The sequence below is a fragment of the Rhizobium sp. AN68 genome (assembly GCF_030758035.1).
GTDB lineage: Bacteria > Pseudomonadota > Alphaproteobacteria > Rhizobiales > Rhizobiaceae > Agrobacterium > Agrobacterium tumefaciens.
The window spans coordinates 346,029-461,371 of record NZ_JARWMI010000001.1 but is presented as its reverse complement, the minus strand read 5'-3'; the positions used below and the strand labels follow the sequence as shown (position 1 = coordinate 461,371).

The window sequence follows — 115,343 nt, the reverse complement described above, 5'->3', positions numbered from 1 at the left end:
CAACACGCCAATCGCAGTGCCAAGGGTCACACCGATAAGGGACCACATAAGATTGTAGGGTGTCAGTGCTACGGAAAAACCGTGCATCAGCGCAGCAATGGTGTCCATGTCGATTCGCCTTGAAAACTGATTGGCCCGAACAGGCGGGTTTGGCGACTACAGGTCGTCGCCCTCTGAAGCGATCAGCTCGTTGGCGTGATCAGGTCCTCGATCACTGACCCGGTCGGTAGATCGAGATCCAATGCATAGTCGAAGACAAGGTAGGTTACGGTTGTGAGAGCGAACCCGAAGAGAATGTTCCGAATGTGCGCGCGGCTTCCGAAGGACATGGCGCAAACCGTAAACATCAACGTCCCGGAAACGATCCAGCCAAGTCGCTCAAGAGTTAGACATTGGGCCGCAAAAGCCGCAGCAACAACGGCGCAGGGTTTCCAATCTAACTGTATTACCTCATCCTCTATTAGCCGACGAATGTAGGCTTCGTAGAGAAGACGCAGCCCGACCAGCATCAATCCCGCCGCTATAAGGGCGGGAAAGAGGGCCGGACCGACGACCGACTGTGCAGCAATGGGAGGCGTCATCCACGTTTGGACGCTTATAAACAAACCCAACGCGAGCGTAAAAGCGCCGATGACAGCTTCGCCCACGCGTAAACGACCAGAAATCAGCATGGTGCTGCCTCCCCTTTACCAGCTATTCAGAGGAGACCGACTTCCTTTAGAGCGGTCTCGACGCGCTTCTGTTCTTCGCCAAGAAACTCGCCGAAATCCTTTGCTGGAAGATAAGCATCTGTCCAGCCGCGCTTAGCCAGAGCATCCTTCCATTCAGGGGTCTTGGAGAGTTCGGCGACGGCAGCTTCCAAGGCCTTGCGGTCGTCGTCCTTCATCTTGGGATGTGCCATCAGGCCACGCCAGTTTGTTACCGCAAGATCAATACCCGATTCCTTCAGCGTCGGAACGTTAACGCCTGCGATGCGCTCTTCACCTGTGACGGCGAGGGCGCGAAGCGCCCCAGCATCCACCTGGGCGCGGAATTCCTCGTATCCACTGATACCGACCGTGGCGTGCCCGCCTAGAGTGGACGCAAGAACTTCACCCCCGCCCGCATGGACGACGAAGTTCATTTTCTTGGGATCAGCACCAACGGCCTTGACGATCAGGCCTGCCGCAACGTGATCATGCCGCCGATGGAGCCGCCGGCCCATGCAACCTTGCTGGGATCCGCCTTGAGGCGCTCAACTAGATCTGCCATGGTCTTGATTTCGGAATTGGTCGGCACAACAATCGCGTCAACGTCTCCCATCAAACGCGCGACGGGAACAGCCTGATCGAGAGTGACAGCGGACTTGGTTGTAAGGACGCCCCCCACAAGTGCGAAGCCAACAACCAGCGCGCTGGGGTGTCTGGGCCGTGTAGTGACGAATTGCGAAAGTCCGACGGTTCCGCCGCCGCCTGCAACGTTCTGAACCTCAACCGGCCCAGAAAGCTTCTTCTCCTGAAGAACCTGCTGAATTGTCCGAGCCAGCTGGTCATAACCGCTACCGGGACTGCTTGGGGCGAGAATGTGCAGAGATTTCAGCTCTTGCGCCCGGGCGCCAGCGCGAGCGAGCTTATCGCGGTCGCCGCCATAAAATTAAAACTACGTCTGGAAAATTCGTTCACGTAAACTCCTCCGCTACGTCTGTCGTTATCGTTCGAAAATCCGCCTCCCTCCTCAGGAATGCGCACCTTCGCTAACCGCTATCCGGTCGGCGCAAGAGCCGTCCCAAGAGGCACTGGTTAAAAGTGAAGATCACGGTCGGATGTTGGTGTGCTCTGGCTCATGGGTTGAATTCGGCAGCCCATGTCCAGCGCCCCGATAAATCAGGACACATCTCGCGAAAAACTTGACTCCTCCAAATGCCGTAAGTTGGTCTTTTGGCCTCCGAAATACCAAATACCTTGCAGGATGGTTTTTTGCAATAGTTAAAAACCACGCGTCTCGATTTTATGGATAAACAGGGTATGAGTTCACCTGCCAGCGGTCGGAGGGTTCGCCTTGAGGCGCCGATGGAAGACTTCGACCAAGAGAGGATAAATGGATATGAAAAACAGACTCCCCGCCGTCTTCATGAGGGGTGGCACCAGCAAGGCGCTGATGTTCCATTTGAGAGACCTTCCTGCCGATCGTAATGAGTGGAAAGACCTTTTCCTTAGAGCGATGGGCAGCCCGGACCCCTACGGCCGACAACTGAACGGCATGGGAGGAGGCATTTCTTCCCTATCCAAAGTCTGCGTGATTGCGCCCTCAGCGAGAGCCGATGCCGACATTGATTACACCTTCGTGCAAGTGGCGGTACGCGACGCTCAGATCGACATGTCCGGGAACTGTGGAAACATGCTGTCTGCGATCGGCCCGTTCGCTGTCGACGAGTATCTGGTAGTGCCCGAGATGGGCCACACAACGGTCCGAATTTTCAATACCAATACCTCCAAGCTCGTCCACGCACGCTTTCCCACCGATGCCGAAGGTACGGTCTATGGCGGCAACTGCATAATCCCAGGTGTCGCCGGAAGCGGAGCGCCGATTCGGCTCGATTTTCTGGACCCCGGCGGTGCGACAACTGGCAAACTGTTACCCACAGGAATTCCGAGCGAACAACTCAAGGTCGATGGCGTCGAGCTTGAAGTTTCGATGATCGATGCCGGAAATGCCTGCGTGTTCGTGCGCGCAGAAGATCTTGGAGTGCTGGGGACAGCACTGCCCGCGCAAATATCGGAGCAGCCCGATCTCCTCCGCTTGCTCGAGAGTATTCGCATAGCTGCATCTATGCGAATGAGGATTTCTAAGGATCGCGATAACGCGATGCTCATCCGCCACGTCCCTTTCATCGTCATTGTTTCCGGTCCGCAGGACGCTCTGACGACATCTGGAGAATGGATAAGGGCGGCTGATATGAACCTGACTGCAAGGGTGATTTCGAATGGGCAACCACATCAGGCGTTGCCGTTGACTGCGACACTATGCACAACGATAGCTGCACGTATCCATGGTTCCATTGTCAATAGAGTTGCGAGCACAACCGACCATGGGCCGTTTAATGTTGGCATGCCATCCGGTATTCTTTCGGCTGATGCTGAAATTACTTTGGATGATAGAGGCCCTGTCGCAAAGCGTGGATCTTTTTTCCGCACTGCTCGCCGACTATTCAAAGGCGGGCTCTACATCGAAGACTGACTTGCTGCAAAAAATCGATCGCAGCGATACGTCAAAGTCGAAGAAGATTTTTAGGAGCTGCGGCCAGCTTGCGAAAATGAGGCGGACCTAAAGCTCAAATGATGACATAAGCAATCGAAGTGGGAGCGCAAAGCCACGTCTAGGATAATTGCATCTAACTTTGACCACATGATCCCCTCACATTCATCACCTTGAAAGGACGTGAACGGCCGACTGCGTCGATCGGACAATACGTTCGCGCCGAGTCTCCTCATATAGGCGACAACCTGCCGTGTGCGGCCGATAAGAGGCCGATTGCGGATGGTCGGCTGGTTCATAGCTGCCTTTTGACGTCATGGAGGAGCCTAATTCGTATCCCTCCGGCGTGCACCGCCTTGCGAGTTTTTGGCGATACCGTGATTTTGCGCTCTTGAGAGTGGACTTAAGAGCGCGATGAGGAACTATGGCACAGGCCATTTTGCTGACGGGTCAAGAACGGCGTCGTCGTTGGTCACCGGACCAACGGCTGGAAATTCTGGAGGCAGCATTTGCTCCTGGGGCAAATGTCTCGGAGGTAGCGCGTCGTTTTGATGTTTCGACGGGGCTGCTCTACACGTGGCGGCGCCAAGCGCTGACTGTGAAAGATGGGCCTGCTTTTGTGCCGGCAACAGTTCTGGATGTTTCTGGCGGCGGCGATGGTGGTGCGGCAACCATCGTTGTGGACTTTGCGAACGGTATCAAGGTGAGGATTGCCTCCGGGGTGCCTTGTGATCTTGCCGCTGCAGTGATGCGAGCGCTGAAATGATCCCGATCAGTTCGAGCGTGCGGGTTTGGATTGCGAGCGGCCATTGCGATATGCGCAAGGGAATGCAGAGCCTTGCTCTGATCGTGCAGGAAGGTCTTGGTCGTGATCCGTTCAAGGGGGACGTTTTTGTTTTCCGCGGGAAAAGCGGCCGGCTGATCAAGGCTCTTTGGCATGACGGAATTGGGCTTTCGCTATACGCAAAGCGGCTCGAGCGTGGCCGTTTTATTTGGCCGGTGACTGAGGGCGGAGCGATTGCGCTGACGGCTGGCCAGATGTCCTACTTGCTTGAGGGAATTGACTGGCGAAACCCGCAGCAGACATGGCGTCCGACGAGCGCTGGATAGCGAATTTTGGCGAGGATTTGCCGCCATTGCCATCAAGAAAAGCTATGCAAATCAGGGGTTTTGTGATTCACTTCGAGCATGGAACCGGGCTTCGAAAATCACCGCGATCATGCTGCTGCTCTTGAAGCAGAATTGGCGGTGGCGCGGGCCGATCGGGCCGCCGCTTTGGCTGAATTGGCTGTTGCCAAGGCCAGGGAGGCCGACGATCAGGCCCTCATTCTTCGCCAGAAAGTCTATATCGAAAAGCTGCAACGGGAACTGCGCGGTCAGAAGTCGGAACGGACGGCACGGCTGGTTGCGCAGATGGAACTGATGCTTGAGGACGCCGAAGCGACGGCGACCGAAGATGAGCTTGCCGCTGAAATGGCCGTTGCTGCAGCATCTGCGATTGCGGTCACCGGCTTTACGCGCAAGCGGCCGGTCAAGAAGCCCTTTCCGGAGCATCTGCCGCGTGAGCGTGTCGTGGTGCCAGGCCCTCTTGCCTGCAGTTGCTGTGGCGGTGAACGGCTTCGCAAGCTCGGCGAAGACATCACCGAAACGATGGAGAGCGTACCGCGGAGCTGGAAGGTCATTCAGACGGTGCGGGAAAAGTTCACCTGCCGTGACTGCGAGAAGATCAGCCAGGCACCTGCACCCTTCCATGTCATACCGAGAGGGTGGGCTGGTCCGGGGCTTTTGGCGATGATGCTCTGCGACAAGTTCGGCCAGCACATTCCCCTCAATCGCCAGGTCGAACGTTTTGCCCTGGAAGGTGTGCCGATCAGTCTGTCGACTGCAGCAGACGCGATTGGCGCGTGCTGCCAGATCCTTGACCCGCTGGTGCGGCGGATTGAAAGCCATACGTTCGCGTCTGAACGGATCCACGGTGATGGCACGACCGTGCCGGTTCTAGCTCTCGGCAAGACCGCAACCGGCCGGATATGGAGCTATGTCAGGGACGATGCTCCGTTCGGCGGAACGGCCCCACCGTCGGTGATGTTCTATTATTCCCGGGACCGGGCCGGCGAACATCCACAGGCACATCTGGCCAATTATAGCGGTATCCTTCAGGCGGATGCCTATACCGGCTATGGCCAGCTCTATCTTCCTGATCGAAGTCCGGCCCCGATTTACGAAGCGGCGTGCTGGGCGCATGCCAGGCGGCCATTCTTTGCGCAAGCCGATCTGGAGGCCAATGCGCGCCGAAAAGCGCAGGGTAAAAGTGCCGCCGTTATCTCACCAATCGCCTTGAACATGGTGCAGCGGATCGACGCGCTGTTCGAGATCGAACGCCAGATCAATGGCCGCACTGCCGATGAGAGAAAAGCAATCCGCCAGCAATTATCAAAGCCGTTGATCGACGACATGGAAATATGGATACGCGACCACCGCGCCAGGTTGCCGCGCGACAACGACCTGGCAAAGGCATTTGACTATATGCTGAACCGCTGGGAATCCTTCACCCGCTTCCTCGACGACGGCCGGATTTGCCTGTCGAACAATTGCGCGGAGCGATCTCTGCGTGGTGTGGCCCTTGGACGAAAAGCCTGGCTATTTGCCGGTTCCGATCGAGGGGGACAGCGGGCGGCAGCCATGTACAGCCTGATCGTCACCGCGAAAATGAGCCGCATTGACCCACAGGCCTGGCTTGCTGATGTTCTCGCCCGCATCGCCGACCATCCTGTCAGCCGGCTCGATGAGCTTCTCCCCTGGAATTGGCGGAACCCCGCAACAAAATCTCTGCAGCAGGCGGCCTGATGGCTGGTCCTCTCGTTCGCCTGAAGATCACGCTCGATGACGTTGATCCCTTGGTGATGCGGCGCGTTGTCGTGCCGTTCCGCATTCGGCTCGACCGGCTTCATGATGTTCTCCAGGAGGCTTTCGGCTGGACCAACAGTCATCTCTATGAGTTCAGGATCCGTGACATCGGATTCGGCGTGCCTGATGGCGGCTTTGATGACCCCATCGATGCTCGCAAGGAAACGCTTCTTGCCGCCATCGAAGATATCGGCGCGAAGTCATTCAAGTATCTCTATGACTTCGGCGACGGCTGGACGCACACAGTGAAAATCGAAAAGACCTTTCCGGCTACCCCCGGCTTTGATGATCCTTTCCTTCTCGAGGCTGTCGGAAGGTGCCCGCCAGAGGATGTTGGCGGCCCTTGGGGCTATGAAGAGTTCCGTGAGGCTATTGCCGACGTCAACCATGAGCGACATCAAGAACTGCTCGAATGGTGGGGAAGTTCAGACTACGACCCCAGCCAAGTCGATGCAAGAAATCTCGGCAAAAACGTCGAGGCTCTGGCTGCGAAATGGAAGCGCAGATCGCGCAAAAAAACCTGACACTGCGGGTCCTCGGCGAATGCTTACCTGCATTCCACGTTCCGTCAAGGAATAAGGCGAGCTTCTTGCTCGATGCTAAGGGCAGACCCGATAGTGCCACTACTTCCACCTTTCCAAAAAATACGCACGTCAACTTCGGGGGTCGCTTGCTTCACTACCGGTCAAACGCGGACCCGTCTCTTGTGGGTGTACGCCCAGTTTTTCATTACAAAAGCTGTGCGGCCAGAGCAGCTTCGAACACTTTTTTGTAAGCAGTTTGAGTGCGTTTCCACACTCTCGACTAACGTTTCATTTGCCGTTGCGAACGCGATCTGAATTGGTCAGTGCTTCGCCTAAGCGGCCTAACGTTTCCTTCATCGCTTGCTCAGCAGATTGAGTGAGCGATTTTGCACCACCTTCACAAGCAAAGCCGGCATCGCCTTGCGCGTTGCCGTCACCAGAGACAGTAGTGCCAAGCAGACGCCCCGATTGCCCGTCAACAGTAATGGATGCCGCGACCTCAACTTCCGTTTCCATGCCGGCAACCCAGAAGCCTGGCACAACGCGCAGGCGAGCGTTCACGTCTTCGCCCTTAACGATAATCATACCACGGGCACCACGCGCCTTGAGCTCATCGCGGCCGACAGGCGCTTGAACAGGCTCCAATTCGGTCACCAGGTTTGCAAAGGTCTGTCTTACCGAGCCAGAAAAGCTGGATGAGAGATTAAGCGGGAATGTGTGCGCTGCGCAGTTCATGTCCGATGGCTTGATTGGCTTATCCAACTTCGACCCATCAACGAAGAGCAGGTACTTGCCGGGAAGCTTGCCTTCATAAGACGAATAGACATTGTAGGTTGCGACTGTGAGCGGCTCCGCCTTATATTGGCAAGCCGTCAGCATAGCGCAAGACAGTAGCGCTGCAGCGAATTTGGTGTTCATGATGCCCCCGAAAAAAATCCCCGAAAGGAAATAAGCACGGCGACAATCTAGAGTCGAGTGAGAATAGATTAGAATAGACTTTTATGACCCTGCACCAGCTAGGTGGAGTACCGTTCGGCCAGACACGGCGGCCTTTTTGGACTAGCGCACAAAAATCGCGCTTTTCGCGAAAACCTTTCCACGGCGTTCAATTAGTGGTTTCGTAGTTTGCCGAACCTGATAACGTGAGATCGTCCTAATGGAACGCGGGCGGGGGCCGGCACGAAATGTTATCACTAAAGCTGCGATCTCTTGTCCGATGGTTCGGCTTGTCCGCTGCCCTTGGCGTGGTCGTCTTGCACCCTCCTTCTGAGGCGGTAGCTCAAGTCGTTGCTGGGCACTCGATCGGAGAGGATCGTAATAAGCTGGATGGCATTGCCTGGCAGAACAGTTTTGGCGGTTATGTCGACGGGAAATTCAAGGCTGCAAATGGGATCGAAGTCTCAGCGACCTCCGAGCAATCGACCGGGAAATTAGTTCGCTTGGAGGCCAAATGGGATGGAAAAGGCTTGCGCCAGCTCGCTTACTTTTCCGACTTCAGGTTCGGCCAAACAACTCTCGCAGATATCAAGAAGCGCTTTGGCAATCTTGGTCTGTTGCCTGCAGGCGGCTCATCTGTCTTGAGTACTCCGGATGGTGGCGTCACAATCTCGAACTTTTATGAAATCTCCGGTTCGACGACGATAGCTACTTTCGTGACAAAGATAGGGCGAGCTGCGCTCCTTGACCTGAAACGCCGCCATGGCGCGGATACATATGCTCATATGGAGACGGTTGCCACGCTTAATTCGATGGCGATATCCGATGCAGTTTATTTCAGAATCTTCGCGGGACGACATCAATCGCCGATGTTGGATATAGTCCCATCGCATGGACACCGATGAGCAGTTCCGCTGACAAATCCAAAAGAAAAATATTGCTGTCGAGAATAAAATCCACGCAATTACCTGTGGCCCGTGTCTATTCAGGACCGAGAAATCTCCCCGATTTGAGCGGCCAAAATTCTACGGTACGCGCTTATCAAGATCGGATCGCACAGCGGATGGCTGAAGGCCCTGCTTTCGCCGGTGAATACGCGGTCATCCAAATTGATTGCGGCACTCGCTGTTCAAACGCCTATGTCGGAAATGTGCGCACTGGTGAGGTTTTCAAGTTGCCTGTAGGGGGCCGAACGAACCTCGATCTCGCCCTGAAGTACGAACTATCCAGCCGCCTGATGACCGCGCAATGGTCAGGCGCTGGCTCGGGAGAATGCGCAATCCAGTTTTTCAGCTTCGACGACGGAGAATGGATCGAGCTTCTGAAACACGAAATTGGCGACAGTCGAGGCTGTTCAATGTCCCTCTCATATAACCTGCGGTAGTCTTTTCTCTATTGCAGCTCTCAACGTGTGATAGGCTGCTTTTCCTGAACGATAGGCGTTTAATGAATGGTTTTGAAATGGAAAATCTACCCAGTAGTTCGCAACTGGTCATCGACGAGCTGCTTATAAGATGGCTCCCGGACGCCTCGGTGCGGTTTCAGTATCTATATCCGGAGCTCGAGCTTTGCGTCGATGGAAACATTGTTCGCTTCACCGGCACAAATGCAGGTGATCCACGCGTGAAGCAGGAATTTCAGTTTTGTCTCTATCGTCAGAAGATTTTCGAACAGACGTTGCCAATGCGCAAGATGCTGATTGAGGGAGTGACAGGCATTGCTGGTCGCACCTCTTAAGTTTCGCGCAGCCGACGACGGTAATGTCTTTTTTGCAGATGACGCCGGTGGCTTTTTCAAAGCAGGCGAAGCATTTCTGCACCGCTATGCCCGCGACGAGCTGCTGGCGTCAGATCTCGCCTTCTTAAATGCGATTGGTAGTGCCTTCAGCGAGGTGGGCGACCTTACTTATCTTGGCTTTGAGCAGCGTTTCGCCAGCCGTCTCTACCTTCCGGCTGAGATCGACTACGTTATTCTGGTGCCGACGCTGAGATGCAACCTGGCCTGTGGTTATTGTCAGGTATCGCGCGTCAACGAGGGTACACGAGGTTTCGGCTGGGATGCTGAAACTTTGGCCGGTGTCGTCAGCTTCCTTGACGGCCTGTCGACCACCACCATCAAGATCGAGTTTCAGGGGGGCGAGCCGCTCCTGCGCCTCGACGTCATCAAGGATGTGATGGAATTCTGTCGAGGCAAATTCGATCACTGTGAGTTTGTCATCTGTACAAACCTGCAAGAAGTTTCAGAGGAAGCTTGGGCGGTCTTGGAAGAGCCCGACGTGTTTACCAGCACGTCACTCGATGCGACGAGAGCAATCCATCAGGCACAGAGAACTGTGAGTGACGAGAAAACGACCGCGTTTTTCACTAATCTCGACACCGCAATCGAAAGGTTGGGCGCCGAGAAAGTCTCCGCTCTCCCCACCATTGACCCACGCAAAGCGCCGCCATCGAGCGCCTTAATCGAGTCTTTCGTTCACTACGGTTTCCGCTCCATTTATTTGCGGCCTGTGAACCACCAGGGCTTTGCCCGCAAAAAGTTCGACGCTCGCGAGAGCGCAGCGGTGTGGAATCAATACCACTCGGAGTTCATCGACGAATTGGTTGCGTTCAACTGGGATGCTGACCAACCCGTTGAAGAGTATTATTTCACGCACTGCCTTAGACGGGTTCTGCGGTCCGGCCATAACCACCACGCAGATCTTCGTAACCCAAACATCATCGGTGAAAGCTACGTCGTCATCGACTATGACGGGAAATTTTATCCCACTGATGAAGCGCGCATGGTGACCCGCGTGGGGCAGTTGGACCTATCCATGGGCGATGTCTTCAGCGGCATGAACCGAGATAAGATTGAGGTTTTAAACAGCGAAGCGATCAACAACTTCCACCCGGATTGCGTCCATTGTCCCTATCAGGCCTTTTGTGGTGTTGATCTGGTGGACGACCTATCGAGATACGGTCGAATAGACCATCCGAAACATCTCACCGACTTTTGCCAGCGCCATACCTACCTGTTCGATAAGATTTTTTCCCTGATCTATTCAGACGATCCGAGGGTTCAAAAATCCCTTGCCATATGGTCAGGATCGGCTCGTTTCGATCGATCGCTTGCGAAGTCTCACCGATGATAGAGTTGCGCCTCAAGGTCGATCCTCTACCAATCGTCGTTCCCATGGTCATCAGGCTCAACGACGGTCCTTCCGACGCCAACGGCCAGCACGATGCTTTTTTAGTCGAGGTTACGGGAGAGCGACGGGAGTACGATTTTAACGGGTTCTCTTTGGGCGTCTACGCAGGCATCGACGAGGACATGGATGGAGATGTGCTTCTCCTCCTGCCGGGACAAGGAAGCGCTCATCGTCTGATACGAGCTCAGTCAGAGCACAACACGTTTCTCGTCACTGAGCAATGCGACCAGCTTTGCGTCATGTGTTCGCAGCCGCCCAAGAAGTATCATCATGACATGTTCGAGCATTTTGCCCTCGCGGCTTTGCTCGCCCCGATCGGCGTTACGATTGGGATTTCCGGTGGTGAGCCTCTTTTACATAAGCATCGACTGTTTGAAATGCTTTCGCACGTCACGAAAGCGCGGCCGGATATTCGCTTCCACGTCCTGACCAACGCCCAACACTTCGATGCCGGAGATATCGAAACGCTTTCCGACCTCGGATGGGATCGCGTTCTATGGGGTGTCCCAATCTACTCAGCCGCAGCCGACGTCCATGATCGAATAGTTGGGAAAGAGGGTGCTTTCAAATCTCTTGAACGTGGCCTCGCTACCCTGCTTCGCGCAGGTGCTTCAGTAGAACTTCGCACAGTCGTTCTTAAGCAAAATTGGGATGACCTGCCTGCTCTCGCCTATTTCGTTTCGACGAGATTGAGTGCTGTGTCCTTCTGGGCTGTGATGCAACTTGAACGGATCGGTTACGGCCGGATGAATTGGATGACGTCATTCAAAGACACCTCGACTGATTTCGACGCTCTTGCCAGAGCACTTGATATTGCCGGAGCACGGGGAATACAGACTTGGCTCTATAATTTCCCCGCCTGTTCTGTTCCAAACGACTATCGCCTTCACGCGCCATCAACGATTTCCGATTGGAAGCGGAAATATCTCGATTTCTGCGACAGTTGTAATGCTCGCGGAACTTGTGGTGGGTTTTTTCAGTGGTATGATCATCGGCAGGGGTTTGCTGCACTGGGGCCATTATGAAATCGCGGATATTCTTGATCCCGTCGCTTTTAGCGGCCGGATTTCTTCCGTCCAAAACTACAGCGATGCCAATTGGTGAATTTGTCGAGAAGAAGAACTCCGTTCCAACCATTCTCGAACGGCTGAAACTTAAGCATGTCTTCACGCTTGCGGGCCACCGGTCGCATCGATCTCATTCCAGTCATCGCTCCCACTCCAGTCACAGATCAAGTAGCGGCGGTGGATATAGCTATGGTGGTTCATCGACATACTCGTCGCCATCCCCTTCCTACAGCCCACCCGCCCGCTCGATTTATCCGGCTGCGCCTAGCGCGCCTGTAGCACCCCCGGTACCAGCTACGCCTGCGCCGCTTTACAGTGCACCTGTCACCCCGAGCCCTGCGCCGCTGAAGCCTCTTGCCGGCAACACAGATAAGTTCAAAAGGATCGTGATGCAGGTTCAGACAGCGTTGACTGCCTATGGCTACTATTCGGGTCTGATAGACGGTCAGGTCGGACCGGGATGCAAAACAGCGCTGATCGCGATGCAGACTGATTACAATCTTAAAGTCACCGGAACCATTACGCCCGATGTGCTCGATGCCTTCGGGATCGCTGCAAACTGATCGTCATGGATATCAGCCATATAATAGAAACGATAAAGTCGGTCCCTGCACCGCCCTCACCTCCAGAGCTGGAAGCCGCGTTACCGCCGCCTCCAGCCCTCCAGTTATCCGAGGTGGGGCGTGCTGCCAGATCTGAGAGGAAATTGACAGTTTTTGCAGGAGCCGCTGCACTGACGGTCGGTGGCTACCTTGCACTATTCGTACACGGTTTCTGGGGGACAGCGCTGTGCGTCGGAGCACTCGTGATGACTGCCCTCTCGGTAAGCCTGAAGCGGAAATTTGAGGTCGAATACCGGTGTGCCAAGGCTAACTGGGATGAGCAACGACAGACTTGGCTTGCCCAAGCGGGTCCGGCGACATTTGAGGATAAGCGAAAACTCTTTTTGTCACTTGCCGACACATATTCAGGCTTGCCAGCGAAAGAGCGCGAGTTGCTTGTCGAGCTCGAAAAGACCAAGCGCGAACGACAGTTCACCAACTACATGAAATCGCAATTAATCGAGCGGGCTAAAATACCAGGGGTTGGTCAAAGTCGCAAAGCAACGCTCGCCTCTTATGGTTTTGCCAATGCCCTTGATGTGAAAAATCGGCGTGTCCCGAAGCTTCCAGGATTTGGACCGTCTCTCGTCGGGGAAGTGGAAGCATGGGCGAGCTCGGTAAGCCAAAAATTTACCTTCAATCCGACAGCTCCAACAGAGCCTCATCTGGTTCAACAGGTCAAAAGCACGATCACCATGGAACGCGTTGGGCTCGAACAAAAACTCGCAAATGCTCATGATGAGTTGAAAAGCGTTTGCAGATCTGCAGAACGCCTTCGAAACGCACCGCCACAGGCCATGTACGATGCACTTGTCCGACTGAAGCAAATCGAAGTAGACAGGGGATAATTGCCAATGTCTGCACCGTACCGGAATTTCTGGATCATCGTCGCTATGACGGTCGGCGCGACGGTGTTGGCAAATATATCATCCAAGCCAGAGGTTGCTTCTGGTAAAATTCCACCAGGCTCATCTCATGCAGGTGGTAGTGGATCATCTGGTCAAAACCAGACTCCAACCCCGCAGACGTCTCCAGGCATTCGGACGCCATCTACAACGACCGATCAGAAGTCCCCGGCGCTTCCACCAGGGACGAAGGTGGCAGAACAAGATCAGCCTGTGAGGCAATATCGAAGTATTGATAACGACATCAAACAGGCATTTGATACCGCGATCGAGGCTGCGTTGGCGCAGAAAATTGGTGGCTCTGGCTCCGCGGTTGAGGCTGGCAATGCAGCTTTGCCTCTCCCGTCATTGACCACGACGGAAGTGAAATCGACCCCTAAGGTAGCGGACGCTCTATCAGATGCGAAAACAAGCGCGAGGGTATCGCGAACTACAACCAACCTCAATATGCGGACACGACCAGATCCCAGTTCGCCCTTGATCGAGGTACTGACTACCGGGCTCGTTGTCACCATTGTCGATGAGCAGGCTGGTTGGGTCCAGGTCCTGGTCAAAGAAACCGGCCAAAATGGATGGGTGAATGCAAAATTCCTAAAGAGCGAGTAGCATGAACAACATCTAGTTGCGCTAACATGATCTTCGATTAATATCATCTCCAGTAGGGGATCGGGGATATTTTCGTGCGTAGAGTTGCAATACTAAGTTGCTGTGTTTTCGTTTTGCATGGCTTGATCGGAGGAACCGCAAGTGCCGCACCTGAGGCCAGAGCCGGCATCAAGGTCACCGCGGGTCTGACGAGCGTCCAGACGGCAGCCTTGCCCACTCCCAACCCAACGATGATCTGGCTGGTAGTTTCTAGTCGGCCGACGTTTGACCAAGCCGCTGCCGTAGCCCAGACTTTTGCCGCAACTCTTGGCCCGGCGCTTATAACGCGTTCGCGTAACGGCTCATTTGCCATCGTAACGGGGACCCTGTTCAAGGACAAAGCCAAGCCCAATCTTCAGACATTGAAAGATCTTAGACTTGTTCCGCAGGATGCGTTTTTAAGTGCTGGCGAGGGCTTTGGATCGATCTTGTTTCACAGCTATACAGCGGGAACGTCTACTGACGTGATGACGCAGACCACTCTGGTTTCTTCCGTGAGACGTCTGCAAATCGCCTTGACGCGATTGAAGTTCTATACTGGTTCGACCGATGGTCTGGTCGGACCTGGGACGGTCAAGGCATTTGCAGCTTATACCGCTGCATTCGGAGCGCCCACTGGGGACTATCTCGATGACTACGCACTTAACCTGATCGAACAAAGTGCGCAGGACGGGTTTCGCTCAGTGACAGAACGTCAAGTGGCCCAGAGTATGGGTTTTGAAGACGGCGAAACATATGCTCAAGCGGTTAAGGGAGGGTTCAAATCTCCACAGGTTATGCTCGTTGCGAAGCAGCGCGGGTTCCAGACGAACGTCGATTTCGAGGCGGCGTCACGATCTGGATTTGAAACTGCCGAGGAGTACGGGAAAGCGAGAGCCGGTGGGTTCGAGACCGCAGACGAGTATCGAGCAGCTTCGCGATTTAGTTTCGAGACGCGCACCGAATACGTAGCCTTTCGATCATCAGGATTTGCTGACAAGACCACCTTTAAGAGCGCGCAGGAAAAGGGTTTCGCAGATAAGACTTCCTATGAGCGAGCCGTTGCAGCAGACTTGAAAGCTGCTCGCTTGAAAGCCGGCATTCTGCTTGATGATGCCCAAGTTTTCATCAGGCTCAACCCACAAATCCCGAACCTTATACAAGTCGCCGACAAGGCCTCTATCCTTGGTGTTACGCTGCCGACTGGAAGCACGTCAAATCTTGAACAGGCATCGTCTGAGCTCGAGGCCATTTTGATCACGTTAGTCGGCTACAGCAACTTTGTTGTGGCTAGAGATAAGGAGCGCGCTGACGACCGTCAGAAGCAGGTTCTCGCGCATCAAAAGGCGCTTGAGGCGACGCGTGCATCGCTGACAAAATGGGTCGCAGGAAATATTTCCTCGCCAAAACTCCCGCAGGTCGTTCAAGAATTAAAAATTTCTGCCGATGCCGTCATCTCGGATGACCTTGAGGCCCTCGAAAACGCAAGACAGTCACTTGGAACTTTGATTTCCAGAACTGGGTTAGCGACCGAACTTGCCGGATACCAGGCCGCGGGTGCGGGAAGTCCTGAAGTCATTCAGAAAAACTCGAACGCACCTTTTGCAGTCACGCCATTAAACGCGGTGCTCTTGAGTGGCGCGTGGGGTGACGTGGTTTCGTTTTTCAATGCGTCCGCCGATGCACCATCACTCGTTCGCACTTTAAACGGAGGCGTTTCATTCTCGAAAGATTACGCGGCTGTGTGCTTGATCGGACTTGACGAAACACCCTCGCTTAGACGTGGGCTACGAGACATCCTAGCGCCAATGGGTGCGACAGTTGTAAAGATAAGCTCGTGCGACAGCCGGAGTCCAGAACGGGTGGACCTGATTATTGCAAAAAGAAAGGCATTCCTCGAGGCACAACCAAGTTTCGCCGTCGCATTTCTGGATGCACTTGAGGCTAAGAAACTTCGCGTGTTCGACGCGATTGATTACAAAAAGCTAGCAGAAAGAGAAGAGAAGGAAATCTCTCTCATTACCGCAGTGACATCTGGCGTCGAAGCCGGATCTCGAAGTGGATTTGGCGCTTTTGAAACTGCTTCTGAGAAGGGCGACCTATGCGTCGTAGTCGCCGAGGCAGTTGATGTTCATGAAGAAATGCTGAAAGAGGTCACTACGCTCGTCGAGACGACGAAGCCTCTGAGGGTAATAAGTGACAAAACTTTGGAGCAAATTTACCCTATGATACTGCGTGATGAATGCCGTGCGGTGTATGGAGCCTCCAGCTCGCTGCGGCAGCTGACGCAAGCTATGAAGCGTGATGAAAAGGCTGGCATTTTCCTCCCCATTTGGATTGAAAGCGATAAGGTCGCACAGTCTGCCGCCAGACTAGCAGCCAGCAAACTCGAAACAGTGAAGCAACAGGAAGCTGAAAGACTTGCGGCTCAGGAAGCGGAGCGCTTGTCTGATATTCGTAGACAAGAGGAGCAGTCACGCCGAGGCGTCGTTGAAGCTGAGCTCCAAAAAGTCAACGGCCCAGCGGCAAATGCGCGGCTTACGAAGTTTACTAGCTTCCTCAAGGCGTCGCTTACACCCGATGGCGGGTTAGCTGCAACACAGACGAACTCGCCGGCTTATCGGGAATTTACTGACTGGCTCAATGCGCAGAAGAGAGATGGCTGGGAACTCGGGAACGTCGACACGTCCATTGACGATTTTGGAAGCGTAAATTGGAAAGATCGAAAACTTGATGCGTTGGTGACTCGAGTTGCATTGGAATTTAAGAGCCGGGAACGTGGAGAATACCGAACGGAGTGCGTTTTGTTCGGTGTCGTGCTAGATGATGAATTCGAAATGGAGCGGGATCCATTGCACGCGCTATGCGCGGACGAGGTCGCCAAAATCAATACTTGGAAGTCTGGGCACAGTTTTGAAAGTCGCTGGAGAGCGGCGAATCGTGATTCCGCAACGCCATAGGGTGCTCGTGTGAACTATGCCCACCTAGAAATCTGAACGAAATATGGCTGGGCATATTTTTACACAACGCGCTTTTAGTCATTCACGGGTCGTAGTGCTTCTGAGCTAGGGAATTCGTGTCAATTCGGTCCCTTTTGCGCTTTTTCTTAAAGTGGAACGCGCGACCTAGTCTCCGAAGCGTTGTCGCGGTACGGAGTGATCAAGAAAATCAGCGTTTTGGTGGGGACGGCTGAGCTGGAGCAGGCCGCATCGGAGCGGGCGGTGCGGGCCGTGAGACGATCTGCGACGTTGGCGGATTCAGCCCACCCTTTTTAACATAGCCTTCACTAACCGGCCGAATGCTCCAGCTGCCGTTATTTGGCGTCTTCGGGTTGCCGCTCATTGAAGCTCCTTGGTATTCGCTTGTGTCGCTGGGAATTCGATATGCATCCCTTCAGGCTTCCTAGATATATAAATTCTTGGGCTTGCAAACAATTGGGAGCCATCAAAATCGTAAACAATCGCGTCTCTAAGAACTACCTCACGCATTTTGCCGGTTTCGGAAAACACAGCCACCCAACCCGCATACACAATCTTGTTCTCAAAATCGCGAACGTGAACGTACTCGGAAGTTGCATCGGAAGAGTTAAACGTGAAGTCCCAAACGTCTTCGTCACCATAAGTTTTCGTCGCCCCTATAGTCTGCAGAAATCGGGTCATCCATTTGTAATTCACGGCATAGAGCCAGATGACGCCGAGAATGAAGCCGACAACAGTGGCAATCGCGATCTGTAGGACAATCGTATGTTGGTTTCCGCGCAGAACTGAGCCGGTGGGGATGCGGATAAAAACTTGGACTGATTTAGACGCTAAGGCCAAGACTTCTGCGATACTCGATGGGACTGAGTGATCCCAATGATAATTTGATGCGCTTTTCATTGTACCATCGGATGTAGGCATCAACCTCGCGGACAAACTGCTCGATCGTGATGGTTCTCCAGTCGCCAGGATAAAACAGTTCCGTTTTCAACCGACCGAAGAAGCCTTCGCACGCGGCGTTATCCTGTGAACAGCCCTTGCGAGACATCGAACGTAGCAGCTTCGCATCGCTAATCCGCGTGAGCCAGCCGGGCCAGCGATAATGCGCTCCACGATCAGAGTGGACGATCGTCCTGCCTTCGCCGTCGGTAACGGTCTCGATGGCGGCGTCCAGCATCGTGTTGACCAGCCCCGCATCCGGTTGCGTTCCAATTGACCAACTGATCACCATGCCATCGAAGCAATCTATGATGGGCGACAGGTACACCTTTCCAGCTGGAATTTGGAACTCGGTTATGTCTGTGAGCCATTTCTCGTTCGGTGTTTTCGCTCTGAAGTCCCGGTTGATCAGGTTCTCCGGCGCAGGGCTGACTTCTCCCATATACGAGCCAAAACGCCGTCGCCGCGGTCTGGCGACCACCAAACTCTCCTGCTTCATCAATCGCTGCACAACCTTTTCCGAGATTGTTACGCTCTGCCTGGCCAGTGACGCCTGCAGTCTGCGGTAGCCGTAGCAGCGATGGTTGCTTTCGAAGATTTCCGTCAGGCTGCGGCGGATGGCGACATACTTGTCTTCCAGATTCACTCGGGTGCGGTGGTAGAAGTACGAGCTCCGCGCAATCCCCACCTGCAAAAGCAGTTCTGGCAATCGATAGGTGTCTTTGAGGGCGTCAATCAGCTGTGTCTTTTCCCGATTACTCAGGAGTTGCAGATCGACGCCCAGGCCTTTTTTTAGCAATTCATTGGCCTTCTTCAGCAGATCATGTTCAAGCTGCAATTGTCGGACATCGCGCTGGAGGGCTTCAAGCTGTCGCTCGAGTTCTTCGCGCTCCGGCGCTGGCGCAGAAGTGTTGCGGCGTTTCATGGATGAGGCAGCCTCTTGACCGAGTAACTCATTTCTCCAAGCGTACAACGTCGGCCGGCATACACCTAGCCGCTCGGCTATTTGCTGGGCACTTTCCTCTCCACTGCAAAGATCAAGAACCGCGACTTGTTTCAAAGCGTCGGGATAGGCCGGACGCCAGGATCGACCAACCATCGAAGTTCTCGCCTCCGGAAATGCCTCTCGAACCCATGCGGTCAAAGTTCCACGACCCGGATAGCCCAACGCTCTCATCGTCGCAGAGATACAGCGATCGTGAGTGCGGTAGTGCTCAAGCGCCGTCTGCTTCTGGGCCTCAGTAAACTTCGGCGCGCGAGCCACACAACGAACGCGTAGGTCTTGATGCTGCTGGTACTCGCGATACCAGTTCCGCAGCGCATTCTTGGTCGGATAACCCAACTGGCGGATCGTCGCCTTAACCCGCTTGCCGAGCTTGATATACAGCTCGACCGCGCGAATTCTGTCAGCATGGGAATACATGAACTACCTCCTGGTGGTCCAAGTTTTAGTCCGCATCCCCTTATGCGCCTAACCGGCTCAGTTCTGCGCGGAAACCAACAAATCGTACTCGTCAAGAGGTTCTGAGTCTCGACTTTTGACAGATCAATAATGATGAAATTGAATCCGAACAGCCAGTATCCTGCATAAACGACGATATAGCTGGCCATTCCAAAAAGAAACGACTGGAACACGAACTCGATCTGTGTCGGCCCGGATCTGGAGCCAAAGCGGGCATCAATATGCGTCCAGATCACCCCTGGTAGAAACAAGAGCGCGAGCTGAATTAGGAACGGGCTAGGTGTCAAAGTATTCCCTCAGAATCGAACAGCATTTCCTTTAACATCCTCTAGGCGGCCGTAAATGTGAAGGCTCGCGGTTTCCGCTCCGTCAGATGGCGGAGGTTCACGGCGTCAGACACAAGTATTGGAGAGAAGATGTGCCGCCAGCGCCCCTTGCCCTCGCCTTGAGTAGATTCGAACTCAGGACCTCGCGCTGGTGCCGACATCAAGGTCCAAGGGAAGTATCGCCCTGCGAGGGTCAACTAACCTCGGTTCCAAATCGTGCCACCATCGCCCTCAAGAGTGATAGCTGTGCCGTGGGGTATGGACCGCGCCACCAGATCCTTCATCATCTCATTTGCCAGTGCTGACCGTGCCGGAACCGGTACGATCCGCTCATGATAATTGGGCGCCTCCAACAGATCGCCGCCGATGACCACTGGAAGTAGGTCTATAGACTTGAGGCGACCCTCAGCGTCGAAATGGCATGTGGCAATGACGCTTTTCCAGACGTCCGGATCGGTCCAAACGACTTCGCCTTCCTCCAGATGAAACAGGAAGTTGCCGAGTCCAAAGAAGATCGGCGCGTTGCGATAGATTTCGATCGGCTGCAGCACAGGTGCGCCATGGCTGACGAACGCGCCGGCGCCGGCATCGATGCAGGCACGGGCGAGCGTCTGAACCCAGCCAGGAACCTCGCGCCAGCTCGGCTCCCAGTGATGATGATGGAGATAGGCGATGACGAACGCACCTTTGGCGACCGCCTCGCGGATCGTCGAAAGATGGATATCGAGGCTTTTCTCGTCCACCAGTATTCGCCGCTGGTTTTCCTCGGCACGGCGAAAGACAGTACCGTAGAAATCCATATCCTGTGCATCGTTGAGAACGCGCGGATCTTCCGGCTGCGTGTAATTTGCCCGCTCCATGGGGGAGCTTTGAAATGTCTGCTGGATGCCGGCCAGGAACCCAAACGTCGCGTCATCGACGTCAAAACGCCGCGAGACGTCGAGATGGTTCACACCCGGCCTGGCAGGTCGCGTTGCTGTCGCATCGGCAGCATACATGTTCGAGGGACCCGGTCCGGCATCCATAGCGACAAGCGCCACCTTCCGGTCGCCGAACATCCTGGATCCGGCCCGACGCGCATGGGTGGCGTCGACACCGATACCGGCATACAGGAAGCCTCGGGCGGCCACTTCCTCTAACGTTGACAACACGCCGGAAGGCCCCAGATCGTAGGCATGATTGTTGGACAGCGCCAGCGCGTCGAAACCCACATCTTTCAGCGTATCCAGAACGACCGGGTCTGAACAGCCGAAATACAAGCCCTTCATGGGCCACCCCCCATGCCGGCCATAGATCGTCGTCTCCAGATTGGTGAAGGCGATATCGGCCTGACAGATCACCTGCTTGATCTCGTCGAAGCCGCTGTCAACGACCTCTCTGACATCGTGATGAATGAGGGATTGGCCCGTCAGGACGAGCGTGAACGGTGAGGACATGATTGCAACCCTAATCGGCGGAAGGAAACAGGCGGCCGGCAGGGCCGCCTAGAATTATCGTGAGAGCGTCACTTGGAAAGCTGCGGCGCGATATCCATGCGGAACCACGTCGTGGCGATACGGCTGATCGTGCCATCCTTGATGCTGGCTTCCAGCGCCGTATCGAAAGCAGCGATGAGATTGGTATCGTCTTTGCGCAGCCCTATTCCCACACCGGGGCCCCAAGTGCCACCGGAGAGCTGCGGGCCGAAGAAGCCTACGTCCTTTCCATCCGGTGTCTCGATAAAGTCCCGCCAGACGAAATAGTCTCCCAGTCCACCATCGACGCGCTGGGCGACGAGGTCGAGTTTGAGGTTTTCCTGGCTGTCATAGCTGCGCACTTCGGCGACATCCCCGAACAGCTCCTTCACCACGGCCTCGGAATTGGACGACCGAAGAACGCCGAGCGTCTTGCCGGTCAGGCTTTCCCGCAGTTTGGCGACGGCCTTTTTCTTGGCGTCATCCATGTCGGTCAGGTTGAGCTTTGCCGTGACGTCGCCGTGCTCAAGCCCCAGGTCGCGGCGCATAACGATCTGGTTCGGCCCGACGGCGTAGGGCTTGGAGAATGCAATCGATTTCTTGCGTTTTTCGGTGATGGACATGCCTGCCATGATCGCATCGTATTTCTTCACCAGCAGGCCCGGAATAATGCCGTCCCAGTCTTGCGCCACGAAGGTGCATTCGATCTTAATTCGCGTGCAAAGTTCTTTGCCTACGTCGATGTCGAAGCCGATGAGCGCACCGGTTTCGTCAATATAGTCCCAGGGCGGCGATGCGCCTTCCGACGCAATGGTGATAGCCGTGCGCTGCCCGGCCTGGCCCAGGCCCGTACCGAGCACGAGCGCGGCCAGTATGAAGCTCAGATGTTTTCTCATGTTCATTCCCCTTTTTATTGGTTGAGACGCGAAGGATGAGCGGCGTAGCACCGCGCAAGATTGTCCCTGAGGCCGCAACTGACGCCAACCTCGTCGGTATTCCAGGCCGCTGCGATTTCTGGCAGCGTGATCCGGGATGTACCCGAATGGCCGAGCAAGATGGCTTCGTCGCCCAACTTGATGTCGGGGACGTCGGTGACGTCGATGCGAAGATGTTCAAGATGGGCAGGAGGCAAGATCGGCACACGCCGCCCGCCGACGATCGCTGCGGCTCCAGGCGCGAGCCGGCGCGGCACCCCATGCCCCCAGCCGATTCCCAGGACCGCGAGACGCATGGAGGCTTGATAGCCTGGTAGACGCGGAGTAGGCCCCAAGCTGTCGTCGCACTGTTTGAGCGCAATGATCCGCGCCTTGATCGCCGATAAGGCCGGGCGCGTGACCAGATCACGCCCGCCAGGTTGCGGGCACGCCAAGCCGAACAGAAGGGCGCCGGGATCGACGGCGTCAAAATCAAATTCCGGATGCCTCATCATGGTGTCACTGCTGGACACCATGACGGTCGCCGGCAGACGCCCGCCTTCCTTCAGCCGTTCGAGGATCGGGGTGAGACGCGCCACCTGTTCGGCCGCAGACGAGCCGGCCTCGCCGAATTCGCTAAGATGTGTATAGACCCCGTCCACGGTGATGAGAGGTTCCTCCGCGCAGAGATCCAGCAAATGCTCGAGTCCGGCGGGTGCGACGCCGGCGCGCCAGAACCCGAGATCCACCTTGACGAAAACCCTGAGCTGCACATGGCTCAAAAGCCAGCGCCGCAAGTCTTCCTCGCCGGAAATCGTAATGGTCAGGTCGAGATCCCGCACCAGATCGACCGCCTCGGGGCCAATACCGGCATACATCAGAATCTGCGCCGCTGACACAGCCTTGCGCACCGCAAGGGCGTCGCGAATGGACACCACTCCAAAGGCGTCGACACCCTCGGCGGCGAGGGTCGCGGCCACCTGGCCTGCGCCGCAGCCATACGCATCCTGCTTCAGGCAAGGCAGGATCCTGGTCGTCGGATTGACGACGGCCCTGATGGCGCGGTAATTGGACGCGACGGCAGGTAAGTCGATCTCGCGCCAAGCGGTCTCGCCGGCAAGAATGCCGTCCTGGCGGAGACTAATATTCATAGCGCACCTGCTTGATAACTGTGCGGCCGGCAAGTGCCTTCGTCCGCGGAGTACCCGTCAATCGAGATCTCCAACGCTCGCAGGAGACGTGTGAAGATGACGGTGAGACTGAGATATAGAAGGCCAGCGGCAATGAAGATCTCGTAGGGAGCAAAAGTCTCTGCAACCAGCTTTCGCGACAGTCCTGTCACTTCAAGCAGCGTGACCGTGCTGGCCAGCGAGCTTGCCTTCATCATCCCGATCACTTCATTGGCGTAGGAGGGCAAGACGCTTCTGAAGGCGATGGGGAAGACGATCCGGAGCCTGATCTGCATGGGGGTCATGCCGACGGTCTCGGCCGCCTCGACCATGCCGGGCGGCACAGCCTGAATGCCGCCGCGGAAGATTTCTGTCATGTACGCGGCGCCGTTGAGCGAGAAGGCGAGCAGACAGCACCAGAAAGGGTCGCGCAGAAGCACCCAGGCGAAGCTCGCGCGGATGAGCTCGATCTGACCGAGGCCGTAATAGATGATGAAGAGCTGGACCAGCAGCGGCGTGCCGCGGAAGACGTAGGTGTAGACGAGAACCGGAACCGAGACCGTTTTGTATGTGGATGCATGCATGAAGGCGAACGGAACCGAAAGAGCCGTACCGGCGGCCAGGGAGGCGAATGTCAGCAGCAGGGTCAGCGGAATGCCACCGGCCAGCACGATCGTACTGTCGAACAGGAGTGCAATATCCATGACGTCTACTCCTTAGCGGCCGGGCACGGCAAACCGCCGTTCCAGAAGGTTGAAGGCGACCAGTGCGATGCTGGTCAACGCGAGATAGAGAGCGGCGGCGGCGAGATAGAATGTCAGCGGCGCTCGCATCGAACCCGCCCCGATCGAGGCGACCCGCATGATATCGGTCAGCCCGACGATCGAGATCAGCGACGTCTCTTTGATGAGCGAAATCCACTGATTGGCCAGTGCCGGCAGAGCGATGCGCATCATCTGCGGCAGGATCACCAGCATCCAGGTCTGCCACGGATGCATACCCAGCGACCGGGCGGCCTCGACCTGTCCTTCCGGAATGCTGAGAACCGCGCCGCGAAAGATCTCGGCCATATAGGCGCCGGAAACGATGGTAAGTGCGACCACCCCCGCCAGGAAGGCGTTCACCTCCACATACCGGCCAAAGAGAGCGCTTATCGCAATGGTTCCGCCAAAAAAGATCAGCAGAATGACCAGCAGCTCCGGCACGCCGCGGACGATCGTCGTGTAGCAGCCGACTGCAGCGCTCAGCGGTTTGAGCTTCGACAAGCGCCCCGCTGCAGCGGCCAGTCCGAGCGACGTGCCGAGCACGCCGCTGACCATCGCCAGGAGTACGGTTGTCTTGAGCCCGTCAATGAACTGGATTGCAAAACCATCCATGGGGTGGACCTTCTATCTATGAGAGGCAAGGAAGCCGCGGAGACGATCGGATGCCGGCGACTGGAAGAATTGCGGTGGCGGCGCTTCTTCCTCGATCAGCCCCCGATGCATGAAGGCCACCCGGGTCGACACTTCCCGCGCAAAGGCAAGTTCATGGGTCACGATCACCATCGTTCGCCCCTCGCCCGCCAAAGCCTCGATAACGCGGAGCACCTCGCTCACGAGTTCAGGGTCCAATGCGGAGGTCGGCTCGTCGAACAGCAGCGCCAGAGGCTCCATGGCCAGTGCGCGTGCGATCGCTACACGCTGTTGCTGGCCGCCCGAGAGATGCCGCGGATAGGCATCGGCCTTCTCGGACAGCCCGACCTTGGCGAGGTAGTGACGCCCCAGATCCGCTGCGGCGCCGCGCCGCATTCCCTTCACGTGCACAGGCCCTTCCGTGACGTTCTCGAGCGCGGTCTTGTGCGGCCAGAGATTGAAGCTCTGAAAGACCATGCCCATCGAAGCGCGGATGCGACGAACCTGCCGTTGATCAACGATCGAAGCAGGTGCGCCCTGCTCAGCAGCGGGCCGCGTGGCCAGTCTCTCACCATGGACCCAGATGTCGCCGCGATCAGGGATAGTTAGCAGGTTAAGGCATCGCAGAAGCGTGCTTTTGCCCGAACCGCTGCTGCCGAGGATCGAAAGAACTTCGCCGGGCCGGACATCCAGGCTCACCCCCCGAAGGACATCGGTGGGGCCAAGACGTTTTTCGACGCGGTCCGCGCGTATGCCATGAGATGACGCTGGTTCAAGAAATGAGGCGCCGGACGTCATGGGTACCGCCTCGAATGCGATGCATTCCCTACAGGGGATCCGACAAAATTCGGGCACGATAAAGCTCTTGTTGCGCGCATGGAGCGGCACCATCCTCTTGCTTCTTCAAGTTTCGAATGATCGGAGCGATTTCCGCTCCTCCGTGCCGAATGCTTCCTCGGCGGCGTCTGGGTGTAAAAATTGCTCCGAAATTCGGCAGGCGTCAATTTATAAGCAATAATATTTTTTGATAAGCCACACTTATAGGATAATAGCCATACTTCGCCAAATTTGCATATTGGTATAAGCTCTGCTTTGCGCATAAATGGATTTGCACGTTCCGGGAGCTCCGCTATGGTCGAAATTGCAGGCACCGGCATTACGCTTCGGCATCTTCAAATCCTGCGCGAAGTCATCAGGGCGAGGTCGGAACGTGCGGCAGCGGCAGTGCTCGGCATCACGCAACCCGCCGTCAGCCAGCAGCTCAAACAGCTCGAGGCGCTGCTCGCCGTGCAATTGTTCGTACGCGACAAGGGTCGGCTTCTCCCGACCGCACAAGCGACGGCGCTCTTTCGCGACACGGACGCAACCTTTGCCCAGATGGACAGGATCGCCAAGACGGTGACCTCGATAAAGGGTATTGACAGCGACACGATCAGCATCGCCGCGCCTTATGTGTTCTCAATGAAATTGATTCCGGATGCCATACGCGCGCTACGCTTGCGTCAGCCGGTTCATGGAATTCAGCTCAAGTCAGGCAGCTATCACGAGATCGCCGCGCATGTGCTCGAAGGGCGGGCGGACATCGGGCTCGCCCGCCTGCCGCTTGACGAGAACGTCTTCGACTGGCGCCCCGTCGCGACAGCGACGAATGTTTACGTCTTCTATCCCGGCCACCGGTTCTCCGGGAAGGACATAATTCGGCCGGAGGATCTGATCGGCGAACCTTTGGCAGATGTCGAGCCACAGATGCACTCACACCAGATGAACGAAAATGCGCTGCGCTACATGGGCGAGGAGCCGCATCTGGCAGTTCAGGTAGATATCATCGGCCAGGAGATAAACTATGTAGCCGCGGGCCTCGGCATCACGAGCAGCAATACTTTTGCCGCGCGCCAGTTTGCAGCCTTCCCCGTCGAGTTTCGTCCATTCGAGCCTAGCGCGCTCTATCACTACGTTGTCTTCTGGCAGAAAGGCCGACGGCTCGGGCCGGTGCTGCAAGAGGCGATCAATGTCATCGTTGAATGCGCGACGGCCGCTGAGACCGAAGAGCTGCAGGTGATATAGAACGACGAGCTCTTGAAACGGATTTGAACCGTCGGCACGTATATCAAATTTACTAAGTGATTGATCAGAAAAGGGAAGCAGTTTCGCGGGGTCTAAAGTCCTTCCCATCAGTGTGGCTCCCATCCTGCCCTCACGCCTCATTCTGCACCTTGTAAGACGAGCTGCGCACGCTGGCTGAAGTCGCCTATCCTGCTGAAAGGCAAAACCCGTATATCGTCGGTCACGACGGGAAAGCGTGAAACCAGCATGTGCTGGACCTGATCGAGCCCGAGCTTCGTTTTCAGAAGGTGTTCACGCCTTACTTCCTTTTGTAGTGCCCTCTCGTATGCTCTCACCAAGCTCCTGTTGTATCTCGCAAAGCGTTCCGCGTCGGAATCGACCTGATCCAGATGCCGGAAATTGTTCTTGCACTGAACGTTCCAGATTACACCCTCTCGTACTGTAACCACGTCGAATTCAGCGCGGCCGACACGGGTGATCGCCTGCAGGGAGAAGCCCTGCTTTCCCAATTCTGCGGCGACGGCGTCCTCGAAAATAAACCCCGACCTAATCTGGTATCGCTTTTTTCGGTCAAGACTACGAGCACGCCAGCTGTATAAGAACCGGCTGAGCAAGGTCACCGTGGATCGATATACCCCCCCAACCAAGACCATCGGCGCATATGTCGAAAGGCAGCTCGAGTAGTCGCCGGAGCGGTTTACGAAGGCGTCTTTCAGCGCCTTAGATGCCGAGAACCGGCGAAAAAGCCGCTCCAGATCAGGAGGGGTAATTGCGATCCAGAAATCGCGATCGATATAATCATTGGAAAGCTTGCGGATGAGCTTCGAGCATGGGGGGAAGTCAGATGCTGTAAGATCAAATTCTGCATAGGCTACCTCGATCAACGCTATATCGTTGCGAAGCTCAGCCGCTGAAAAGAGCCTGTCATCGCGAACCTGTTCGCGCTTTCTCAGGATTTCCAGTCCTTCTTCGTTTATTGGCATGTCAACGATTGGTGCCCGTTCTGGCTCCAGGAACAGCGGGCTCAACATAGCAAGTTCGGACTTCGGATCGTCGGACAGGTTCAAGCTTTGGCGCGCAAACCTGACGTTGAGCACGGTTTGGCAGCCAGACATTGGAAGGGCGTGCAGCTCAATAAGCGGTAGGACGACGTTCAAAGTGTTCAGCGGATGCAGAGGCTTAACGCCCCGGCAGACGTGCGGCATGAGCTGGAGCACAGCAACAAGATGTCTGCGGCGAGACTGGAAATAACCAATCATCGAGCCGACGTCTGCGAGGCCTTCTTCAGCCGTTTCGATACCGTGCATGGTAAAGGAGTGCCTTATGGCAAAACACTGGACCATCAAGTTTCCAAACCGGGCCGCGAAGTTTGCGTTGAACCTAACGGTGAGCCATTCCCTGATCCAGACGAGATAGGTCGGTTCGGCAAGAAATCTTTCGACGCGTGTCGCGAAGAGCTCTGCGATGACTGCCTCCTCTTCTGCTGACCAATCGGCGATGAGCAGATTGATGCACTCCTCTATGGCTCTAAGCGTGTCCAGCCATGAGAAGATGGCCGTCTTCTGCTCATAAGTCCCCAGTTGGCCGCGGATGTTCTCATTCAAACCGATCCTTACTAGGATCTCATCGCTGCTAAGCGTATGCGGCATGCGGTCGTCTATGATCATTGTCACCCTCCCCTGCGTGTCTCATCTGTCAGGCTGAGAAGGCGCCCAGAATAATCAGGGCATGCTCGGCCGTGTCGTCGTAGGTGCTTCAGCGAAAAGTCCGCGGCTAACTCTTTAATTTGTTGAGCGATAACAGGGCCGGCCAGGCTAATGCAACCATAGTCTATTTACGGGTCAGATTGGGTATGTTACCCATTCTGGGAGATCGGGTACAATACCCGATCATTCAGGCCTGTTATGAAATTTGTCACAACCCCCGACGCGTCGCTGTTGACTGGACTTTCGACCGCCACTCTTCGTGAGTGGACAAGCCGGCGGGCCCTTATTCCAGCTGACTTCCCTCCAAAGAGCAAAGGCTCGCCTGCAGGATTCACGTGGCAGACAGTCCTTCTTTTAAGAATTGCAGCTGCGTTGCGAGACAGGTTTCATCTGGAGCTTCAGTTTCATCAATCTCTATTTACGAGTCTCAAGACTGGTCTAAGAAAGACGTCGTTCATCGCACTTCGAGACAAGACGCTCATCCTGGAAGGCGGGAACCTATGGTCTTTGGAAGAAGAAACCTCGCGAGCACCTTCTCGCGACGGCATATTGATTGTCCTGCACCCACATCTTGAAGTTCTGGCAAGGGGCTTTGGGTTATCAATGCCTACAAGATCGACCGGTCAGCTCGAGCTTTTTCCTGTCCGCTCACTTGATGCGGTCGACCATGCTTCGATTGGCATCAGCCTCGTCAAGCCCGACGCTGGGAAGCGGCGGAGATCAGTGTGACAAGTCCAGCGTTCAAGCTAGCTTTAGAGGCGACCGGATACCTCAGCGCGACCGGGCGACTGGCTCCTGGCTTCGTATCGGCTGAGGATCCACGCGCGGCGAGACTGCGGGCGGTATTCTCTGATGATGTCGTCGGTCTGAACGCAGACGCAATTTTCTCTGCACAGAACGCTCCAACCAGCATCTTCAAAGATGCAGGTTTCACGGCCCCCAGCGAAACCGATTTGCGACGGTGGCAGGAAGCCGCGTGGAATGTCGGCGTCGCACCCCTTCTCTGGGTTGTCACTCCGACCGACATACGAATCTACGACTGCTACGCGTCACCTGAGCAAGATGGCTCCATAAAAAATGGCGAACCACGCGTACTCGACAGTTTCGTTCTAAGTTCAGCGGATCGGCTGCGTGATCTTGATGCGCAGTGCGGACGAATCGCGACTGAGACCGGTGCCTTTTGGGCCAGTGCTATCGGCTCCAAGATCGATAGGCGACACAGGGTCGATCGCGAACTGCTCGCGGAGATCAGCGCGCTAGAAGATCGTCTTACCGCGCTGGAAAAAAACAAGAGTGTTCGCGACCTGGCTCATGCTCGCGACATTGCTCAACGCTTCATCGGTCGTTGCATTTTCACATGGTATCTCTTGGACAGAGGGATCGCGCAGTCTTTTCTACCTCCTGAAATGCCGGCAGACCTAAGCGAGATGTTTGCTACGCCCGAAAGAGCTTTTGCACTTTTCGACTGGCTAAGGATGACGTTTAACGGCGACCTGTTCCCGATGGATGACCCGGGTGCTGAGCGAGACCAACTTACCTCGCAGCACCTTGAACTTATCAGGGATTTTGTTGAAGGTCGCAGCCTTATTTCAGAACGATATGGTCAAGGACGGCTGTTCCGCTTCCGCTTCAACGCTATCCCGATTGATCTAATCAGCTCCATCTATCAGCAGTTTGCACGGACAAGCGCCGCGGATGAGGCGAGATCGCAGGGTCTTCATTACACGCCCGTGGAACTCGTGCATTTGACGCTCGACCCTGTTTTCGAGGGGTTGCCGCATGACGCGCGAATAATCGATCCGGCGTGCGGTTCTGGTGCTTTCCTTGTCGAGGCATTCCGTCGGTTAGTTTGGAGAGCATCTGAGGGGAAACCGGTCGGCCGGAAGCTGGTACGCCACATACTTTACAATCAGCTTTTCGGTATCGACATCAACCGGTCGGCTCTCGGCATTGCTGCGTTCAGCCTCTACTTGGCAGCCCTCGAACTGGATGAAGACCCGATCGATGATATCGCCGACTTAAAATTTGATCGGCTCATCAACACAACTCTGTTTGAAGCAGATTCCCTCGCCGACCAGCTGCCAGAGAAAATTACCAAATCTCGCTTCGACGCCGTCGTAGGCAATCCGCCGTGGACTTTCGTGACGACAGGGGTGAAAAAACGTCGCTCACCTGATGCGTCGACGCTAAGGCCACGGCGTAGCCCTGACCAGGCGTTTCTCGGACTCGCAGCCGACTTGGTCGGGGACGTGGGCCGAATTGGCATGGTGATGAAAGCGACCCCGTTTTTCTCGAAAGACACGCATGCGGTCGCTGCGCGCGCCCATTTGTTGGAGCGGTTGGCACCTTCAGCTCTAATCAATTTGTCATACCTTCGCCGCGAAGAACTTTTCCCAGATGCGGTTGGGCCTGCTCTGCTTTTCTTTGCTCGTTGCGCATTGGGGCCAGATAAGACTCGCCTGCTCGTGGGATCCATTCCTTGGACGCCAGATTTTCGTCGTACCGGCGTGTTCCACCTTGGCCCGGGTGAAATCAGATCGGTTCCCTTGAAACAAGTCCTGGCAACACCACCCTTCCTAAAGGCAGCGACGTTTGGGACCGTGCGTGATGGCTGGCTGATCGAGCGCCTTGAAAGGGAGTTTCCAACACTCGATTGGGCATTGACGGATCTCGGCATCGCCAAAAGGCGGCATCGCGGTCAAGGATTCAAGGTCAATGGCGCTGGGCAAAGCGCACCGCCAGATCATTATTTTGATTTGCCGGTGATCACTCCCGACGTGTTCAACCCTTTTCGGTTGCAACTCGAAAATTTGCACAAGCTTACCCACAAAACACTACACCGAACCAGGAACCCTTCTATCTTCAAGGGGCCGCTATTGGTTTGTTCGAAAGCAGGCTCCGACGCCGGCGCCGAGCGTGGTCGATTTAGCGCGGCCGTGTTCGAACACGATGCACTCTACAGCGAGAACTTTACGGGTGTCTCATTCGCAACTTCAGACCAACCTCTAGGCTATGTCCTCAGCGGGATACTGAACTCAAGCATCGTTTCGTTTCAGCTCGCTATGGGTGGACCGACTTGGGGTCTAGAGCGACCGACAGTCCTGCCACATGATCTGTTGTCTTTGCGTATCCCTCACCTGAATACCGCCGACACCAGCCTCTTAAGGGCGGTGATCGACGCAGAGAGCCTCGCTGCCAACCATCCTGGTGACCATCAAGTACTCTCCAGATTAGACGAGGCTGTTTTCGATCTCTACGACCTTGAGCACGATGAGCGCGTATTAGTCCGGGAGAGCGTTTCACGGGCCCGTTACCTGATATTTGAAAATCGCGGCGAGCGAATTGGGCTTACGGCATCGCCAGATTCAGACTGCCTAAGGGCTTATGCAGCCCAGGTTACTGGTTCAGTCGACGCTTACCTTCGCGCACGGAATGAGCGACATCTTGAGGCTATTGTGTATCCAGCGAAATTGGAGAATGGCAATCTAGCAGCCGGTGTTCCGGGTATAACCGCCGTTAGGTTTATGATGGCACCTGGAGGTCCTGGCGAGAAGCCTGTTGTTCGTATCGGAGACGCAAAGGAGCTCGGATCGCTGACAAACCTATTAAGGGGCCAGCTTGAGGCGGACATACCTCCCTATCTCAATGAACGGCGGCAAATGCGTTTGTATAGCGATGAAGATCTTTTTATTTTGAAACCGTCCGAGACGCGTTACTGGACTCAAACACTCGGCCTCAACGACGCCGACGCCATTCTCGCTGATCACTGGGTACGGAGGCGGGATGTCCCTTCTCGCGCCTGACGGTCCTGTTGGACGCCCTACATTCGCGTTGTCAGACGACCAAATTGCGACAGTAGTGGATCTCGTATGCCGTGGAAGCTCTGCCGCTCGTAGCGATCTCACCGCTGGGATGCTTGAGGTGCCAATCACGATTGTAGTCCGCAAAGCCATGAGGCGCGTGAAGAAAACGCTCGGGCTCACCAATCTGCAGATTCGTGGCGAAGTCGAGCTTGAGGACATGTCAACGAACGATCCAACTCTTCTAGGTCGGATCGATATAACTTTGCAGTTCATGCATCAATTCGGTGATGAGGACGCGTACGTAGCCATTGAGTGCAAACGCGTCCACGCGGGCGATACAGGCTTAAACGCGCGCTACGTAACTGAGGGAGTGGATCGGTTTTTCAAAAGCAGATATGCCGCCGGACATGACTGGGGTTTCATGCTTGGCTATGTATTAGCTCTGCCGGCTGCCGATGTGGTCAAATACATCGATGCTCGTCTCGTGAAGATCTACGGCAAGAATGCTGGTCTAGCAGCGGCGGATCAGCACGCACAATCTTTAGCCGTGCTTGAGGGCGCGCTCGTGCAAAACGGTGGAGATCATACAATCCGGCTGAGGCATATATTCGTTGATATGCTTCCTGCTTCAAAAGCGACAGTCGAGTCCGCGACGGCTTGAGATACCGCGGCGCAGGCCAACGGCGCGGTGGGATAGGTCGACACGCGGCCATAAAAAACTTTGCCGCCGAACCACTTGCGAACTCGACACAATCACTTGACATTCATCGGATGATATTCCGTGCTCAACTCCGAAGTCGCTGTGGAAATTTGACGATCTCGCCTGTCTCCAAATCGGTTGCTTCGACGACCGTTGGCGGCTTGAAAAGATAGCTCACCGAGTCAAAGCTTTTCATCCCTACGTCGGTTAGGCCGACAAGTTGAAGGATTTCCTTCCGAGGCAGTGCCAACATATGTTCAAGGAAGTCTTGAGAGTAGTCGCCCGACGCAACAAGGGCTTCGACACCCCTACGAAGCATCCTTGGACGCTCCATCACCATCACGTCATCGAACGGCTCGGACTGCCTCCAGTCTCTCCGGTTCATGGAGATATAAAGCCGCTTTTTTGCCTCGACGTCGATCATACCAAGGTCGAACGCCCGGGCAATCATTGCGGCAATCGACATGCCCCATCTCTTTTTCAACGCACAAAAATAATCAAGTGACGGTGTGGTGACTTCGTCCCAGAAGCTTTCCTTTGGAAAAAGGAAAGCTCCGGCAAACCGATGCGCCTGCTTTTCGATAATCTTGTGTAGGTCGGGATCGCGGTTCTGTTCCGCCGTGACATTTTTATGCAATACAAGATGTCCAAGCTCGTGGGCCACATCGAACCGAGCCCTTGCGGCGGTCGCGCTGTGGACATTCACACCGATAAAACTACGTTTGAGCAATGGCGACCGAAAGAAGAAGCCATCTTGCTTTTCGGAGGGGATATCCAGCATTGCAACCGGAATTCCTGCATTCTCAACGCTGAGTACGACATCCCGGATCGGTAGGCTGCGCAGCTGCCATTGCCGGCGTAATTCGCTTGCGCATTTCTCGATCATCACCGGTGATATCAACCGTACGTCGCTGGGAAGGTCGACTTCGGGGATTGCCTGCTCAGGAAAATCGAGTTCCTCTTCGAGTGTCCAGAACAATTCGCAGAGCCATTTCATACGTTGTTCGGTCATCTCGCGGGCGGCCTTCGTCTCCGCGACCTGGTCGCGCCAGAAAACCGTTCCCAAACTCTCTGACCAAGCCTTCCGGGTAAAGAATTCGACTGGAAAAGCCAAGGCTATGGCAATAGCCTCAAGATTATTCTTGGTTGGTCGGTCTTGGTTTGCCTCATAGCGGGTGATAGCCATCGACGTCACGCCGATCTTATCAGCAAGCGCGTTCTTACGAAGGCCGCTCGCCAGCCGAGCTTCCGTTAGTTTCTCACCCGAAAAATTTGCGACACCCTTAACCATTGGATCGCAACACGCCCTTCCCGTTCTTCCTTCTCACGATAACGCGGTCTTCCTGTATGCTGTGGCCGTACTTTGAGGCGCCAATATCGGTGCGTGCGCCTCCAAACATCGCAAGATCATGGAGATCAAGCCTCACGATCCAGTTTTCATAATCTGCGTCAGGGATCGCGAGCATTAATGCGCCAAGTTCGCACTCTCGCTCTCCAAACCTTGATCCGCATGCTCCATGGAGTAGAACCGCAAGGAGGCCGTCAGACCAGTTGAGCAACCGGGGCGGACGGTCTCCAAGATCTAGTTCGAGTTGGGTAATGATACCCGCATGCCGGCTGATTTCTTGTTTATAGTCCGCTGCACGCGGCCGACCACCATAGAGTGAATCCATCGGCTCCTGCATCACGATGACCCGTCCGGCCTTCACCAGCAGCTTTCCCTGACCATTACAAGCCAAGCGCTTGATGTCGTAAGGAATGTCGTGCTTTTGGGCGGCGCGGATTAGGGCCTTAGATATCGCCGTGCTGCGACCCCGGGCGAATTCATAGTATCGCTGGTCGGGTGATATTAGCGGCTCTTCAGCCAGCCTGTCATAAAGTTGTCGATACTCCCAAGCCGCAAAATTCGTCATACTCTCGACGAACGACGGTGTCAGTTCATTGCAGACGACATCTCAGAGCTCGTCACCCGGACGCATGAATCACCTCACGTCAGACGCATAAAGCCAAATGCACTTTTTTGTTAAAAAAGTAAAGTCTGTTCACGGTGGCCGAGCTTTGATCCTCTGTAACCAAGACCTCCACAACCAAACGACTCTCTTGAAGCAACCCCGGAATGCTCGACACATAGCCGATGCCGAAGAAATCTATGGCTCCAAATTAGCTTTGAGGTTGGGCGAAATAGCCCCCAACAGACTTAGGAGTCGGTGCTTTGCAATTTCTGAATCTCTTGGCCCCGGTGCGAAGATCACGCAGTCCGCAGCTCCGGGAATGACCTCGAACTCTTTCCAAGAACTAGAAGGCGGAGGGAAAATCACGAACCCGCCCATCGGGTGACATCTTACTATTCCGCCATCAACTGACCAACCGAGAGTGCGGCGATACTTCTCGACCGTTTTTGGCTTGGGGTCTTTGTGATGGTGCTCCGCGCTCGCGAGAGTAGCGTCGCCGACGACGAGAATACGCTCGTCCCCGACCGTTATCCTGAGCAGGTAGTCCGGAGTGCATTTCTCTTCCAGTCCCAGAAACGGGCGCTCCGGGTCCATTTGGGGCGGGAACAAGAGCAGTCCGAAATCGTACGCTAAGAGCGAACGGAAGGGGAACTTATGCGACCCGCCGTAGCCCGGCTGGCAGACGAAGCGATCGAAATCCGTCGGGCATCTGGTGTTCGGTATCCCAGGTGTAGATGCCGGTAAGGTTGATGTGCTCCCAACTGAGCGGCGAAATATGCTTCAACAAAGTATCGGGAATATTTCGACCCTCTCGCTTCAACTGCGTGATTGCGCGGTCGAGATAGACTGTATTCCAGTGGACGATTGCACTGACAACGAGGTTGAGACCAGAGGCGCGGAATGCTTGGCTCTCGAACGACCGGTCGCGGATTTCGCCCCGCTCGTGGAAGAACACAGCGCGTTTCAGCTTATGAGCGGCCTCGCCCTTGTTGAGACCAGCTTGGCATCTCCGCCGTAGTGCCGGACTTGAGTACCATTCGATCATGAAGAGCGACCTTTCGATACGGCCGAATTCGCGGAGCGCCCTCGCGAGATGGCTTTGCTTTGGCGTTGCGGACAATTTCTTGAGGATGGTAGATGGCACCACGGACCGCGTCGTGATCGACGCCGCAAGATGGAGCAGATCGTCCCAATGGTCGAGGATCAGATTGGCATTGATCGGCGCCCCGATGTGGTTCGACAGCGCCGGATATGCATCACCCTTCTCGAACGTATGGAACTTAAGATCTTTGAGATTACGCAGTCTTGGTGAGAACCGCTTTCCGATCAAGGCGAACAGCCCGAACATATGATCACTGGCACCGCCAGTGTCGGTAAAGTGCTCCTGGATATCGAGGACCGTGTCCTGATCGAAGAGCCCGTCCAGCACATAGGCCGCCTCGCTCTCGGTGGGACTGATGGGCAAAATGCTGAAGTAGCCGTATTGATCTGACAGATGGCTATAGAATTTCGATCCGGGCTCGCTACCGTAATGCAAATTGATGTCGCCGCGCTTTGCAGCCCGGTCGCTCGCACGGAAGAATTGGCCATCGGACGATGACGTTGTGCCATTGCCCCAAAGGCGCGAATGCGGATGCTGGGTGTGGGCATCGGTGATGCACGCTTGAGCCGTGCGGTATGTCTCCGATCGCGCGTGGAATGTGCGCATCCACCCAATCTGGTGAGCGCTAATCCCTTTGGAAGCGCCCGCCATTCGTTTGGGACCAAGGTTCGTAGCATCGGCCAGTACACCAGCGAGCATTGCAGAGACATTTTTTGGTACGTCGCCGGTCCGAACATGCGTGAACTGATCCGCAAAGCCGGTCCATTCATGCACTTCCCTTAACAGATCGGGAACCTCGACCAACGGATACATATCGCTGATCTCGGCATTCAGTGCCTCGGCGGCCGCAGGGATTTCGCTGGCGGTTGGTGTGATGATCAACGTTCCGGCCTCAAGACGAACTCCTTCGAGCTTTCCGGATCGTGCCCTGTGCGCCAGACGCTGCAGGTTGAAGTCGAGCATCTGACGCGCTTCGGCAAGCCACTGCGCGCCATCAGCTTGGACACCTAATCCGAGACGATCCTCCTCCTTCAACGTGATGAATGTTGTTCGCGGCATCAAATGCTCGTCAATGGGCCGGAAAGATCGGCTGCCGTCGACCCATATCTCCGCAGATCGAAGCCGGTCTCGCAAAGCAGCGAGCGTTGCGATCTCGTAGAGTCGGCGATCAGGTTTTTCTCGTTCGAAGATGAGCCGCCGGTCAGTTTGGCTAAGGTGGGTGAGCGGGACGCGATCAGGGAGCGTCCGTCGCTTCTCGGCATGAAGCCGTTTAAGCAGCGCAATTGCCGCTAGAAGTGGATCGTGGCGAAGCGCCGAGCGGAACGCGAATGCCTGAAGGAATGCACCAGTGTATTTGTGGACGGTCGCATATTGCTCGGCTGCTACGATCAACGACGGCGCCTCGTTGTCGTCGACCATCGACTCGAGCTCAGGCTTCATCCGAAGCAGTCGATCCCAGCCGACTCTTTGGTCGAGAACATCCATTGCATTCCGACCATTGTTGTTGGCGGACTGCAGCGCGGTGATCGTATCGAGAAACATGCGCAGCGCTTTGGCGGTGTTCGCTCTGCAGTCCATCTGCCGCTGCTTCTTTCGGTTGTTGGCTTGCGAGAACAACTTACCCATCAGCTTGATGAACATCGTCACCGCATCGTCCGTGAGCTTCTGACAAAGCTTGATGACTTGAGCCACAATCAGAGCGTGGCGACGGCTGGCATTGAAGTCGTTGGCAAGCCAGGCCGGGGTTGCGTTACCCTCCCGGATCATCTGGCCCCACCGTCCTGCTGATATGCGCGCCTGTAACGTCGGATCGATCTCCAGCTGCCGCAGAAAGGCTATCCGCTCTGTCAGCCCGACCAGATTCGACGAACCTGGCGCTTCTGGCGCCGAGCGTAGCCAATGGAAGCGCGTCTGGCCGATCGACGGGTCCACTTCTAACAGCCGGTCCAATGATCGGAGCGTATCGAGCGGGATCTCTTTAATCAGAGTTGTCTCTGCCCAACGGCGGGCTATCGCACGGCCGGCAAGGCCAATCCGTTCGATCGTGTCGTGTAGCGCGGCAATCAGGATGAGACGCTGGCGACAATCTGGATGAGATTCTTAGGTCGCGGTCGAGATCAAGTTATCACGCTGATTGTCGCTGACAAGTTCTTCTTCGTTTTCTGATTGCCGTTCCGCGACAGCCTGCGCCGAGGTTCTGATTGTCGCGAAGGAAGCTGGCCGACCCCGTTGGCGCTTTTCCTCAAGGGCCGTTCTGCGCCTATAACTCTCGACATTCATCTCGAAGATCGTGGCGTGATGTACGAGCCGGTCGACTGCTGCGAGTGTCATGGCAGGATCTGGAAAGATCCGGTTCCACTCTCCAAACGGCTGGTTGGCAGTGATCAGGATTGATCTATGCTCGTATCGCGCTGAGATCAGCTCGAAGAGTACGCTTGTTTCCGCCTGGTCCTTTGTGACGTAGGCGAGATCATCGAGGATTAGCAGGTCGTATTTATTGAGTTTGTCGATTGCTGACTCAAGTTGCAGTTCGCGGCGGGCGACCTGGAGCTTCTGTACAAGATCGGTTGTCCGGGTAAACAGGACCCGCCATCCGTTCTCGATCAGCGTAAGGCCGATAGCGGCAGCAAGATGGCTCTTTCCGCCGCCGGGCGGACCGAACATGAGGATGTTCGCTCCCTTGGCGAGCCAACTGTCGCCGGCAGTTATTGCCATAACCTGCGCTTTTGAGATCATGGGTACAGCGTCGAAGGCGAAGCTGTCCAATGTCTTACCGGGCGGAAGGTGTGCCTCGGCGAGATGCCGTTCAACCCTGCGATGGGCACGCTCTGCCAGCTCGTGCTCGGCAATCGCCGACAGGAAGCGAGCTGCTGGCCAACCCTCCCGATCTGCCTGTTCAGCAAATCGTGGCCACAGGGTTTTGATTGTCGGCAGCCGAAGTTCATTGAGCATGATGCTGAGCCGTGCTTCATCGATGACGTGGGCGTTCTTCATGCGGCTTCTCCCTTGCCGATCAATGCCTCATAACCGGTGAGCGATGCGAGCTGCACGTGAACGGTAGGCAGCCCGGCTGGATCCGGGCCGAAGAGCGTTCGCATGGCGGCTGGATCGGGTAGGTCACCGGCATCGAGTGTCCTGGCCAATTCTTCGGCAAGTTCGCGTTCGCAGCCGCGGTCATGAGCCAGCGCCAGAAGCTCTACGGTGATTTTGCAAGCCTGCTTGTCAGGCAGTTGTTCGATGAGGGTCTCGAAAGCTCTGCGATATTCCTCCCGCGGAAAAAGCTTGTCGCGATAAACGAGGCCCCGGAGCGCCATCGGCTTTTTGCGCAGGGAATGGATGACGTGGTGGTAGTTGACGACCTGATCGTGCCGCCCGTCAGCGTAGCCACGTCCCCGGCGCAACGTCATCAGGTGCGTACCTCCGACAAAGACATCCAGCCGGTCGTCGAACAAGCGAACTCTTAGCCTGTGGCCGATTAACCGGGACGGCACGGTGTAGAAGACCTTGCGCAAGGTGAACCCACCGGTGCGCGATACCGTCACCACGATCTCTTCGAAGTCCGTCGTGCGACGCTCAGGCAGCGGCTGCAGATGGGATCGTTCCGCATCAATGCGTTTGCCATGGGCAGCATTGCGACGGCTGACGATCTCGTCGACAAAGGCGCGGTAAGAAGTGAGATCATCGAAGTCTGTGGTGCCTCGCATCAGCAGGGCATCATGAACGGCGTTTTTGAGATGACCGTGGGAGCTTTCGATCGAGCCGTTCTCATGGGCGACGCCTTTATTGTTGCGTGTCGGCGTCATTCGATAATGGGAGCAAAGCTGGTCGTATCGGTGTGTAAGATCGACCTTGGCATCGGCGTCAAGGTTGCGGAATGCAGCCGACAAGCTGTCGCTTCGATGATAAAGCGGCGTGCCGCCGACAGACCAAAGGGCATTCTGAAGCCCTTCAGCCAGAGCGACAAAGCTTTCTCCGCCGAGAATGACGTGGGCATGTTCGAAGCCGGACCAGGCAAGCCGAAAGTGATAAAACAGATGATCAAGCGGTTCGCCGGCGATCGTTACGCCAAGGCCGCTGGCGTCGGTAAAATCAGAAAGGCCCAGCCGGCCCGGCTCGTGCGTCTGGCGGAAGATTATCTCCTGCGCTTCGCCATGGACAGCACGCCACGACCGGATGCGTCGCTCGAGCGTGCGACGGATACCTTCAGAAAGGTCTGGATGCCGGCGCAGCATCTCGTTGTAAACAGCGACAGCGCGGATGCCAGGTGCTGCCTTGAGGAGCGGGACGACTTCTGTCTCGAATATCGGCTCCAAAGGATCAGGACGGCGGCGCTCGCGTGGCGCTTTGCTATGAGATGGAAGTTGCGTCTCTTTGCCGAGACGATAGGCTGTGGCCCTGCTGATCGACGCTTTTGCAGCGGCAACCTCAACGGAATGCATTTGTCGATACTTCATGAAGAGTCTCATCTGATGATCGGTTACATGGCGACCCGGCACAAATTGGTTCTCCAATACAGAAAACCGCAAATGTACCGGACCGACCGCGATCTTGAGACGCCAAAATCTGCGCCACGCCGAGGTATGACTACGATCGGGCTACGCCCTCCCTCCGTCACACCCCGGCGCGAGTCTCATCCTGATTGACGCTGAATCTCATCGAGATTGCCGCTAAACAGTGTCGATCGCCGGTAGAAGAGCGCCGCGTTCACGAAACGCGACGACAATCGAACTGACTATCGCAGCACCGTCGTCGGACGTCGCCGCCGCCTGAATTGCAGACAATAGCGCGGCGCGGCGATCTTGCAGCGTCGCGCTTCTCGTATCCAGATACATCATTAGCCGTGCTGTGTGATCCCGACGGGTTTCTTCACGGCGTGCATAGAGCGAAAATGCTTCCGGGGCGGCGCCGATCTGATCAGCAACATATTTAAGCATGGCGCGTGGCGGAATTTCTTCTGCCCCCAGCACTCGACCCGGGTATCGCATCAGACATAACTGAATGGCAAAGCCAAGCCGGTTGTGATTACGTCTGCGCAGTTCGATCTCCAGGCGATCGGCCGGTGACAATGAGTAGTGTCGGATTAAGCTGTCCTCGTCGACAGGGATATCGACAAGCTTTCGGCGATCTTGATCTTTGAGAAGCTTGCGCTTTGCCATAGCCCGACTCCATTCATAACCAATCTGCGCTTAGCGTTGTCGAGTCGGGCCGGACACAGAAATCAAAACCAGCGAATATCGATGGCAATCCACAGAGATCCAATGCCCAAGATCTAATCTACGGCATTGTTCATGCTTCGTTCGGCCTTAGCGTACGATTTCGGACTGCTCTTGTTCTGACCCCTGCTTGAGCGATGCGATCGTTCGATTAGCGCTCGCCTCAGAGGGGCCCTGCAAGTCTACGGCCAGAAAGCCCTGGTGCAAGGGCAAGGGCATGCTCAGCACCGTCGCTGCGAGAATGTCGACCACCATGGCCTTGCGTCTCTGTGACGCTTTAAGCCCGGCGGCAGCGAAGCCGATAACGACTGCATTTTCGCCCGCGAGAACCAAGTCGATCGCTATGACTTGCAACAGCGCGGTAGCCCGGCGCCGTCAATATTTCCATCATGGGCAAACTCCATATTCAATAAAGCACGAGGCAACGCAGCACGCTACTCCGATTTGAATGGATCGTACTTGAGTGCGAATACCGCCGCGGAGCCGGCGACGACCAGCAGCACACGGACAATGTGGTGGAAGACAACGAAGGGCACCTCGATGCCGAGCGACAGAGCGATCAGGCTCATCTCGGCGACCCCGCCTGGGGAGTAGGCAAGCATAGTGCCGACGAACTGGTCCCCTGTGATCCGCGAGATCAGGAATGCGAATGCAATCGACACGGACAACAGGAGGACGGTCGAACCGAACGACAACTTCAGCACCCTCAGGATCAGTGCCGGAGCAGTGTTCACGAACCTGCATCCGACGATGGAGCCGATTACGACCTGGGCCGCTCCTAGGAACACGCTCGGTAGCAGAAAGTCGGTAATGCCACTAAGATGAAGGCTCGCGCTCACGACCATCGGGCCGAGCAGATATCGAGCTGGCAGGCGCAGAGCGACGCCGACCCCTACCCCAATTCCGATGGCCGCAACGAACCAGCCGAGATCGCGCGGATCGATGGCGTCCAGCGGCACGTAGCTCGAACCGGTTCGGCTGATCGCGTGCCCGGTTACCAACTGGATCAGGAATGGCAAGCAGAGAACCACGAGGAAAATGCGGGCGGCATGGATAAGCGAGATCATGCGCTCGTCGCCACCGCGTTCGGCGCCCAGCGTGACCATCTCGACCAGTCCACCCGGCATCGCCGAAAAGAAGGCGGTCGGATGATCGAACTTGCCCACTTTTCGGAAATAGACGTAAGTTACAGAGGCTGCCGCCGCGATGAAGAATACCAGTCCGCCGAGCGAAACCATCCATATCCGGAAGTGTTCGAACACAGCCGGCGAAAACGACGTGCCGAGCATGGCGCCGATCGTCGCCGTCATCGGCGGACGAGCAAACTTTGGCATGGCAAGCGGCATGCGAAGCAACGCCCCTGCCCCGCAGAAAATCATGGCGCCAAGTAGCCAGGCAAGTGGCATATGAAAATGCCACATCACCCAGCCGCCAAGGCTGCCGACCGAAATGGTCAGCAGGAACTTGGCGAATGCAGGCATGGCCATCACGACACCTGGTAGCTCGCAGTGACTGCAGTATGTGTCACCACAGGCGGGTTGGCGAAGAACGACCCGACCAGCCGGCGCCACTCCTGAAAGCCGTCGGAGTCCCTGAAATCCACGGTGTGATACTCGACCGTTTCCCACTGCACCACCAGACGGTAGACAGACGGGTCTTCCACCACGCGCTGCAGATTAAGGCCATGGCATCCTTTCGCGCGGAGGAAAAGTGGGGCGGCTCGCGCCACACCATCTTCGAAACTGGCTTCCTCGCCCGGCTTCACCGTGATCTCGGCAACTTCATAGATCATGGATTCACCCCGCCTTCTGTACGTGCTCTGCATCGATCGTGCGCTCTTCGCCTGTCGCGATCATTGTTCGCGTGGCATCTATGGACGCGTAGGTCCAGAAGATGCGCATAGGTTTGTCGGACGCGTTGATGAAGCGGTGCGGAACGTTCGCCGGAATCCAGGTCGTGTCATTGGTGTCCAGATGATGCTGGACGCCGTCGATCTCGGCAATCGCCTGGCCTTCGATGACCATGACGCTCTCTTCGCAATTATGCTTGTGGAGACCGATGGCAGCGCCGGGGTCGAAGGCGGTGATGCCATTGATCATGCTGGTTGAGCCGCACTTGCGGGTGACGAGCGGCGTCGTCCGCGCGCCACCACCCCGGTCGTTGGTCTTGAGTTCCTTGGGACGAAGGATTGCTGCTTCAGACATTGTCGTATCCTTGTTCTTCGTAATGCGGTTACTTGGCCGGGCCGACCCACACCGTCTTGATGTTCACGAATTCCCTGATGCCGTAGACGCCGAGCTCGCGGCCGTAACCGGAACGCTTGATGCCGCCGAACGGGTAGCGCGGATCGGAAGCCACCATTCCGTTGATGAAGACGGCGCCAGCGTCGATATCGCGAGCGAGGTTGCGGGCACGCTCCAGGTCTGTCGACCAGAGCGCGGAGCCGAGACCGAACTCGGTCTGGTTGGCGAGACGGACGGCCTCATCCGCATCCTTGACGCGGATGATTGCGGCAACCGGACCAAAGGTTTCCTCGCAGAATGCCACCATGTCGGGCTTGACGTTGTCGAGAACGGTCGGCGGGTAGTAGTAGCCGGCACCTTCGATCGGCTTGCCGCCTGTCTTGAGAACCGCACCGGAGGCCAGCGTCCGCTCGACCTGGCTGTGAAGCCCTGTCATCAGATTTTCGCGAGCCATCGGACCGATGTTGGTGTCACGTTCCATCGGGTCGCCGATCTTCAGCTTGGCGACACCTTCCAAGAATAGCTCGACAAAACGGTCGGCGATGCTTTCTTCGACGATGAAGCGCTTGGCATTCACGCACGACTGGCCGACGTTAATGTAGCGAGCCTTGACCGCTACCCTTGCCGCCTCTTCCAGGTCGGCATCGGCGAGAACGATGAACGGGTCGGAACCGCCAAGCTCGAGGACCTGCTTCTTTAAGGCCTTGCCGGCTTGCGAGGCAACGATGGCGCCGACCTCCGTGGAACCTGTCAAGGTGACGGCAGCGATGCGATCATCAGCAATGATTCCCGCGACCTTTGAGGCATCGATAATGAGGGTGGCGAACAGTCCCTCCGGGCAGCCGGCCTCCTTCATGATGTCCTGAATTGCGAGGGCGCATTCCGGCACGTTGTTGGCGTGCTTGAGGATAGCGCCGTTACCCGCTGCGAATGCTGGCGCCGCGAACCGGAAGAACTGCCAGAAGGGGTAGTTCCAAGGCATGATCGCCAGCACCACGCCGAGCGGATCGAACTCGACAACACTCTCGGTCGCATTGGAGGGTACAGCTTCGTCCGCCAGGTACTTGGCGGCATGCTCGGCGTAGAAGTCGCAATTGTATGCGCACTTCTCGATTTCGCCCTCGGATTCAGCGATCGGCTTGCCCATCTCTCGGGTAATCATCTCCGCATACCGCGACTTCCCGCTGCGCAGTGCCTTTGCCATGTTCTTCAAAAGGCCGACACGTTCCTCCACCGGAACCTTCCGCCAAGCCTTTTGCGCGTTGGCAGCGGCCGTGAGCGCATTGTCCACGAAGGCGTCGTCATGCAGTTCGTAGCGGGCAAGTTCCTTACCGTTCGCCGGATTGATTGAAACGATCATTATCTTCTCCTTTGGAATTCTTTAGGGAGCCGCGCTGTCGCCAGGCCGGGCTTTCCACCGGGCCAGGAACCGAGCGCTGTCGAGTGTGTTTTTTGAGGGCACATATTCGAAGCCGATTGCGCCGCTGAATTTATGTTTGGCGAGCACATCCAGAACGCCGTCGAAGTCAATGGTTCCGGTCCCCGGCTCATGGCGCCCGGGATAGTCTGCGATGTGGACATGGCCGATACGGTAGGCATTCTCATCGATCCAGGAAATGACATCCTGGCCGTTGCTTGCCGCATGGAATGTATCGACCAGGAGGGTGACATTGCCGGGACCGAAAGCATCCTGAATGCGCACTGCATCTTCAAGTCGTGAAACGGCGTAGCCCGGAACTGCGGCATGACCGATTGCCTCGATTAAAACCCGGGCAGAAGTCGCTGCGGTCTGCTCCACCGCATAGGCGATGTTGGACATGTAAATGTCCCACCACATCTCCGTTGCGCTGACCTCTGGAACACCAGCCATGGGGTGGACGAGCGGCACGCCCACTTCGAGAGCATAGTCCAGCGACTTGTCGAACGAGGCTCTGAAATCCACGTCCCGTCCCGCAAGCGCCGAAATCCCCTTTTCCCCCTTGCTGGCATCACCGGTTGCGGCGGCTAGCTGGGTGAAGACGAGGTTGTTGTCGGCCAGCAACTCCCTCATCCGCTTCGGTGGGATTGCGAAGGGCTGAGGATGCTCGATGGCCGTGAAGCCCGCAGCAGCCGCTGCAGCCACACGCTCCTCCAGCGGCAGCTCAGTGAAGAGGTAGCCAATATGCGCCGACAACCTGTTCACGGTCATGCTGCCGCTCCCAAGGGAGACGCGCGCCCGACCGGGAAGTTGATACCATGAGTGATGCCTTCCTTTTGCAGGTCCTCGATAACGTTGCCTGTGATTGGAATGCCTTCGGCACGGCGCTGTGTCTCACGGCGTTCTTCCGGTTCGCCCGGCATCATAATTTCATCGACGTTGGCCGCCTTTGGCAGCTTCTTGATGCGTTCATAGAACTCGTCCATGCGTGCATCGAAGTCCTCAAGCGACATGAAAAGGTCCGGCTTGATGGCGAAGAACAAGTGGCCGACATTCTGCGGCTCACTGTGATCGAAATAGAGGCTCTTGACGTCACCGCCGAAGTTGGCGCCGGTCAGGACGCCGGACATCAGATCCATCAGGGTCGCGAGAACGGAACCCTTGACGCCGCCAAATGGAAGGCAGACGCCTTCGAAGGCTTTCTCGGCGTTGGTCGTGGGATGGCCATCGACATCGAGTGCCAGACCTTCCGGGATCGGCTCGCCCTTCATTGCCGCCAGTCTGATCTTGCCACGCGCGATGACCGTCATCGCCATGTCCATCACGTAAGGCGCGTGCTTGCCACCCGGAATGCCAGCCGCGATCGGGCTTGCACCGAGGAACGTCGTTCTCCCGCCCCACATGGGGATGGCTGGCGACGAGTTGGTGAAGATCATCGAGATGTAGCCGGCCTTGATGGCCTGAAGTGCGTAAAGTGCGCCCATGCCGAAATGCGTGCTGCGATGAACGCCAACGAGCCCGATGCCGTTCTTCTCCGCGAGCGCCACAGCTTCATCCGTCGCGCGATGCGACGGTATGAAGCCCATGCCGTTGTCGCCGTCCACGAGGGAGACGGCGCCAGCAACTTTCTTGACGGTAACGTTGGGCTTGGGATTGACCAAGCCCTTGGACAAACGCTCCACATACATGGGGATGCGGGAAATACCGTGCGAGTCGATGCCGCGGAGGTTTGCCTTGATGAGATCGTGGCCGATGACGCCAGCGTCGGCAGCCGTCATGCCCGTTTTCTCGAATATTTTGGTTGCGAACTCAATGAGCTCGGCTGTCTCGAAATACCGGGTTTCAGTCATTTTCAAGAGTCCTCTTTCATATTTAAGACAGTGTGACCGCGCCGGTTATAAGCGCGGCGAAGAGCATCAGAGCGGTCAAGACGAGTGTCCACTTGAGCGCGAAACGTTGGAAGTCCCCCATCTCAACCTTCGACAGCCCCAACAGAACGTAGAGAGCGGCGACGAGCGGGCTGAGCTGGTGGACCGGCTGACCGATCAGCGAGGCGCGGGCGATGACTTCCGGAGCGATGCCGTATTTCGCAGCCGCTTCGGCTAGAACCGGCACGACGCCGAAATAGAACGCATCGTTGGAAAGGAAGAAGGTGAAAGGCGCGCTAATCAATGCCGTGATAAGCGGAAGCAGGTTGCCGTGCCCTTCGGGGATCATCCAAACAATACTCTGCGCGAGGGCATCGGTCATGCCCGTACCCTTGAGAATCCCTGTGAAGACGCCAGCAGCGAAAATAACCGAGACGACGGCGAGAACGCTCGGCGCGTGAGCCGAAATGCGCAGGCGTTGTTCGGGGAGCGAGGGGAAGTTGACCGTAATGGCAAGTGCGAATGCGATGATGAAGAGTACGACCAGTGGCGCGACATCGGCAACGAGGAAAACCATCAGAAGAACAGTCAGGACGATGTTGAAGGCAGCGCGCCAGCCGGTTGCGACCTTCACGCCTTCCGGGCGTTCCGCATAATCCTCATCGCGGAACTCCGGTTGCGGACGATCGGTGGGCAGCGTCAAGGTACCCAGACGCTTCCGTTCCTTAAGACCGAAATAGCAGCAGATAGCCACCGAACCCAAGGTCGCCGCAACGATCGAAGGCAGCATCGGCAGGAAAACCTGATTTGCCTCAAGATGCAGAGATGCAAGCACACGGGCCGTGGGGCCGCCCCAGGGCATGATGTTCATGATGCTGTTCGGCATCAGGATGGCCAGCGGTAGGATGAGCGGGTTGATCCCGAGACGACGGTGCAGCGGCATCATTGCGGAAACGCAAAGCATGTAAGTTGTAGAGCCATCTCCATCGAGCGATATGATGGCAGAGAGGATCGTCGTGCCCACGATGACGCGCAGCGGATCGCCGTGGCAGATCTTCACCACCAACCGAACGATCGGGTCGAACAGGCCTGCATCAATCATCAGACCGAAATACATGATGGCGAAGAGCAGCAGTACCGCCGTCGGCGCGATGGACTTTATGCCATCAACCATCATTGCTGGAAGCTCGTGTCCAAATCCGCCAAGAAGGCCAAAGAGGAATGGCACGAGGATCAGCGCAATCAGCGCAGACAGAGTGCGGGTCATTATTGCGGTCATGAAGATCGCAATCATTGTGTAGGCAAGCATGGTAATCACGAAGCAGCTCCATCAGAATTCTTCTCGCCGACGCTGTCGACGCTAGAAGTCCGGGTTTCGTGCGTTCTCGCATTCATTTTCCGCAGCAGATATGGAACGATCAGGATTGCGAACGAGATGGCGATGAGAACGGCAGAGAGAGGGGTTGAAACAAGGGTAAGTGGGTCGCCCTGACCGATAGCGAGTGCACGGCGGAACTGGGTTTCGGCCATGGGTCCGAGGATGAGTCCGATCAGCACAGGAGCAATCGGGAAATCATAGACGCGCATGACGTAGCCGAGGCATCCAATGGTGAACATCAGGACCAAATCGAGCCAGGAGTTGGAAACACCCCAGATGCCGACCAGCGAGAAGATGAGGATGCCCGCATAGAGATAGGGCCGCGGGATCAGCAGCAGACGCACCCATAGGCCGACCAATGGTAGGTTAAGGATCAGCAGCATGATGTTGCCGACATAGAGCGAGGCGATAAGACCCCAGACGAGATCGCCGCTGTTGATGAACAGGAGCGGACCGGGCTGCAAACCGTAGTTCTGGAACGCGGCGAGAAGAATGGCGGCGGTCGCAGATGTTGGAAGGCCCAGTGTCAAAAGCGGAACAAGAACACCGGCGGCAGCGGCATTGTTGGCAGCCTCCGGTCCGGCGACACCCTCGATGGCACCAGTGCCGAAATCTTCCGGATGGCGGGTCAGTTTGCGCTCGATGGTATAGGAAAGAAATGTCGGAATTTCCGCGCCACCGGCAGGCAGCGCACCGATCGGAAATCCGAGCGCGGTTCCACGGATCCATGGCTTCCACGACCGCTTCCAGTCTTCGCGGGTCATCCACAGACCGCCGGAGATGGGATTGAGATGAGGCGGCGCGAATGCAAAGCGGCTTGCGACGTAGAGCGCTTCACCGACCGCGAAAAGCGAGACGAGAACCACCGTCATATCGACGCCATCAAGCAAATCCGGCAGGCCGAACGCAAGGCGGGAGACGCCCGTCTGCCCATCAATGCCGATAAGGCCGAGAGCAAGACCCAGGAACAGCGCAATGAAGCCCCGCAGCCTGGACGTGCCCATGACGACCGACACCGACATGAATGCCAGTACCATCAGCGCGAAGTAGTCCTGCGGCTTGAAAATGAAGGCAAGCTCGGCGATTGGCGGCGCGAGGAAGGTGATGCCAACCGTCGCGATGGTTCCTGCAACGAAGGATCCGATGGCGGCGGTTGCAAGGGCTGCGGCGCCTCGACCGTTACGGGCCATCTTGTTACCCTCGAGCGCGGTCATCATCGAACCGCTCTCGCCCGGCGTATTCAAAAGGATGGACGTCGTGGAACCGCCATACATTGCGCCGTAGAAGATACCGGCGAACATGATGAAGGCACCGGTCGGATCGACGTTTACTGTGACGGGTAGCAGGAGCGCGATGGTAAGCGCCGGGCCGATACCCGGGAGAACCCCGATTGCCGTTCCAAGAAATGTGCCGACGAAGGCCCACATCAAATTGTGCGGTTCAAGTGCGGTCGAGAAACCTTGTGCGAGTGAGTAGAAGGAATCCATGATCAGACCCCCGCCACAGGCAGCAGCCCACCAAGCGGAACGCCCAGCAGCCGGAAACCGTACCAGCAGGTGAGGGCAAAGGTTGCCCCGATGACCGTGTTGAACACGTAGCGACGCGATTGGAAGGCACGCGTGGTCAAGACGAAACTCGCCGTCGCAGTGATGACGAAGCCAAGCGTCGTCATCGTCAGGATCGGAATTCCTGCGCCAGCTGCGGCGAAGGCGAGTGAGCTACGAGATGGAGGAAGGTCACTTGCGACATCTTCCGCCTCCTGTGCCTCAAAAGGCACGCCACGATAAATCTGGAACGCTAAAATTGCGCCGAAGAGGACCAGACCGGCACCGATGAGGGTGACGGTAAAGCCAGGCCCAAGCTCTGCATATTGGGCAAATTGCGGTAGTAGAGAAGCCTGGTAGAGCCAGACCAGGCCGAAGGCGATGACGCCTGCGGCAATCCAATACGGACGTTCGACCATGTTCATCGCCTCCGGCCCTAGATCACTTCGTCAGGCCGACGTCTTTGAGCGTCGCGGTCTGGTTTGTTACTTCCTGGTCGAGAAACTTCTCGAAATCATCGCCGGAAAGGTAAGCGTCTTCCCAATTCTGCTTTTTGAGCGTTGCCTTCCAGGTTTCTGTGCCATGCATCTTCTCGAAACGATCGAGCCATGTCTGCTTTGCTTCCTCGCTCATGCCAGGTGCGCCGACAATGCCGCGCCAGTTGCCGATGACGACGGGATACCCTGCTTCGGTCAGGCTCGGCGCATCGATGCCTTCGACGCGCTCCTTGGAAGTGACGGCTATGATGCGGATGCGACCAGCCTGTGCCAGGGAGCGGAATTCTGAAAGGCCTGAGATCGCAGCCGTGGTGCTGCCCCCGGCCAGTGCCGTCACCACTTCGGCGCCGCCGGCATAAGGGATGTAGTTCAGTTTGGAAGCTTCGAGGCCGTTGGATTTCGCCAGAAGTGCCATGGCGATGTGGTCTACACCACCTGCGGAACCGCCGCCGATGGCAACGCCGCCGATGTTTTCCTTCATCTTTGCGGCGAGATCATTGATCGTCTTGATGTCGGAATTGGTCGGTACGGCAATTGCGCCTGTATCGTTGGTCAGGCGAACGAGCGGTGTAACATCTTTTAGCGAAACCGGGGAATTATTGAGAATGATGCCTCCGATCAGGATCGCACCCATGGACATGACCGCATTGTCGTTGCCCTTCGACGTGTTGACGAACTCCGCAAGACCGATCGTTCCGCCAGCACCGCCGCGGTTGGTGAACTGAGCACCGTCGGTGAAAATCTTTTCCTTGCGCATGGCTTCAAAAGGCAGACGGGCCATTGCATCGTAACCACCGCCCGCGCTTCCCGGCGCAAGCACGACGGCTGGATCGGCCATTGCAGGTGCAGTCATGACGGCGAACGCAATTACAGCGCCGAATACGCTATTCAGTTTCATGGAATCCTCCCAAGAGTAAGCCAGGGCGCGAGACCTCCAACGCCCTTAACAACAACGTCGCCTCCTTGCGATCATTGTTGTAACTAATGACTTAAGACAATTTGGAGCGGCTTGCAAGTATCTGGTGCGAACATCCTGGGTTATTGTAATGAAAGACAGGCAACAGGAATGAACATGGCCAATCAGCTGCACAGGGCGCTCGCCGCCAAAATACTTCGATATGTCAGGACGAGCGGGCTCCAGGCCGGTCACCACCTTACCGAGGCGTCGCTGTCTGACGTGTTAGGCACATCGCGCGGCCCTATCCGTGCAGCGCTGGCTTTGTTGATTGCAGATGGCTACGTTCAGCAAATGCCAAACCGCGGCTTTTTCCTCGGTAATGTCATCGCCGAGCCGACTTTACCGGCGGCCGAGCAGGACGCGTCCAGCGACGATGAAGCGCTTTACCTGTCGATCGCTGATGACCGTCTTATGGGTAATATTGCGCGTACGGTGTCGGAGCCAGATCTAATGCGCCGCTACGACATCTCGCGCCCTCGCCTGAGGCGTATCTTGACACGTATCGCCACTGAAGGCTGGATCGAGCGGCGGGAGGGCCGTGGCTGGTCGTTCGTGCAATTGATCGACTCCGTCGAAGCCTACCGCGAATCATATGAATTGCGGCAAATGCTGGAGCCAGCCGGGCTCATCAACGACTCGTTCAAGCTGGATGAAACCATCCTCAGCAGATTACGCCAGCAGCAAGTGATGGTACGCGACGGGGGCTGGAAATCTCTTAGTCAAATTGAGCTTTTCGAGACCAATGCGCAGTTTCACGAAGGCCTCGCGCAGATGTCCGGAAACCGCTTCCTGCTCGGGACGATAGAGCGACAGAACCAGCTACGAAGGCTGGTTGAGTATCGGCAAACGCTGAATCGCGAACAGGTGCGTGGCCAGAATAACGAACATCTTGATATTCTGGACACGCTCGAAAAAGGGCTTCGCTTTGAAGCCTCGCAAATCCTCGCTCACCACCTCGGCAACGCCAAGAACAGGAAAGCGCGTAGCGCGATTTTCGAGTCCGCGATTGAGTAGAGGCACCGCCTCAGTGGTGCATCCTCAGCCGGAAATCGGCCCTCTCCCATGCCCGACCTGTGAATTCTCATTTGAACGCCGGCGCCCAAATAACCTTTGGATTGTCTTATCTGTATATAAATGATAATCCTTAGGTTGAGAGTCTTTGCGATCATCGGGGAGGATGTACGTGAAATCGACGTTATTGAACGCTACCACTTTTGTGATGCTGGTGTCGCAGTTCGCCATTTGTGCGGCCGCAGATGAGCCGATCGCACAGACCGCAGAGGGGACGTTTGTCGGATTAGTAACAGAGCGAGGAGAGGAATTCCTGGGGGTGCCATACGCCAAAGCGCCTGTCGGCGATCTGCGCTGGAAGGCGCCGGAGAAGATGGCAACGTGGCAAGGCGCTCGCGATGCCAAGACCCTGCCGCCTGCCTGTCCCCAAAAGTTCAACGCCGACCAGCGCGTCTCGTTATCACAGAGCGAGGATTGCCTGTTCCTCAACATCTATCGTCCGAAGGATAGTGCAGGGAAAAATCTTCCCGTTGCTGTCTGGCTTCACGGTCGTGGCAATACCAATGGCTCAGGCAGCAATCACGACGGCGGCACGATGGCCGAGCGGAATGGCATAGTCGTCGTGACCTTAAACCATCGCCTTGGGGCGCTGGGCTTCCTCAACCACCCTGCACTTCAGAAGGAAGCGAAGGATGGGCTGGCGGGCAACTACGGCATAGCCGACATCAAAGCGGCGCTTATCTGGGTGAAGGACAAGATCTCCGGATTTGGCGGGGATCCCAAGAAGGTCACCGTCTTTGGTGAATCCTCCGGCGCGACCAACATCTGCGCCATGGCGGTAACGTCTGCTGGGGTGCAGGGCCTCTACCGCGGCCAAATCATCGAGAGCGACGACTGCTTCCATGACATGGAGACGGCCGAGGGCTCTGAAGTTAAAGCCGTAAAATGGTCGGAGCAGAGGGGCTGTAAAGCGTCAGAAGACGCGGCATCATGCCTGCGCAAAAAGTCGGTGGACGAGATTATCGCCGCCGGAGGACGCTGGTTTCCTCAGGTCGACGCCAAAGGTCTTCTGACCGAATACGGTGTGGATGGCATTGCGTCTGGCAACTTTTTGAAGATCCCGACGATCATTGGCTCCAATCGAGAGGAAGGCCGCAACGCTGGGCCGAGCTATTTCAAGTTCACCCAGTCCGACTACCTGAAAAGGGTCGAGCAAATTGGCGCCCCGGACCGCGCCGAGCGCATTCTTGAAAAATATCCGGCGAATTTACATACCGACAAAAAGCACCCGATCGCCGAAGTCGTGACCGATGTTATCACGGACAGCGGTATGCGCGGCCTTGGCGGCTGCACGGTGCGCGATGCGGCAATCAAGCTCTCCCGGATCGCCCCGACCTATTATTACCAGTTCGATGACCCGGGGGCTCCGGTTACCAATGAGGTCGAAGGTTGGAAATTCGGCGCTGCTCATGGCGCCGAAGTCCCATACCTTTTCCCGCGCCATGACGGCATCGACGAAGCATCGAGGAAGTTCGATGCCGGGCAGCGCCAACTCTCCGACGATATGATCCGCTACTGGGGTGCCTTCGTGCGCAGCGGGGCGCCGCGGGTCGATGGTCTCCCCGATTGGCCGCAGTTCGGCAAGGAGCAAAAGGCAATGATGCTCCGGCCCGCAGGCAAGAGCGGAATCGTGACCAGCGAAGAGATCTCCAAGGACCATCAATGCGACTTCTGGACGTCCATGCCCTGGATCACCGACCGGGGCTAGGCGTCGAGCAACAGCTGTCCGTCGGGAAGACCAAACATGGGAGGAGAGAATGAAAGTGATCAACAGAAGAGCCTTTGTTAAGGGCATCGGAATGTCGGCTGCAGCAGTAGCCGTTTTGCCTATAGCTGTTGCGGCCAAGGAGTCGACATTGAAACCATTTCGGCCCCGCTTTGCCTATGTTGGCTCGCGGACGACAAAGGAACGGAAGGCCCGCGGCAAGGGCATAGAAGTGTATCGTATCGGTCAAAATGAAAGTGAGTGGGAGCACATCCAACTTCTCGATGGACTGACGAACCCGTCCTTCCTTATCACCGACGCCGAGCGCCGCTTCCTCTACACGGTCCATCGTGACGAGTCCGAGATTACATCCTTCGCAATCGACGCCGACATCGGGAAGCTTCGAAAGATCGCGACGGCATCGACCCAAGGCAAGAACCCGGTTCATCTGGTCATACATCCGAGCTCCCAGACGATGCTCGTTGCAAACTATGCGACGGGCTCCATCGTGACGATACCGATTTCGACCGACGGCACTCTCAGCCAGGCAGGAGACCCTATTTTCCTGCCTGGAGAATCGGGTCCGCATCGAACCGAGCAGACGATGTCCCATCCCCACCAGATCGTCGCGGATCGTTCGGGCCGCTTTTTTCTGGTGCCCGACAAGGGTCTCGACCGCATCTTCACCATCGCCGTCGATGAGCGCGGAAAGCCTGAGATCGTGACATCGATTGCTACCCGGCAGGGCGCCGGCCCAAGACACGCGGTATTCAACCCACGAGGCGATATCGTACATGTCGTAAACGAACTGGATTCGTCGATCACTGCCTATGGATTCGACAGCACCAGCGGTGCCCTCACTCCGATCGAAATTGTTCCGAGCGTGCCTACCAGCTTCCTGGGCGATAATCGCGCCGCTGCCATCGGTGCTTCAACCGACGGCAGCCAGCTGTTTGCAACCAATCGCGGTCAAAACACAGTGGTACAGTTCAACATCGATGCCGCCTCCGGCAAGATCTCCGACCCGAGATGGCACCAGACCCTTGGCAAAGGACCCAGGTTCGCGAGTCTCTCTCCGACAGGGAAAACGTTGTTTGTGGCAAACGAACTGACCGATACCGTGGTCGCATATGACTTGAGGGCAGAAGGAATGATGACGAACCCTACTGAAACAGCTGCGACCGGTAGCCCGGTCTCCATTGCATTCGCCTGATCGTCTGAGAGCAGTCATGAAAATCCTTTTTCTCAGCGGAGACGGTATCGGCCCGGAGATAGCGGCGGCAACGAAGTCGGTGCTTAAAGCCGCCGACCGCCGGTTCGACCTCGGGCTTGAGTTCTCAGATATGGAAATCGGCCTCGCGGCACTAAAGTCTCGCGGCACGACGCTGCCGCCAGAGGTGCTCTCGGCGATCCCCGACCACGACGGCGTGGTGCTTGGGCCAGTGTCTCATTACGAATATCCCAGCAAGCAGGAAGGCGGCGTCAATCCATCCGGCGCTTTGCGCGTCGGCCTCGAACTCTTCGCAAATATTAGGCCCTGCCGGTCCCGTCCGGAACTGACCAATCTTCGCAAGCCGATGGATCTGGTCATCGTCCGGGAGAACACCGAAGGCTTTTACTCCGACCGCAACATGCATGCCGGTGACGGAGAGTTCATGCCCGATCCCGACATGGCGCTTTCAATACGGAAGGTCACGGCTCGCGCTTCTGCCCGCATAGCCAGGGTCGCATTCGATATCGCCAGTGGTCGGCGTAACAAGGTTACAGTCGTTCACAAGGCAAACGTAGTCAAGCTGTCCGATGGCCTGTTCCTCCGTGAAGTCCGCAGGGTCGCAAGAGACTACCCCGACGTTGAACTGGAGGAACTGATAGTCGATGCGGCAGCGGCCATGCTGATCCGCAAGCCAGATCAGTTCGACGTCATCGTCACCACCAACATGTTCGGAGACATACTGTCTGACGAAGCGTCCGAGCTCTGCGGCAGCCTCGGATTGGGCGGGGCGATCAACATGGGCGAAGGTGTCTGCGTCGCGCAAGCACAGCACGGTTCAGCGCCGGACGTAGCTGGAAAGGGCGTCGCGAACCCTACGTCGCTTATCCTGTCCGCAGCAATGCTCCTGGCGTGGCGAGGTCGCCACGGTGGAAACAGCAAGCTCGAACAAGCAGCTTCTGGGATCGAAGCCGCCGTCGATAAGGCCTTGCTCGATCCCGACCTGCGGACACCAGACGTAGGTGGCCGAGGCTCTACCACCGAATTCACCAACCTCGTTTGTCAGACGCTGTCGTGACTCCGGCGTTACCTCCGGTGGCAACAGTTCTTCAGTATGGAATGGAACGGGCCAACCCCACAGTAGTCGAGCATTCTCGCTTTCGATCTCACACCGAGGGACGGATATCCGTTATTGGTATCTGGATTTTGCTTCTCGGGCGCGCTCATTAAGACGGCATAGGCAAATCGCTGGGGGCGGCTGATCTGCCGAGGCGGAACGACTCTGAGGTTTCAGTTATGACCCCGTCGGGGGAACGTGATGCGACATGAACATCTTCACGGGCGAAGGCGATTGCTGCGGTGCGCGTGCTTACCCGAGTCGGCGCGTTTGGCGCGAGCCTTTCGGCCAAGGAGTTAAGCCGGAACCGCAGCAGCTTTATCAATATTTGGATAATGTTCGTACAACCACAGCATGAAGTCTCCCGAGCACCGATGCTCTTTAATTGTCATAAATCAAATTATTTAACAACATAGGGGCGCTGGCAATGTTCTTCGAGACAACCCATTTGGCGGGGCGGCTGGTTTGCTTCAGGCCGCCGGGTAAGCTCTCTCCGCCTCGATATACCTGAATGGTTTTGAAGCACAGAAGCATCGCATTTCAATCGATTTGCTACGAAAATTTATTTCAAGGATGAGAAAAAATATCATTGTAATATCTATTAATACAAAACATTTTATCTATCGTCTATTCAGTGTTGGAGGAACATTTTGGACAAATATCTCGCAGTTATATTCGCCGCTGCCTTCGCGGCATCGTCGTCCAATGCACTCGCTCGGGTTACAGGTGATCCGCTTCAAATTGAAGGAGGTAAGGTCGAGGGCCAATGGGCTCAAAACACGGAAGTAAAGGCCTACCTGGGAATCCCGTACGCCGCGCCCCCAGTCGGCGAGTTGCGGTGGGCGGAACCAGGCCCAGTTGTTCCCTGGAGCGGAGTGCGGAAGGCCGACAAGCAGCCGGCGATGTGCATGCAGACGCTCCGAACGCCGGGAACCATCAGTATAGAGGTATACGGCAATCAGAACCTCCCGATGAGCGAGGATTGCCTCCACCTTAATGTCTGGGCGCCCGCAGATGCATCTTCATCGTCAAAACTTCCGGTCTTCGTCTGGATACACGGCGGCGCGTTCACTTCTGGCTCAGCGGCGAAACCTGAGTTCAACGGCGAGCGCTTGGCGAAACGGGGTATAATCGTCGTATCGATAAATTATCGCCTGAACATATTCGGTTATTTTGCCCATCCCGACCTGACTGCGGAGTCACCGAACCACAGTTCCGGCAACTATGGTGCCCTTGATCAGGTTGCCGCATTGAAGTGGGTCGAGAAGAATATCTCCTCGTTTGGAGGGGATCCCGGCAAAGTGACAATCGGCGGTCAGTCCGCGGGCAGTACCAGCGTGAACAACCTCATGGCATCTCCCTTGGCACAGGGGTTAATCGACGGGGGATTGGCTCAAAGCGGCGGCGTGACTGCTGCTCAGACGAAACCTCTCAAGGCTGCCGAAGATGAAGGGAGGAAGTTCTCCCGTATGCTCGGCGATCAGTCGATCAAAGACCTAAGGGCGATGCCCGCTGAAGTAGTGCTTTCACTTTGGTCCGATACGAAAACCCGCTTTGCGGGTCCAGTGGTCGATGGATATTTCCTCAAGAAGTCGGTCGGCGACGTATGGGCGGCGGGCGAACAGGCGCAGGTTCCGTATTTTGTCGGATGGAGCAGAGATGAGTTCTACGAGAACATCTACAACCGGACCGAGGACGAGTTTGTCAAACAGGCGACCAAAGAAGTGGGTCTGGAACTCGTCGCGGAGATGCGGACGCTCTACGGCGCCAAGGACGATGTGACAGCGACAGCGGCGCGTGTAGGATTCTCGCGCGATGCCAATTTTGGTCTCAACACCTGGAACGCGGCGTCAAACCAGGCAAAGGGACAGTCGCCGACCTATCTCTATTACTGGACCCGACTAAGCCCATTCTGGGAAGGACAATCGTTTCAGGAGAACTCTCCGGCCTCGCTTCTCGGCGCATACCACGGCTCGCAAGTCCCATACGTTTTCGGCACGCTCGATGTGCTTGATCGGGAATTCACGGCGCGTGATCGGGACCTTTCGGATCTCTGGCAGGCCTACGTAGCCAACTTCGTGAAAACAGGAAATCCAAATGGCAAAGGACTTCCCGACTGGCCGACCTTCGATAACACTTCCGAGAAAGTTCTGGAGATCGGCGACAAGACCACCGTCGTAGACCTGCCAAACAAACTCCAAATGGATTTCTTCCGGAAGATGGTGAAGAAGTGATAGAAGGGCCCCGTCAAAATGCTGGGCGGGGCCAGTTTAAAGTTTGGAACCCCAAGTCGCTCCTGGTGGTTTTGACCACGTAGCGCCGCAATTGTTGACGATGTCCAGCCAGAAGGAAAATATCACGCAAGGGATAGATCGAGTGATCGTCTAGTTGATGTTATGTCTTTCCGACATCACCGATGACAGATGTGTATGTCGCCGGAGGCCAAGCACTTCATCCGATCGTCTCAATCAACCGGCCCTTGTTTACTTTTTTCCTTCTGCTTTATCCTTCCATACTAACCGACGGACCAGTGCAGACCGTCGGCGAGAATAAGCGGGTGCCACCATTGGGTAAGACGACGGTAGCCCCCACTTTGAACGATATTCCTGAGGAGCCAGCCCGTACTTGACCCGCAGATGCCTTTTCAAGGACTTGAATTTCAGCCCGTCTTCCAAGCAGATAATCCATTCATCGGTAACCGACTCATGGCGTGGAACAGCTGGCGAGCGAGTGGATGCGATGACGTCTGTGGGGCTGACTGAAGCTGCCTTCCTAAGGCTGCTCGACACGATAGTTATCAGTCCGGGTAGCGCCGCTGCCGGTATGTGGTTCTTCTTCACCCACGCGCTTACAATCTTCGCGGTCGCTTCAACTGAGGGAAGACACGTCGTCAACCCTGATGGTTGAAGCGCGGTTTCTATCTGCTTTGTCAGGTTTTTAGTCACGGCTGGCTTCTTCACCACTTGATATTCACCCTTATTTTGCTTTTTAGGATTAACTGTAAGCACGATTGATCAGGCTGGCCTTTGCAGAAGCTTCTGCGTGAAGCGAGCACGTGTTGTTCCCGCACTTATACGATGCGCCGAGACAGAGACTGCCGGAGAAGCGGGCTATGACGCCATGAACGGTCGGTGTCAAAAACGGCGACGTTCCCTGTCATCCATGAACGGGATAGCGGAGGCTGGAGGAAGCAAGTTCAGTTGAACTCGTGGCTCAGCCGGCGGCGGGAGACGTTGGCCTTCCTGATCAAGACGGGATAGACACAGGCATCAATGTTACCACCAAATTTTTGGGGCAACGAAGAAGTTGGAGACCAATTCCCTCTGCGTCCAGTTGGGCGAAGCTGCCATTATTCATTCTTCGCGGGTTCCCTCATAGTAGCAATTGTCGCGCTCTGTAGTGCTGCCCAGATCAGGGCAAGGCAAGGGCGGCTGCCTTCATTAAGGTGCGCGCGAAACGCTTCAGCAGTCGATTACCATTATCGACATAAAGTTACACAGTGTCACGTCTAACGGTGAGAAGACTGCATTGGCGCGATTTGCCACCGCGAAGCGATCGCCTGGAGCCTCTATTATAGCGTCGAAGGTGTCCTCAACGACGATAACTGCGTGAGCACTTCCAGCAATAGTAAGAAAACCGGCATCAACTTCGCAAAATCAAAACGAATGCAAAACGATCGACCCGATATTCAACGTGCTGATGTGAATCAAAGCGGGAGAGTGTCTTCAGATTGAGCGGTCTTGGAGGTTTTCTTCATACCCACTTCCCATCGAAATAGGCCGTTACCAACGCCGTGTAGCTAGCCCACCATTGCCGTATCGCATCTCCGTGCCTAAAACCCATCGCGCTGACGTCGCGAAGTTCGTCGCGGCTAAATGGTGCGTGCATCCGATCGTCAAAGGAAAAGCTCAGACCGTCCAGCCCTGCGATCAAACCCGCTTGGTAGCTCGACATAATGGTACGAACATCGTCCGTGCTGAAGCCGAACGACGGATCGCTAACAATTCGTTGAATTTTCTGATCACAGATATGAGCATGTGCCCAGGCATGCTCCGGCCGGTCATCGAGAGGCCGGAATCTGGCCAGCCGGGCAAGTAGAGCGCTAGTCCGCCCGCATCCTGCCTGCGCACCGTCCATCGAGAGACTCGCCAAGGTTTTTCCGGCACGTATTTGAACCTTGCCCTTTACCAACATCCAGCCAAGCGGCTTTCTCTCTTCGCCGTTCAACGGACTTTCTCCCATCCTATCGTCTGAGATCGATTGACCAAACGGTCGGGAAATGTCGGAGCCTGAAAATAATAGCCTTGAAAATATTTCGCACCGGCTGCCTTCGCAGCGTGCAGGTCATCAGCACTTTCTATCCCCTCCACCACAACGATCGGCGCGAACTCGCCGACGAGGCTTACCAAATTCCGGAGCTTAAGCTGCCCCTCGTTGGAAAGCCGGTTGCGCACATGTGACCCATCAATTTTAACGATGTCAGCGTTGGCTTCGCAGGCAAAATTGGGGCAACAGTGGCCCACGCCGAAATCATCGATAGCGACACGTGCGCCGACCCCCTGGACGGCCGAAATAAAGGCCATGGCATCGGTTACGCTTGGCAGTATTGCAGTTTCAGTGATTTCAATCACAAGCCGTTTGGCAATATCGGGTCGTCGGCGCAACTGTGCAAAAGCGGATGTCCACCAAATGTCATCCACAGCAGAGAGCGCCGAAACATTGCAGCCCATAACGACGTCGTGCCGATACTCGAGCTGACGGAAGATCTCCCGAACGACGTGCCAGTCAAAGACCCGCATCAATCCGAGGCGTTCCAGGGCGGCGATATAGGTTCCGGGAAGAACGACGGCACCGTCTGGATCCAACAGTCGGGCAAGGCACTCGTGGTAAAGCGGTCGGTCGTAGCGTTCTCCACCCACAACGGCCTGCTCGGCAAAACGCATCTCACCGACATTCAACGCATCATAGGCGAGCGCTGCGGCACACATATCCATCCGGTATTGTCCAGGGTCGAGTTCGACAAGCGGAGCGATCTTCTCGGTCTCTCCAAAATGAGCGCTCAAACTCGGTACGATCTGTTGAGTCTTGATCGTAACCGGGCGTCGCGCGGCTGCGACAAGCGCTGCCTCCACAAGTTCTGCCCGGGGATATGCTATCGCGTCGCTGGCACGAGAAGAAATTTTTACACCCGAAGGGCTCTCGGATACCTCCCAGTCCTCCGTTTTAAAAATGTTGGAGAGGCGTCTCCAGATTTCGTGCTGTACCCGCGCGGCTACGCCATCAGAATATGCGGCCGCGACGTGAGAGAGATTATCGATGACCACATCAAAGGATCGTGGAAGTCGTCTCATGCGACCTGCCTCCGAGCGAAAATCTGACCACGGAAAAGAAGATCACGAATTTCACCGCTCCTCTGCATGCAGACAGATCGGATCAACGATAGTTCATTCAGCATGGGCTCTCGCATGGGAAACTCCTCTTTGGTGTTGCTGGCGGTCTTAAGGGTAAGACGGTGGCATCCGCGTCGCTTTCGGCCAGTCAGAGGGTCGGAGCCGAAATTGCCCATTACAGGTGTTAAGAGGCGTATGGGCATTCACGCGCTGACGACGTCTCGTAGGCTCCGCCCCTGAGATCGTCGCGGCGTACACCGATCATGTTCAGAAGGCGCAGTGGCGCATATCGTACCGGCTCGTGCTTCGGCCGGAGCAATGGCGGCAAAACTTTCCAGCGCCTTTATGAATAGCGGAAGAAGGCACTTCCCTGGAGGTGATCAAGCTGTTGGCTCACCCTTGAGCATCTTCGCTCGATCGGCACGCGAACCGGTGGAATGGCCGAGATCACCTGCGTGCCTATCGACCTCCTTAACCTCGCGCTGTCCTTAACGGTTTGGTTAAGAGACGGAGCGCCATAACGTTATACAGGCCAACCATCTGAGTACGTTTTCCGAGAATAACCAACCCAAATCAGCTTGAAGGGGATTTGAGCGAGAGTGTAAATGAGCAGGTATACTAGGCAGAAATAGATATCGAATGGAGACCCGCCCAGGAATAGGCGGAAGGTCATCAGCAGAACTATAAATCCGTAAAAGGTTGCAAACACCTTTCGGTATAGTCCGCACAATCCGGTCATCAATATGAAAAGTGCAAGCAGTGCCTGAATGTAACCGCCGAATGCGATAGAGAGGTAACCGACCATAGACAGGAAAATACCCCCTTGGTCCCACCGTAGATACCGGTTGGTGATGTCGAGGCTCAGATCCTTTGGCTTGTCGGGCCAGAGAGCGCGAGGGACAAAAGTCGTGATGGCCACAAGAATATTCGCAGGACGAGCCGGTTCGTTAGGCTGGACGAATTGTGCCAGGCGATAGCCATCAAGCGTATCGATACCTCCCCCATATACGGCGGTAAAAGGGTTTTCGATCGACTCCGCAAACGCGGTATAAAGATCAGCCCCCCTTCCTGAAACAACGTCGCCCCGGAAGTTCGACATGGCCCCGCCTACAACCGCAAGCACAAGCCCGTACACGGCGTATCGCATCAGCATCGCCGCAGTGACTTCTCCGCGCGCAATCTTGCCCGCGAAAAACGCCAGGGCCACGGAGAGAACCGGACTTCTGACCGCCCCCGTGACCAGCAGGATCATCCCGCAAGCACTGACCAGATAATAAATCCTCTGATTGAAGAAGTTATGGAAGGCAAACACGCACAACCCCACCGCCAGGCAGGTCTTGAGAATGGTCACCACCCCCTGCCCTCCATCCGCACGGCTGGACAGGTCGGAATGAAACGCCAGTGTTGAAATGGAACCGACTACGATCAACGCAAGGGCGGCGTTGCGCATAACAAAATTGAATTCGCCAGACGCTCTGGAAATGGAGCGTTGAGAAATAAGGGGGTTACGCTGTGGCACGAGAAACCCCGCCATAACCTCACCCAGCAAAATCACACATAATTCGATCGCCCATTTGCCTGCCAGTCCACCCAGCTCATAGGCCTGGGCAGGCGGCAAAATATGGGGCCCCAGAAGCTTCGTGCTGCTGAGACCTGCTACTTGCATCAAGGCCGAGCCATACAAGCAAAATATATATAAAATACATGCCAGCGCAGACAGCAAGCCTTTCCATGGCGTGTTCCGCAAGGCCAGCCAGTAGAAGCGCAACAGGATAAAAAAGCAGATCCCGATGAATAGAATTTGGTTCAACGTATCCAAATTTCACCTTTATGAGCAGCTGTGGAAGATGCATTCCACGGCAATCATGTGCCAATCGTTCACTTCTGGACGATGACTGCGCTGCTGTTAGCCACAACAAGTGCTTGCCCCCTACCCGGGGGAGCCAGCGTGATCACGTTGTCCGTGATTGTGCCGTCTGTTGCCGATCCGACGATGATGCCATCACGATTGTCCCGGACGGAATTGAATGCGATTTGAAAATGACTGACCCGCTTCGTGTCTATATCGCTTGGATCACCAACCAGTATGCCCACTCCCGGATGGTCGAGCACATTGTTTTTGACGATCGACAGGCCTTTAATTGTCGTCACGACGATGCCGTCGCGCACAGATCCGATGAGCGTGTTGCCGCGAATGGCCACGTTTGCCGATCCACCGGCAACATAAATCGAGTTGCCAACGGGTGATGCCTCTCTACGAAACTGTCCTTCGCCAAAGAAGCGGCCTGCCGCCTTAACGGTGTTGCCATTGACAGTCACGTCTATCGATCGACCCAGCCGATAATAGCTATCGGAAAACACCACAATTCCGCCCGCGAACGTGTCACTCACGGTGTTTTCCTCGATGACCATGCCGTCAACTCCGCTGGACGCAATGCCCTTGGCGTAGCCTTTCGCCACAGTGTTACGGCGAAAGATCACGTTTCGCGTGCCGTTGGGAACACGGAAGTCCGTGACAATCACCAGCAAATCGTCACCCGTCAGGGCAATGTCATTGTCTTCGGCAAGAACATTGGCCACGCAACCGTCAAAACCCAATCCGTTGCCCAAAACCTGGCGTATGCGGCAGCCGCGAACCGTAACGTTACTGGCATGGGAGACTTGGATTCCGCCGCCCCGCGCATTGGTGACCTGAACGCGTTCGACCCGGACCAGCTCTGCATTCCACAAATGCGGGTCACGCGCGCCGCCAAGGCGCAAACCGTAGGCGTTGGGCTTGCGGCTCTCGACGACGCCGGGTCGGCGCACATCAATCGCATCGGTATAATCAAGCGATAGATCGTGGATCCAAAGCTTCCTGGCGTGCAACCAGATTGCCGGCTGAGGAGTGCCGACTGGCAATGTCGATACAAGGACCGCCCCATCGCCGCTGAACTCGATGTCGTCAAACTGCTCTTCCAGGGTGCTGAAGATATATCGGCCTTTGGGGAAATGGACAGTCGCAGGTGTTCTGGATGCCGCCGCCTGCGCCATTGCGGTCCGGATCGCATCGGTATCATCATTGCGTCCATCACCCTTTGCGCCGAAATCGCTAACGTCATAGATTTCTCTTTCGATGGCGGCGTGAACATCGCTGACCGGCCACGCGGCACAGCCTGTGGCGAACAGTAGTGAGGCTTTCAGCAGACGTCTTCGGCGCATAGTTCCTCCTTCAGTCCGTACCTGGAGCCGCGAGCATTTCACCCGGCGTTGCATGTTTCCGCAACGATGCGACGGATGGCCTCGTGAAACCGATGAGGGCTGAATTTCTCCGCATGACGCTTGATGGCGTCGGTATCCCATGTGTCCGGGAAAGCACGCACAGCACTACGGATCGCCTCTGGTGTCGCGTCGTCGATGAAAAGACCGCTCGTGCCTTCATCCGTCGAATCGAGAAATCCACCTGCCCGTAAGAGCAGAACCGGCGTGCCGAACGCGTTCGCTTCAATTGGCGTCAATCCAAAGTCTTCTCGTGACACCGAGATCAATGCCCGCGCATTGGCATAGAGCCAACGCAACTTCGCCTCGCTGACGTAACCGGTCGACACAACATTGGCAGGCGCATCCAGAATCTTGCCGCCACCGGCAACGGCAAGCACATGCTCGGGCATACCCCTGAACGCCTCCACCAACGGCTGCGCTCCCTTGTATCCACGTGACCGTCCCACCATGAGGAAGAAGGTTTTACCCGCGAGCGTCGGAACTGGCTCTGCCGGCAAGGTTGGATCAACCGAAACCGGCGGGAAAACCACGCGGGCTTCGCGGCCGTAAACTTGCCGAATGCGCTCTGCAACCGAGGTGGAATTCGCGATATAGACATCCGCGGAGGCCGCCGCCTTGCGATCCCATTTCAACAGACCCGCTCGCAAGAGGCCCAACGCCACCCGCACTGGCCATGGGCGATCCAGCAGATAATCATCCGCCTGATAAAGCCATCGTGCCGGGTTGTGACAATAGACGATCTTTCGGGTTGCCCCCGCAGTCCGCAGCGCGTGCGCCCAACCAGATGAACTGCACACCACGGCATCCGCGCGCACGGGCCTGATAAAATTCCATGTAGAAGCCAGCAATGGCAGCGCCAGACGAGAATCTCGGCGGAACAACTTCACTCTGCTCAACGCAGTCGATCGTATCGAAATCCGGTTCATTTCCGGGAATGCATCTTCCGGGGAGTAAATCGCGGTTATCAAATAACGCGGGTTGAGCGCCCGCGCGAGTTCCACGGTGACCCGTTCCGCTCCGCCACGCTGGGTGAGATAGTCATGGGCCAATACTACGTCGAGATGTCGCACGATTTTAACCTTCATCAATGGGGGTGGCTCGGGGAAAGTTGGGCAGGTGGGAAAATCATGGCGGCACGTGCGCATGGCCGCGCCCGCTCGCGCCATTGGTGTGACCAGCGTGAGATCAAGGTTCAAAGATCGACGGGTGTCGTGATGTTATGGTGTTTGGGCAGCCGTCAGCGACGTGTCGCAGCAGGTGCGCGGACGGTGATAAGGAGTGGGAGGAGCAACCTGTCTATGCGCGCGAGACGGATGTCAGCGGCGTGAAATGGTCTCTTCAAAAAGCTGAAGGTATCGGGTGGTCGCGTGCTCAAGAGAATAACGCTTGGGCAAAAGAGTTGTGTTGCGAGGTGGCGCACTATCCAATGTGGCTTGGAGCGCATCAGCCACGGCGTCTGGTTCTGTTGGTGGCGCATATCTGGCCACGAGTTCCGGAAGCCTCAGGTGGCTGGACAGAACGGCGGGCAACCCGGACGCCGCCGCCTCAAGCGGTGCAATCGCCAGACCTTCCTGTCTCAGCGACGTGAACAGGAAAACGTCTGCGGCGCTTAAAACCATTGGAACATCGGCACGAGAGACCGGCCCAAGGAAATGCACCTTGTCGGCAATATTCAAGTCTTTTGCCAAGGCTCGGAGCATAGGTTCCGCATCGCCCTCCCCCGCGATCAGATAGGCAACATCCGGGCGTTTCGACACAAGGCGCGCAAAGCCAACCAGTGACTCACGAACCCCCTTTTGCAAGATCACGCGGCTTAGGGAAACAACGATCGCCGTGGACGGACCTATGCCCAATCTCTGCCGAAGGCGGCTGCGAGCTGCCGGGTCAAATCTCAACTCCCCTTCGTTCACACCATTCTCAATCATGGTGACGGGCGTGTGGTGCACAAGCTTCGACATGGGTTTGCGCCGGAGTGCCTCATCGACGGCGGGACCGATGGAGACGATCCCGGAATAGTGTCCAAGCCGCCAGTCTCGCACCAGATAGGGAATGTTCCGGGCTGCCCCCGCCCAGGAAATGGGCGACCGGACGGCCAGCTTCGAGACAATTTCCCCCCAAGGCGTGCCATGCGACTGCAAGATGACCGGCGTCCGACATTTTCCTCTTATTTTGGCATCCAGAACGCCATGCGCGCCTCCCCCAACGCCCATCACCAGATCGACGTTGTCGGCATATTGGTCCAGAAAGACAGAACGTGACTTGCTCCACCAGGCTTTTGAATAGCGCCCTGCTGCGCAATCCAGTGCATGGACGGTAATACCATCAACAGATGCGCCCGGAAGAAAGCCCGTTATGCCGGTGGTCAGAAATTCAACTTGATGCCCGCGTAGAACGATGGCCTTGGCAAGAGCCCAGGACAGTATTTCCATGCCGCCAAGTCGATGAAATGGTGTCGATCTCGACACAAATAAAAGTTTCATCGGGATTACAGCTTTTTGGATTTAGCGCGCGACAGCCGCATATAAACAACGCGAAGACGATCAACCCATTTGTCGCCAATACAGCCACGCAACCACCGCGCCAAAAGACGCACATTGGTGATCCGTTGCTTCAGGGCCTGAGGAGAAAAGCCGTTTGGCAGACATAGCCTCGGCCCTTCAATGGATAGAACAGGTTTGCCGCTCATTCTCGCAATTTCATTGGCTTGATGCAGTTCGCTCTCGACGAACAGCCTTGCCGAACTCGTCCGATAATAGGCCGCCTTGTGCGATCCATGCACGCCCGCCTGGCGTCGCTCTGCGGCGCTTGGAAGATCGAGCATGATCAATTGCTCGTACACAACGCCGTGGCGCCGCAACCATTCCTCCGTTTCCGGACGGTATTTCTCCAAACGGCTGGTCACGAGCGCCTTGATCGGATGGCTCGGCAGGTAAAGCGGGCGGGCTTGCTGTAGAAAATCGAGGTAAGCCGGTCCGTCATCATTTTCTGCGTAACTGGGATCGTGGCAAAGAACGCCATCAATATCGAGGCATGCGTCTTTCAAAATTCCCGGATGATGCAACACATTCCACTCAAAAATCCGCGCCTTATCAATGATTTCCATCACCACATCGACACGGCCCCGAATAGACGATGTTCCGTAAACCACACAGGTGGTGATGGGCGGCAAGTCGACGCTTGCGGTGTCCAGCTTTTCAACCGCCTTGGCCAACGCTTCTCCAGTGCGGCTACTATCGTCGACAATGAGAGCACGACGATAGTGCTTCGACGCATTTCCCCGCCGCCGTGTCGTCCCTGTTTCAAACACGCGGCCCGCACAAAATCCATCGAGATCGACGAGAGGCAGGTTCAGCGAAAGCGCAATGAAACTCGCTGCCAGAATGCCACTGCGAGGAATACCGACAATTAAATCAACATCATTCGGGATCTTCCATAAATTCCCGACAATATCCTTCTGTAAATCGTTATAGGTCTTCAGTTGCACGCAATTGCCCCTCAGCTAAGCACACACGATCAACGATGCGCAGTACAAAATTCGATCTAAAGAGATCTAAAGAGATCTATAGAGTTCGATGCATTTCCCCGCGACGGCATCCCATGTGAAGGCGGAACTGGTCACAGATGGAAAACGACTGCCCGCTGCCTTTGAAAGGGCCTGATGCCATTTAGGAACATCGCCCGGCTGAACAGTGATTTGGCCTGCCATTTTGAGAAGTTCCCCAAGCCCACCGACATCCGAGCCGATGACAGGCGTCCCGGCCGCCAGCGCCTCTAGCGCGACAAGACCCAAAAGTTCAGGGCGGGAAAAATCACGGCGCTGATAATGCTCGACGGAGGGGACGAGAAGAAACCCTATGGACTTATGGAGACTGGCGACAACTTCATCAGTCGCGTCCGAAACGAAGGTGACATCCTTGTTGCGCGCCAGTTGTTTCAGAGAAGCGAAATAGGCTTGGTCTCTAGGTTGCCCCGCCAAAACCAAACGACGTCCTACGGGTAGAGCCTCAACCGCGATATGGGCGCCCTTGTGAGGCACCAAGCGGCCAATGAAGCCAAAGTCATAGCACTGCTCAAGTGGATCTGCGTCTGGCAAATGATCGCCACCTCCCATAATGATCACATTCTGTTTGATAATACCCGTTGGATCCAGGTCCTGCCTGCTCCAGGCGCTCACATAGCCTGCGGCATCGATGAGACGCAGCCGCAAGCGTCCCAGAGCCCGGCCAGGGGCGAGCGCGCCTCCGCCATGGTCGGTCAAGACCAGTGGTTTGCGCAGCAACTTGGCCATCAGCGCTGCATAGTCAAAACCAGGCGTGTTGAGCTGGTGAACATGGACAATGTCACATCGATACGCCAAGTCGAAAAAACGGCGTAGAGAAATGGCATGCGCCGGCTCATCGAGATCGCCAAGTTCTGCAAATTCGCGCAAGGACCGCACAACAACGACATCGACAGTCAGCCCCCGGTTTCGCGCGGCACGGGCCAGTTCCGTTACATAGCGTTCACCGCCGCCTTTTTTCGCGCCGCCGAAGACCTCAAGCGTGACGAAGAGGATACGCATTATTCAACCTTTTCGCGTGGTACGACGCGCACCGCGGGGGCGCCGGCATAGGTGCCAGGCTGTGTAATCGAACGGGTCACAACCGAGTTCGCCCCAATCCTGACATCGTTGCAAATGGACATGCTGCTGCGCAGGGGGGCGATGATGACAGCACCCGTGCCGATCTCTACTCTGTCGCCGATGGTCAATCGTGATTTGGTCCCGGGAGCATCGCTGACCGACAGGGTGACGCAATGCCACAGCCTCACATCGCGCCCCAGGGATACGTTGGGATGAACAACGATATTCATCGCAAAATGACCGAGAGATGGAAGCCCCGCAAGAACTGCTTCCGGTGGGAGAGCGGCACGAAAAAAAAGGAAAAGATAGGCTTTAATCAGCCGTGCCTTTCGGCGTTTACCTTCGCGATGGTACCGGGTGGACAGGAGCCAGAGACGAGCCGGTTCTGTGAGAAGCATATTAGTTTGCGTCTTCCGCATTTGGGTTTGAAACATTCCGGCTTTGTCCGCGCGGACTTAGCCGAGTAACCAGAACAAGCGTCGTCGCGAGTGCAGCGGCCTGCGACCAGACGCTGATCCATGCAGCTGTCGCGGCGTCCATTCGCTGCCAGGCAGCCCAAAACAGAATGATCGTCGTGAACGCGGCGGCCGCCTGCCCCAAAGAATTGTAGCCGGGCCTGCCCAGTCCACCGAGATACGCGGCGACGACATTGGCCCAGTAACCGATGAAGGTACCAAGCAGCAAAATCCGGATTAATGCCAAAGCAGGCGCAAAATCCCCACCGAACACAATAGGAACGGCATAGGGAAGGCTTACGAGGATTACGATCGTCAGGGCCACCTGCGCAAATCCACCGAGCAGTATTGAGCGAAGCACCGATTGTCTGTGGATGCCGCCAGCCACTTCGGCCAGTACGTTGCGCGTAAGCACTGCCGTAATAATTCCAGGCACCTCTGCAACGGTGACGGCAACAGAATAGTATCCTAGGTCATTGGTCGCGACAATTGCAGGCATGATCGCCTGATCGAGGCGGGCTGACACTGTGGCCGCAATCGTCCCGAAGGCGGACAGTATCGCGTATGAGAAAAAAGACGCGCTTGTAAATTCCGGGATTATGTTGCCGCCTTGGCGTCTCAATGTGTTTGCGGCATTCGCATTCCCCGGAAGCCGAAGCACCGCCGATGCGCTGAGTCCGGCAATCATATAGATGGCGGCAAATGCGATCACGGATTTCACGCCGATTATCCAGAGCAGGACGATGGCGCCCACGCGCAAACCTGACCCCAGCATCCGCTCGAGATCAAGCGCACCATATCGCCGCAACCCCTGAATGTGCCCACGTCGTATGGCGATAAAGGCACTCGGCAAGAACGCCGCCCAAATCAGCAGCAAGAAAGTACGGCTTATATCGAGTTGCTCGGCAATTCTCGCAGAGTACCAGAACAACGCCAAACCCACGAGAAAAGTCATGATCAGTGCTATGATCACCGCCAGCCGAATGACCTTGCCCGGCGGAGACTGCCGGCCGATGAAATAAGTAACGGCAGAAGGTACACCGAGCGCTGCCACGGCAGCGGCCAGGGTCATGGGCTGAAGAATACCCGCTAACTGCCCTCGCCCGGTGGCGCCCAGGGCGTGCGCCAGGATCGGGGCCGTGATTATCCCGGCTGCCGGCATCGCCGCATAAGCAATGAGACTGCGCATAAGCGGTAGCGCGTCGCGAACATAGCGCATCGGCATCCTAAAGCGCAGCTTCCACGGGCTGTTGTTGGCCGGAATCGAGTAATGTCCGGATCTGTTCAAGGCGCGCATCCCAACTGTTTTTGCTGAAATCACCCGGCGGGGAAGCGTATTCGCCTGCGCAGGCGCGAGCAACGACCTCGGCAAAATCTTGTGGTGAGGCGATCGTGACCCCGGGGATCGCACGGCCCGATATACTTGGTAATGCCGTTGCGACAACCGGCAAACCAGCAGCCAGATACTCGTAGACCTTCATTGGAAACACGCCCGTTGTGTATTGGTTGAGGTGATAGGGGATGATCCCGACCCAGCTCTTGCCAATTTCTGCCGCCATTTCCTGCTGATTCAGCGTGCCAAGATAGGTAACATGTGGCGAGGCCAGCAGCCGGCCAAGCGCAGGGTCGCGTTTCGTGCCATCAATGCTGAACGGTCCTGCCAGCGCAAGCCGTACCCCCTTGGCGATGATGGCCTCAAATATTGCGAAGTCGATTTTGCTGGGTGTGAGGTTGCCGACGAAAATAGCGCGCCGCTCACGATCCGATGCCGGTGCGCGCAGCCCCTGAAACAGATCGATGTCGGCAACATTTTCCCACACCATCGGGTTTGCATGGAGGGCCCGCAGATGGTTTGCGACACCTGTACTTGATGCAACCAGCACGTCAGCCCGCGTAATTAGCCGACGCTCGGCTTGAAGCAACGCTTTGCGCGGGATACCGTCAATCGTGTGCAACAGGTCGACCGAATGATACACGACCATCTCCGCTCGTTCCTCCAGCCCATAGGTCAGGGGTGAGAAGCTCCAAAGCGCATAGCGCTCCGGCAAGCGCGGCTGGATACGGCGCTTGATCATCCACCGATTGAACGCTCGCACCGGCGCGCAGGCGTGAAATGGGATAACCATGGGCAGATGTCTATGTAAAGCCTCGACGCCTTCACGGCGCTTGCCAGATGCGTTGATGTTTCGAGGATTGTGTCTTTTCAAAAGGATTGTCGAAATCCGCGCCAAGATCCGGCGCAGATCCTTGATGCTCAATCTCGGTGCCCGCAGACCAAGGGATTCAATATAATGGACCTCACGCTCGGCCACGAGGCGCGCCGCTATATGCTGTTTATTGGTCCAGATCGGCGCATCAATATCAGCCGTAGAGAGGATCACCACCGGCAGCGGGGGTGCCTTTAAGTTCCCATTCTTCATGGTGAGAACGCCTTCCAAAAGGTCTTGTTGAATGAAGGGGCAGAGCCGATCAGAGTCCGGGCAAGAGGCCACCGTTCGGAACGGTGAGGTCTGCGATCAACCCATGATGGTTGGAACCAAAACTCGACGGGATGCGGGACAATTTTTGCGCCATCACTGGCATACGAATGAAAATATGGTCGATGGGAACGCCCAGAATTCCTGCGCCGATCGGCCACGTCGCTGGCTCCAAGCCAGCCGTCGTCAATCCAGCGCGCTTCAAAAGGCCTTGCATGTCGGGGGCTATGGTTGCCGCGTTGAAATCACCCGCGAGCACCAAAGGACCGTCGATCTTACTGAGGGCTTCACCAAGTCCCGCCAGCTCATTTGTATGGTATTTGTCAAAATAAGGTTTGCTCAGATGCGCTGCGGCCAGAGACAGCGTGACGCTGCCCAGATGAATTCGGGCCGTTGCAAATCGATCCTTGCGCAAATCACTGAGATTGCCGACATAAACCATCTCCAGCGGATACTTTGACAACAACAGCAGATCGCATGTGCTCGTATGGTCTCCGCAGCCGATGCGATACGGGAAGGTTTTTGACAGGCGATCGAGATGTAAGCCAACCGGGGCAGCTTCCATGACATAGGCGATGTCTGCGCCCGATTGCAGGATGTAGTCGGCGATCGCACCACCGTTTTCAAGATTTTCGCCCAGGACGTTAAAGGACAGCACACGCAGGCTTTGCGTGCTGGTGGTCCCGGCCGAAAATGTTGGCGGCAGCGAATTCCAAATCATCAGAACAGCATGGCAAACAACCAACATGGTTGCGCACAACATAGCCATCGAGACTGCACCGGGTCGCAGAGCCAGACAAAACAGCGCCAACAGCATCATTGCGACACCGGCATGCAGCTGGAGGGAGAAAACGACAGCCGGCGCCCACAGGTCAGTGGTATATCGCAGGGCGAAGAAAGCCAGCGCCAGACCCAGCAGGGTCGCGCAAATGTGAAAGAGTATGTTTCTCATGAGGTTTTGCGTCCAGTATCGGGCTGCTTCTCAGCTCCCCGATCAGGTCCTGCCGAATTCATCGACAAGACGGACAATGTCATCCTCGCCCAGATAAGACCCAGTCTGGATCTCGATCATTTCCAGCAGAATTTTACCAGGATTGCCAAGCCGGTGCACGGCTCCCTGCGGGATGTAGACGGACTGGTTTTCGTGCAAGATGGTGACCTGATCGCCGATGGTGACCTCCGCGGTTCCCTTCACGCAGATCCAATGCTCCGCCCGATGATGGTGCTTTTGCAAGGACAACTTCTTGGCGGGATGAACGAACAATCGCTTCACTTGGAAGCGATCACCGTTAAGGATCGACGTATACCCACCCCAGGGACGCAGCGATGTTGGATGTGTTTCGGTCAGGCTTGCCGTTTTCCGGTCGGCGGCCAGTAACTTCACCAGATTGCCCACATCCTGCGCATTGTCCAGACGCCCGATCAAAACCGCATCCTCCGAGGCGATCACGGCCACGCCATCCATGCCCTGCACGGCCATATGGGCATTGCGGGAAATTACCAGCGAGTTTGTGGTATCACGTACAGTGACATTGCCGTGCACCACGTTACCGTCGCCGTCCACTTCTCCGATTTTCCAGACCGCATCCCAACTTCCCAGATCCGACCATTGGATGGCGGATGGGACAACGGCGGCATTGGCGGTCTTTTCCATCACCCCGTAGTCGATCGAAATCGAAGGTGCTTGCGCAAATGCATCCCGATCAAGACGAATAAAATCAGCGTCCAGCGTTGCCTCCGCAACCGCGCGATCCACAGCCGTCACAACGTCAGGCGAATAAAGCTCCAATTCAGCGATAATTGCGGCTGCCGAAAACAGGAACATGCCTGAGTTCCAGTAGTAGTTGCCGGTATCGATCAGCGCCTGGGCGGTCTCGGCATTCGGTTTCTCCACAAACCGACCAACCGCATAGGCGCCGTTCTCCAGCTGACCGCCCAGTTCGATATAGCCATAGCCTGTTGCCGGCTCTAACGGCGTGATGCCGAAGGTCACCAGCTCTCCCTTCGCGGCCGCCCTCAAAGCGGCAGAGGTGGCGGCTTGGTAATTGTCATCCATCGTGATCGCGTGGTCCGACGGCAGCACAAATAGCATGGTGTCTTCACCAAACCTATCCGCGACAATACGCGCTGCCGCGGCCAAGGCGGGCGCGGTGTTTCGCGCCACAGGTTCCAGCACGATACCAGACAGCGCGATATCCCTGGCGCGCGCCTGCTCGGCAACCAGAAATCTGAAGTCTTCATTGGTCACCACCAAGGGTGCCTCATAGACAGTTTTGTCGGCCACGCGCGCGAGAGTGGACTGAAAAAGTGTCTCTTCGCCAGTCAATGCCAAAAACTGCTTGGCTGCCGTGGCACGTGACAACGGCCACAGCCGAGTGCCCTTGCCCCCTGCCATGATCACAGGGACAATTTTACTTGTCATATTCCATCCTTTTGATTGAAGCTCTGCGTGCCCGTAGGCGCTACGGAACAGCGTTTGTTTGAGACGAAGCGGGCGCAGGCGGTGCCTCGTCAGATAGGCGGTTGGGCATCGACTTCGTCTGACTTCGTTTCACTGAACAAAGCACACAGTAAATAACCAACGGGACATAGGCTGCCTGCAAGCCAATCGAGGAGAGCGCCGTTCTCAAGACCGTGATTTTGATCAAGCCGGAAGCAAGGCAGGGCATACCGCAGAGACCAGTCGCAATGCTGACATCGCAAAAAACGCGTGGGGGGCGTACTTGACGCTGTCGCGATCTCTTCGATCCATAACCTGACGTTTCTCAGCCTTATACCCGGGTGATGCCCGTCGGGCCTGTGATCGGGTAACAATACCGGCTTAGGGAGCCACCGTGTCGCCCAGCGATAAAGAAGCCGTGCGATGCTCTCAGCTCTCTGTGCCGCATCTGATTTTTCCTGGCACAGTTTGGCAAGTTTCATTCCGGGGTTCTAAAATAAACTGCCTGTCCTCTTCCAAAACCAGACAGGTGAGATTCCCGGTAATATAGGCGCCCGTATCGACATTGATCCGGTTCGACCTGAAAACCGGGCTAGTGACCGGCGTGTGCCCATGCACGATCATGAAATCATGCGGCAGGACACAGTCGAGAAAGGGTTGTCGGATCGACATAAGATCCACCGCTGATTGGTTTTCAAGCGCGATTCCTGGTCGGATGCCTGCGTGAACAAAGGCGTAGTCACCGATCGTTACGTAGAGGCGGAGTCTTTCGAGAAAGCTTTTATGTTCGGCGGGAATTTGCTTCACGGCCAGAGCCATCACGGTATGAACGATATCACGGTCGATATTGACGGGAACAGTAATACCGTAGGCATGGAGTGTTTCGCGGCCTCCCGCAGCCAGCCACCGCAGTGCGATGTCCATATCGTTCAGCGCACGCAGCATGCTGTCATCATGATTGCCACGCAGCGTCACCACACGCCGTGTCATCTGCCGTTCGATCAACTGATCAATGACCTCGCGGGACCGCAAACCGCGGTCAACATAGTCACCCAGAAGCACCGTGACATTACGCTTGAAGGGGTGTGCGGCCTCATTGGCATCGATTTTGGCAAAGGCTTGCGCAAGCAGGTCCGCGCGACCATGGATATCGCCGATCACGTACACACGCACACCATCGGGAACTCTTGCAGCGGCGCGCGCGATTGTCACCTCTTCCCACTCAGGCAGGAGCTTCAAGAAGAAATCAACCAACTTTCGCATCAGGATTGATCTGCCGCCGGCCTGCGCTGGACTGCTGTGTCCGCGAGCGGATCGAACGATGGTCTTTCTCCCAGTGAGATCGTCACGCAGCCAGCGAGAAGGGCTGCAAGAAGGAGCGCGTTTCCGGGGATTTGCAGGGAGAAATCTACGAGTGAATGCAAGGCGACAACGAGAAGGCTTGTCAGGGCAATGACCGGCGCGAAGCGGTAGCGGGACCGCTCGAGCAAGCCTGTCACAAGCGCCCATCCGAGCGCTGTCAGCGCGACCCCTAAAACGACCAAGAAAACGATGCCCAGCCCAAGCGCTCCCTCAAGGTAGGAGTTATGGGCAGCATCCCAGACTCCCTCGATACCGGAACATTGCGGTGAGCGATAGGCGGGGAACACATCCGGGAAACTGCCGAAACCGGAGCCAAGCGGCCAATTGTCTCGCACCGCCTGCGCCGTCGATGAAAATGCGCACAGCCGTGCCTGATCGACCGATTGAGCCCCCATGCGGTAGATCGCTTCTTGTGCAACAACCACTGCCGCTGTCGACATCAAACTGACGATGAGCGCCAACCGCCACCCTCGAGCAATTGATCTCGGAGCGGAACGGCGACGGCGCCTCTTCCCTCCATTGAAGAGCCACACGAGACAGATCAGCCCGATGAAGACCGACGCCGTTGCACCACGCGACTGGGTAGCCGCGAGCGCCAATACGTCCATGAGCAGACCAACTATCATATAAAACGTCGCTTTTTCCACATTGGTCAGGCGACCGGGGTTCAAGACCTTGCTGGCAAGGGCCCTGAGGCTACTACTCTGCAAGTAGAAACCCAGCAAACCGGCATTGATAACGATACCGATGCCAAAATAGGTGCCAGCGGAATTCCTGTTGATGTAAAAGCCGGTAAGACTGCCGATATAGGCGGTTTTCGTCTCAAACCCGACCGTCATAGGGGCAAGCAGGAACTGGCAAAGACTGATCGCTGCCACCGCCGCTACGAGATACGACAATATCGACAGGAGCAGGAAGGCCTCACCTCTACAGTTGAAGAGATGAAGCGCCACGACAAAAGTCAGGAGCGGTGACCATACGATGATATCAGCTTTGGTCTGCTCCGGTGTCACGGACAGGGCCCCCTCGACCGGTCCGACAAGCGACCTGATATAACTCCAGGCGGGATGCTCCCACGGGTTGTCGAGGAGCCGTAACGATTGCCCATATTGGGTCAACGCGAGAACGACGAGGCAAACAAGCGCCACCCCCGCAATGAAGGACACACGCGGATATGGAAACGGACGCCAGCACATGATCGCCGCGCTCACCGCGACCACCATGGTGATAACGGCCAGCGGTTCGAAATCCACCGCACCGAATGTCAGCATCGGGAAGACAAGGACGAGAAAAAAGACGGCACGCATTCCCGTGAAAAACGGCTGCTGCCATGCCCCCGCTCTCCTCATCGCATTGGCCTGATACTCCGTCCCTGCCGGATGACTGTGTGGATCTTTGAGAATTCCGTAAACCCTATCTTGCACAGGCGACGACGAGTTCCGCCGGACGCTTCAGATCAAGCTCCGTCCCCGGTGGACCGTTCAAAGCTGGCGGTCGACAGTTTAAAGGCACAGGATAGGAAACCCCGAGCGCATCAATGATCTTCAAGATCCGCACCCGGCGATCGAGACGTTGCCGGTCAATCACGGTTCGCATCAACTGTCGCGATCGTTCTCCAGCCTCACTATAGAGCGAGGCGATCTCGCGAGGTTCGCCCAGCCTGATGACGCGCTCAATGTCAAGTCCGTGCTGTGGCGGCAGGGTGATCCTCCCTGTATCCACCAAAGTTCCCACCAGTCGCAAGCGAGGAATCATGATCCATTTTTCCGCTGGGGCGTAAAAATACGAAAGATCTAGCAAGCGAGTGAGGCTCGCCTTGTCACCGCCTTGCTGCACCATAATTTGGGCAAGAAGCATCCATGCGTTGCCATCGGTCGGCGTGCATTGAAGCCGATGTTTCACAGCCCGATTTGCAGCAACAAGAAGGCTCTGGATGTCCCGATCCCTGGCTTCGGACCAAATTGCCTGATCGAGCGCGTCCAGCCGGACTGCCAATACACCACGCGACACCTCGTCCAGACAGCTGCTCTCTGCGGCTTTCATCTCTTTCGAGTCTGCCACCTCTGTCAGAACCTTGGGGTCTATCCAACTGTTGGCATCGAATAGCCCTGCCCGCTGGGTAACCGACTGACGACTGAGTGCTGCGAGTTCAGCTGCGCGACCGAGACGGCGAACATCACTGGTCGGCAAGATATCCAGCAGCACGTTGCCGGCCGTCAGAAAGAGAAGGCTGCTGGCCCCGATCGTCAGGACAAAATAGAGAAAGCGTCTCACAAGCGCGTTTTCTTGCCACCCGCCCTCTCCTTACCGGTTCCGCTATCCGTGTAATAGTACGCATACTTTCCGTAATAGTATCCGCGCGATTCACCGTAATTGTATTTCTTCATCCGTGCGCTGATGACACTGTTGAAGATCAGGCCAACGGTTTTTTCGTAGATATCCCTGTTTTCTTCCAGCACTCGCCGAACGACACGGCGCGGCGTGGTGCCCCATTCGACCACGAAGACGAAGGCATTGAAGAAGCGGCTGATCCCGCGGACATCGATGACGGGTCCCAGTGGCGGCAGATCAACGATCACATAATCAAAATTGGCAGCGGCTTCCTCGAGCAATTTCTCCATCTCATTTGAGGCAAGGAGAACCTGACTGTCGAGAATCCGTTTCTTCGTGACGCTTGGCAAGAACAGGAGGCCGCTTTCCGGCTCCCGCAACAAAAGTTCCTCCAGTGGCCGTTCTCTCCGAAGTACCTCGATCAACCCGGCCGTAACATGGGGGGCCATGCGTCGCGTCATTCCGGGATTACGAAAGTCCGCATCGATAAGGAGAACACGAGCGCCCTGCAAAGCAATGAGACTTGCCAGGTTCTTCGCCGTTGTTGTCTTGCCTTCGCCGGGCATCACAGAGACGATGCCAATGACTTTCCGCCCCGCATTGATCTGAAGATCGACCTCGACCTTCGCTGACCGCAACGTTTCGGCAAAGCCTGACAGAGGCATTTCAAGCACGTGCCGCATAATAGGCTCACGTATAAGCACATGGCGGGCATCAGGGCTCTCTGACTGTTCGGGCTCATTTTTTTTGCTAGGCAGTTTCTCAAGCATGCCAATGAAATGAAGTCCGGTGCTCTCCCGCACCTGATCGGGCGTACGGAAGCCTTGATCATTATATTCCCGCCATGCCGCCAGACCACCGCCAAGCATCAGACCCACCAAGCACGACCAGACCATCACAAACGGTATATTGGGCCAACTTGGCTTGCTGGGCAGGGTGGCGCTGGTGATGGTTCGCGCCTCTGTCGTCGGAAACGATTGCTGCTGAAGTGCATCCTGATAGCGCTGCAAGAATGTCGTATACAGGTTTTGGTAGCTGTCCGATTCCCGGATCAATTGACGCAATTGCACCATGACCTCGTTGGACGACGTCTGCTCCCCCGCGAGGGTGTTCATTGAATCGTTCAGCGTTTTCTCGCGCGTCCGTGCGACCTCAAGGTCTGAAGTATAGGTCATCGCGATACGCTTTAACTCTACGAATATTAGCCGCTGGTACTCATCCATATCCTTATGAAGACTGACCACTTGGTAGTGCGTTGGGCCGAGTTTGCTGGTCAGCTCTTGCGCCGTCTTGGCTGCCTTGAGATATTTGCTGCGCAGATCATTGATAACAGCGCTGCCCAATTGATCCGTGACGGCGACGTCGGTTCTACCCGATTGAATAATATCCGTAATCTGCTTCAGGCGGGCTTCAGCATTAGCGGTTTGATCATGCGCAGCAGACAGTTGCGAGGTCAGTTCAGTAACCTGTTGGTCACCGATAAACTTGCCATCACCTGAAGACACCAGCCCGTGCTTCGCCTTGAACTGCTGGATCGCCATATCGGCCTGAATTGAACTTGACTTGAGTTCGGTCAGGCGATCCCGAAGCCAGCCACTGGCGCGCTTGACCTGCTCATAGCGGGCATTCAATTGATCCGTGAAGTAGGCATCCGCGTAGGCGTTGGCGATATCGACGGATAACTTGGGATTGGGCGATGTATAGCTGACGGTCAGAATATAGGTTCGCGCAACGCGCTTGACCTCAAGATTGCTCTCAAGCTTTGCGATGATGGCCTCTCGGACAGCCTGCCGCCTTTCCTCCTCGTTGACCGACGGCGAGACAAACCATGACCCGAAGTTGACGATACGCGAAAATGTGCTTCTGACGGCGGACAACAAACCACCGCCATTCAAAAACAACTCGTTCTGATCAAGCTGCAACTCTTGGCTCACCAACGCTGCGACGTTATCCGATTTGATAACCTCGACCTGGCTGTCAATGGCAGCCGTATCTAGCGTCGCGTCGGCCAGGCTTGCCGTCAGGTCCGAAAGGTTCTTGTGGCTATCGATAATAATCTCATTCGTAGCCGTGTAACGAGGCACCGCTGAAACGCAGTAGACCGCGCCGAGCAAGAGGACTGAACATGTCGCGATGACAACGACCATCTTTTGTCGACGTAAAGCAGCTATGAGCCCGACGACGTCAATTGTTGTTTGTACTCCTGTTGGATTCTCTTTAGGCGGAATAGTTTCAAGGCGATTGTCTACTGCGCGATCGGACATGCCGGATCCTTATGAAAGCACTCTGATGTCTGTCAAATAGCGATTAAGCGAGACACACACTCGACTGCTTTGTTTTCATTGATTTTTCAGGATTCAGTTTCAGGCTGTCCCTGACAAACTCTCGAATCCGATATCTATCGACCGGATGCTTCTTGTACCGTATCAGCGGGGGCTCAACGGCTCCCAACTTGACAGGAGATACTCAACATGTCCGCCGGGGACTAACTGATGTCGAGCAGGTAATGGTCGAGCCCGAAAAACTGAACGTATCGGCGGTGTTGGTATGACTTGAGCTGCCGCTCGCACTTGTTGTCGCACCGACTGAAGGAGCACCTCTGCTTCCGTTCACGACGCCACCAACTCCCCCTCCAACACCAACTCCCCCTCCGACACCAGCACCAACATCTGCGCCACTGGCAGACAGCATCAATGTTTCTGTCGTCGCCATGTTGTAGCCAATCAGCACGTCACTCAAGCCGGAGCTGGCAATCCTGCGCTCAATGTCGTCACCGCACAGCTTGTCAACCGCCATGATTGCCGTGGCCGCCTGCCCCAAGCCTGATCCGATGGCGGCTGCTTGCGTCGAATTTGCCGAGCGTGCGATCTCGAGGAGCGCATCAACTGCGGCTGACGGGTCCGTTTCCGTCAGCGCCTTGACTTTACCGCTCAATTGCAGCCCACCGACCGGATTGCTCTTCAGCAGCGCTTCCGGATTGGACTTAAAATCCGAAAGTTGCTGGCCAGGGAGCTTGTCCGGCAGATTATATGATCCGCCGCAGGCCCCGCCACTTACCGCCGTGGAAGCATTCTGTGCAACGGCAGGGAAAGAGAATGCCTGCGTGAGGACTGATGCAGATATTCCCAACAACAGCAAAAGACGTTTCATGTCCAAGATCTCCATGAGCTGACAATGGGGGCAAGTTATGGAACTCACTTCTCTGTTAGAGTTCATTGGCTGAGATACCGGCCCGCATTTCTGGTTGTAGCGGCGTCTGCGGCCGTCGAGGCTGCCGCGCCGACAATGCCGGTGATGAGTGTGAGGAACTTGAACAATTCGACCTGGTCGGCGTTTGTGACGTAAAGCACGTCACGATCATGTACGAAGAATTTCTTGGCCACGAAGAATGAAGAGGGATCGCGGAAATTGGCGCGATAGATTGTCGGCACCTCCAGAACGTCTGGAGCAAATGCCGAGAGATTCACCTTCATCTTTTCGAGGTTTGCGCGATGCTCCAGTCGATACAGCAGCACTTGGCCGGGATCGGCTTGAGAATCGAGAAGTCCCCCGGCCTTGCCCACGGCATCCGAGAGCAATACATGCTCCTGCTCGAACTTGAACTGCCCGCTGTTGCCAGAAGCCCCGAAGGCGGTGAACGACCGTTGCTCCTGATAGACATAGAGCGTGTCGTCTGGCGCTACATATATATTTTCTTTCGAGTCATCCACCAAGTTCAAGAAATAGATCGTTGCCTTGGTGCCGCGCCGCTGCAGAGTCACAAACGTCTCATAACCTGCATTGGTAATACCCCCGGCGCGCGACAGAATATCGAGCACGCGATCTCCGCCGGAATTGATATTGAGCTTGCCGGGCGACCCAACCTGACCGATCACGGTTACCTCGTTAGAGGCTTGACTCGTCACCGAGATAACCACTTGAGGCTCGATGGCCCGTGACGACAGCCTCTTGACGATATCTGCCTGGATCACACCCAGCGTGCGACCTTTTGCAAGAACCGCCCCAGCATAAGGGATGGAAATATAGCCTTTTTGATCTACGGTTTGCGAAGGAAGTGTCACATAGTTGCCGGGCCGAGAACCCGCGTCATTGGGAACAAACAATCCACCCGACTGCGATTCAAATATGGTGATGGACACGGTATCTCCGACGCCGACCATCAGTTCTGGCGGGCCACTCCGTCCCTTGCCAAAACTTCGCAAAAAAGAGCCCGGACCAGGATCTCCCAAAACAGCAAGAACCTGTTGAGTAAGGTCGACTGACACGTATTTGAACGCGCTCGTAGCAGTTTCCCTTAAGGATGCCGTGGCTTTGGACGCAACGTCACGCGCGCCCGGGCCGCTGCCTGGAAGCGACGAGCAACTCGAAACGCCAACGAGCGATAAGACCGAATAACAAAACTGTCTTCGCTTCATGCGAAAGCTCCTATCATTAAGTTGCCCGGGAGCGGCAAGCCGGGGAGGGTCCGTGCCGTTGAGGTGGGTCGCAGAGCTGGATGAGAAAGGGTCAATTGCCCGGAGAGACCGGTCGCCCGATGGAATGGTATGAAAAGCCGTGTCTGGTGACTTCTTCCGGCGTGTAGACATTGCGCAAATCAATGAAGACCGGCTCGGACATCAGCAGGCGAAGCCGCGACCAGTCGAGTGCTCGAAACTGATCCCATTCAGTCACCAGTGAAATTCCGCAGGCACCTTCCGCAGCCTCATAGGCATTGTCGCAAAACACTACGTTGGGCAGCATTGCGCGCGCTGACTTGACACCCTCGGGATCATAAGCGCGTACCGTAGCACCCGCCTCTTCAAGCGCCTTGATAATCGACAGAGACGGCGCCTCGCGCATGTCATCAGTGTTTGGCTTGAAGGTTAACCCAAGAATTGCAATGGTTTTACCCCGCACGTCACCGTCACAGGCCAGAATGATCTTGCGCGCCATCGCCCGTTTACGTTCATCGTTGACGGTGACGGTCGTCTCGATCAGGCGAATGGGGCTACCATGGTCCTGCGCTGTCTTCACCAGTGCCAGCGTGTCCTTCGGAAAGCAGGACCCACCGTAACCGGCGCCAGCATGAAGGAACTTTGAACCTATACGTCCATCAGCGCCTATCCCCCGCGCCACGTGCTGTACATTCGCGCCGACACGCTCGCAGAGATCGGCGATCTCGTTGATGAAAGTGATCTTCATGGCCAAAAATGCGTTGGAGGCATATTTGATCAGTTCTGCGGTCCGTATGTCCGTGAATATTATCGGAGACTTATTGAGGAAGAGGGGCCGGTAGATTTCCGTAAGGACAGCTTGGGCACGCTCGTCTTGCGTCCCGACCACAATGCGATCAGGCCGCTTGAAATCGGTGATTGCCGCACCTTCACGTAAAAATTCAGGATTGGATGCGACGACCACCTCGGCGGCCGGGTTTTCCGAGCGGATGATGCGCTCGACCTCGTCACCGGTACCTACGGGAACCGTCGATTTCGTTACCACGACTGTGAACCGCTTCACGGATCGAGCTATGTCCCTGGCCGCCCCGTAGACATAGGAGAGATCCGCATGCCCATCACCGTGGCGCGATGGCGTGCCTACAGCGATAAACACCGCATCTGCACCGTCCAGAGCATCGGAGAGATTATTGCTGAATGAAAGCCGCCCAGCACGCCTGTTATTGGCAACGAGTTCCTCAAGACCGGGCTCGTAGATTGGAACTCTTCCCGCAAGGAGAGCTTCAATCTTGGACACATCACTTTCTACACAAACAACGTCATGGCCAAAGTCGGCGAAACAGACCCCGGAGACCAAACCGACATAGCCCGCACCAATTACCACTATCTTCAACGTCTCTCTTCCTTCGGAATGATATTCCGGCGGTTTCCACGCTACCGCCATCCGGGTGAAGCCATGCTCCAACCGGGTTATTTCCCAAACAAATCCCACAGCTGCGGGACCCTATGCTTTGATTTCAATCCACTCGCGGGCAACCGTGGTCCGCACCTGGCTATTCATGAGATCAAGGAGAAGTTCGACACGCCCCCCGACCATCCAGGTTTTGCAAAACCCCCAGCGTTCCCGTTAAGGGGCCCTGCCTCACTCGCACTGTCACACCAGGGAGCAATTCAGCATCGGGAGAGAACAGACCGTCTGGACCGGTCGCTGCTTGCAGGTTTTCGATCACTCTGGTTGGAACGCGTTGAGGACCATCAAGCCCCATGACCAACTGATCGACACCGTAAGTCCCATTGACGCTTCGCCATCTGTCACGGGACAGATCCATCAGAAGGAACCCGTACCGCGGGAACAACCATTCCTTTTGGGTAATATACCGACGGGCATGCCGCTTCGTGACTATGACCTTTGGCAGGAAATGAACGAAACCCTGCTTAGTGAGATTAGCCTCAGCCAACCCCTCCCCGCGTGCCACAGAGCGAAATACGTACCAGCCTCTTCCGGCGGCCGGCCGCACATTGACATCAATAGGCGTTGTCATCGCGGAAGACCTTTAAAGCGGTGAGGAAAATAATCTTCGCGTCTAGCCAGATCGACCAATGGTTGATGTACCAGAGGTCATGTTCGATACGAGACCGCATGAGTTCGGACGTCTCTGTTGCGCCTCGCAGGCCATTCACCTGAGCCCAGCCGGTGATTCCTGGTTTCACATGATGACGGAACGCATAGTGCTCGATGAATCGGTCATAGTAGTCGTCATGAGCCATCGCATGCGGCCTTGGTCCGACAAGCGACATCTCGCCGTTCAGGACGTTGAACAGCTGCGGTAACTCATCGATGCTTGTGCGTCGCAGAAAGTGCCCAACCCGTGTGATGCGTGGGTCTTGGCGCTGCGCCTGCGGAATATCGGCGCCATTTTCGGTAACCGTCATGCTTCGGAATTTCAGGATCTTGAATGGCACCCCGCCGAAACCGCGTCTGTCCTGGCGAAAAAGGATCGGGGAACCCGTTTCGAGCCATATCGCCAAAATAGCCAGAAGCATCACCGGGCCAAGAGGAACGATCAACGCAGTTGCAGCTACAACGTCTAACGCACGCTTGGCCCACCGCGCACTCAATCCCAATGGGGCGGACTGCAGTTCGAAGCCGACATCATCCCCTAAGATGATGCGACGATGCTGGCTCAGTCCAACAAACGCTGGATCTGCCAGGAGAACGACCGGCGCTGGCAACGGCCCGATTTCCCGCAGAAGGGATGAGATCCGCCCGGCGTCCTGCCACGAGGCCGCCAGCAGGATCTGATCGCAGCACCCTTTCGCCACCGACCGCTGAAGGATGGCCCGAACGTCACGGCATTGCTCCAGGAATTCAGGAGAAGATACAGGAATGAAATGTCTCTCGACGACTTCGATCCCAGGCGGAGGCACCCAAACAACGTCAAACTGGGTCGGGTGCGTCTGTAAGGTCACCACATGCACGCGCGCAAACGCGATGGAGCCCTTTTTAAGGCGCACCGCTATGAACCGTGATGCAAGCCCATTGACAGCCGTAACTGCAACCAGCCCTGCCAGAGCAAAAGCGGTTAAGCCAAGTCGAGAGTATTGACCGCCACTCCTAACCGTCAAAATCACCAACGCAAGAAGGAGAACGGCAGCGAGCCACGCTATCGCTGACTTCAAATAGCCAACAGAGACCTTCGTACCCGAAGCTGCTGGAAAGTTCCCGATGCCCACAGAGACGAGAACGTAAAACACCATAGAGGCGATCGAGACTTGGCTATAATCGGGGCGAAACGGCGGCTCTCGCCACAGAAGCAAATCTGTCAGTCCACCGCATCCGACAATCGCAATGCCGTGCGACAGCATCAAGACATTCGACAAAGCATCCCGCGTGATCCTCCACGTGACGACAGGAAAGGAACTGGACGCCGGGGCCTCACTCGCCTCCCCCGCAGCTAGATTGATGTCCGATACATCCAGGTTGCCGCGCATCAATGCATGCCCCAGAAACCCGAAGGCGGCAGAATGATAAGCTGACCCGAAATCGTTTCCGCTAGATAACTCGGAATGCCAGCGGCGCCCAAGACATCGGAGCACCGAGGCAGAGACCGAAGAGAGAAACCCATCAATTGAGGCGTGGCGCTGGTTTCGGCAGGCCTCGTCTCATGAGATACACGCGACAAAATTGGTCGATTCTGACCATATGGCGTCGAATGTACTATTTTACAATTCTACGGAAACTACGAACTGAAATCATTAACGAATTTTGACGTGCACTACTCCGTCGCCGGCGCGCGACAGAAAGGACCCTTTTTGTCAAGCGCCTCGGCGTGTGAATCAGCTGGTTAAAAGGATTTTCAGGACAGAAAATTGTCCGCTCGCGCCTCGTCGCCCGTCTTGTTCCGGAAAGTGAGTGTCAAATGATCGTAGGATACGCGCGTGTATCAACTGGAGAGCAGAAGATCGACCTTCAAATACAAGCTCTGGAAAGGATGGGATGTGACCAAGTCTTTAGCGATCACGGGCAATCCGGTTCCGATTTCGAGCGCGCTGGCCTGGAAGCAGCCTTGGACGCGGTTGTACCAGGTGATATGCTTGTAGTCTGGCGGCTGGATCGGCTCGGACGCTCACTCGTCGGATTGGTCGGACTTTTGGAGCAGCTCGGAAAACGTCACGTACATTTCCGATCGCTCAGCGAAAATATCGACACGGCGTCTTCAGGCGGCAAGCTAATGTTTCATATGATGGCAGCTCTTGCCGAGTTCGAGCGCTCGCTTATCAGCGAACGGACACGGGCCGGGATGGCGGCCGCGAAGGTCAGGGGTGCACGGCTTGGCCGCCCGAGCGCACTAACAATGGATCAGATAGTTGGAGCTCAGCACGCAATCGAGCGGCTGCACCGATGTCCTTCAGAGGTTGCGAAAGAGTTGAATGTCTGCCGAAGAACGCTTAGCCGGCACTTGGGTAAGTTAACAGTTAACTCACTTGCGGAATTGTGAGGGTTCTCTGCTGTGTAGCGGGAGGAAACAAAGGTTTCCGCCACAACAACTTGGAATTTTCGCGATCTGGGATTGTTATTTAAGGAGAAAAGTACAACGGAAGAGGGATAAACGCGACCACTAAAGTTTTAACACACAGCTCCAACCAATATTAATCGGCTTGCGGAATTGTGCCCGCCGCAGCGGTATTACGGTACCTGGCCCCGCTTCATGCAGCAATGACAAAAAGGGAGCGTGGAACGTGGCAACCAAGCCGTTGCGTGGGCGAACAGAGTAAGATTTCGTCCTCAAGCTTAATATGGTGATGGACAAATATTTTATGATAGTTGGGTACGCACGCGTTTCGACGGAGGAACAAAAACTTGATCTCCAGCTTACAGCGCTTCGAGGCGCCGGGTGCAATCGGATCTACGAAGATCAAGGTCGGTCAGGCTACAGTTTTGCTCGAGAGGGTCTGGAAGCCGCTCTTGAAAGTCTAACGCCAGGCGGTACACTTGTGGTTTGGCGTTTGGATCGCCTCGGTCGTTCATTATCTGGACTTGTGCAGTTAATTGATCAACTTGGAAAGCGACAAGTCCATTTCCGTTCAGTAATGGAAAACATTGACACCACCTCACCGGGCGGTCGTTTAATGTTCCATATGATGGCAGCACTAGCAGAATTCGAGCGAGCAGTTATAGTGGAGAGGACGCGGGCGGGCTTGGCGGAAGCAAGGGCCCGGGGAAGCGTAATAGGACGACCGAAAGCCATGGACGAGGATCGCGTTCGTGACGCCTGTCACGCCGTGCATTTCGAGGGCCGTTGTATGCGAGAAGTCGCCGGACAGTACGGCGTATCGATCCGCACTCTCCAGCGCTACCTGAAACGCACGTATCGCGTCTCCAAGCCTAGTGTGCCGCCTTTGCCTTCGCACCCAGGAGATCTAGCCACTCAGAACCGATACGGGTACCTCCCGTCCGAGCCACCGATCGATGACCAGGCTCCGGAAACCAGCGTGAACTCGTGATAGGTTTCGCAGTGACGAATCTGCCGCCCGCGTGCTGCACCGTTCCGATGACGGTGCCGCCGACGGCTTCATCGTCTTACTACTGGGTCGTCGCTGAGGAGCGACGCATCCTCCCTACTAACACTGGGTCCGGGATTGGCGGACCTATCGACCGCATAGCCATAGTCCTCTGAAGCAAAACCGAGGCTAAGCGAAATTGGGCCGCGCCCGATTATTGACTTCCCCTGGGAGCCGACCCGGTATTTCCACCGAGAAGCGACCCGCCTTAGATATGGTTTATGTTGGTTGTTGTGGTCAAGTTCCTGCGTTTTCCCTTCGCCGTTTTGGGCTCGTAGGCCAAGCCGTTTTTGATGCGAGAGCTATCATTGCCGGTCTCGAGGATATGACAATGATGAGTGAACCGGTCGAGGAGTGCGGTGGTCATGTTGGCATCCCCGTAGACGCTAGCCCATTCGCTGAAGGTCAGGTTGGTGGCGCGAGCTGCGTAAGAGGAAACGGCGCTTGCCAGTCTTGGCCGCAGCCCTTTAACGTTACGGTGCCACTATCGGTGATCTTCCAACCGCATGAATTGTATACTCTGTAGCTGAATGCGCTGCAATGCGCATCAATCTCGGAGATGAACATTAGAGAAATTTTTGCCGCCAATCTCCGAAAGACGCGGCAGGCCGCTGGCCTTTCCCAAGAAGATCTCGCACTGAGAGCGGGCATCCACCGAACCTATGTGAGTTCGTTGGAACGCTGCCAGTACAGCGCTTCCCTCGACACGATCGAAACGATCGCGAACATTCTTCAAATTGAGGTAGCTGAGTTGTTGCGCGATCCCAGAAAGGGCGGAAGCTCCAGCGAATAACTGCGTTGCGGTAGCTCGAAAAATTTCAACCGATCGGCCGCGGACGGTGCTTGAGAAGTCCTCCGCCCATGGCCACCAGTCTACAAATCTCTGCAGCGACCAGATATGATTTTTCGAATGCCGGAACGGGCAGGAACTCATATCGGGAGTGGAACTTGTAAGCGCCCGTGAAGAAGTTTGGTGTTGGTATTCCCTTCGCGGAGAGGATCGCACCGTCGGTCCCGCCCCGCATTGGCACCAGTTTCCGCGCTATCTCGAGGTCTTCAAGTGCCTGGAACAAAAGCCGTTCTGCACGTGGATCCTGCTGCAGTGCGTGGTTCATGTTCTGATAGGTGTCGACAAGGTCGACACGGACCTCACCGGTCGGATATTTCAGCCGTATGGTCTCGGCGGTATCCAGAATACGCCGTTTTCGATCGTCGAACCGCTCGCGATCGAAGTCGCGGATCAGCATGCTGAGCCGGCCTTCGCTTTCGTCGGTCACGAGATCTTTGCACCAGAAGAAGCCATCACGACCGTCGGTGCATTCGGGCGTGTCATTTCGATCGAACTGATCGATGAAATCCATTGCCATCATCAGCGGATTGACCATCACGCCTCTTGCTGACATCGGGTGAGCGCTGACGCCGCGAAAGGTGATCTTGCCGGAGGCAGCGTTGAAGTTCTCGATCATGACCTCGCCGAGTTCGCAGCAGTCGATCGTATAGGCGAAATCGCAGGGAAACCGTTCGAGATCCAGCACCCTAGATCCTCGAAGGTCGATTTCCTCGTCAGGGACGAAAGCGACGACGATGTCGCCGTGATCCTCCTCACCACTCGATCTCGCAAGAAGCGTCATGATGACGGCAATCGCCGCCTTATTGTCGGCTCCGAGCACGCTCGTACCATCCCCGACAATGATGTCTTCCCCTTTCCATCTGATCAGTTCGGGATGTTCATCTGTCCGCAGCCAGATGTCGTGCTCGGCATTCAAGCACAGGTCTTGGCCCTCATACCGCAGGATTTGAGGATGAACCGTCGGCGAAAGCCCAACGTCGACGGTATCGAGATGGGCAATGAAGCCGACACGCGGAGCCGCTGTCTTGCCGCGCTTGACGCCTGTCACAATTGCCTGATCGTCGACTACGACGTCTTAGACGCCAAGTGCCAGTAACTCCTCAGCAAGAAGGCGAGCGAGTTTCAATTGCCCGGTCGAAGATGGAAGGGTCACTTCCGCCGCATCACTTTGGCTTTCGATCGCCGCATAACGGAAAAAACGCTCGATCAACTCGCTTTTGGCGTCACTCTGAATCATTTGATCTCCGTGTCTGTGAAGGGTCTTCGCGCTGTCCCATTCTTTGGGCCATTCTTCGTCGGCAAAGCAGACATTATTCGAGCCGAAGAATACCAACGTCATCGCAGATGCGGATGTTAGAGCCCAGTTTCCGCGATTGATCGGCAAACCGCTGCAAGATGCGGTGAGCAGCAGCGCCTGTCACCAGCTCCGGCACAATGCGACGTTCGAGCTTGCCGTCCCTCAACGCTTCCTCGCCCCCAATAATGACCGGAAAGAACGTCACCCCTTTCAGGCAATTGTCTTCGCCGAAGGTGCATACGGGTATAACGCTTTCCCACACTTCGGGTGCCGTCCAAAGCGACTTCTCCGATTTGACATGAAAAATGAAGTTTCCTAGGCTGTAGAAGATCGGCCGACCCCGATAAAGCTCAACCGGCTGCAGGACAGGGGCACCGTGGCTGACGAACATGCTTGCGCCAGCGTCGATGCAGCGCTTGGCGACGGCGCTGACCCAACCCGGCATCTGATACCAGTCCGACGCCCAGTGATGGTGATGCAGATAGGCGACGACGAGCCGGCCCTCGTCCGCGGATGTGGTATCGCTTCGAGATTTCTCCTCAAATCCTCCTCGTCGATCTTCACGCTGCGGCCAAAGCGATCGGAGCGTTTGAAGATCGCGCGCGCTATTCCGATCTCGTCGTCAGCGATAAAGGGAGGATCGTCGGGCTGGCTATCGTTGGTGAGATCGATGCGGGTGTAGCCGATCCGGGTTTGCATCTCGCGAAGACTCTCGAATGCCGGCTCGTCGACCTCCAGGACCTGGGTCAGTCGGAGACGGTTCACGCCCGGGCGCGCGGGACGCCCGCTGCCCGCATTCGCCGCATACATGAAGTCGGGTCCAGGTCCACCATCCATTGCGACGATCGATACGGGTCGGCCCGCCACTTCTCCGAGGCCGGCCGTGCCAGCATCAGCCTGGTCTCTGCCGATACCTGAATGGAGGAAGCCCCTCCCCTCCACCTCCTCCAATGTCGATAGCACCCCGGATGGACCGAGATCGAAGGCGTGGTTGTTGGAAAGGGCAACCGCCTGAAAGCCGATGTCTTTCAGCGCGTCCAGCACGATCGGTTCGCTGCTTCCGTAGAACGAACCCTTCAGAGGCCATCCACCGTTGCGGCCCAGGATCGTTCCCTCGAAATTGGTGAAGGACAGATCCGCCGATCGCAGGATCGACTTCACCTGTTCAAAACCGGGAGCACTGACGTCGCGCGTGTCGCGCTTGATGAGTGATTGACCTGTTAAAGCCAATGTAAAATTTGAGGACATAGGACACCTCGCCCGGCGGTGACGCCGGAGCACTTGCGGGTTGGAAATGTGGACGGGGCGGCCCTTGCAGGATGGGCCGGCCTATCAATTCAGTGGATGAAGTGGCGCGGCCGGGCTTCGATAAGGCTGCGCGTATAGGGGTGTTGCGAGTGCATGAAGATGAAGTCCGAGGAGCCGGAATCGACCATCTGCCCGTCCTTCAGGACATAGACAAAGCTGCAGAGGTCCTGCACGACGGCCAGATCGTGCGAGATGAACATCATGGTGACATGCTGCTCCGCGACGACTTCCTTCAACAGATGGATGACTTCCGCCTGTACGGAGACGTCAAGAGCTGAGGTCGGCTCGTCCGCAACGACGATCTCCGGTTTGGCGAGAAGCGCGCGAGCGATGGCTACCCGCTGCTTCTGGCCGCCGGATAGTTGGTGCGGGTAACGCCCCAACAGGCCCCGCGTCAGCCCGACGCGGTCCATCATGGCTCCGACATCGTCCCGTTCTCCCCTCACCGCCCGCCCTCCATAGCGGGCGCTTTCAAGCAGGGTTTTCTCAATGGTCATGCGGGGATTGAGCGATACCGCCGGATCCTGAAAGATCATTTGGACACGTCCGAGCAGACCGCTCCTGGCGCCCGATCGTGAGGCGTCGAACGCATCTTCCCCGATCCTGAATTCGCCGGCGCTGGCGCGATCCAGCCCCGCGAGCAGCCTCCCGAGGGTGGACTTTCCGCTTCCACTCTCTCCGACCACGCCTGTGATCGCACCCCTTTCCAACCGGACGGATATATCGCGAAGCGCGCATTTTCCCTGGGATTTGCCGATAAAGAACAGCGGACCGCGTGACGGAAAGGTCTTTGCGATCCCCTCTCCGGCAATGGTCGTCTCCGGGTCCATCGATCTATTCGAGCAGGAAGCTACGTCAGCAGAACCGGATATTCGCAACTTCGGGACGGCGGCCAGCAGTTTGCGGGTATAGTCGCTCTGCGGTCGCTCGAGCACTTCCGATACCACATTCTGCTCGGCGACCTGGCCGTGCCGCATGACCACGACCCTGTCGGCGATCTGGGCGATGACGCCCATGTCATGAGTGACGAGGATGATGGAAATGCCTGTTTCATCCACGAGTTTGCGCAGCAGCTCGAGGATCTGTTTCTGGACAGTGGCGTCGAGTGCCGAGGTCGGTTCATCCGCAATGATGATGTCCGGCGATCCGGCGAGCGCGATAGCGATAACGACCCTCTGGCGCTGGCCGCCGGAAAATTGATGCGGGTAGGCAACTACGTGCGCGTAGGATATGGCGGATCAGGGACTGCCGCACGGAGGATGAGCAAGTCCTCTTCGGCCGCTGGCGGCGTGTACAATATCCTTTCCGGGGGAGCATCCGCAGAGGCGGATGCGGCTGACGCACCATCCCTCGACGTGAGAACGTTGGCAGGACTGCCGCATTCGGAGATCGCGGAACGTATTGCCGATGCGGTCAACCCAGGTGATGTCTCGCTCGATGACGCGGGCGTCAGGGAGGCGGTTGCCGAGGCCGTTAGTTCTGTACTCAGCGAAAACGAGACTGCCGATATCACCAACCTGCCTAGCGAGCTAATCGAAGAGTGCTACGTCCGCACGCTCGCGGTTTCCGCCTTCAACATAATCATCGCCGATATCGGAGCCTCACTGCAGCGCGCTGCGCACGGAAACGCTGGTCTTGCAAACGATCGTCTCAAGGAAATCAGCGATTTCATGCGGGAGGCTTATCGAGCTCAGTACACAAAGTTCAAGGAACGCGGTGGCCAGGTCAGTCGGCGTACAGCAAAAAGCATCGCCCAATCCGTCACCTCACAGGTCATGGACATTTTCGAAAGCTATCTCGAATGAAAATCGCAGCGCTTCGTCCTGAGCAACCGACGCCCTCAGGTGTCGATCATCGGATCAGTATTTTCGAAGGTGACTTGGGAGCACTTAGCCGATCCTCTGGCCATGCAGGTCTATCGGTGTCGAACGAGCTTTTTAAATGGGCTGGACGTTCGCCATCTACCCTAGCATGGGATTTTACGGCTTTGGCACTGGGCGTGGTCGGCGCGGATCGCCTGGTAAATCGAGTGCAAACCAGCGCCGACGGATGGACCCGCGAGATCGATCTCACGGTAGCGGTCAGCGATCCCGGTCGGTGGCAATCGTTAAGTGACCAGATCGAGCAGATGCTCTCTTTCCTGACCGGAGATTTTTGGTCATTAAGGTTCGTCGAGGGCGGATATCATCCACGCCCGCCGAAACAGGGTGTCGGATCGCGTCCCGAAACCTGCGTTGCACTTTTGTCCGGCGGTCTCGACAGTCTGATCGGCGCGATCGACATGGAGGCAGACGGCCAAGAGAAACCCGTGTACGTATCGAACCGCGTGAGAGGTGATGTTGCGAAGCAGGAAAAATTCGCGAGCAGGCTAGGTGCTGGAAACAGATTGCTCTCTCTGAACGCTGACCCGAGAACCTCAGGGGTGACAGCCGAAATTTCCCAGCGCCCGCGCTCTATTGTCTTCATAGCTTTCGCTGCCTTGGCAGCCACGCTGCTGGACCGCTATAGCGATGGCGAAGTAGTCGACCTGCACACTCCAGAGAACGGCTTTATCAGTCTCAATATTCCGTTGACGACCTTGCGGCGCGGTAGTCTCAGCACTCGGACGACACATCCTAAGTTCATTGAAATGTTGCAGGGTTTGTTTGACAGCCTCGAACTGCGAATTCGCCTTCGAAACCATTACCAGCTCAAGACCAAGGGCACGATGATGCTAGGGTGCAAAAATCAAGACCTGTTGGCAGAGCTGGCATCGGAATCAATGAGCTGTGGCCGAGCCGGACGGAGCTACACTCATTGCGGAAGATGTTTGCCGTGCCTGGTCCGCAGGTCGTCTTGCTTGAAATGGGCAGGTCGCCTCGATGCAGACGAAACCGTCTACATTCATCCGAAAGCGGAAGATTTGGTTCATGGGCGGGTGAACAACGATTTCCACGGCAAGGCATTCGCGGAATACGATGACGTGATGCAAGCTCTGACTGCGTTAAATTTCGTTGAGCGCAACGGTCCGCGCCGATGGACCGGGGCGCACATCACTACATCACATCTAGGAATTGATGCGGAAGCCTATCGAAACGTCGCGGTAGAGGGATTAAAGGAGATCGGAGATTTCCTTGAACTCACCGGACTGCGATGATCGATACACACTGCCACCTGGACCTTTACCCAAAGCCCGGAACCGTGATTGCGGAAGCCGACAAGCGTGGCATGTTCGTTATCGCTGTCACGACGACCCCGAAGGCATTCCTTGGCAACATGCGCATGATCGAGGGGAGAAAGCGCATAAGGGTTGCCGTAGGTCTCCATCCCGAACTGGTAGCCGAGCGTCATCGTGAGGTGGAGGATGTCTGCCAACTTATGGCAAAGACGAAATATGTCGGCGAGATCGGCATTGACGGCTCTCCTCCCCACAAGTCCAGTATCAAGCTTCAAACAGAAGTCTTTTCGAGGTTTCTCACGCGGGCCAGCGAACTGGGTGGAAAAATCCTATCCATTCATTCACGCGGCGCGGCGGCGCTTGTCCTGGACGAAATCGAGAGAAATGGCCATGGAACGCCGCCGATCCTTCATTGGTTCAGTGGCACGAAACAGCAGGTCGAACGTGCTGCCAAACTCGGGTGCTGGTTCAGTGTCGGACCTGCGATGCTTCGAAGCCGGAAAGGACGAGAGCTTCTTGCTTCGATGCCTCGCCATCGGCTTCTGACCGAAACGGATGGACCTTTCGCGACAGATGTCGACCGCCCGCTTATGCCATGGGACGTTTGCATGGCGCTCCCTGCCATCGCGGAGGTTTGGGAAACGACGCCGGCTAACGTCGACCAGATAGTTAGTGCCAATTTTCGGAAGCTGATCAACGCGACCGAACAAGGCGGAGCGGCCGCGAAGCTTATCGGTAATTGCTAAAATCCAAAGAGTAAAAGCAGAGAAAATGCCTGAAGAAGCACCTATCCCGCCGAAAAGACTCAGCCATTACACAACGCTCGAGGGCCTGAAAGGAATTGTGGCATCGGGTTCGCTGTGGGCGTCTAACGCATCATTCTTGAACGATCGAGCGGAGTTGATACACGCTCTCGATGCTTCGGAGCGAGCGATCGGGTTACTATCATCGCGAAAAGCTCAAAAGGCTTGGGCACCGATGTTGCGCGAAGCCTTTGATGAGCTTCGAGATGGTCGGAAGGCTGACACATTCGTAGCGTGCTTCTGTGGAGACGACGACAACTTGAGCCAATGGCGGGGCTATGGGGGAAACGTCCAAGGCGTAAGTGTGACCTTCGACCGAGAAGCCTTGGCGAAACGTTTGGAAAAGGACCACGCAAAGCTAAGGAAAGTTATCTATGCCAGAATTTCTACGGCGAGCAGACTAAAAAACGAGCTTGTCGGCGAACTTGCTGAGCTTGCCAAGTTGGAAGAGTCCTCCCCGGACCGCAACGATTCCCTGCGTTACAACGAGCTTGTAAGTAGGGTTTCGGGATTACTGCCACGGTTCAAGCACTGGGGATTTCGAGATGAGCGGGAGTGGCGGTTTGTCCTGCAGAAGAAAGTTCTGAACGAAGACCTTTCCTTTCGCATATCAGAAAACAAGATGGTCCCATACATCGTTATCGGCAACGCAGAGGAGCCACTACCTATCAAGTCGGTCCGTGTCGGACCCGGATCCGATCAAGAATTGACCGCGAAAAGTATCAAGGCATTTCTGGATGCACATGGGTACAATGTGAAGGTCACAACATCTGACGTTCCTTTCCGACCTTAAGGCGTCATTGCTGAATCACCGAAATGAGGAAAACGATGGCTCGGACAAGGATGCCTACCGAAATCGAAACAGCAGTTTTGCTCGATAGTCGAAGGCGCTGTTGCATCTGCTTCGCGCTGAATCGCGATACAAACGTGAAGCCAGGGCAAATTGCTCATCTCGACGGTAATAATTCAAACCACACCATCCCGAACCTCGCATTCCTTTGTCTGGAGCACCATGACGGATACGACACTACAACGTCGCAAAGCAAAGGCTTCAAAATCGCAGAGGTCAAAAGGTACAAAGAAGAGCTGATGGAATGGTTAGGGTCAGCGCTATCTCAGAAGGTTCACTACGGCGTATTGGAACTCCCCGCGTCTGATCCTTACGCGGGTCAGTGGGTTCGTATGGGCAGCAGTGAGAATCCTGCTGAGCTACAAATCATTCCTTTGCCCGATACCATCGATGGTCAAGCCCGCTATTTCGTGTCAGGCGTTGCTTACTTTGGCACCTCAAACAGATACGGGCCCAACATGGGCACGCTAGAATTTTTCTCGCAAATGATTCACGAAAGTTCCCTGGTATTCGTTCGGCGCTCGATCGTGCTACAGAGTGAACCGGCTATAACAGAGGTCATTTTCACGGACGACGGCCACCTCAAGGTGCGGGAGGAGGCTACAGGTGGGCAGTATGGAAGCGGCGTCACTTTTGATGGTCTTTACCGCCGCGCCTGATCCGAACCCAGGAGTTTTGGCGAGCCAATCGACGGAGGTTATCTCGTGATCGTGCGAACCTCGGGACGGATGTTGTCTCCGACCCGCTGGGGGGCGGAGACGACGGGATCAAAAACTCCCCCACGCCCGAAACCTCCCCCTCCCCGTCATCTCGCGCAGGCCGAGCTCCAACACGATCCGCCGCGCCGCCTGCGGCGTGACGTCGAGCGTTTTGGCCACCATCCCGGCCGACACGAGCGGTTTTGCCATGACCAGCTCGACCAGTTCCGGCAGTTTTGACGACGTCCGGCGTCCCTCAAGTTTTCGGTCCATCATGGTTTTTGCCAGCGTCAGCCGGTCATGCTCTTTCATCCCGACCTCGGCGGCGGCGATCAGGCCGTGGGCGATGGCCAGCAGCCGTGTCTCGCGATCGCGATGCCGGCGCCGATCGACGGGAATGGTTTTGAGGCCGAGGTTGATCGCCGCGAGATGGGCGCCAGTGGTGATATCGGCCTGACGCAGGATCGACGCTGTGAACAGACGGCCGAGCCAGGGCGCGTGCTGAAGGACAGACAGCTCGTTCCAGGCATCAAGGGCGACGATGGCTTGGAGCACCGCCGGCAAGTTTTCGGCCTGACGCAGCACGCCACGCCATTCCTCGAGCCGCGCGTCTTCGTCCCAATCGAGATCGTAGATCATCGTATCTTTTTCCGGACGGCTAGCCATCGCACGGCTGTCGCCTGCGCGGCCGGGCCGCCTGGCGTCCTCGATCGCCGCCTCCGATCGGGCAAGCACAGCATCGATGGCGACATAATCGACGCCGGGCAGATTATTCGCGTCGTAATCTTCCCCCTCCCCTTCCGCATCGATCTGGATCGCGGGCCGCATGACGCGTGCTGGCTCCGCTGCCTCGGCGCTGACCGGATTTATGTCCGATGTCTGTCGCAAAGTCCGGATACCGTTTGCGGAAAGAGCCCAATCAGGCGACTGGCCAGAAATCCTCCGACGGGTGCGCAACACGTCGCGGGCGATTGTCAGCTCATGGGTCGGGGTGCGGATGTCACGGGTGGCGTCGTGGAGGACGAGGTCTTCCAGGTGGACGAGCTCGCCGTCGATCCACAGCGAGGCGCAGGCATCGGCGAAGTTTTGGCGTTCGAGGAAGCCCGCGCCGACGGGCGAACGAGCAATGCGCTCGTCGAGACGCGTCAAGGCGACACCGGCGTCGAAAGCCGGTCGCATCAGGGCACTCATGCTGATTTTGGAAAAATCGTAAGCCATTGAAATCATGGTAAATGATTTCTTATGAGAACTCTATAGAGATATTAGAATTCCTCACATGGTATGGTTTTGAGTTGAGTTGTCTACCATCGATAAGTACCAATTATCGATGGTAGTTGATTTCGCGGCGCAAATCGAGGAAAATCGGGGCAAATCACGGTGCCAGCGGCCGCCGAAACCCGCGATTCTGGAGCCTATCGTGCCTAAAACGAAGACATCACACACGTCCGTCGAGTGGCGCGCCGAAGAGCTCGATACCATCGCGTCCGTTTTGCCGCTCGAACGCCGCGACGAGCTTGCCGAGCTGTTGACCGATGATGACATAGAGACGCTGCGGCATCTCGTTAATCAGGGCATGGGCGACAATACGCTAAGGGCCCTGACGTCTGATCTTGCCTACCTGGAGGCCTGGGGTCTCGCTGCCACCGGACAGTCCCTGCCCTGGCCGGCGCCCGAGGCGTTGCTGCTCAAATTCGTAGCCCATCATCTGTGGGATCCGGAAAAGCACGCAAGTGACCCCAACCACGGCATGCCCGATGATGTCGACAAAAATCTAAGGCGTCAGGGTTTCCTGAAGTCCGTTGGCCCGCACGCGCCTGACACGGTGCGGCGCCGGCTGGCCAGCTGGTCGACATTGAGTAAGTGGCGCGGCCTTTCGGGTGCCTTCGCCTCCCCTGCTCTTAAGTCAGCCATTCGTCTGGCCGTGCGCGCCGTTCCGCGAACCCGTGCGCGCAAGAGCGCAAAGGCCGTCACTGGCGACGTTCTGGCAAAGCTGCTGGCGACGTGTGAGTCAGACAGCCTGCGCGATCTACGCGACAAGGCAATCCTGATGGTCGCCTTTGCTTCCGGCGGCCGTCGACGCAGCGAAATCGCCAGGCTACGCGTCGAGCAGCTGACAGTCGAGCCACCGATCGAGGTGAACGACGGTCCTCCCCTCCCCTCACTTGCCATCCATCTTGGTCGAACCAAAACGACGACCGGCGAGCAGGACGATGTCGTCTATCTCACAGGCCGACCTGTCGAGGCGCTGAACGCCTGGCTGGCGGCCGCAAAGATCGAAAAGGGCAGCGTGTTTCGGGGAATTGGGCGATGGGGCACCGTCTCGCGGCGTGCGCTCGATCCGCAGTCGGTCAATGCGATCCTCAAGCAGCGCGCACAGATGGCAGGGTTGGACAGTGGGGAATTTTCAGCGCACGGGCTACGATCGGGATATTTGACGGAGGCCGCCAATCGCGGAATTCCCCTTCTCGAGGCGATGGAGCAGTCCAGACATCGGTCGATGCAGCAGGCTTCCAGCTACTATAACAACGCCACAAGGCGAAGCGGGCGTGCGGCACGCATTCTGTAGTGGCGCTCATGCGTAGCATCAGATGCCCCGGCTTGTGGGAACTGGTTGCACAGTCAATCGGTCTCCCTGACGACCTAGGCAAGGTCGGAAATCCCGCTTCTCTGACGTTCTCCACAGGCTGGCATGGCCTCCTCTGCCTAAGTCGTTGATCGATACGTGCAGAAGCAAGGCAGGCTTCACCAGAGACGATCAAAGGGAGTGCGTCCAGTTGGCGCCTCAGACGATTACCCGCAATGGAAAACCGAGCGTGGTTGTTGTTTCTGCAGAAGAGTGGCTGAAGAAAATTACTCGCAGGGGATCGCCTGCGGAATTTCTGTCGGCATCGCCCCTATACGGCGCCGACTTGGATACTGAGAGACAACACGACGAGCCCCGTGGCCTGTCCTTGTGAGACTTCTACTCGATACGAATGTTCTGTCGAAAGTTACAAAGCCTCGCCCTGATGAAGGATGTCTGAAGTGCCTTCAAGGGCTGGACGTGGATCGAACCTTAATCAGCATCGTCTCTATTGCTGAAATTCGCCGCGGTGTCGCGCTGATGGATAGCGGCTGGCGCCTTGGACGAACGGCTCACGCATGATCTGCCTCAACGCTTAAGAAAACAGGATTATTCCGGTGGCAGGTCATGCCGCCTTTGCCTGGGCCTATCTGATGGCGCTTGCCAAGCGAAATGGTCGCCGGCTCGGCTCGATGGTTGCTACAGCCGTCACTCACCCATTGACCCTTGCGACGCGCAACATCAAGGATTTAGAAGGCTTCGGAATAAAAATCAGTAATCAGTGGGTGGACTGATCTGGCCGTTGCTTTTCGATTGAAAGGGCTGGACTGAACGCTCTCCTACAAAATGCTCAGGAATCACGCCGTAATCTTCTTATTGCTGACCACACGCCCCTTATCTGGCTGCATGAAGTCATCCATCACGTGAATGAACACTCGCGAATTGTGAAAGGCAAGCAAGGCTCGTTCCTTGGGTTGGCCCACGATGTGCGCCGAGCATAAGAGCAGCAGCGTCAAATTATTCAGCCGCATAAACATTTTTGATGAAATCGGCGTCCGATATGGCGTTCGGATCCTCTGGCCTGTCCTTTGGCCGCAGCATAGGCTGTTGAAGCGATCTCTCGCGTTTCTCGACGATAGAGCTAAGCTATCACTTATGCGTTGGAGGCAGTCATCGACGATGCATTGCGCGAGGATTTTGGCGCGCAGGCAGGTATATCATCGGTCTCTGCCAGCACCTTAGTCCAGCACAGCCTCCAGTATTTGAGATGATCGACCGCCCAAGGGGATATTTTCTTCGTGGACGAAAGGGCAACGGAAGGCCGGCTTTGCGCTGCTCATTTCGAGTTTCGATCAGATCTGTGACCGCTTCTACCCAATTCCATTTAAGAACAGCGAAAAGAACCTGCTATCTTCAGGAAAATTCGCCGCCTGGAAAAAATCAGCAGCGGGATCCTACAAACGGTCTCTACTCTCGTGACCGCCCTCCTCTGCCGACAGGCAGAAATCTCTCTGCTGTCCCTCCAGATAAGCAGGCTTTCTGAAGTTCTCCCCATTCCAATTTTAGCAGGTATTTCCGCTGCAGATGCCCCGCTACCAAGGGGAATATTTCGAAAGCAAATAATGGGCGCAGCGAGGATTCGATCGTTCTGGTGGTTCTGGTAGTCAAATTCCTCACTTGCCATGTGCTTGGGATATTCTGATGAGCTCCCTTGGCTGGCCAATAAGTCTTTCAAACGGCACAGATCGTCGAAGCGCGGCGTCCTTTTTCGGTCCCTCGGCAATCCGATCGATACGTTCGCTAAACAAGTCTGTTTTTTCGACCGTTCTTTTGCGCCGTCGCGTAGTTGGCGCCAAAGCTGATTGTTGAGCGTACGCAAGTCGCTTTCATGGCGGCAAAAGCCGCATCAACCTGAGAAAAATGCAGCCTTTTCAAGAAAAGCGCCAGGAGCCAATCAACGCGATGTAGACGGCTCCGGAAAAGGCTAGACTTCGTCGGACGTTTTCCTCGGCTAAACCCCGGTGCCCGGCCTTTAACAATTTTGCCCGGGTCAAAACTGGTTTAATACCCTGCCAGGCTCGCTCCCTGGGGGCCGGGACGGGCGACAAAGGCTTTCATGCGCCCTGAACCGCAAAGCCGGCTCGAAGCCGCAGCCAGAAGGACTGACCCGACAAGAGGCGACTTTTTGTCCGCTGATATCTGTGAACGGGCAGAATTGATCCGTACGGTACAAGCAGCGAAGGCGTGAGCGCATCATCAATGGTTTTGCGACAGTTGACGTCCCAGGCCCAATCGGAAAACCTTGTCAGCTGACAAGGTTTTGGAGACGCGGCTCTGGCTACGGATCAGCTCATCTCTTGAGGAAGCCCAGATACCAGATCATCAGTTGTCGCGACCGCTAAAGTTCGCCCAGCTACCAGCGTCAGCGGTTTACGACGCTCGCTATCGAAAACCTTGTCAGCTGACAAGGTTTGCAGTCCTGCATCAACTTCAAAGGTCAACAGTCATACCGACACCGGGGAAGGGGGCAGGGGGCAGGGGCAGGGGGCAGGGGGCAGGGGGCAGGGGGCAGGTTGATCTCATGCAAAACCGTCACCGCAACCCCGACGACCTACACCAAGCGACAATATCCACTTGAGCAGGGTAGGGACGTGGACAACCGGCATTCCTAATGCATTTACATCCGAGCCCGTAAGCTGCTGCAACAGACGGATTGGACTATGCTGTAACAGAATGTGCACTTCAGTGTGAGGATAACTTCTGCTGCTCGATCCCTCGACCCAAGGCCACCAACAGCGCGCGTGGGGGCGGAAACTATGAAATCTGATCGCCGAGGCAAACTCGACATGAGTACGGCGAGGGGGCGAACAGGCTGCGACAACCATATTCTTCAGGCCACAAACCTGGTTCCGTTGTTCATTTAATTTCCCACCCAATGGCCGCTTAGTTCGATTGCCCAAACCCTGAACCAAAACAAATACTGGTGATCTGTCGTGGCGATCGTACGGCGAGCCACAGGGCCCTGTGGCTCGCTACAGAAACTTTCGTGCCGCACAGCCCCATTTAACCGCGCCCCTGAGCGGGGCAGGGGGAGCCCGACAAAGGCTTCTTTAAAACTGTTCAGCTACCCGCTGAAGAATTTTCCGGGACTTCATATTGAGCGTTGTCAGATGAACCAGCGGATCGATGTCGCCAACCAATGGCACCTCTACCGATATCGTGGCATGGCCAGCAACTTTGTTTAGCAATTGGCTCAACCCCAATATGCCATCACCTGGCGCCAACCGTCCTGCCCGGGCCTCGGTCATCATGTTTTCTGGACGCTTGGGTGCTGGCCCCACTACGTCACAGAGTTGCACGTGCCGTACGATATCAGTTCTGATCTCGTCAATGTTTCCGCCATTTCGAAAAAGTGAATGGCGTCGACCAAGACACCTGCATTGTCTTGGCCGGACGCCGTGACCAGCGCACCAGCCTTGCTGTAGGTGTTGATAGTGCGCCAACCCATGTTCTCAACGTCGACAGCCAGCCCATATCGTGCGGCAAGCTGGCAGAACTCCGTCAAATTGCCGATTAGCCGTTGCAAGTCGCCATCGTCGCCGCATGCGGACAGGCGCTTGGCTCCAATATCGGCGGCGGCGGCAACGATGTGTTCGACGAGGGCAGCGTTAAAATCCGGGCCGATAATGAAAAACTCGATATCAAAAACGTTGATGCCTTCGCTGTCGAGTAGAGTTCGAAACTCCATTGCATCCCTGCTGCCCTGCGGCAACTCGTAATAGGGTGCCCCAGGGAAAGCGGGATGCAGCCGAAGTCCTACGGAATTGAAGCCTGCAACTGCAGCATGCCTGACGAACTGCTGGGGCGGCAGTTGGATCGCAGAGAAATGGGCGATGCCGACGGGCGACTCTTTCACCGCATCGGTCATCGCACAACTCCGGTACGAGCCAAATGATCAAGCAGGTTAGCGCCGGTGCGATGGATGTGCTGACGAAGCTTGTCAGTCGCGTAATCGCTGTCTCTCGCCACAGCGCCCTGAGCGATTTCACTATGCTCCTGGCTGACATTTCGATCGCCTGAAGTCTGGGTCAGGAATTTTCTGCGATATCGATCATTTAGATTGAGTAGGGTCCTGCAGAAATGCAGGAGAAGCGGCTTTCCGCAGCCCGAAATAAGGGTGAGATGGAAGTCGCGATGCGCCATCTCCCAATATTCGAGAGTTTCCGGCTTGTTCGCATCGCGGTCGGCACGGTTGAGCTTGTGAAGCGCGCGCATGACATTGCTTTCCCACTCCGCGTCACCGAGCCTAATCGACTCTTTCAACGCGAAAACCTCCAACTCCTCGCGAAGACTCGTGATCTCTTCCAGATTTGCCAGCGATACTGGCGCGACCCGATAGCCGCGATTGTCTTCAAACTCTACCAGCCCGTCGGAAATCAAGCGCGCAAGGCCTTCGCGCAAGGGGCTGAGGCTCACATTGAATGACTGTCGCGCCTTGTCGAGATTGATCTTGCTGCCAGCCTCCAGCCCTCCGGAAATAATTGCTTCGCGCAGCCGGAATGCCAGTTGGCTTCCAATCGTATTCTTGCCGTCATCGGCAAAGTCACCATTTCCAGCTTGCTCGCTGGGTGCGTCGGGTGAGGCACTCTGTCGCTTCATAAAACCTCCCACGCGAATGTCGCGCTTGGTTGATGGGCGATATTATAAACGATTATTATTGTCAACGAATTTGGAGTTTTCCACCATAGTTTGACAGCACAATTCAGCATGTCGAGAGGAAAAAGCCTCGATATCAGCTATTTATCTCATAATTTTGAAATTTCACAGAATCCTGACGCTGGGGGCGTTGATGAGCGCTTGACAGATAATCGATTATTTACGTATCACTCGAGCGTTGGGAGGTAACGATGGTGATTAAATCTGAAAGAGACTTAACGCCCGCCGTGATTGCGGCCATGGGCCAGACCTCTGATCCAAGGATGCGGGACATCCTGATGGCACTGGTGAAACATCTCCATGGTTTCGTTCGCGAAGTGCGGCTGACCGAGGTGGAATTCCGGGAAGCGACTGCGGTTCTCAACGAGATCGGCCAAATGCAAACCGACAGTCATAACGAATTTGTCCTCATGTCCGGCTCACTTGGCGTTTCGTCCCTTGTCTGCCTGCTCAATAACGGTGACAAGGGACAAACAGAGACTTCACAGTCGCTTCTTGGACCATTTTGGCGCCTGAATTCTCCAAGAGTTGAAAACGGCGGCACGATCATCCGGTCCTACACGCCCGGTACGCCGCTTTTCGTCCATGCTCGTGTCATCGATCGCGAAGGCAATCCGATATCTGGTGCCGAAGTCGACGTCTGGCACGCATCCCCTGTCGGTCTTTATGAGAACCAGGATCCGGATCAGGCGGAGATGAACTTGCGCGGCAAATTCACGACGGACGGGGAGGGACGTTTCTGGTTCCAGACAGTCAAGATGGTTGGTTATCCCATCCCCGTCGATGGCGTTGTCGGACGCATGCTCAAGGCTCAGGGCCGTCATCCTTTTCGACCGGCACATTTGCACGCGCTGATCTTCAAGCGGGGTTACAAGACGCTGATTTCGCAGGTTTTCGATCCGAGCGATCCGAATATCGAATCCGACGTTCAGTTTGGCGTGACTGCGGCACTCACCGGCGATTTCATTCGCCACGACGAACCGCATCCAACCAACCGAGACATTCAGGCGCCGTGGTTCTCGCTCGACTACACTTATGTCATGGAAGCAGGCGAGGCTCTCTTGCCGCGCCCGCCAATAAAATAACGTTATTTGGAGCCGGATAATGATTACCGAGGAACAACGCCAGTCAGCAGCCAGGGCCATCCTGGAGGCCGAAACCACGCGGACTCCCATTGTCCAACCCAGCAAAACTTATCCCGAGCTCGAAATTGAGGATGCGTATCGCATTCAGGCGCTTTGGGCCGAGTCGCGTGTGTCGCGCGGTGCGCGGATTGTGGGCCACAAAATAGGTCTGACGTCTCGCGCCATGCAAATGGCATCCAAGATGACCGAGCCGGATTATGGGGTGATCCTGGATGATGCGCTCTACAATGATGGCGCGCAAATTAATGCGGATTTGTTCATCAAGCCACGCCTGGAAGTCGAGTTGGCGTTCGTAATGGGTGAAGACCTGGAAGGAGCGGGCACCCGTATCTATGACGTCATGCGCGCGACGGAGTTCATTCTGCCTGCGCTCGAGATCATCGATTACAGAACCGAAGTTCCGCGTGCGATTACCGACACAATCGCCGACAATGCAGCCTTCGGAGCAATCGTCGTGGGTGGGCGGGTGATCCGCCCGTTTGATATCGACATACGCTGGGTCGGAGCAACTCTGTCGAAAAACGGCATTATCGAAGAGTCGGGGGTTTCAGCCGCGATCATGGGTCATCCGGCCGCCGGCGTTGCCTGGCTGGTCAACAAACTTCATGCCGTCGGCGGCGGCTTGAAAAAAGGTCAGATCGTCCTTGCGGGCTCATTTACGAGACCGGTCGACATCATAAAGGGCGATGTCATTCAGGCTGATTATGGGCCAATTGGCTCGATCGGCGTCTCCTTTACGTGAGGTAGAGATGGATCTTCCAGTCAATAAATTTAAAGCAAAACTGCAGGCCGGGCAAAGCCAGATAGGACTTTGGTGCGGGCTTCCAGGGAGCTACGCTGCCGAAATCGTGGCGCCAGCCGGGTTCGATTGGCTGTTGTTTGATACCGAACATTCCCCCAGCGACGTGCTGACCGTGCTGCCACAATTGCAGGCGATCGCCGCTTACGATGTCGCGCCGGTGGTGCGCCCAGCTGTCAACGATCCTGTGCTGATCAAGCGATTCCTAGATATTGGTGTACAATCTCTTCTAATCCCCTTTGTTCAAAATGCAGACGAAGCGAAAGCCGCGGTGGAAGCAACCCGCTATCCACCGAAAGGAATTCGAGGCGTTTCGGCCCTCACGCGTGCCACACGTTTCGGCAGGGTAAAGAATTATGCCCAGCAGGCGGAGGGGGAGATTTGTGTTCTCGTTCAAGTCGAAACGCGGGAGGCTATTGCTCATATCGAGGACATGGCATCGGTCGAAGGGGTGGACGGGATATTTATCGGCCCCGCGGATCTCGCAGCCAGTTTCGGCTATCCGGGACAACCAGGCCACCCGGAAGTGGTCGAGGCGATTGAAAATACGATCGCATTACTCAAACGGCTCGGAAAGCCGACAGGAATACTCACGCCTGACGAGAAGTTCGCGGCACGTTGCATAGAGTTGGGAACGCTGTTCACTGCCGTCGGTGTCGATGTCGCATTGCTGGCGCGCGGATCAGAAGCACTGGCGGCCAGGTTTTCGAAACAGTTGTAGACATGCGAGCTTCAGGGCACTTCGTCACCGAACTTGCGCCTATGGGCTTGAACCGATTGGCATGTGAGAGCGATGCGGCCATCCGATCCAAACGCGTACCAACTCGCATTCGAGGCCGAGAGCGGTCCGACCGTATCGGTGTCAACAGTCTTTCCATCCAGCCTGATAGCCAGGATGCACCGGCGCGCGGCGGCGTATCGCTCCTGATTGAGGAGCCCTGCATCACGTTAGCAGCCGGCACAAAGGAGGCGAGGCTGCGTCAAAAAGACCATGCCTGTCGATCTTGTAATTGAGTTATTAAAGGAGCATTTCGGGTGTGTCCTATGCAAAAGCATAGACAATTCCAAGCAACAGACTGGAAGTACTCGAAATGGCTGACCTCGAATGGGTAGACTTTTTCCCAATAGTTTTCTTGCCGTTCAAAATTATCGTACTGGGCATTGGCATGTACTACGCCATCAAGTGGCATCACGATCAGGCTAAGAAAGATAACGAGGCCAAAGGAAACTGAGCGCCGACAGGTGTCAACTTGCTTCAATCTACATTGGTTTGGAAGCAGAATGGACCTTCTTCAAACCCGCCTCGACGAAACGTAGGGGGCGATTTGCGTAGCAGGAGATCGAGCATAGACCTTGCCTCACGCACCTGGCCCAATAGATTATCCGCAAGCCCTTATCCATGCATTTATTTGACCAGCCCCGCCCGTAACAAGGTGGGGCTGAACTAATTTCTCTCGACCGGGCATCTCTGACGGTAAAGTCGAGGCACAGTTTGAGAAACGTAGCGGGTAAGCGCGGCTTAAAGCAGTGGCACGCGAGTCGTGAAGCTTACTTGCTCAGCGTTTGCGCGATAAGATCGAGACGCCATCTTCGCACTTATTGAATCGGATAATCGGTCAGCTGCCATCATGGCCGACGAACGGATCGTTTTTGCAGCTCTTCGCTTGAGCGCCAGTTAACAAAATATGTTTAGGGCAAGTGGTTAGCCGTCGATCGCTGCCTCTTGAATGGAGAGCTGCAGATTGTGGTGCTGAGCGATAGACGGGCTTGCAATAGCTCATTTATGGCAATATTTATGAGTTATAGAGAGGAATTCTATAACTCATGGAATGGAACTGGCAAAACACTGATTGGCCAAACTTCAGGTGCGACACCGCAAGCCTGGTACCACTGGAGCAGAAATTCCTGCAATCAGCCGGAGAGGTTATCGGTGCTGTCCGGCATTTCAACGAGGACGACAGCAACCAACTTCGCATTGAGTTGCTGAGCGACGAAGCGGTCAAGACCTCAGAGATTGAAGGGGAATTTCTGGACCGCGTGAGTGTCCAGTCGTCACTCCGCCGACAGTTCGGGCTAAACACTGATGATAGACAGATCCGTCCCCAGGAGCGGGGGATCGCCGAGATGATGGCAGATGTCTATCGAAGTTGGCATGGGCCGCTGCGTCATGAGGGACTGTTCCACTGGCATTCAATGCTGATGGCGGGAAACCAATATATTGAAACGGTTGGGGCTTACCGCACGCATGAAGACGCCATGCAGATCGTGTCAGGTCGATTGGACAAGCCCACCATCCACTTCGAGGCTCCCCCGTCGCGCCGGGTTGCCGCTGAGATGGAGACCTTCATCACATGGTTCAATCAATCAGGGCCAGATGGCCAATGCTCGCTTCAAGCTTTGACGCGTGCCGCAGTAGGCCATCTTTACTTTGAAAGCATACATCCGTTTGAGGATGGCAACGGCCGAATTGGACGCGCGCTCGCCGAGAAATCCCTAGCGCAAAACATAGGGCAGCCAAGCCTGATTTCACTCGCCTTCACAATCGAGAAACACCGGAAGGCCTATTACTCAGAGCTTGAGCGGCATCAGCGTACGCTCGATATCACCGACTGGGTCATTTTCTTTTCAGAAACTATCCTGGATGCTCAACGGGCGACGCTTGAGCGCATAGATTTCTTCATTCAGAAAGCAAAGTTCTATGATCGTTTTCGGGGCCAGCTAAACGATCGGCAGGAAAAAGTAGTCGCGCGCATCTTCAAGGAAGGCACGGCAGGCTTCAAGGGGGGGCTAAGTGCCGAAAACTACATTTCGATCACAGACACCTCCCGCGCTACAGCAACACGCGACCTTCAGCAGCTCGTGGAGATTGGCGCACTGACGCGTACGGGTGAACGTAGGCATACCCGGTACTCGCTGTCATTGCAGAAATAAATTGCCGCTAGTCCAGTGAACTCAACCAAAGTCATTATCTAGGTAACCGATTGTTCGATTCCGCTCTCATCAGGTTTTTCGGAAGGACGCCGGCCGGTAATATCCTTCTCACCGGAGATGCGCGGGGCGATCACATTCTCAACGGCCTCGAACAGAGCGGTGCTGTTGCGACAGGTGCCGCCCACCACCTTCGCCTTCTCAAGGTCTAGCACCACGGCAGCGATAGAAACGTCACGGAAAACTACTTCGAACGCCTGCCTGCTGACATCTATCTGCTCTCGGCGAACGGCAAACATGGAAATCCGGACCACGAGGTCCTGGCGGTGATCGTTGATGTCGCAAAGGCTGATCAACGCGAACCGCTCATAGTGGTCACTAACGAGGCGCCTTCGCTCGAATGGCTACGCCAGAATCGCTCTCCTTCGCAATTCGGTTATGAATTGGTCGTTCGAAAGCCAGCCAACCACGCTGTCGTGATCGATCTATTGCAGGTAACGTAACCTGACGTGCCGCCTTAGAAATGGTCAGGGGCGACTGCCAGATATCGGTCATGGCTCATAATCGGGCTCAGATGCAGAGAATAGCAAGCGTAATCTCCGCATCGCTACCGCTCACTCATATCGACCGATAAAGCGAGTTACATTTGATGTTTCGTTCCCGTGCCTAGAAATTTTGTGGCGATGAGAAAATAAAAACAAAGGCGTCCTTGGTTCCGATCCTTTCAAGAGCTAAATCTAGCAATTGTTTTAGATTGCGTTTCCTCGGACAGGATTGATGATTTCGATCCCTTGAAAATCTCGTTCATTATCGGTGACAACAACGCAGCTATTGGATTGGGCGATGGCAGCCACAATCATGTCCAGCGCACTACGCGGGCGGCCGGTTGCCCTTCCTTGTGCCATCAGCTCTCCCCAAACGAGGGCTGCCTTCTCGTCAAACGAAAGGATGCGACCTGCGAAGAGTGACAGCGGCCCCTCCTTGCCTCCAACCAAGTTTCGAGAGCAGTTCGCTTTTTACCCTCCGGCTTCTCGAGTATTTCTCGGTGTATCGCGGCGATAGTGAGAGACGCGATGAACAAATCATCGTCAAATTGTTCAGCCATCCATGTCAACAATGACGCTGAAGGCTCTGGTTTCGTGATATTGCTGAGAATGTTGGTGTCGAGCAAATAGCGCATTACAAATCGATCTCGCGACCTTCTTCGCGTGAACGGGGTGTGTCGAGATTTGCTCCAACCAGTGGTGACCGGCGGAGTGCCGCGACAATCCCTCCTTTTTTCGGCGGCTCTCCAGCGAGAGTTTCGCTTACAAAGGCTCGTAAATTGGCTGCTTCCGGGCCATCTTCGGCCAATCGGCGCGCAAGTGATCTAATCAGGCTGCGATCACTATCGCGCCCGAGCACCTCAAAACGAGCGAGACCGCGGTCGCCCAGGCGGCTTCTATATTTCTGAATTGCGCGTGTCTGAGAGCTAGCCATCTGATCCTCCAGATATTTCCAGTAATAAAGCTGGATATCGAGGTTTCGACAAGTCGTCAGGAGGAATGATATTGGCGCAGCTAGAGTTTGATTAGAATATTGCGGTCGTCACTTCGTATCCCCTCAAGAGCTGCGGGAAGTGAGCAGCATCTGGCGTCGCCGCTCCAGTGCTCCGCCAAGTCGTTAGCCGTCATACCCAGAGAGGCGTCAGGCGGCAGAGTAAAGGTTCCTCCGCCGCCCGGTCCACTGCCCAAAGGTCAGATAATACCAGCAGCGCGTGCCAATTCGACTGCATCTGGACCGGCAGGGAAGCGAAGCTGACCAGCGGTGTCCGCGACCGCGGCCCAGACCGCCTCGGCAACGTCGGTTTCCTTCGTTGTCAGTGCGGGCTTTGCGAAGGAGGCAAAGATTGGAGCTGCAAAATCGGCATAGGCTGGCGGGATCATGTCCTCGATGCGCACCGACGTGTTTTCGGTAAACCGCGTTGTGGGAGCGTAGCCTGGCTCGACCAGCTTGGTGCGAATACCAAAATAGCCGAGCTCGTGTGCCAATGATCCGGTGAAACCTTCAATCGCCTGCTTGCTGGCCTTGTAGGCTGCTGCAAGAGGCATGTCAGCCAAGGTGACGCTGGACGTCACGTTAATGATCGCGCCGGAACGGCGTTCGCGCATCTGCGGGATCACCGCTTGGGTCATGGCCATCAGGCCGAAGGTGTTGGTATCGAAGATCTTGCGAATATGCGACATGGACGTTGCTTCGAAAGCGCCGACAACGCCGATTCCGGCATTGTTGACCAGAACGTCTATCGGGCCGGCGGTCGCAACCGCGGCTGCGATGCTGTCAACGCTCGTGACATCCAGTGGCAGGATGCGAAGTGACGTCGAGCGCGGTAGGACATCCTCACGCGGCGTACGCATCGTGGCGATGACGTTCCAACCGTTTGCGAGGAAGTGACGAGCCGTCTCCAGGCCGTAGCCAGAGGAGCAGCCCGTAATTAGAATGGTTTTCATTGGAACCTCCAATTTGTTTTTAGGATGGTTCCTTCTAAATCTGAAAACCAAGACGAACCATAATCGATCGTCCTTTATGCGTTTTGTATCGTCCTAATCGCGCTGTTTGTTGGCTCTTCATTTCTTCTCTGAATTGGCGATGACCAAAGTGATCTAGGTCGCACCTGCCATCCGCGCAAATTCGCTCGGTGGACACCCGACCCTCCGACTGAACGCAGTGCTGAAGGCGCTGGCAGATTGGTAGCCCACCTTTTCGGCGACTTCCTCTAACGATCTCCGGCTATGTCGCAATGTGTCCTTGGCGATGGCCATCCGCCATCTGAGAAGGTACTCAACGGGTGCGAGGCCAACAGCCGCAGAGAATTTCCGGGCAAAGGCCGAACGCGACATTCCGGCTCGTTGTGCTAGCTCGGCGATCGTCCAACCGCGGCGGACGTCTGAATGAATGTCGCTGATGGCCCGAGCAAGCTGGGGATCGGAAAGGCCACGCAACATTCCGGGGTTTGGAAGTGTCGAGGCTTCGCGCCGCAACGTTTCGATAAGCAGGACCTCCAAAAGCCGCGACAAAATGAGGTCACTTCCAGCCCGGGAGTTGGCCGCTTCATCACGTATGTAAGCGATGAGGTTGCCGAGACGGGCTCCGATTCCCTCTTCAGCGCGGACATGGACAAGCGTGGGCAGCAGCTCTGATAACAAGTCGGCATTCGTTGGATCGCAGAGTATGCACCCGCCAATAATACGCGTCGGAGTTTCCGACCCAACCTGGCCGACCCTAATTTCTCCGTCGACCGTGTTGAGCGCCTTGAACTCTTCATCGGAGAATACGATCTCTTGGTCAGGCCGGCTGAAGAATGTGTCGGCTGTGGGATTTCCCGACAGGATAAAATCGCCAGTCTCCAGCGACGTTGTTTCGCCATGGCTGGCGCGAAACTGCGCCGAGCCTTCCATAATAAAATATAACATTGGACCAGATTGCGGCGGAACCTGAACTCCCCAATCTCCATATGCCACCATGCTGCCCATGAGGACTGTCTTAGGTCTTAGCAGTTGCACTACGTCGGTCAAAGCATCCATTCTGTACGATCCATAATTTAGAATACGATTTCATTATCAAATGGACTTTCTTGGTTGTCCATGGCCTAAGACAGCGGTGTTGTGAGAATGCCAGAAATCACCCACCATGGTGACGCGGTTTTCGACGGCAGTGCCAGTCCGCATAAGGCGGTACGGCGGAGGCATAGATTTCAGATGCGGGCCCGCTAGCCCCGGGCTGTCGGTCTCGGTTTCCGGCTTTGCTGTCGCCATGCTCAAACCTTCTGAGTCAACCCTTTTTACCGGTCTTGCGGGAGGCGAACGGCTTTCGCGCTGCTCGCTACAGCTGGTATGCCCATTTCCTGTTTGGGCGCTTGTAACAACCGAAATCAGGCAGATCTTGAAGCGGTTCTGGATGAAAGGTCTGCGAAGGCTGGCTGCTTCGGTATTGAAACTGCGGGGACGAGCGCAGTCGGCTCCGCAGTGGGTTCTGCTCTTCGACTATGTAAAGCTGACGCCTTGCCGCTTCCGGGACCGATCTAGCGGATCGTTTTCGCAAGCTCATCGTTTAGGCGATCGGCAGCCATCGGCACACAATAAACCGGCCTGCCGCGCTCGAACCGCCATCCCTCGGCAAGAAGGCCTGCATCCACTGCATCGAAGCCGAACTGGTCATAGAGCCTTGCGACGACCGCCTTGTCGGTAGAATTGTCGCCAGCCAGAGGGAGACCTCGACGTCCCGACGATCCAGTCGGCTGTCCATCCTTTTCAAGATCGTCCATGATGATGGCATTGAATGCCTTGACGATCCGCGATCGCGGCAGGTGGCGCGCGAGAATTTCGCTTGTCGTCGTCTCGCCTGAGTCCAGTTCTGGAATGTGGCCGTCTCGTTCGAAGTAGTAATTGTTCGTGTCGATCACCAGTTTGCCCTCAAGTGGCTCAACTGGGATAGACCGATAGGCTGCGAGTGGAATGGCGATGACGACGAGTTCGCCAAAAGCGGCGGCCTCCTCGACCGTTCCTACTTGGCACCCAATGCTCCGGCTCAAGCTGAACAGGGTCTGAGGGCCGCGAGAATTGCTCAGCATGACAGAATGGCCCAAAGCAACAGCGAGCTTGCCGATGGCACGGCCAACCATGCCTGCCCCAATAATTCCAATTTTCATGATGTCTCTCCGATTAATTTCACAAACATGGGTTTAATTGAGTGCCACATTGAGATAAATCGCCAATGCAAGCAGACATTCCCAACTGTAAGGGGGTAATCTTGGACAAACTTTCGAGCATGGCTGTTTTTGTCAAAGCCTCCGACCTGGGATCTTTTGCCGCCACAGCTAAGGCCATGGAAATGTCACCCCAAATGGTCGCCAAACATGTTGTGTTCCTGGAGGACCGACTTGGGACGGCGTTGCTTCACCGTACGACGCGGCGACAAAGTCTGACCGACGTGGGAAGGGTCTTCTATGACCGCTGCAAGCAGCTGCTTTCAGACGTCGAGGCGGCTGAATCCGTTGCACTTGATATGCGTTCCCAGCCGAAAGGCGTGCTGCGTGTCAATGCTCCGGTGACCTTCGGTGCCTTTAGTCTGGCGCCGTTCGTGACGCGCTATCTCGATCGCTATCCGGACATGCGAATAGACCTTACTCTCAACGACCGTTTCGTTGATCCGTTGGAGGAGGGGTTCGAGGTGATGGTAAGGATCGGCGAGGTCGAAGACCCGTCGCTGATCGCGCTTCCTCTCGCTCCCTATCGGCTGATTGCATGTGCGTCTCCGGACTATCTTATCCGGCGTGGCACCCCTCGAATTCCACTGGATCTGGAGCAGCATGATTGCCTTGCATATAGCGACGGGCCGTCCTCGACTCCCTGCCGCTGGCAGTTCACTCGCAGCGGCAAAAGCGAGGAGGTGCGCATCAGCGGTAGAATCCGTAGCAACGACTGGAAGGCCTTGTTGCATGCCTCGATCGCAGGCTATGGCATCACGTTGGGGCCGGAAAGTGTGCTGAACGCAGAAATCACTGCCGGGCGACTCGTCCAGGTGCTGCCCGACCACGAGGGTCCGTCTCGTCCAATGCACGTGATTTACCCCGTCGGGCGCCGGCCTACCGCCAAGGTACGAAGCTTCGTCGAAGCGCTGATCGATGAATTTGGGACGGACGTGCCCAAGTAGGCGACGCAGGAGTTCTAACCAAGCGAAGAGAGTTCC

General features: G+C 56.0%; 96 protein-coding genes and 10 pseudogenes (1 of these 106 only partly in view). 38 read left to right on the top strand and 68 right to left on the bottom strand.

Going from position 1 to position 115,343, the window contains the following annotated elements; genetic code table 11:
• The 4 genes from RBH71_RS02085 to RBH71_RS02070 form a co-directional block, all read right to left on the bottom strand.
• A protein-coding gene (locus RBH71_RS02085; protein WP_112155483.1) for a tripartite tricarboxylate transporter permease crosses the window boundary here: on the bottom strand, nucleotides 1-108 show its 5' end (the start). The gene continues 1,377 nt to the left of window position 1, outside the view; 108 of the gene's 1,485 nt are visible here — the first part of the coding sequence; it begins with the start codon at nucleotides 106-108; the stop codon falls past the left edge of the window.
• A gap of 74 nt (nucleotides 109-182) precedes the next feature.
• A complete protein-coding gene (locus RBH71_RS02080; protein WP_112155482.1) occupies nucleotides 183-671 on the bottom strand; it encodes a tripartite tricarboxylate transporter TctB family protein in 489 nt (162 codons plus the stop codon).
• 26 nt (nucleotides 672-697) lie between these two features.
• Nucleotides 698-1,204, bottom strand: a complete 507-nt coding sequence (locus RBH71_RS02075) for a Bug family tripartite tricarboxylate transporter substrate binding protein (RefSeq protein WP_323687026.1) — start codon at nucleotides 1,202-1,204, stop codon at nucleotides 698-700.
• Nucleotides 1,156-1,512, bottom strand: coding sequence for a tripartite tricarboxylate transporter substrate-binding protein (locus tag RBH71_RS02070; protein ID WP_323687086.1), 357 nt, complete (start codon nucleotides 1,510-1,512; stop codon nucleotides 1,156-1,158). The genes RBH71_RS02075 and RBH71_RS02070 overlap by 49 nt, the downstream gene beginning before the upstream one ends.
• Nucleotides 1,513-2,076: 564 nt before the next feature.
• Between RBH71_RS02070 and RBH71_RS02065 the strand changes: the two genes are divergently transcribed.
• The 5 genes from RBH71_RS02065 to RBH71_RS02045 all read left to right on the top strand — a co-directional run bounded on the left by RBH71_RS02065 (nucleotide 2,077) and on the right by RBH71_RS02045 (nucleotide 6,665).
• Entirely contained in the window at nucleotides 2,077-3,216 is a 1,140-nt protein-coding gene (locus RBH71_RS02065) for a 2-methylaconitate cis-trans isomerase PrpF family protein (RefSeq protein ID WP_323687025.1), read from the top strand.
• 442 nt (nucleotides 3,217-3,658) lie between these two features.
• The gene (tnpA, locus tag RBH71_RS02060) at nucleotides 3,659-4,000 is read left to right on the top strand and encodes an IS66-like element accessory protein TnpA (protein WP_112155480.1); all 342 of its coding nucleotides are present in this window, start codon (nucleotides 3,659-3,661) and stop codon (nucleotides 3,998-4,000) included.
• On the top strand, nucleotides 3,997-4,344 hold the full coding sequence (tnpB, locus tag RBH71_RS02055; RefSeq protein WP_112155479.1) for an IS66 family insertion sequence element accessory protein TnpB: 348 nt from the start codon (nucleotides 3,997-3,999) through the stop codon (nucleotides 4,342-4,344). Before tnpA ends, tnpB begins: the two co-directional genes overlap by 4 nt.
• Nucleotides 4,345-4,422: 78 nt before the next feature.
• The gene (gene tnpC / locus RBH71_RS02050; RefSeq protein WP_112155478.1) at nucleotides 4,423-6,081 is read left to right on the top strand and encodes an IS66 family transposase; all 1,659 of its coding nucleotides are present in this window, start codon (nucleotides 4,423-4,425) and stop codon (nucleotides 6,079-6,081) included.
• Nucleotides 6,081-6,665: a plasmid pRiA4b ORF-3 family protein gene (locus tag RBH71_RS02045; RefSeq protein ID WP_112155477.1), complete on the top strand. Its 585-nt coding sequence runs from the start codon at nucleotides 6,081-6,083 to the stop codon at nucleotides 6,663-6,665. The genes tnpC and RBH71_RS02045 overlap by 1 nt, the downstream gene beginning before the upstream one ends.
• Nucleotides 6,666-6,953: 288 nt before the next feature.
• Here RBH71_RS02045 and RBH71_RS02040 read toward each other — a convergent pair whose 3' ends face one another.
• The gene (locus RBH71_RS02040) at nucleotides 6,954-7,583 is read right to left on the bottom strand and encodes a hypothetical protein (RefSeq protein ID WP_244656417.1); all 630 of its coding nucleotides are present in this window, start codon (nucleotides 7,581-7,583) and stop codon (nucleotides 6,954-6,956) included.
• A 266-nt stretch (nucleotides 7,584-7,849) separates the two neighbouring features.
• On the opposite strand from RBH71_RS02040, the gene RBH71_RS02035 reads away from it, so the two are divergent.
• The 9 genes from RBH71_RS02035 to RBH71_RS01995 all read left to right on the top strand — a co-directional run bounded on the left by RBH71_RS02035 (nucleotide 7,850) and on the right by RBH71_RS01995 (nucleotide 16,946).
• A complete protein-coding gene (locus tag RBH71_RS02035; protein ID WP_323687024.1) occupies nucleotides 7,850-8,506 on the top strand; it encodes a hypothetical protein in 657 nt (218 codons plus the stop codon).
• Nucleotides 8,503-8,985, top strand: a complete 483-nt coding sequence (locus RBH71_RS02030; RefSeq protein WP_323687023.1) for a hypothetical protein — start codon at nucleotides 8,503-8,505, stop codon at nucleotides 8,983-8,985. The genes RBH71_RS02035 and RBH71_RS02030 overlap by 4 nt, the downstream gene beginning before the upstream one ends.
• A 62-nt stretch (nucleotides 8,986-9,047) precedes the next feature.
• A complete protein-coding gene (locus tag RBH71_RS02025) occupies nucleotides 9,048-9,338 on the top strand; it encodes a hypothetical protein (protein ID WP_323687022.1) in 291 nt (96 codons plus the stop codon).
• Nucleotides 9,319-10,728: a His-Xaa-Ser system radical SAM maturase HxsB gene (gene hxsB, locus RBH71_RS02020; protein WP_323687021.1), complete on the top strand. Its 1,410-nt coding sequence runs from the start codon at nucleotides 9,319-9,321 to the stop codon at nucleotides 10,726-10,728. Before RBH71_RS02025 ends, hxsB begins: the two co-directional genes overlap by 20 nt.
• Nucleotides 10,725-11,813 carry a His-Xaa-Ser system radical SAM maturase HxsC gene (gene hxsC, locus RBH71_RS02015; protein ID WP_112155473.1) on the top strand — a complete coding sequence of 363 codons (1,089 nt, stop codon included), beginning with the start codon at nucleotides 10,725-10,727 and terminating at the stop codon, nucleotides 11,811-11,813. The genes hxsB and hxsC overlap by 4 nt, the downstream gene beginning before the upstream one ends.
• Nucleotides 11,810-12,418, top strand: coding sequence for a His-Xaa-Ser repeat protein HxsA (hxsA, locus tag RBH71_RS02010; protein WP_112157469.1), 609 nt, complete (start codon nucleotides 11,810-11,812; stop codon nucleotides 12,416-12,418). Before hxsC ends, hxsA begins: the two co-directional genes overlap by 4 nt.
• Nucleotides 12,419-12,561: 143 nt before the next feature.
• The gene (locus RBH71_RS02005) at nucleotides 12,562-13,305 is read left to right on the top strand and encodes a hypothetical protein (protein WP_323687020.1); all 744 of its coding nucleotides are present in this window, start codon (nucleotides 12,562-12,564) and stop codon (nucleotides 13,303-13,305) included.
• Nucleotides 13,306-13,311: 6 nt separating this feature from the next.
• Nucleotides 13,312-13,968, top strand: a complete 657-nt coding sequence (locus RBH71_RS02000) for an SH3 domain-containing protein (RefSeq protein ID WP_323687019.1) — start codon at nucleotides 13,312-13,314, stop codon at nucleotides 13,966-13,968.
• A 74-nt stretch (nucleotides 13,969-14,042) separates the two neighbouring features.
• Nucleotides 14,043-16,946, top strand: coding sequence for a hypothetical protein (locus RBH71_RS01995; RefSeq protein WP_162632827.1), 2,904 nt, complete (start codon nucleotides 14,043-14,045; stop codon nucleotides 16,944-16,946).
• Between the two features lie 378 nt (nucleotides 16,947-17,324).
• Here the strand turns inward: RBH71_RS01995 and RBH71_RS01990 are convergent, their stop codons facing one another.
• The 8 genes from RBH71_RS01990 to RBH71_RS01955 form a co-directional block, all read right to left on the bottom strand.
• Nucleotides 17,325-17,804 carry a DUF6338 family protein gene (locus RBH71_RS01990; RefSeq protein WP_112155468.1) on the bottom strand — a complete coding sequence of 160 codons (480 nt, stop codon included), beginning with the start codon at nucleotides 17,802-17,804 and terminating at the stop codon, nucleotides 17,325-17,327.
• A complete protein-coding gene (locus RBH71_RS01985) occupies nucleotides 17,788-19,326 on the bottom strand; it encodes an IS3 family transposase (RefSeq protein WP_112155467.1) in 1,539 nt (512 codons plus the stop codon). The genes RBH71_RS01990 and RBH71_RS01985 overlap by 17 nt, the downstream gene beginning before the upstream one ends.
• A 562-nt stretch (nucleotides 19,327-19,888) precedes the next feature.
• A complete protein-coding gene (locus RBH71_RS01980; protein ID WP_112155466.1) occupies nucleotides 19,889-21,127 on the bottom strand; it encodes a CapA family protein in 1,239 nt (412 codons plus the stop codon).
• Nucleotides 21,128-21,195: 68 nt separating this feature from the next.
• Nucleotides 21,196-22,041, bottom strand: coding sequence for a transporter substrate-binding domain-containing protein (locus tag RBH71_RS01975; RefSeq protein WP_112155516.1), 846 nt, complete (start codon nucleotides 22,039-22,041; stop codon nucleotides 21,196-21,198).
• 14 nt (nucleotides 22,042-22,055) lie between these two features.
• Nucleotides 22,056-23,210 carry an alanine racemase gene (locus RBH71_RS01970; RefSeq protein ID WP_112155465.1) on the bottom strand — a complete coding sequence of 385 codons (1,155 nt, stop codon included), beginning with the start codon at nucleotides 23,208-23,210 and terminating at the stop codon, nucleotides 22,056-22,058.
• Complete coding sequence (locus tag RBH71_RS01965) at nucleotides 23,207-23,932, bottom strand: ABC transporter permease subunit (RefSeq protein ID WP_323687018.1); 726 nt, start codon at nucleotides 23,930-23,932, stop codon at nucleotides 23,207-23,209. The genes RBH71_RS01970 and RBH71_RS01965 overlap by 4 nt, the downstream gene beginning before the upstream one ends.
• 12 nt (nucleotides 23,933-23,944) lie before the next feature.
• A complete protein-coding gene (locus RBH71_RS01960) occupies nucleotides 23,945-24,604 on the bottom strand; it encodes an ABC transporter permease (protein ID WP_112155463.1) in 660 nt (219 codons plus the stop codon).
• Between the two features lie 12 nt (nucleotides 24,605-24,616).
• Nucleotides 24,617-25,420, bottom strand: a complete 804-nt coding sequence (locus RBH71_RS01955) for an amino acid ABC transporter ATP-binding protein (protein ID WP_112155515.1) — start codon at nucleotides 25,418-25,420, stop codon at nucleotides 24,617-24,619.
• 333 nt (nucleotides 25,421-25,753) lie between these two features.
• Between RBH71_RS01955 and RBH71_RS01950 the strand changes: the two genes are divergently transcribed.
• A complete protein-coding gene (locus tag RBH71_RS01950) occupies nucleotides 25,754-26,686 on the top strand; it encodes a LysR family transcriptional regulator (RefSeq protein ID WP_112155462.1) in 933 nt (310 codons plus the stop codon).
• A gap of 137 nt (nucleotides 26,687-26,823) precedes the next feature.
• On the opposite strand, the gene RBH71_RS01945 is transcribed toward RBH71_RS01950, so the two are convergent.
• Complete coding sequence (locus tag RBH71_RS01945; protein ID WP_323687016.1) at nucleotides 26,824-28,353, bottom strand: hypothetical protein; 1,530 nt, start codon at nucleotides 28,351-28,353, stop codon at nucleotides 26,824-26,826.
• A 764-nt stretch (nucleotides 28,354-29,117) separates the two neighbouring features.
• On the opposite strand from RBH71_RS01945, the gene RBH71_RS01940 reads away from it, so the two are divergent.
• Both RBH71_RS01940 and RBH71_RS01935 read left to right on the top strand, forming a co-directional pair.
• Nucleotides 29,118-32,195: an HsdM family class I SAM-dependent methyltransferase gene (locus RBH71_RS01940; protein ID WP_112157465.1), complete on the top strand. Its 3,078-nt coding sequence runs from the start codon at nucleotides 29,118-29,120 to the stop codon at nucleotides 32,193-32,195.
• Nucleotides 32,176-32,856 (top strand): hypothetical protein, encoded by a 681-nt coding sequence (locus RBH71_RS01935; RefSeq protein ID WP_112155459.1) that lies wholly within the window; start codon nucleotides 32,176-32,178, stop codon nucleotides 32,854-32,856. The genes RBH71_RS01940 and RBH71_RS01935 overlap by 20 nt, the downstream gene beginning before the upstream one ends.
• A 124-nt stretch (nucleotides 32,857-32,980) precedes the next feature.
• Here the strand turns inward: RBH71_RS01935 and RBH71_RS01930 are convergent, their stop codons facing one another.
• The 17 genes and pseudogenes from RBH71_RS01930 to RBH71_RS01850 form a co-directional block, all read right to left on the bottom strand.
• Nucleotides 32,981-34,186, bottom strand: coding sequence for an XRE family transcriptional regulator (locus tag RBH71_RS01930; protein ID WP_112155458.1), 1,206 nt, complete (start codon nucleotides 34,184-34,186; stop codon nucleotides 32,981-32,983).
• Complete coding sequence (locus tag RBH71_RS01925; RefSeq protein ID WP_112155457.1) at nucleotides 34,179-34,808, bottom strand: hypothetical protein; 630 nt, start codon at nucleotides 34,806-34,808, stop codon at nucleotides 34,179-34,181. The genes RBH71_RS01930 and RBH71_RS01925 overlap by 8 nt, the downstream gene beginning before the upstream one ends.
• Before the next feature lie 691 nt (nucleotides 34,809-35,499).
• Nucleotides 35,500-37,998: pseudogene (locus tag RBH71_RS01920) on the bottom strand (Tn3 family transposase); the annotation flags it as partial.
• Between the two features lie 51 nt (nucleotides 37,999-38,049).
• Nucleotides 38,050-38,943: an IS21-like element ISRel5 family helper ATPase IstB gene (gene istB / locus RBH71_RS01915; protein ID WP_112155707.1), complete on the bottom strand. Its 894-nt coding sequence runs from the start codon at nucleotides 38,941-38,943 to the stop codon at nucleotides 38,050-38,052.
• Nucleotides 38,940-40,445, bottom strand: coding sequence for an IS21 family transposase (gene istA, locus RBH71_RS01910; RefSeq protein WP_112155708.1), 1,506 nt, complete (start codon nucleotides 40,443-40,445; stop codon nucleotides 38,940-38,942). The genes istB and istA overlap by 4 nt, the downstream gene beginning before the upstream one ends.
• Nucleotides 40,446-40,619: 174 nt before the next feature.
• Nucleotides 40,620-41,105 (bottom strand): annotated as a pseudogene (locus tag RBH71_RS01905) (DUF4158 domain-containing protein); the annotation flags it as partial.
• A gap of 279 nt (nucleotides 41,106-41,384) precedes the next feature.
• Nucleotides 41,385-41,550, bottom strand: a pseudogene (locus RBH71_RS01900) (TerC family protein); the annotation flags it as partial.
• A 46-nt stretch (nucleotides 41,551-41,596) separates the two neighbouring features.
• Complete coding sequence (locus RBH71_RS01895) at nucleotides 41,597-42,649, bottom strand: AbrB family transcriptional regulator (RefSeq protein ID WP_112155455.1); 1,053 nt, start codon at nucleotides 42,647-42,649, stop codon at nucleotides 41,597-41,599.
• Entirely contained in the window at nucleotides 42,649-42,954 is a 306-nt protein-coding gene (locus RBH71_RS01890; RefSeq protein ID WP_112155454.1) for an antibiotic biosynthesis monooxygenase family protein, read from the bottom strand. The genes RBH71_RS01895 and RBH71_RS01890 overlap by 1 nt, the downstream gene beginning before the upstream one ends.
• Nucleotides 42,955-42,958: 4 nt before the next feature.
• Nucleotides 42,959-43,366 (bottom strand): cupin domain-containing protein, encoded by a 408-nt coding sequence (locus RBH71_RS01885; RefSeq protein WP_112155453.1) that lies wholly within the window; start codon nucleotides 43,364-43,366, stop codon nucleotides 42,959-42,961.
• A 28-nt stretch (nucleotides 43,367-43,394) separates the two neighbouring features.
• Nucleotides 43,395-44,765: an NAD-dependent succinate-semialdehyde dehydrogenase gene (locus RBH71_RS01880; protein WP_112155452.1), complete on the bottom strand. Its 1,371-nt coding sequence runs from the start codon at nucleotides 44,763-44,765 to the stop codon at nucleotides 43,395-43,397.
• A 21-nt stretch (nucleotides 44,766-44,786) separates the two neighbouring features.
• Complete coding sequence (locus RBH71_RS01875; protein ID WP_112155451.1) at nucleotides 44,787-45,593, bottom strand: hydroxypyruvate isomerase family protein; 807 nt, start codon at nucleotides 45,591-45,593, stop codon at nucleotides 44,787-44,789.
• Entirely contained in the window at nucleotides 45,590-46,672 is a 1,083-nt protein-coding gene (locus RBH71_RS01870) for an Ldh family oxidoreductase (RefSeq protein WP_025590939.1), read from the bottom strand. The genes RBH71_RS01875 and RBH71_RS01870 overlap by 4 nt, the downstream gene beginning before the upstream one ends.
• Before the next feature lie 22 nt (nucleotides 46,673-46,694).
• The gene (locus tag RBH71_RS01865; RefSeq protein ID WP_323687085.1) at nucleotides 46,695-47,999 is read right to left on the bottom strand and encodes a citrate:proton symporter; all 1,305 of its coding nucleotides are present in this window, start codon (nucleotides 47,997-47,999) and stop codon (nucleotides 46,695-46,697) included.
• Between the two features lie 5 nt (nucleotides 48,000-48,004).
• The gene (locus tag RBH71_RS01860; RefSeq protein ID WP_111795649.1) at nucleotides 48,005-49,555 is read right to left on the bottom strand and encodes a tripartite tricarboxylate transporter permease; all 1,551 of its coding nucleotides are present in this window, start codon (nucleotides 49,553-49,555) and stop codon (nucleotides 48,005-48,007) included.
• A 2-nt stretch (nucleotides 49,556-49,557) separates the two neighbouring features.
• Nucleotides 49,558-50,031, bottom strand: a complete 474-nt coding sequence (locus tag RBH71_RS01855; RefSeq protein WP_323687015.1) for a tripartite tricarboxylate transporter TctB family protein — start codon at nucleotides 50,029-50,031, stop codon at nucleotides 49,558-49,560.
• Between the two features lie 22 nt (nucleotides 50,032-50,053).
• Nucleotides 50,054-51,007, bottom strand: coding sequence for a Bug family tripartite tricarboxylate transporter substrate binding protein (locus tag RBH71_RS01850; protein ID WP_112155450.1), 954 nt, complete (start codon nucleotides 51,005-51,007; stop codon nucleotides 50,054-50,056).
• 174 nt (nucleotides 51,008-51,181) lie between these two features.
• Here RBH71_RS01850 and RBH71_RS01845 point away from each other — a divergent pair, with 174 nt between their 5' ends.
• From RBH71_RS01845 to RBH71_RS01825, 5 genes are all read left to right on the top strand, one after another.
• A complete protein-coding gene (locus tag RBH71_RS01845) occupies nucleotides 51,182-52,081 on the top strand; it encodes a GntR family transcriptional regulator (protein WP_162632766.1) in 900 nt (299 codons plus the stop codon).
• 169 nt (nucleotides 52,082-52,250) lie between these two features.
• The gene (locus tag RBH71_RS01840; protein ID WP_162632765.1) at nucleotides 52,251-53,846 is read left to right on the top strand and encodes a carboxylesterase/lipase family protein; all 1,596 of its coding nucleotides are present in this window, start codon (nucleotides 52,251-52,253) and stop codon (nucleotides 53,844-53,846) included.
• 49 nt (nucleotides 53,847-53,895) lie between these two features.
• Nucleotides 53,896-55,056: a lactonase family protein gene (locus tag RBH71_RS01835; protein WP_111802856.1), complete on the top strand. Its 1,161-nt coding sequence runs from the start codon at nucleotides 53,896-53,898 to the stop codon at nucleotides 55,054-55,056.
• A 16-nt stretch (nucleotides 55,057-55,072) separates the two neighbouring features.
• Nucleotides 55,073-56,131, top strand: coding sequence for an isocitrate/isopropylmalate dehydrogenase family protein (locus RBH71_RS01830; RefSeq protein ID WP_111802855.1), 1,059 nt, complete (start codon nucleotides 55,073-55,075; stop codon nucleotides 56,129-56,131).
• Between the two features lie 689 nt (nucleotides 56,132-56,820).
• A complete protein-coding gene (locus RBH71_RS01825) occupies nucleotides 56,821-58,404 on the top strand; it encodes a carboxylesterase/lipase family protein (RefSeq protein ID WP_162632426.1) in 1,584 nt (527 codons plus the stop codon).
• 249 nt (nucleotides 58,405-58,653) lie between these two features.
• Here RBH71_RS01825 and RBH71_RS01820 read toward each other — a convergent pair whose 3' ends face one another.
• From RBH71_RS01820 to RBH71_RS01715, 23 genes are all read right to left on the bottom strand, one after another.
• Entirely contained in the window at nucleotides 58,654-58,995 is a 342-nt protein-coding gene (locus RBH71_RS01820; RefSeq protein ID WP_323687084.1) for a MucR family transcriptional regulator, read from the bottom strand.
• Nucleotides 58,996-59,923: 928 nt separating this feature from the next.
• Nucleotides 59,924-60,397, bottom strand: coding sequence for a hypothetical protein (locus RBH71_RS01815; protein ID WP_025590924.1), 474 nt, complete (start codon nucleotides 60,395-60,397; stop codon nucleotides 59,924-59,926).
• A complete protein-coding gene (locus RBH71_RS01810; protein WP_025590921.1) occupies nucleotides 60,394-61,521 on the bottom strand; it encodes an EAL domain-containing protein in 1,128 nt (375 codons plus the stop codon). The genes RBH71_RS01815 and RBH71_RS01810 overlap by 4 nt, the downstream gene beginning before the upstream one ends.
• A gap of 562 nt (nucleotides 61,522-62,083) precedes the next feature.
• Nucleotides 62,084-63,379 (bottom strand): hypothetical protein, encoded by a 1,296-nt coding sequence (locus RBH71_RS01805; protein ID WP_152530014.1) that lies wholly within the window; start codon nucleotides 63,377-63,379, stop codon nucleotides 62,084-62,086.
• Between the two features lie 59 nt (nucleotides 63,380-63,438).
• Entirely contained in the window at nucleotides 63,439-64,761 is a 1,323-nt protein-coding gene (locus tag RBH71_RS01800) for a right-handed parallel beta-helix repeat-containing protein (RefSeq protein ID WP_025590918.1), read from the bottom strand.
• A 38-nt stretch (nucleotides 64,762-64,799) separates the two neighbouring features.
• A complete protein-coding gene (locus RBH71_RS01795) occupies nucleotides 64,800-66,017 on the bottom strand; it encodes a glycosyltransferase (RefSeq protein WP_323687014.1) in 1,218 nt (405 codons plus the stop codon).
• Nucleotides 66,018-66,137: 120 nt separating this feature from the next.
• Nucleotides 66,138-67,301 carry a glycosyltransferase family 4 protein gene (locus tag RBH71_RS01790; RefSeq protein ID WP_111795647.1) on the bottom strand — a complete coding sequence of 388 codons (1,164 nt, stop codon included), beginning with the start codon at nucleotides 67,299-67,301 and terminating at the stop codon, nucleotides 66,138-66,140.
• A gap of 5 nt (nucleotides 67,302-67,306) precedes the next feature.
• The gene (locus RBH71_RS01785; RefSeq protein ID WP_025590912.1) at nucleotides 67,307-68,305 is read right to left on the bottom strand and encodes a phosphoribosyltransferase family protein; all 999 of its coding nucleotides are present in this window, start codon (nucleotides 68,303-68,305) and stop codon (nucleotides 67,307-67,309) included.
• A gap of 66 nt (nucleotides 68,306-68,371) precedes the next feature.
• Nucleotides 68,372-69,382, bottom strand: a complete 1,011-nt coding sequence (locus tag RBH71_RS01780; protein WP_025590910.1) for a glycosyltransferase family 4 protein — start codon at nucleotides 69,380-69,382, stop codon at nucleotides 68,372-68,374.
• Nucleotides 69,382-69,840: a hypothetical protein gene (locus tag RBH71_RS01775; RefSeq protein ID WP_025590908.1), complete on the bottom strand. Its 459-nt coding sequence runs from the start codon at nucleotides 69,838-69,840 to the stop codon at nucleotides 69,382-69,384. The genes RBH71_RS01780 and RBH71_RS01775 overlap by 1 nt, the downstream gene beginning before the upstream one ends.
• 1 nt (nucleotide 69,841) lies before the next feature.
• The gene (locus RBH71_RS01770; RefSeq protein ID WP_162632425.1) at nucleotides 69,842-71,185 is read right to left on the bottom strand and encodes a lipopolysaccharide biosynthesis protein; all 1,344 of its coding nucleotides are present in this window, start codon (nucleotides 71,183-71,185) and stop codon (nucleotides 69,842-69,844) included.
• Nucleotides 71,124-72,317 (bottom strand): glycosyltransferase, encoded by a 1,194-nt coding sequence (locus RBH71_RS01765; protein ID WP_111795646.1) that lies wholly within the window; start codon nucleotides 72,315-72,317, stop codon nucleotides 71,124-71,126. Before RBH71_RS01765 ends, RBH71_RS01770 begins: the two co-directional genes overlap by 62 nt.
• A 49-nt stretch (nucleotides 72,318-72,366) precedes the next feature.
• Nucleotides 72,367-73,326 carry an endonuclease/exonuclease/phosphatase family protein gene (locus RBH71_RS01760; RefSeq protein WP_111795645.1) on the bottom strand — a complete coding sequence of 320 codons (960 nt, stop codon included), beginning with the start codon at nucleotides 73,324-73,326 and terminating at the stop codon, nucleotides 72,367-72,369.
• 42 nt (nucleotides 73,327-73,368) lie between these two features.
• Entirely contained in the window at nucleotides 73,369-74,796 is a 1,428-nt protein-coding gene (locus RBH71_RS01755; protein ID WP_025590901.1) for a mannose-1-phosphate guanylyltransferase/mannose-6-phosphate isomerase, read from the bottom strand.
• A 447-nt stretch (nucleotides 74,797-75,243) separates the two neighbouring features.
• Nucleotides 75,244-76,077, bottom strand: a complete 834-nt coding sequence (locus RBH71_RS01750; protein WP_162632424.1) for a metallophosphoesterase — start codon at nucleotides 76,075-76,077, stop codon at nucleotides 75,244-75,246.
• Complete coding sequence (locus RBH71_RS01745) at nucleotides 76,077-77,525, bottom strand: O-antigen ligase family protein (protein WP_111795643.1); 1,449 nt, start codon at nucleotides 77,523-77,525, stop codon at nucleotides 76,077-76,079. The genes RBH71_RS01750 and RBH71_RS01745 overlap by 1 nt, the downstream gene beginning before the upstream one ends.
• A 64-nt stretch (nucleotides 77,526-77,589) precedes the next feature.
• Entirely contained in the window at nucleotides 77,590-78,450 is an 861-nt protein-coding gene (locus RBH71_RS01740; RefSeq protein ID WP_111795642.1) for a hypothetical protein, read from the bottom strand.
• Nucleotides 78,447-80,771 (bottom strand): AAA family ATPase, encoded by a 2,325-nt coding sequence (locus RBH71_RS01735; RefSeq protein WP_111795641.1) that lies wholly within the window; start codon nucleotides 80,769-80,771, stop codon nucleotides 78,447-78,449. Before RBH71_RS01735 ends, RBH71_RS01740 begins: the two co-directional genes overlap by 4 nt.
• A gap of 202 nt (nucleotides 80,772-80,973) precedes the next feature.
• Nucleotides 80,974-81,657, bottom strand: a complete 684-nt coding sequence (locus RBH71_RS01730; protein ID WP_111795640.1) for a hypothetical protein — start codon at nucleotides 81,655-81,657, stop codon at nucleotides 80,974-80,976.
• Between the two features lie 62 nt (nucleotides 81,658-81,719).
• Entirely contained in the window at nucleotides 81,720-82,922 is a 1,203-nt protein-coding gene (locus RBH71_RS01725; protein ID WP_029658604.1) for a polysaccharide biosynthesis/export family protein, read from the bottom strand.
• A 91-nt stretch (nucleotides 82,923-83,013) separates the two neighbouring features.
• Entirely contained in the window at nucleotides 83,014-84,333 is a 1,320-nt protein-coding gene (locus RBH71_RS01720) for a UDP-glucose dehydrogenase family protein (protein ID WP_025590888.1), read from the bottom strand.
• Nucleotides 84,334-84,505: 172 nt separating this feature from the next.
• Nucleotides 84,506-84,982 carry a transcription termination/antitermination NusG family protein gene (locus RBH71_RS26575; protein ID WP_416349571.1) on the bottom strand — a complete coding sequence of 159 codons (477 nt, stop codon included), beginning with the start codon at nucleotides 84,980-84,982 and terminating at the stop codon, nucleotides 84,506-84,508.
• A complete protein-coding gene (locus tag RBH71_RS01715; protein WP_025590886.1) occupies nucleotides 84,966-86,432 on the bottom strand; it encodes an exopolysaccharide biosynthesis polyprenyl glycosylphosphotransferase in 1,467 nt (488 codons plus the stop codon). The genes RBH71_RS26575 and RBH71_RS01715 overlap by 17 nt, the downstream gene beginning before the upstream one ends.
• Nucleotides 86,433-86,860: 428 nt before the next feature.
• On the opposite strand from RBH71_RS01715, the gene RBH71_RS01710 reads away from it, so the two are divergent.
• Together RBH71_RS01710 and RBH71_RS01705 are read left to right on the top strand one after the other, a co-directional pair.
• Nucleotides 86,861-87,439 (top strand): recombinase family protein, encoded by a 579-nt coding sequence (locus RBH71_RS01710; RefSeq protein ID WP_025590885.1) that lies wholly within the window; start codon nucleotides 86,861-86,863, stop codon nucleotides 87,437-87,439.
• A gap of 298 nt (nucleotides 87,440-87,737) precedes the next feature.
• Complete coding sequence (locus RBH71_RS01705) at nucleotides 87,738-88,445, top strand: recombinase family protein (protein ID WP_323687013.1); 708 nt, start codon at nucleotides 87,738-87,740, stop codon at nucleotides 88,443-88,445.
• A 265-nt stretch (nucleotides 88,446-88,710) separates the two neighbouring features.
• On the opposite strand, the pseudogene RBH71_RS01700 reads toward RBH71_RS01705, so the two are convergent.
• A pseudogene (locus tag RBH71_RS01700) lies at nucleotides 88,711-88,917 on the bottom strand (ATP-binding protein); the annotation flags it as partial.
• Between the two features lie 144 nt (nucleotides 88,918-89,061).
• On the opposite strand from RBH71_RS01700, the gene RBH71_RS01695 reads away from it, so the two are divergent.
• Entirely contained in the window at nucleotides 89,062-89,295 is a 234-nt protein-coding gene (locus RBH71_RS01695) for a helix-turn-helix domain-containing protein (RefSeq protein WP_025590883.1), read from the top strand.
• A gap of 25 nt (nucleotides 89,296-89,320) precedes the next feature.
• On the opposite strand, the pseudogene pepT reads toward RBH71_RS01695, so the two are convergent.
• From pepT to RBH71_RS01680, 3 pseudogenes are all read right to left on the bottom strand, one after another.
• Nucleotides 89,321-90,589: pseudogene (gene pepT, locus RBH71_RS01690) on the bottom strand (peptidase T).
• Nucleotides 90,590-90,662: 73 nt separating this feature from the next.
• A pseudogene (locus RBH71_RS01685) lies at nucleotides 90,663-91,897 on the bottom strand (CapA family protein).
• Nucleotides 91,898-91,986: 89 nt separating this feature from the next.
• A pseudogene (locus RBH71_RS01680) lies at nucleotides 91,987-93,165 on the bottom strand (ABC transporter ATP-binding protein); the annotation flags it as partial.
• 593 nt (nucleotides 93,166-93,758) lie between these two features.
• On the opposite strand from RBH71_RS01680, the gene qatC reads away from it, so the two are divergent.
• The 4 genes from qatC to RBH71_RS01660 are packed head-to-tail and all read left to right on the top strand — an operon-like array spanning nucleotide 93,759 to nucleotide 97,426.
• On the top strand, nucleotides 93,759-95,093 hold the full coding sequence (qatC, locus tag RBH71_RS01675) for a Qat anti-phage system QueC-like protein QatC (RefSeq protein WP_111795639.1): 1,335 nt from the start codon (nucleotides 93,759-93,761) through the stop codon (nucleotides 95,091-95,093).
• Nucleotides 95,090-95,860 (top strand): Qat anti-phage system TatD family nuclease QatD, encoded by a 771-nt coding sequence (qatD, locus tag RBH71_RS01670; protein WP_111795638.1) that lies wholly within the window; start codon nucleotides 95,090-95,092, stop codon nucleotides 95,858-95,860. Before qatC ends, qatD begins: the two co-directional genes overlap by 4 nt.
• Nucleotides 95,861-95,885: 25 nt before the next feature.
• Nucleotides 95,886-96,710: a DUF2971 domain-containing protein gene (locus RBH71_RS01665; protein ID WP_111795637.1), complete on the top strand. Its 825-nt coding sequence runs from the start codon at nucleotides 95,886-95,888 to the stop codon at nucleotides 96,708-96,710.
• Nucleotides 96,711-96,760: 50 nt separating this feature from the next.
• Entirely contained in the window at nucleotides 96,761-97,426 is a 666-nt protein-coding gene (locus tag RBH71_RS01660; protein ID WP_244434296.1) for a hypothetical protein, read from the top strand.
• A gap of 108 nt (nucleotides 97,427-97,534) precedes the next feature.
• Here RBH71_RS01660 and RBH71_RS01655 read toward each other — a convergent pair whose 3' ends face one another.
• Nucleotides 97,535-98,692 carry an RHE_PE00001 family protein gene (locus RBH71_RS01655; protein ID WP_162632423.1) on the bottom strand — a complete coding sequence of 386 codons (1,158 nt, stop codon included), beginning with the start codon at nucleotides 98,690-98,692 and terminating at the stop codon, nucleotides 97,535-97,537.
• A gap of 190 nt (nucleotides 98,693-98,882) precedes the next feature.
• Here RBH71_RS01655 and RBH71_RS01650 point away from each other — a divergent pair, with 190 nt between their 5' ends.
• The 3 genes and pseudogenes from RBH71_RS01650 to RBH71_RS01640 all read left to right on the top strand — a co-directional run bounded on the left by RBH71_RS01650 (nucleotide 98,883) and on the right by RBH71_RS01640 (nucleotide 100,822).
• On the top strand, nucleotides 98,883-100,031 hold the full coding sequence (locus RBH71_RS01650; RefSeq protein ID WP_065706115.1) for a site-specific integrase: 1,149 nt from the start codon (nucleotides 98,883-98,885) through the stop codon (nucleotides 100,029-100,031).
• Between the two features lie 145 nt (nucleotides 100,032-100,176).
• The gene (locus tag RBH71_RS01645) at nucleotides 100,177-100,422 is read left to right on the top strand and encodes a type II toxin-antitoxin system prevent-host-death family antitoxin (protein ID WP_080671390.1); all 246 of its coding nucleotides are present in this window, start codon (nucleotides 100,177-100,179) and stop codon (nucleotides 100,420-100,422) included.
• Nucleotides 100,419-100,822, top strand: a pseudogene (locus RBH71_RS01640) (VapC toxin family PIN domain ribonuclease). Before RBH71_RS01645 ends, RBH71_RS01640 begins: the two are co-directional and overlap by 4 nt.
• A gap of 1,551 nt (nucleotides 100,823-102,373) precedes the next feature.
• Here RBH71_RS01640 and RBH71_RS01635 read toward each other — a convergent pair.
• The 3 genes and pseudogenes from RBH71_RS01635 to RBH71_RS01625 all read right to left on the bottom strand — a co-directional run bounded on the left by RBH71_RS01635 (nucleotide 102,374) and on the right by RBH71_RS01625 (nucleotide 104,687).
• Complete coding sequence (locus tag RBH71_RS01635; RefSeq protein ID WP_162716333.1) at nucleotides 102,374-102,529, bottom strand: hypothetical protein; 156 nt, start codon at nucleotides 102,527-102,529, stop codon at nucleotides 102,374-102,376.
• A gap of 609 nt (nucleotides 102,530-103,138) precedes the next feature.
• A pseudogene (locus RBH71_RS01630) lies at nucleotides 103,139-103,956 on the bottom strand (sugar phosphate isomerase/epimerase family protein).
• Nucleotides 103,953-104,687 (bottom strand): GntR family transcriptional regulator, encoded by a 735-nt coding sequence (locus RBH71_RS01625; RefSeq protein ID WP_019567163.1) that lies wholly within the window; start codon nucleotides 104,685-104,687, stop codon nucleotides 103,953-103,955. The pseudogene RBH71_RS01630 and the gene RBH71_RS01625 overlap by 4 nt, the downstream one beginning before the upstream one ends.
• A gap of 248 nt (nucleotides 104,688-104,935) precedes the next feature.
• On the opposite strand from RBH71_RS01625, the gene RBH71_RS01620 reads away from it, so the two are divergent.
• From RBH71_RS01620 to RBH71_RS01600, 5 genes are all read left to right on the top strand, one after another.
• The gene (locus RBH71_RS01620) at nucleotides 104,936-105,829 is read left to right on the top strand and encodes an intradiol ring-cleavage dioxygenase (RefSeq protein ID WP_112361563.1); all 894 of its coding nucleotides are present in this window, start codon (nucleotides 104,936-104,938) and stop codon (nucleotides 105,827-105,829) included.
• 19 nt (nucleotides 105,830-105,848) lie between these two features.
• The gene (gene hpaH / locus RBH71_RS01615; RefSeq protein WP_112361564.1) at nucleotides 105,849-106,631 is read left to right on the top strand and encodes a 2-oxo-hept-4-ene-1,7-dioate hydratase; all 783 of its coding nucleotides are present in this window, start codon (nucleotides 105,849-105,851) and stop codon (nucleotides 106,629-106,631) included.
• A 7-nt stretch (nucleotides 106,632-106,638) separates the two neighbouring features.
• On the top strand, nucleotides 106,639-107,409 hold the full coding sequence (gene hpaI / locus RBH71_RS01610; RefSeq protein WP_112361565.1) for a 4-hydroxy-2-oxoheptanedioate aldolase: 771 nt from the start codon (nucleotides 106,639-106,641) through the stop codon (nucleotides 107,407-107,409).
• Nucleotides 107,410-107,779: 370 nt separating this feature from the next.
• Nucleotides 107,780-107,920 (top strand): hypothetical protein, encoded by a 141-nt coding sequence (locus tag RBH71_RS01605; protein ID WP_003518781.1) that lies wholly within the window; start codon nucleotides 107,780-107,782, stop codon nucleotides 107,918-107,920.
• A 592-nt stretch (nucleotides 107,921-108,512) separates the two neighbouring features.
• The gene (locus tag RBH71_RS01600; RefSeq protein WP_111801630.1) at nucleotides 108,513-109,619 is read left to right on the top strand and encodes a Fic family protein; all 1,107 of its coding nucleotides are present in this window, start codon (nucleotides 108,513-108,515) and stop codon (nucleotides 109,617-109,619) included.
• A gap of 38 nt (nucleotides 109,620-109,657) precedes the next feature.
• Here the strand turns inward: RBH71_RS01600 and RBH71_RS01595 are convergent, their stop codons facing one another.
• From RBH71_RS01595 to RBH71_RS01570, 6 genes and pseudogenes are all read right to left on the bottom strand, one after another.
• Nucleotides 109,658-109,972 carry a hypothetical protein gene (locus tag RBH71_RS01595; RefSeq protein WP_111801631.1) on the bottom strand — a complete coding sequence of 105 codons (315 nt, stop codon included), beginning with the start codon at nucleotides 109,970-109,972 and terminating at the stop codon, nucleotides 109,658-109,660.
• A gap of 393 nt (nucleotides 109,973-110,365) precedes the next feature.
• Nucleotides 110,366-110,796: pseudogene (locus tag RBH71_RS01590) on the bottom strand (type II toxin-antitoxin system VapC family toxin).
• A complete protein-coding gene (locus RBH71_RS01585) occupies nucleotides 110,796-111,095 on the bottom strand; it encodes a hypothetical protein (RefSeq protein ID WP_080850283.1) in 300 nt (99 codons plus the stop codon). The pseudogene RBH71_RS01590 and the gene RBH71_RS01585 overlap by 1 nt, the downstream one beginning before the upstream one ends.
• Before the next feature lie 257 nt (nucleotides 111,096-111,352).
• On the bottom strand, nucleotides 111,353-112,105 hold the full coding sequence (locus tag RBH71_RS01580) for an SDR family oxidoreductase (protein ID WP_013637034.1): 753 nt from the start codon (nucleotides 112,103-112,105) through the stop codon (nucleotides 111,353-111,355).
• 153 nt (nucleotides 112,106-112,258) lie between these two features.
• Complete coding sequence (locus RBH71_RS01575; protein WP_323687012.1) at nucleotides 112,259-113,179, bottom strand: AraC family transcriptional regulator; 921 nt, start codon at nucleotides 113,177-113,179, stop codon at nucleotides 112,259-112,261.
• Between the two features lie 497 nt (nucleotides 113,180-113,676).
• On the bottom strand, nucleotides 113,677-114,303 hold the full coding sequence (locus RBH71_RS01570) for an NADPH-dependent F420 reductase (protein ID WP_111801632.1): 627 nt from the start codon (nucleotides 114,301-114,303) through the stop codon (nucleotides 113,677-113,679).
• 101 nt (nucleotides 114,304-114,404) lie between these two features.
• Between RBH71_RS01570 and RBH71_RS01565 the strand changes: the two genes are divergently transcribed.
• Entirely contained in the window at nucleotides 114,405-115,307 is a 903-nt protein-coding gene (locus RBH71_RS01565) for a LysR family transcriptional regulator (protein ID WP_162687877.1), read from the top strand.
• Nucleotides 115,308-115,343: the final 36 nt, after the last annotated feature.

Coding starts and splice junctions, on each gene's coding strand:
- RBH71_RS01845 (WP_162632766.1), top strand. CDS start 51,182: ATGGCCAATCAGCTGCACAGGGCGCTCGCCGCCAAAATACTTCGATAT.
- RBH71_RS01960 (WP_112155463.1), bottom strand. CDS start 24,604: ATGGATGGTTTTGCAATCCAGTTCATTGACGGGCTCAAGACAACCGTA.
- RBH71_RS02030 (WP_323687023.1), top strand. CDS start 8,503: ATGAGCAGTTCCGCTGACAAATCCAAAAGAAAAATATTGCTGTCGAGA.
- hpaH (WP_112361564.1), top strand. CDS start 105,849: ATGATTACCGAGGAACAACGCCAGTCAGCAGCCAGGGCCATCCTGGAG.
- RBH71_RS01955 (WP_112155515.1), bottom strand. CDS start 25,420: ATGACGTCCGGCGCCTCATTTCTTGAACCAGCGTCATCTCATGGCATA.
- RBH71_RS01655 (WP_162632423.1), bottom strand. CDS start 98,692: ATGATTTCAATGGCTTACGATTTTTCCAAAATCAGCATGAGTGCCCTG.
- RBH71_RS01580 (WP_013637034.1), bottom strand. CDS start 112,105: ATGAAAACCATTCTAATTACGGGCTGCTCCTCTGGCTACGGCCTGGAG.
- RBH71_RS01875 (WP_112155451.1), bottom strand. CDS start 45,593: ATGACCGTGAACAGGTTGTCGGCGCATATTGGCTACCTCTTCACTGAG.
- RBH71_RS01605 (WP_003518781.1), top strand. CDS start 107,780: ATGGCTGACCTCGAATGGGTAGACTTTTTCCCAATAGTTTTCTTGCCG.
- tnpA (WP_112155480.1), top strand. CDS start 3,659: ATGGCACAGGCCATTTTGCTGACGGGTCAAGAACGGCGTCGTCGTTGG.
- qatC (WP_111795639.1), top strand. CDS start 93,759: ATGAAAATCGCAGCGCTTCGTCCTGAGCAACCGACGCCCTCAGGTGTC.
- RBH71_RS26575 (WP_416349571.1), bottom strand. CDS start 84,982: ATGACAACGCCTATTGATGTCAATGTGCGGCCGGCCGCCGGAAGAGGC.
- RBH71_RS01865 (WP_323687085.1), bottom strand. CDS start 47,999: ATGCTTGCCTACACAATGATTGCGATCTTCATGACCGCAATAATGACC.
- RBH71_RS01980 (WP_112155466.1), bottom strand. CDS start 21,127: ATGTCCTCACCGTTCACGCTCGTCCTGACGGGCCAATCCCTCATTCAT.
- RBH71_RS01890 (WP_112155454.1), bottom strand. CDS start 42,954: ATGATCTATGAAGTTGCCGAGATCACGGTGAAGCCGGGCGAGGAAGCC.
- RBH71_RS02040 (WP_244656417.1), bottom strand. CDS start 7,583: ATGAACACCAAATTCGCTGCAGCGCTACTGTCTTGCGCTATGCTGACG.
- RBH71_RS01855 (WP_323687015.1), bottom strand. CDS start 50,031: ATGGTCGAACGTCCGTATTGGATTGCCGCAGGCGTCATCGCCTTCGGC.
- RBH71_RS01705 (WP_323687013.1), top strand. CDS start 87,738: ATGGTGATGGACAAATATTTTATGATAGTTGGGTACGCACGCGTTTCG.
- RBH71_RS01945 (WP_323687016.1), bottom strand. CDS start 28,353: ATGATCATAGACGACCGCATGCCGCATACGCTTAGCAGCGATGAGATC.
- hpaI (WP_112361565.1), top strand. CDS start 106,639: ATGGATCTTCCAGTCAATAAATTTAAAGCAAAACTGCAGGCCGGGCAA.
- RBH71_RS01965 (WP_323687018.1), bottom strand. CDS start 23,932: ATGGATATTGCACTCCTGTTCGACAGTACGATCGTGCTGGCCGGTGGC.
- hxsA (WP_112157469.1), top strand. CDS start 11,810: ATGAAATCGCGGATATTCTTGATCCCGTCGCTTTTAGCGGCCGGATTT.
- RBH71_RS01935 (WP_112155459.1), top strand. CDS start 32,176: ATGTCCCTTCTCGCGCCTGACGGTCCTGTTGGACGCCCTACATTCGCG.
- RBH71_RS01735 (WP_111795641.1), bottom strand. CDS start 80,771: ATGTCCGATCGCGCAGTAGACAATCGCCTTGAAACTATTCCGCCTAAA.
- RBH71_RS01600 (WP_111801630.1), top strand. CDS start 108,513: ATGGAATGGAACTGGCAAAACACTGATTGGCCAAACTTCAGGTGCGAC.
- RBH71_RS02000 (WP_323687019.1), top strand. CDS start 13,312: ATGTCTGCACCGTACCGGAATTTCTGGATCATCGTCGCTATGACGGTC.
- RBH71_RS01755 (WP_025590901.1), bottom strand. CDS start 74,796: ATGACAAGTAAAATTGTCCCTGTGATCATGGCAGGGGGCAAGGGCACT.
- RBH71_RS02045 (WP_112155477.1), top strand. CDS start 6,081: ATGGCTGGTCCTCTCGTTCGCCTGAAGATCACGCTCGATGACGTTGAT.
- RBH71_RS01850 (WP_112155450.1), bottom strand. CDS start 51,007: ATGAAACTGAATAGCGTATTCGGCGCTGTAATTGCGTTCGCCGTCATG.
- RBH71_RS01790 (WP_111795647.1), bottom strand. CDS start 67,301: ATGAAACTTTTATTTGTGTCGAGATCGACACCATTTCATCGACTTGGC.
- RBH71_RS01985 (WP_112155467.1), bottom strand. CDS start 19,326: ATGTATTCCCATGCTGACAGAATTCGCGCGGTCGAGCTGTATATCAAG.
- RBH71_RS02025 (WP_323687022.1), top strand. CDS start 9,048: ATGAATGGTTTTGAAATGGAAAATCTACCCAGTAGTTCGCAACTGGTC.
- RBH71_RS01745 (WP_111795643.1), bottom strand. CDS start 77,525: ATGAGGAGAGCGGGGGCATGGCAGCAGCCGTTTTTCACGGGAATGCGT.
- RBH71_RS01750 (WP_162632424.1), bottom strand. CDS start 76,077: ATGCGAAAGTTGGTTGATTTCTTCTTGAAGCTCCTGCCTGAGTGGGAA.
- RBH71_RS01660 (WP_244434296.1), top strand. CDS start 96,761: ATGCCTACCGAAATCGAAACAGCAGTTTTGCTCGATAGTCGAAGGCGC.
- RBH71_RS01950 (WP_112155462.1), top strand. CDS start 25,754: ATGGTCGAAATTGCAGGCACCGGCATTACGCTTCGGCATCTTCAAATC.
- RBH71_RS01775 (WP_025590908.1), bottom strand. CDS start 69,840: ATGCTTCTCACAGAACCGGCTCGTCTCTGGCTCCTGTCCACCCGGTAC.
- hxsC (WP_112155473.1), top strand. CDS start 10,725: ATGATAGAGTTGCGCCTCAAGGTCGATCCTCTACCAATCGTCGTTCCC.
- qatD (WP_111795638.1), top strand. CDS start 95,090: ATGATCGATACACACTGCCACCTGGACCTTTACCCAAAGCCCGGAACC.
- istB (WP_112155707.1), bottom strand. CDS start 38,943: ATGAAGAACGCCCACGTCATCGATGAAGCACGGCTCAGCATCATGCTC.
- RBH71_RS01835 (WP_111802856.1), top strand. CDS start 53,896: ATGAAAGTGATCAACAGAAGAGCCTTTGTTAAGGGCATCGGAATGTCG.
- RBH71_RS01715 (WP_025590886.1), bottom strand. CDS start 86,432: ATGCGCGGCAACCTGGATGTATCGGACATCAATCTAGCTGCGGGGGAG.
- RBH71_RS01925 (WP_112155457.1), bottom strand. CDS start 34,808: ATGACGAATTTTGCGGCTTGGGAGTATCGACAACTTTATGACAGGCTG.
- tnpC (WP_112155478.1), top strand. CDS start 4,423: ATGGAACCGGGCTTCGAAAATCACCGCGATCATGCTGCTGCTCTTGAA.
- RBH71_RS01810 (WP_025590921.1), bottom strand. CDS start 61,521: ATGAGACGACTTCCACGATCCTTTGATGTGGTCATCGATAATCTCTCT.
- RBH71_RS01620 (WP_112361563.1), top strand. CDS start 104,936: ATGGTGATTAAATCTGAAAGAGACTTAACGCCCGCCGTGATTGCGGCC.
- RBH71_RS01625 (WP_019567163.1), bottom strand. CDS start 104,687: ATGAAGCGACAGAGTGCCTCACCCGACGCACCCAGCGAGCAAGCTGGA.
- RBH71_RS02075 (WP_323687026.1), bottom strand. CDS start 1,204: ATGGGCCGGCGGCTCCATCGGCGGCATGATCACGTTGCGGCAGGCCTG.
- RBH71_RS01575 (WP_323687012.1), bottom strand. CDS start 113,179: ATGGATGCTTTGACCGACGTAGTGCAACTGCTAAGACCTAAGACAGTC.
- RBH71_RS01975 (WP_112155516.1), bottom strand. CDS start 22,041: ATGAGAAAACATCTGAGCTTCATACTGGCCGCGCTCGTGCTCGGTACG.
- RBH71_RS01870 (WP_025590939.1), bottom strand. CDS start 46,672: ATGACTGAAACCCGGTATTTCGAGACAGCCGAGCTCATTGAGTTCGCA.
- RBH71_RS01800 (WP_025590918.1), bottom strand. CDS start 64,761: ATGCGCCGAAGACGTCTGCTGAAAGCCTCACTACTGTTCGCCACAGGC.
- RBH71_RS02065 (WP_323687025.1), top strand. CDS start 2,077: ATGGATATGAAAAACAGACTCCCCGCCGTCTTCATGAGGGGTGGCACC.
- RBH71_RS01760 (WP_111795645.1), bottom strand. CDS start 73,326: ATGAGAAACATACTCTTTCACATTTGCGCGACCCTGCTGGGTCTGGCG.
- RBH71_RS02035 (WP_323687024.1), top strand. CDS start 7,850: ATGTTATCACTAAAGCTGCGATCTCTTGTCCGATGGTTCGGCTTGTCC.
- RBH71_RS01830 (WP_111802855.1), top strand. CDS start 55,073: ATGAAAATCCTTTTTCTCAGCGGAGACGGTATCGGCCCGGAGATAGCG.
- RBH71_RS01695 (WP_025590883.1), top strand. CDS start 89,062: ATGAACATTAGAGAAATTTTTGCCGCCAATCTCCGAAAGACGCGGCAG.
- RBH71_RS01895 (WP_112155455.1), bottom strand. CDS start 42,649: ATGGCCATGCCTGCATTCGCCAAGTTCCTGCTGACCATTTCGGTCGGC.
- RBH71_RS01860 (WP_111795649.1), bottom strand. CDS start 49,555: ATGGATTCCTTCTACTCACTCGCACAAGGTTTCTCGACCGCACTTGAA.
- RBH71_RS01730 (WP_111795640.1), bottom strand. CDS start 81,657: ATGAAACGTCTTTTGCTGTTGTTGGGAATATCTGCATCAGTCCTCACG.
- RBH71_RS01725 (WP_029658604.1), bottom strand. CDS start 82,922: ATGAAGCGAAGACAGTTTTGTTATTCGGTCTTATCGCTCGTTGGCGTT.
- RBH71_RS01570 (WP_111801632.1), bottom strand. CDS start 114,303: ATGAAAATTGGAATTATTGGGGCAGGCATGGTTGGCCGTGCCATCGGC.
- RBH71_RS01710 (WP_025590885.1), top strand. CDS start 86,861: ATGATCGTAGGATACGCGCGTGTATCAACTGGAGAGCAGAAGATCGAC.
- RBH71_RS01930 (WP_112155458.1), bottom strand. CDS start 34,186: ATGGTTAAGGGTGTCGCAAATTTTTCGGGTGAGAAACTAACGGAAGCT.
- RBH71_RS01880 (WP_112155452.1), bottom strand. CDS start 44,765: ATGATCGTTTCAATCAATCCGGCGAACGGTAAGGAACTTGCCCGCTAC.
- RBH71_RS01780 (WP_025590910.1), bottom strand. CDS start 69,382: ATGCGTATCCTCTTCGTCACGCTTGAGGTCTTCGGCGGCGCGAAAAAA.
- RBH71_RS02080 (WP_112155482.1), bottom strand. CDS start 671: ATGCTGATTTCTGGTCGTTTACGCGTGGGCGAAGCTGTCATCGGCGCT.
- RBH71_RS01970 (WP_112155465.1), bottom strand. CDS start 23,210: ATGAATATTAGTCTCCGCCAGGACGGCATTCTTGCCGGCGAGACCGCT.
- RBH71_RS01885 (WP_112155453.1), bottom strand. CDS start 43,366: ATGTCTGAAGCAGCAATCCTTCGTCCCAAGGAACTCAAGACCAACGAC.
- RBH71_RS01765 (WP_111795646.1), bottom strand. CDS start 72,317: ATGAAGAATGGGAACTTAAAGGCACCCCCGCTGCCGGTGGTGATCCTC.
- RBH71_RS01665 (WP_111795637.1), top strand. CDS start 95,886: ATGCCTGAAGAAGCACCTATCCCGCCGAAAAGACTCAGCCATTACACA.
- tnpB (WP_112155479.1), top strand. CDS start 3,997: ATGATCCCGATCAGTTCGAGCGTGCGGGTTTGGATTGCGAGCGGCCAT.
- RBH71_RS01585 (WP_080850283.1), bottom strand. CDS start 111,095: ATGGCTAGCTCTCAGACACGCGCAATTCAGAAATATAGAAGCCGCCTG.